The organism is Allobaculum stercoricanis DSM 13633, from assembly GCF_000384195.1.
Lineage (GTDB): Bacteria > Bacillota_I > Bacilli_A > Erysipelotrichales > Erysipelotrichaceae > Allobaculum > Allobaculum stercoricanis.
Genome location: NZ_KB913034.1, coordinates 1,647,083 through 1,762,425 on the forward strand (window position 1 = coordinate 1,647,083; position 115,343 = coordinate 1,762,425).

The 115,343-nt window shown below is 39.2% G+C and carries 116 protein-coding genes, 7 tRNA genes, 1 pseudogene, 1 riboswitch and 2 other annotated features (2 of these 127 running past the window's edge); of the genes and pseudogenes, 12 read left to right on the forward strand and 112 right to left on the reverse strand.

Features of this window, described 5'->3' with window-relative positions:
* The 41 genes and pseudogenes from ALLST_RS0107575 to ALLST_RS0107770 all read right to left on the reverse strand — a co-directional run.
* On the reverse strand, positions 1 to 549 hold the 5' portion of the coding sequence (locus ALLST_RS0107575; RefSeq protein ID WP_019893538.1) for an energy-coupling factor transporter transmembrane component T family protein. It extends 249 nt beyond the left edge of the window; the window shows 549 of its 798 coding nt (coding positions 1-549); its start codon is at positions 547 to 549; its stop codon lies beyond the left edge, outside the window.
* A complete protein-coding gene (locus ALLST_RS0107580; RefSeq protein ID WP_019893539.1) occupies positions 542 to 1,402 on the reverse strand; it encodes an energy-coupling factor transporter ATPase in 861 nt (286 codons plus the stop codon). The genes ALLST_RS0107575 and ALLST_RS0107580 overlap by 8 nt, the downstream gene beginning before the upstream one ends.
* Positions 1,387 to 2,205 (reverse strand): energy-coupling factor transporter ATPase, encoded by an 819-nt coding sequence (locus tag ALLST_RS0107585; RefSeq protein WP_019893540.1) that lies wholly within the window; start codon positions 2,203 to 2,205, stop codon positions 1,387 to 1,389. Before ALLST_RS0107585 ends, ALLST_RS0107580 begins: the two co-directional genes overlap by 16 nt.
* 192 nt (positions 2,206 to 2,397) lie before the next feature.
* Complete coding sequence (locus tag ALLST_RS0107590) at positions 2,398 to 2,865, reverse strand: tetraspanin family protein (protein WP_019893541.1); 468 nt, start codon at positions 2,863 to 2,865, stop codon at positions 2,398 to 2,400.
* Positions 2,866 to 2,968: 103 nt separating this feature from the next.
* Positions 2,969 to 3,295 (reverse strand): hypothetical protein, encoded by a 327-nt coding sequence (locus ALLST_RS0107595; protein ID WP_156816582.1) that lies wholly within the window; start codon positions 3,293 to 3,295, stop codon positions 2,969 to 2,971.
* On the reverse strand, positions 3,288 to 3,884 hold the full coding sequence (locus ALLST_RS0107600) for an O-methyltransferase (RefSeq protein ID WP_019893543.1): 597 nt from the start codon (positions 3,882 to 3,884) through the stop codon (positions 3,288 to 3,290). Before ALLST_RS0107600 ends, ALLST_RS0107595 begins: the two co-directional genes overlap by 8 nt.
* A 206-nt stretch (positions 3,885 to 4,090) precedes the next feature.
* Entirely contained in the window at positions 4,091 to 4,453 is a 363-nt protein-coding gene (gene rplQ, locus ALLST_RS0107605; protein WP_019893544.1) for a 50S ribosomal protein L17, read from the reverse strand.
* A gap of 9 nt (positions 4,454 to 4,462) precedes the next feature.
* Positions 4,463 to 5,422, reverse strand: a pseudogene (locus tag ALLST_RS0107610) (DNA-directed RNA polymerase subunit alpha); the annotation flags it as partial.
* 88 nt (positions 5,423 to 5,510) lie between these two features.
* Positions 5,511 to 5,903 carry a 30S ribosomal protein S11 gene (gene rpsK / locus ALLST_RS0107615; RefSeq protein ID WP_019893547.1) on the reverse strand — a complete coding sequence of 131 codons (393 nt, stop codon included), beginning with the start codon at positions 5,901 to 5,903 and terminating at the stop codon, positions 5,511 to 5,513.
* 19 nt (positions 5,904 to 5,922) lie between these two features.
* A complete protein-coding gene (gene rpsM / locus ALLST_RS0107620; RefSeq protein ID WP_019893549.1) occupies positions 5,923 to 6,288 on the reverse strand; it encodes a 30S ribosomal protein S13 in 366 nt (121 codons plus the stop codon).
* Between the two features lie 23 nt (positions 6,289 to 6,311).
* Complete coding sequence (rpmJ, locus tag ALLST_RS11360; protein ID WP_083922029.1) at positions 6,312 to 6,425, reverse strand: 50S ribosomal protein L36; 114 nt, start codon at positions 6,423 to 6,425, stop codon at positions 6,312 to 6,314.
* Positions 6,426 to 6,722: 297 nt separating this feature from the next.
* Entirely contained in the window at positions 6,723 to 7,370 is a 648-nt protein-coding gene (locus ALLST_RS0107625; protein WP_019893551.1) for an adenylate kinase, read from the reverse strand.
* 577 nt (positions 7,371 to 7,947) lie between these two features.
* The gene (secY, locus tag ALLST_RS0107630; protein WP_019893553.1) at positions 7,948 to 9,240 is read right to left on the reverse strand and encodes a preprotein translocase subunit SecY; all 1,293 of its coding nucleotides are present in this window, start codon (positions 9,238 to 9,240) and stop codon (positions 7,948 to 7,950) included.
* Positions 9,241 to 9,243: 3 nt separating this feature from the next.
* Positions 9,244 to 9,681, reverse strand: a complete 438-nt coding sequence (gene rplO, locus ALLST_RS0107635) for a 50S ribosomal protein L15 (RefSeq protein WP_019893555.1) — start codon at positions 9,679 to 9,681, stop codon at positions 9,244 to 9,246.
* 15 nt (positions 9,682 to 9,696) lie between these two features.
* Positions 9,697 to 10,206 carry a 30S ribosomal protein S5 gene (gene rpsE / locus ALLST_RS0107640; protein WP_019893558.1) on the reverse strand — a complete coding sequence of 170 codons (510 nt, stop codon included), beginning with the start codon at positions 10,204 to 10,206 and terminating at the stop codon, positions 9,697 to 9,699.
* Positions 10,207 to 10,215: 9 nt separating this feature from the next.
* Positions 10,216 to 10,572 carry a 50S ribosomal protein L18 gene (gene rplR / locus ALLST_RS0107645; RefSeq protein WP_019893560.1) on the reverse strand — a complete coding sequence of 119 codons (357 nt, stop codon included), beginning with the start codon at positions 10,570 to 10,572 and terminating at the stop codon, positions 10,216 to 10,218.
* Positions 10,573 to 10,591: 19 nt separating this feature from the next.
* A complete protein-coding gene (gene rplF / locus ALLST_RS0107650; RefSeq protein WP_019893562.1) occupies positions 10,592 to 11,137 on the reverse strand; it encodes a 50S ribosomal protein L6 in 546 nt (181 codons plus the stop codon).
* Positions 11,138 to 11,402: 265 nt separating this feature from the next.
* Positions 11,403 to 11,801 carry a 30S ribosomal protein S8 gene (rpsH, locus tag ALLST_RS0107655; protein ID WP_019893564.1) on the reverse strand — a complete coding sequence of 133 codons (399 nt, stop codon included), beginning with the start codon at positions 11,799 to 11,801 and terminating at the stop codon, positions 11,403 to 11,405.
* Positions 11,802 to 11,818: 17 nt separating this feature from the next.
* Entirely contained in the window at positions 11,819 to 12,004 is a 186-nt protein-coding gene (locus ALLST_RS0107660) for a type Z 30S ribosomal protein S14 (protein WP_019893566.1), read from the reverse strand.
* Between the two features lie 9 nt (positions 12,005 to 12,013).
* On the reverse strand, positions 12,014 to 12,556 hold the full coding sequence (rplE, locus tag ALLST_RS0107665; protein WP_019893567.1) for a 50S ribosomal protein L5: 543 nt from the start codon (positions 12,554 to 12,556) through the stop codon (positions 12,014 to 12,016).
* An 11-nt stretch (positions 12,557 to 12,567) separates the two neighbouring features.
* Entirely contained in the window at positions 12,568 to 12,900 is a 333-nt protein-coding gene (gene rplX, locus ALLST_RS0107670; protein WP_019893568.1) for a 50S ribosomal protein L24, read from the reverse strand.
* Positions 12,901 to 12,913: 13 nt separating this feature from the next.
* Entirely contained in the window at positions 12,914 to 13,282 is a 369-nt protein-coding gene (rplN, locus tag ALLST_RS0107675) for a 50S ribosomal protein L14 (protein ID WP_019893569.1), read from the reverse strand.
* A gap of 17 nt (positions 13,283 to 13,299) precedes the next feature.
* Positions 13,300 to 13,560, reverse strand: a complete 261-nt coding sequence (gene rpsQ, locus ALLST_RS0107680) for a 30S ribosomal protein S17 (RefSeq protein WP_019893570.1) — start codon at positions 13,558 to 13,560, stop codon at positions 13,300 to 13,302.
* A 17-nt stretch (positions 13,561 to 13,577) separates the two neighbouring features.
* Entirely contained in the window at positions 13,578 to 13,766 is a 189-nt protein-coding gene (gene rpmC / locus ALLST_RS0107685; protein WP_019893571.1) for a 50S ribosomal protein L29, read from the reverse strand.
* A 2-nt stretch (positions 13,767 to 13,768) separates the two neighbouring features.
* Positions 13,769 to 14,185, reverse strand: coding sequence for a 50S ribosomal protein L16 (gene rplP / locus ALLST_RS0107690; RefSeq protein ID WP_019893572.1), 417 nt, complete (start codon positions 14,183 to 14,185; stop codon positions 13,769 to 13,771).
* Entirely contained in the window at positions 14,185 to 15,039 is an 855-nt protein-coding gene (rpsC, locus tag ALLST_RS0107695) for a 30S ribosomal protein S3 (RefSeq protein ID WP_019893573.1), read from the reverse strand. The genes rplP and rpsC overlap by 1 nt, the downstream gene beginning before the upstream one ends.
* A 10-nt stretch (positions 15,040 to 15,049) precedes the next feature.
* Positions 15,050 to 15,385 (reverse strand): 50S ribosomal protein L22, encoded by a 336-nt coding sequence (gene rplV, locus ALLST_RS0107700; protein WP_019893574.1) that lies wholly within the window; start codon positions 15,383 to 15,385, stop codon positions 15,050 to 15,052.
* 9 nt (positions 15,386 to 15,394) lie between these two features.
* Positions 15,395 to 15,673 carry a 30S ribosomal protein S19 gene (gene rpsS, locus ALLST_RS0107705; protein ID WP_019893575.1) on the reverse strand — a complete coding sequence of 93 codons (279 nt, stop codon included), beginning with the start codon at positions 15,671 to 15,673 and terminating at the stop codon, positions 15,395 to 15,397.
* Between the two features lie 18 nt (positions 15,674 to 15,691).
* A complete protein-coding gene (gene rplB / locus ALLST_RS0107710) occupies positions 15,692 to 16,525 on the reverse strand; it encodes a 50S ribosomal protein L2 (protein WP_019893576.1) in 834 nt (277 codons plus the stop codon).
* Positions 16,526 to 16,588: 63 nt separating this feature from the next.
* Positions 16,589 to 16,882, reverse strand: a complete 294-nt coding sequence (gene rplW, locus ALLST_RS0107715; RefSeq protein WP_019893578.1) for a 50S ribosomal protein L23 — start codon at positions 16,880 to 16,882, stop codon at positions 16,589 to 16,591.
* Positions 16,882 to 17,514 carry a 50S ribosomal protein L4 gene (rplD, locus tag ALLST_RS0107720; protein WP_019893579.1) on the reverse strand — a complete coding sequence of 211 codons (633 nt, stop codon included), beginning with the start codon at positions 17,512 to 17,514 and terminating at the stop codon, positions 16,882 to 16,884. Before rplD ends, rplW begins: the two co-directional genes overlap by 1 nt.
* Complete coding sequence (gene rplC / locus ALLST_RS0107725; protein WP_019893580.1) at positions 17,514 to 18,209, reverse strand: 50S ribosomal protein L3; 696 nt, start codon at positions 18,207 to 18,209, stop codon at positions 17,514 to 17,516. Before rplC ends, rplD begins: the two co-directional genes overlap by 1 nt.
* A 14-nt stretch (positions 18,210 to 18,223) precedes the next feature.
* A complete protein-coding gene (gene rpsJ / locus ALLST_RS0107730; RefSeq protein ID WP_019893581.1) occupies positions 18,224 to 18,535 on the reverse strand; it encodes a 30S ribosomal protein S10 in 312 nt (103 codons plus the stop codon).
* A 677-nt stretch (positions 18,536 to 19,212) separates the two neighbouring features.
* Positions 19,213 to 19,785, reverse strand: coding sequence for a hypothetical protein (locus tag ALLST_RS0107735; RefSeq protein WP_019893582.1), 573 nt, complete (start codon positions 19,783 to 19,785; stop codon positions 19,213 to 19,215).
* Positions 19,786 to 19,835: 50 nt separating this feature from the next.
* A complete protein-coding gene (locus tag ALLST_RS0107740; RefSeq protein ID WP_019893583.1) occupies positions 19,836 to 21,155 on the reverse strand; it encodes a M18 family aminopeptidase in 1,320 nt (439 codons plus the stop codon).
* 189 nt (positions 21,156 to 21,344) lie between these two features.
* Positions 21,345 to 22,799: an APC family permease gene (locus tag ALLST_RS0107745; RefSeq protein WP_019893584.1), complete on the reverse strand. Its 1,455-nt coding sequence runs from the start codon at positions 22,797 to 22,799 to the stop codon at positions 21,345 to 21,347.
* A 578-nt stretch (positions 22,800 to 23,377) separates the two neighbouring features.
* Entirely contained in the window at positions 23,378 to 24,562 is a 1,185-nt protein-coding gene (tuf, locus tag ALLST_RS0107750) for an elongation factor Tu (RefSeq protein WP_019893585.1), read from the reverse strand.
* 223 nt (positions 24,563 to 24,785) lie between these two features.
* Positions 24,786 to 26,858, reverse strand: coding sequence for an elongation factor G (gene fusA, locus ALLST_RS0107755; RefSeq protein ID WP_019893586.1), 2,073 nt, complete (start codon positions 26,856 to 26,858; stop codon positions 24,786 to 24,788).
* A gap of 114 nt (positions 26,859 to 26,972) precedes the next feature.
* Complete coding sequence (gene rpsG / locus ALLST_RS0107760; RefSeq protein ID WP_019893587.1) at positions 26,973 to 27,443, reverse strand: 30S ribosomal protein S7; 471 nt, start codon at positions 27,441 to 27,443, stop codon at positions 26,973 to 26,975.
* Between the two features lie 24 nt (positions 27,444 to 27,467).
* Entirely contained in the window at positions 27,468 to 27,881 is a 414-nt protein-coding gene (rpsL, locus tag ALLST_RS0107765) for a 30S ribosomal protein S12 (protein WP_019893588.1), read from the reverse strand.
* A 490-nt stretch (positions 27,882 to 28,371) separates the two neighbouring features.
* Entirely contained in the window at positions 28,372 to 29,175 is an 804-nt protein-coding gene (locus ALLST_RS0107770; protein ID WP_169336060.1) for an ATP-binding cassette domain-containing protein, read from the reverse strand.
* A gap of 529 nt (positions 29,176 to 29,704) precedes the next feature.
* On the opposite strand from ALLST_RS0107770, the gene ALLST_RS0107775 reads away from it, so the two are divergent.
* Positions 29,705 to 30,955: an IS110 family RNA-guided transposase gene (locus ALLST_RS0107775; protein WP_019893591.1), complete on the forward strand. Its 1,251-nt coding sequence runs from the start codon at positions 29,705 to 29,707 to the stop codon at positions 30,953 to 30,955.
* A 140-nt stretch (positions 30,956 to 31,095) separates the two neighbouring features.
* Here the strand turns inward: ALLST_RS0107775 and rplL are convergent, their stop codons facing one another.
* The 17 genes from rplL to ispG all read right to left on the reverse strand — a co-directional run bounded on the left by rplL (position 31,096) and on the right by ispG (position 44,716).
* Positions 31,096 to 31,467 (reverse strand): 50S ribosomal protein L7/L12, encoded by a 372-nt coding sequence (rplL, locus tag ALLST_RS0107780; RefSeq protein ID WP_019893592.1) that lies wholly within the window; start codon positions 31,465 to 31,467, stop codon positions 31,096 to 31,098.
* A 43-nt stretch (positions 31,468 to 31,510) separates the two neighbouring features.
* Positions 31,511 to 31,999, reverse strand: coding sequence for a 50S ribosomal protein L10 (gene rplJ / locus ALLST_RS0107785; RefSeq protein ID WP_019893593.1), 489 nt, complete (start codon positions 31,997 to 31,999; stop codon positions 31,511 to 31,513).
* 39 nt (positions 32,000 to 32,038) lie between these two features.
* Positions 32,039 to 32,163: a sequence feature (ribosomal protein L10 leader region), on the reverse strand.
* A gap of 37 nt (positions 32,164 to 32,200) precedes the next feature.
* Positions 32,201 to 32,884 (reverse strand): 50S ribosomal protein L1, encoded by a 684-nt coding sequence (gene rplA / locus ALLST_RS0107790; protein WP_019893594.1) that lies wholly within the window; start codon positions 32,882 to 32,884, stop codon positions 32,201 to 32,203.
* 13 nt (positions 32,885 to 32,897) lie between these two features.
* Positions 32,898 to 33,326, reverse strand: a complete 429-nt coding sequence (rplK, locus tag ALLST_RS0107795) for a 50S ribosomal protein L11 (protein WP_019893595.1) — start codon at positions 33,324 to 33,326, stop codon at positions 32,898 to 32,900.
* A gap of 400 nt (positions 33,327 to 33,726) precedes the next feature.
* Positions 33,727 to 33,802: transfer RNA gene (locus tag ALLST_RS0107800), tRNA-Glu, on the reverse strand.
* A 343-nt stretch (positions 33,803 to 34,145) separates the two neighbouring features.
* Positions 34,146 to 34,221: transfer RNA gene (locus tag ALLST_RS0107805), tRNA-Glu, on the reverse strand.
* A 141-nt stretch (positions 34,222 to 34,362) separates the two neighbouring features.
* Positions 34,363 to 35,001, reverse strand: a complete 639-nt coding sequence (locus tag ALLST_RS0107810) for a metallophosphoesterase (protein ID WP_019893596.1) — start codon at positions 34,999 to 35,001, stop codon at positions 34,363 to 34,365.
* 161 nt (positions 35,002 to 35,162) lie between these two features.
* Positions 35,163 to 36,149, reverse strand: coding sequence for a diaminopimelate dehydrogenase (locus ALLST_RS0107815; RefSeq protein ID WP_019893597.1), 987 nt, complete (start codon positions 36,147 to 36,149; stop codon positions 35,163 to 35,165).
* A 68-nt stretch (positions 36,150 to 36,217) separates the two neighbouring features.
* Entirely contained in the window at positions 36,218 to 37,327 is a 1,110-nt protein-coding gene (locus ALLST_RS0107820) for an aminotransferase class I/II-fold pyridoxal phosphate-dependent enzyme (protein ID WP_019893598.1), read from the reverse strand.
* A 107-nt stretch (positions 37,328 to 37,434) separates the two neighbouring features.
* Positions 37,435 to 38,166, reverse strand: coding sequence for an amino acid ABC transporter ATP-binding protein (locus ALLST_RS0107825; RefSeq protein WP_026472844.1), 732 nt, complete (start codon positions 38,164 to 38,166; stop codon positions 37,435 to 37,437).
* Positions 38,167 to 38,182: 16 nt separating this feature from the next.
* Positions 38,183 to 38,854 (reverse strand): amino acid ABC transporter permease, encoded by a 672-nt coding sequence (locus ALLST_RS0107830; protein ID WP_019893600.1) that lies wholly within the window; start codon positions 38,852 to 38,854, stop codon positions 38,183 to 38,185.
* The gene (locus ALLST_RS0107835; RefSeq protein ID WP_019893602.1) at positions 38,854 to 39,639 is read right to left on the reverse strand and encodes a transporter substrate-binding domain-containing protein; all 786 of its coding nucleotides are present in this window, start codon (positions 39,637 to 39,639) and stop codon (positions 38,854 to 38,856) included. Before ALLST_RS0107835 ends, ALLST_RS0107830 begins: the two co-directional genes overlap by 1 nt.
* 84 nt (positions 39,640 to 39,723) lie before the next feature.
* Positions 39,724 to 39,928 (reverse strand) — a binding site (T-box leader).
* 222 nt (positions 39,929 to 40,150) lie between these two features.
* Entirely contained in the window at positions 40,151 to 41,506 is a 1,356-nt protein-coding gene (locus ALLST_RS0107840; protein WP_019893604.1) for a PFL family protein, read from the reverse strand.
* Between the two features lie 9 nt (positions 41,507 to 41,515).
* On the reverse strand, positions 41,516 to 41,785 hold the full coding sequence (locus ALLST_RS0107845) for an ACT domain-containing protein (protein WP_019893605.1): 270 nt from the start codon (positions 41,783 to 41,785) through the stop codon (positions 41,516 to 41,518).
* Between the two features lie 52 nt (positions 41,786 to 41,837).
* Positions 41,838 to 42,329: a hypothetical protein gene (locus tag ALLST_RS0107850; protein ID WP_019893606.1), complete on the reverse strand. Its 492-nt coding sequence runs from the start codon at positions 42,327 to 42,329 to the stop codon at positions 41,838 to 41,840.
* 185 nt (positions 42,330 to 42,514) lie between these two features.
* Complete coding sequence (pta, locus tag ALLST_RS0107855; RefSeq protein ID WP_019893607.1) at positions 42,515 to 43,510, reverse strand: phosphate acetyltransferase; 996 nt, start codon at positions 43,508 to 43,510, stop codon at positions 42,515 to 42,517.
* Between the two features lie 147 nt (positions 43,511 to 43,657).
* A complete protein-coding gene (gene ispG / locus ALLST_RS0107860) occupies positions 43,658 to 44,716 on the reverse strand; it encodes a flavodoxin-dependent (E)-4-hydroxy-3-methylbut-2-enyl-diphosphate synthase (protein ID WP_019893608.1) in 1,059 nt (352 codons plus the stop codon).
* A 305-nt stretch (positions 44,717 to 45,021) separates the two neighbouring features.
* On the opposite strand from ispG, the gene uvrB reads away from it, so the two are divergent.
* Positions 45,022 to 46,995 (forward strand): excinuclease ABC subunit UvrB, encoded by a 1,974-nt coding sequence (uvrB, locus tag ALLST_RS0107865; protein ID WP_019893609.1) that lies wholly within the window; start codon positions 45,022 to 45,024, stop codon positions 46,993 to 46,995.
* A gap of 105 nt (positions 46,996 to 47,100) precedes the next feature.
* Here the strand turns inward: uvrB and ALLST_RS0107870 are convergent, their stop codons facing one another.
* The 3 genes from ALLST_RS0107870 to ALLST_RS0107880 form a co-directional block, all read right to left on the reverse strand.
* A complete protein-coding gene (locus tag ALLST_RS0107870) occupies positions 47,101 to 48,069 on the reverse strand; it encodes an IS3 family transposase (RefSeq protein ID WP_019892466.1) in 969 nt (322 codons plus the stop codon).
* A complete protein-coding gene (locus ALLST_RS0107875; RefSeq protein WP_019892465.1) occupies positions 48,069 to 48,794 on the reverse strand; it encodes a transposase in 726 nt (241 codons plus the stop codon). The genes ALLST_RS0107870 and ALLST_RS0107875 overlap by 1 nt, the downstream gene beginning before the upstream one ends.
* A gap of 86 nt (positions 48,795 to 48,880) precedes the next feature.
* Positions 48,881 to 49,540 (reverse strand): uracil-DNA glycosylase, encoded by a 660-nt coding sequence (locus ALLST_RS0107880; protein ID WP_019893612.1) that lies wholly within the window; start codon positions 49,538 to 49,540, stop codon positions 48,881 to 48,883.
* Between the two features lie 101 nt (positions 49,541 to 49,641).
* Between ALLST_RS0107880 and ALLST_RS10510 the strand changes: the two genes are divergently transcribed.
* A complete protein-coding gene (locus ALLST_RS10510) occupies positions 49,642 to 50,835 on the forward strand; it encodes a bifunctional folylpolyglutamate synthase/dihydrofolate synthase (protein WP_019893614.1) in 1,194 nt (397 codons plus the stop codon).
* Positions 50,836 to 50,872: 37 nt separating this feature from the next.
* Here ALLST_RS10510 and ALLST_RS0107890 read toward each other — a convergent pair whose 3' ends face one another.
* The 6 genes from ALLST_RS0107890 to ALLST_RS0107915 form a co-directional block, all read right to left on the reverse strand.
* Complete coding sequence (locus ALLST_RS0107890; protein ID WP_019893615.1) at positions 50,873 to 51,436, reverse strand: folate family ECF transporter S component; 564 nt, start codon at positions 51,434 to 51,436, stop codon at positions 50,873 to 50,875.
* A gap of 49 nt (positions 51,437 to 51,485) precedes the next feature.
* Positions 51,486 to 51,584: riboswitch (THF riboswitch) on the reverse strand.
* 127 nt (positions 51,585 to 51,711) lie between these two features.
* Entirely contained in the window at positions 51,712 to 53,256 is a 1,545-nt protein-coding gene (locus ALLST_RS10515) for a S41 family peptidase (RefSeq protein ID WP_019893616.1), read from the reverse strand.
* A 188-nt stretch (positions 53,257 to 53,444) separates the two neighbouring features.
* Positions 53,445 to 53,520 (reverse strand) — tRNA-Ala (locus ALLST_RS0107900).
* A gap of 18 nt (positions 53,521 to 53,538) precedes the next feature.
* Positions 53,539 to 53,615, reverse strand: a tRNA-Ile gene (locus tag ALLST_RS0107905).
* A 315-nt stretch (positions 53,616 to 53,930) separates the two neighbouring features.
* Positions 53,931 to 54,006 (reverse strand) — tRNA-Ala (locus ALLST_RS0107910).
* Positions 54,007 to 54,024: 18 nt separating this feature from the next.
* Positions 54,025 to 54,101 (reverse strand) — tRNA-Ile (locus tag ALLST_RS0107915).
* A gap of 680 nt (positions 54,102 to 54,781) precedes the next feature.
* Here ALLST_RS0107915 and ALLST_RS0107925 point away from each other — a divergent pair.
* A tRNA-Ala gene (locus ALLST_RS0107925) sits at positions 54,782 to 54,857 on the forward strand.
* Positions 54,858 to 55,041: 184 nt separating this feature from the next.
* On the opposite strand, the gene ALLST_RS0107930 is transcribed toward ALLST_RS0107925, so the two are convergent.
* The 9 genes from ALLST_RS0107930 to ALLST_RS0107970 form a co-directional block, all read right to left on the reverse strand.
* Positions 55,042 to 55,941, reverse strand: a complete 900-nt coding sequence (locus ALLST_RS0107930) for a Cof-type HAD-IIB family hydrolase (RefSeq protein WP_019893618.1) — start codon at positions 55,939 to 55,941, stop codon at positions 55,042 to 55,044.
* Between the two features lie 30 nt (positions 55,942 to 55,971).
* Entirely contained in the window at positions 55,972 to 58,611 is a 2,640-nt protein-coding gene (locus ALLST_RS0107935) for an AAA family ATPase (RefSeq protein WP_019893619.1), read from the reverse strand.
* Positions 58,598 to 59,728, reverse strand: coding sequence for an exonuclease SbcCD subunit D (locus tag ALLST_RS0107940; RefSeq protein ID WP_019893620.1), 1,131 nt, complete (start codon positions 59,726 to 59,728; stop codon positions 58,598 to 58,600). Before ALLST_RS0107940 ends, ALLST_RS0107935 begins: the two co-directional genes overlap by 14 nt.
* A gap of 154 nt (positions 59,729 to 59,882) precedes the next feature.
* The gene (locus tag ALLST_RS0107945) at positions 59,883 to 60,830 is read right to left on the reverse strand and encodes a CPBP family intramembrane glutamic endopeptidase (protein ID WP_019893622.1); all 948 of its coding nucleotides are present in this window, start codon (positions 60,828 to 60,830) and stop codon (positions 59,883 to 59,885) included.
* Positions 60,824 to 61,426, reverse strand: a complete 603-nt coding sequence (locus tag ALLST_RS0107950) for a hypothetical protein (RefSeq protein WP_019893624.1) — start codon at positions 61,424 to 61,426, stop codon at positions 60,824 to 60,826. The genes ALLST_RS0107945 and ALLST_RS0107950 overlap by 7 nt, the downstream gene beginning before the upstream one ends.
* Entirely contained in the window at positions 61,426 to 61,692 is a 267-nt protein-coding gene (locus ALLST_RS0107955) for a hypothetical protein (RefSeq protein ID WP_019893625.1), read from the reverse strand. Before ALLST_RS0107955 ends, ALLST_RS0107950 begins: the two co-directional genes overlap by 1 nt.
* Positions 61,693 to 61,930: 238 nt before the next feature.
* Positions 61,931 to 62,338 carry an Inorganic pyrophosphatase gene (locus tag ALLST_RS0107960; protein ID WP_156816584.1) on the reverse strand — a complete coding sequence of 136 codons (408 nt, stop codon included), beginning with the start codon at positions 62,336 to 62,338 and terminating at the stop codon, positions 61,931 to 61,933.
* Positions 62,339 to 62,430: 92 nt separating this feature from the next.
* Positions 62,431 to 62,967: a hypothetical protein gene (locus ALLST_RS0107965; protein WP_019893627.1), complete on the reverse strand. Its 537-nt coding sequence runs from the start codon at positions 62,965 to 62,967 to the stop codon at positions 62,431 to 62,433.
* Positions 62,960 to 64,108 carry a glycerate kinase family protein gene (locus ALLST_RS0107970; RefSeq protein WP_026472846.1) on the reverse strand — a complete coding sequence of 383 codons (1,149 nt, stop codon included), beginning with the start codon at positions 64,106 to 64,108 and terminating at the stop codon, positions 62,960 to 62,962. The genes ALLST_RS0107965 and ALLST_RS0107970 overlap by 8 nt, the downstream gene beginning before the upstream one ends.
* A 327-nt stretch (positions 64,109 to 64,435) precedes the next feature.
* On the opposite strand from ALLST_RS0107970, the gene coaBC reads away from it, so the two are divergent.
* Both coaBC and ALLST_RS0107980 read left to right on the forward strand, forming a co-directional pair.
* Positions 64,436 to 65,653 (forward strand): bifunctional phosphopantothenoylcysteine decarboxylase/phosphopantothenate--cysteine ligase CoaBC, encoded by a 1,218-nt coding sequence (gene coaBC / locus ALLST_RS0107975; protein WP_019893629.1) that lies wholly within the window; start codon positions 64,436 to 64,438, stop codon positions 65,651 to 65,653.
* 1 nt (position 65,654) lies between these two features.
* On the forward strand, positions 65,655 to 66,479 hold the full coding sequence (locus ALLST_RS0107980; RefSeq protein ID WP_019893630.1) for a type III pantothenate kinase: 825 nt from the start codon (positions 65,655 to 65,657) through the stop codon (positions 66,477 to 66,479).
* A 44-nt stretch (positions 66,480 to 66,523) separates the two neighbouring features.
* Here the strand turns inward: ALLST_RS0107980 and ALLST_RS10520 are convergent, their stop codons facing one another.
* From ALLST_RS10520 to ALLST_RS0108070, 18 genes are all read right to left on the reverse strand, one after another.
* Complete coding sequence (locus ALLST_RS10520) at positions 66,524 to 67,516, reverse strand: class C sortase (protein WP_019893631.1); 993 nt, start codon at positions 67,514 to 67,516, stop codon at positions 66,524 to 66,526.
* Positions 67,513 to 69,375: an isopeptide-forming domain-containing fimbrial protein gene (locus ALLST_RS0107990; protein WP_019893632.1), complete on the reverse strand. Its 1,863-nt coding sequence runs from the start codon at positions 69,373 to 69,375 to the stop codon at positions 67,513 to 67,515. Before ALLST_RS0107990 ends, ALLST_RS10520 begins: the two co-directional genes overlap by 4 nt.
* Positions 69,376 to 69,387: 12 nt before the next feature.
* A complete protein-coding gene (locus ALLST_RS0107995; protein WP_019893634.1) occupies positions 69,388 to 71,937 on the reverse strand; it encodes a SpaA isopeptide-forming pilin-related protein in 2,550 nt (849 codons plus the stop codon).
* A gap of 246 nt (positions 71,938 to 72,183) precedes the next feature.
* Entirely contained in the window at positions 72,184 to 73,122 is a 939-nt protein-coding gene (locus ALLST_RS0108000) for a ketopantoate reductase family protein (protein WP_019893635.1), read from the reverse strand.
* Position 73,123: 1 nt separating this feature from the next.
* Entirely contained in the window at positions 73,124 to 73,804 is a 681-nt protein-coding gene (gene nth, locus ALLST_RS0108005) for an endonuclease III (RefSeq protein ID WP_019893637.1), read from the reverse strand.
* On the reverse strand, positions 73,804 to 74,349 hold the full coding sequence (locus tag ALLST_RS11140) for a DnaD domain-containing protein (RefSeq protein ID WP_019893638.1): 546 nt from the start codon (positions 74,347 to 74,349) through the stop codon (positions 73,804 to 73,806). The genes nth and ALLST_RS11140 overlap by 1 nt, the downstream gene beginning before the upstream one ends.
* Entirely contained in the window at positions 74,333 to 74,989 is a 657-nt protein-coding gene (locus tag ALLST_RS0108015) for a hypothetical protein (protein WP_019893639.1), read from the reverse strand. The genes ALLST_RS11140 and ALLST_RS0108015 overlap by 17 nt, the downstream gene beginning before the upstream one ends.
* 106 nt (positions 74,990 to 75,095) lie before the next feature.
* Positions 75,096 to 75,776 carry a 5'-methylthioadenosine/adenosylhomocysteine nucleosidase gene (locus ALLST_RS10530; protein ID WP_019893640.1) on the reverse strand — a complete coding sequence of 227 codons (681 nt, stop codon included), beginning with the start codon at positions 75,774 to 75,776 and terminating at the stop codon, positions 75,096 to 75,098.
* 30 nt (positions 75,777 to 75,806) lie between these two features.
* Complete coding sequence (locus tag ALLST_RS0108025) at positions 75,807 to 76,517, reverse strand: class I SAM-dependent DNA methyltransferase (protein ID WP_019893641.1); 711 nt, start codon at positions 76,515 to 76,517, stop codon at positions 75,807 to 75,809.
* 24 nt (positions 76,518 to 76,541) lie between these two features.
* Entirely contained in the window at positions 76,542 to 77,585 is a 1,044-nt protein-coding gene (locus tag ALLST_RS0108030) for a nicotinate-nucleotide adenylyltransferase (RefSeq protein ID WP_019893642.1), read from the reverse strand.
* Positions 77,585 to 77,875, reverse strand: coding sequence for a YhbY family RNA-binding protein (locus ALLST_RS0108035; RefSeq protein WP_019893643.1), 291 nt, complete (start codon positions 77,873 to 77,875; stop codon positions 77,585 to 77,587). The genes ALLST_RS0108030 and ALLST_RS0108035 overlap by 1 nt, the downstream gene beginning before the upstream one ends.
* Positions 77,875 to 78,957, reverse strand: coding sequence for a GTPase (locus ALLST_RS0108040; protein ID WP_019893644.1), 1,083 nt, complete (start codon positions 78,955 to 78,957; stop codon positions 77,875 to 77,877). The genes ALLST_RS0108035 and ALLST_RS0108040 overlap by 1 nt, the downstream gene beginning before the upstream one ends.
* The gene (locus ALLST_RS10535; RefSeq protein WP_019893645.1) at positions 78,941 to 79,474 is read right to left on the reverse strand and encodes a YqeG family HAD IIIA-type phosphatase; all 534 of its coding nucleotides are present in this window, start codon (positions 79,472 to 79,474) and stop codon (positions 78,941 to 78,943) included. The genes ALLST_RS0108040 and ALLST_RS10535 overlap by 17 nt, the downstream gene beginning before the upstream one ends.
* Before the next feature lie 4 nt (positions 79,475 to 79,478).
* Positions 79,479 to 80,990 (reverse strand): NAD(P)/FAD-dependent oxidoreductase, encoded by a 1,512-nt coding sequence (locus ALLST_RS0108050; protein WP_019893646.1) that lies wholly within the window; start codon positions 80,988 to 80,990, stop codon positions 79,479 to 79,481.
* A 73-nt stretch (positions 80,991 to 81,063) separates the two neighbouring features.
* Positions 81,064 to 82,089 carry an acyltransferase family protein gene (locus ALLST_RS0108055; protein WP_019893647.1) on the reverse strand — a complete coding sequence of 342 codons (1,026 nt, stop codon included), beginning with the start codon at positions 82,087 to 82,089 and terminating at the stop codon, positions 81,064 to 81,066.
* A gap of 60 nt (positions 82,090 to 82,149) precedes the next feature.
* Positions 82,150 to 83,316, reverse strand: a complete 1,167-nt coding sequence (gene alr, locus ALLST_RS0108060; RefSeq protein ID WP_019893649.1) for an alanine racemase — start codon at positions 83,314 to 83,316, stop codon at positions 82,150 to 82,152.
* Positions 83,313 to 84,362, reverse strand: a complete 1,050-nt coding sequence (locus ALLST_RS0108065) for a D-alanine--D-alanine ligase family protein (protein ID WP_019893651.1) — start codon at positions 84,360 to 84,362, stop codon at positions 83,313 to 83,315. Before ALLST_RS0108065 ends, alr begins: the two co-directional genes overlap by 4 nt.
* Before the next feature lies 1 nt (position 84,363).
* Positions 84,364 to 85,722, reverse strand: coding sequence for a UDP-N-acetylmuramoyl-tripeptide--D-alanyl-D-alanine ligase (locus tag ALLST_RS0108070; RefSeq protein WP_026472849.1), 1,359 nt, complete (start codon positions 85,720 to 85,722; stop codon positions 84,364 to 84,366).
* Between the two features lie 322 nt (positions 85,723 to 86,044).
* Here ALLST_RS0108070 and ALLST_RS0108075 point away from each other — a divergent pair, with 322 nt between their 5' ends.
* Positions 86,045 to 86,458: an HIT family protein gene (locus tag ALLST_RS0108075; RefSeq protein WP_019893653.1), complete on the forward strand. Its 414-nt coding sequence runs from the start codon at positions 86,045 to 86,047 to the stop codon at positions 86,456 to 86,458.
* A 221-nt stretch (positions 86,459 to 86,679) separates the two neighbouring features.
* Here ALLST_RS0108075 and ALLST_RS0108080 read toward each other — a convergent pair whose 3' ends face one another.
* From ALLST_RS0108080 to ALLST_RS0108095, 3 genes are all read right to left on the reverse strand, one after another.
* Positions 86,680 to 87,087 (reverse strand): hypothetical protein, encoded by a 408-nt coding sequence (locus ALLST_RS0108080; RefSeq protein WP_019893654.1) that lies wholly within the window; start codon positions 87,085 to 87,087, stop codon positions 86,680 to 86,682.
* A 618-nt stretch (positions 87,088 to 87,705) separates the two neighbouring features.
* Complete coding sequence (locus ALLST_RS0108090; RefSeq protein ID WP_019893656.1) at positions 87,706 to 89,751, reverse strand: ATP-dependent DNA helicase RecG; 2,046 nt, start codon at positions 89,749 to 89,751, stop codon at positions 87,706 to 87,708.
* A gap of 43 nt (positions 89,752 to 89,794) precedes the next feature.
* The gene (locus ALLST_RS0108095; protein WP_019893657.1) at positions 89,795 to 90,829 is read right to left on the reverse strand and encodes an LD-carboxypeptidase; all 1,035 of its coding nucleotides are present in this window, start codon (positions 90,827 to 90,829) and stop codon (positions 89,795 to 89,797) included.
* A 183-nt stretch (positions 90,830 to 91,012) separates the two neighbouring features.
* Here ALLST_RS0108095 and ALLST_RS0108100 point away from each other — a divergent pair, with 183 nt between their 5' ends.
* Positions 91,013 to 91,498 carry a peptidylprolyl isomerase gene (locus ALLST_RS0108100; RefSeq protein ID WP_019893659.1) on the forward strand — a complete coding sequence of 162 codons (486 nt, stop codon included), beginning with the start codon at positions 91,013 to 91,015 and terminating at the stop codon, positions 91,496 to 91,498.
* A 55-nt stretch (positions 91,499 to 91,553) separates the two neighbouring features.
* On the opposite strand, the gene ALLST_RS0108105 is transcribed toward ALLST_RS0108100, so the two are convergent.
* The 3 genes from ALLST_RS0108105 to ALLST_RS0108115 all read right to left on the reverse strand — a co-directional run bounded on the left by ALLST_RS0108105 (position 91,554) and on the right by ALLST_RS0108115 (position 95,379).
* The gene (locus ALLST_RS0108105) at positions 91,554 to 93,896 is read right to left on the reverse strand and encodes an HAD-IC family P-type ATPase (RefSeq protein WP_019893660.1); all 2,343 of its coding nucleotides are present in this window, start codon (positions 93,894 to 93,896) and stop codon (positions 91,554 to 91,556) included.
* 123 nt (positions 93,897 to 94,019) lie between these two features.
* On the reverse strand, positions 94,020 to 94,685 hold the full coding sequence (gene ispD / locus ALLST_RS0108110) for a 2-C-methyl-D-erythritol 4-phosphate cytidylyltransferase (RefSeq protein ID WP_019893661.1): 666 nt from the start codon (positions 94,683 to 94,685) through the stop codon (positions 94,020 to 94,022).
* 148 nt (positions 94,686 to 94,833) lie between these two features.
* Complete coding sequence (locus ALLST_RS0108115; RefSeq protein ID WP_019893662.1) at positions 94,834 to 95,379, reverse strand: ECF transporter S component; 546 nt, start codon at positions 95,377 to 95,379, stop codon at positions 94,834 to 94,836.
* 119 nt (positions 95,380 to 95,498) lie between these two features.
* Between ALLST_RS0108115 and pdxR the strand changes: the two genes are divergently transcribed.
* Positions 95,499 to 96,611 carry a MocR-like pyridoxine biosynthesis transcription factor PdxR gene (gene pdxR / locus ALLST_RS10540; RefSeq protein ID WP_019893663.1) on the forward strand — a complete coding sequence of 371 codons (1,113 nt, stop codon included), beginning with the start codon at positions 95,499 to 95,501 and terminating at the stop codon, positions 96,609 to 96,611.
* Positions 96,612 to 96,828: 217 nt separating this feature from the next.
* On the opposite strand, the gene ALLST_RS11725 is transcribed toward pdxR, so the two are convergent.
* The 6 genes from ALLST_RS11725 to ALLST_RS0108150 form a co-directional block, all read right to left on the reverse strand.
* The gene (locus ALLST_RS11725) at positions 96,829 to 97,593 is read right to left on the reverse strand and encodes an IS66 family transposase (RefSeq protein ID WP_245553768.1); all 765 of its coding nucleotides are present in this window, start codon (positions 97,591 to 97,593) and stop codon (positions 96,829 to 96,831) included.
* Positions 97,478 to 98,611 carry an IS66 family transposase gene (locus ALLST_RS11730; protein WP_026472853.1) on the reverse strand — a complete coding sequence of 378 codons (1,134 nt, stop codon included), beginning with the start codon at positions 98,609 to 98,611 and terminating at the stop codon, positions 97,478 to 97,480. The genes ALLST_RS11725 and ALLST_RS11730 overlap by 116 nt, the downstream gene beginning before the upstream one ends.
* 132 nt (positions 98,612 to 98,743) lie before the next feature.
* Positions 98,744 to 99,124 carry an IS66 family insertion sequence element accessory protein TnpB gene (tnpB, locus tag ALLST_RS10545; RefSeq protein ID WP_019893665.1) on the reverse strand — a complete coding sequence of 127 codons (381 nt, stop codon included), beginning with the start codon at positions 99,122 to 99,124 and terminating at the stop codon, positions 98,744 to 98,746.
* A 206-nt stretch (positions 99,125 to 99,330) separates the two neighbouring features.
* Positions 99,331 to 100,593, reverse strand: coding sequence for a uracil permease (uraA, locus tag ALLST_RS0108140; RefSeq protein WP_019893667.1), 1,263 nt, complete (start codon positions 100,591 to 100,593; stop codon positions 99,331 to 99,333).
* A 227-nt stretch (positions 100,594 to 100,820) separates the two neighbouring features.
* Entirely contained in the window at positions 100,821 to 103,514 is a 2,694-nt protein-coding gene (locus ALLST_RS0108145) for a DUF7657 domain-containing protein (RefSeq protein ID WP_019893668.1), read from the reverse strand.
* A 2-nt stretch (positions 103,515 to 103,516) separates the two neighbouring features.
* Positions 103,517 to 104,482, reverse strand: a complete 966-nt coding sequence (locus ALLST_RS0108150) for a glycosyltransferase family 2 protein (RefSeq protein ID WP_026472854.1) — start codon at positions 104,480 to 104,482, stop codon at positions 103,517 to 103,519.
* Between the two features lie 321 nt (positions 104,483 to 104,803).
* Here ALLST_RS0108150 and ALLST_RS0108155 point away from each other — a divergent pair, with 321 nt between their 5' ends.
* Positions 104,804 to 106,432, forward strand: a complete 1,629-nt coding sequence (locus ALLST_RS0108155) for an ArnT family glycosyltransferase (protein WP_019893670.1) — start codon at positions 104,804 to 104,806, stop codon at positions 106,430 to 106,432.
* A 57-nt stretch (positions 106,433 to 106,489) separates the two neighbouring features.
* Here ALLST_RS0108155 and ALLST_RS10550 read toward each other — a convergent pair whose 3' ends face one another.
* Both ALLST_RS10550 and dinB read right to left on the reverse strand, forming a co-directional pair.
* Positions 106,490 to 106,780: a hypothetical protein gene (locus tag ALLST_RS10550; RefSeq protein ID WP_019893671.1), complete on the reverse strand. Its 291-nt coding sequence runs from the start codon at positions 106,778 to 106,780 to the stop codon at positions 106,490 to 106,492.
* Complete coding sequence (gene dinB / locus ALLST_RS0108165; RefSeq protein WP_019893672.1) at positions 106,777 to 108,111, reverse strand: DNA polymerase IV; 1,335 nt, start codon at positions 108,109 to 108,111, stop codon at positions 106,777 to 106,779. Before dinB ends, ALLST_RS10550 begins: the two co-directional genes overlap by 4 nt.
* A 262-nt stretch (positions 108,112 to 108,373) precedes the next feature.
* Here dinB and ALLST_RS0108170 point away from each other — a divergent pair, with 262 nt between their 5' ends.
* Together ALLST_RS0108170 and nrdD are read left to right on the forward strand one after the other, a co-directional pair.
* Complete coding sequence (locus ALLST_RS0108170) at positions 108,374 to 108,988, forward strand: LexA family protein (RefSeq protein ID WP_033399754.1); 615 nt, start codon at positions 108,374 to 108,376, stop codon at positions 108,986 to 108,988.
* A 605-nt stretch (positions 108,989 to 109,593) separates the two neighbouring features.
* The gene (gene nrdD / locus ALLST_RS0108175; RefSeq protein ID WP_019893675.1) at positions 109,594 to 111,768 is read left to right on the forward strand and encodes an anaerobic ribonucleoside-triphosphate reductase; all 2,175 of its coding nucleotides are present in this window, start codon (positions 109,594 to 109,596) and stop codon (positions 111,766 to 111,768) included.
* Positions 111,769 to 111,946: 178 nt separating this feature from the next.
* Here nrdD and ALLST_RS0108180 read toward each other — a convergent pair whose 3' ends face one another.
* From ALLST_RS0108180 to ALLST_RS11145, 4 genes are all read right to left on the reverse strand, one after another.
* The gene (locus tag ALLST_RS0108180) at positions 111,947 to 112,990 is read right to left on the reverse strand and encodes a DUF308 domain-containing protein (protein WP_019893676.1); all 1,044 of its coding nucleotides are present in this window, start codon (positions 112,988 to 112,990) and stop codon (positions 111,947 to 111,949) included.
* 239 nt (positions 112,991 to 113,229) lie between these two features.
* Positions 113,230 to 114,201, reverse strand: a complete 972-nt coding sequence (locus ALLST_RS0108185; RefSeq protein ID WP_019893677.1) for a zinc-ribbon domain-containing protein — start codon at positions 114,199 to 114,201, stop codon at positions 113,230 to 113,232.
* A gap of 114 nt (positions 114,202 to 114,315) precedes the next feature.
* The gene (locus tag ALLST_RS0108190; protein ID WP_019893678.1) at positions 114,316 to 114,786 is read right to left on the reverse strand and encodes a GNAT family N-acetyltransferase; all 471 of its coding nucleotides are present in this window, start codon (positions 114,784 to 114,786) and stop codon (positions 114,316 to 114,318) included.
* 38 nt (positions 114,787 to 114,824) lie between these two features.
* Positions 114,825 to 115,343, reverse strand: partial view of a trypsin-like peptidase domain-containing protein gene (locus ALLST_RS11145; protein WP_019893679.1) — the end only. 795 nt of this gene lie beyond the right edge of the window; the window shows 519 of its 1,314 coding nt (coding positions 796-1,314); its start codon lies beyond the right edge, outside the window; the stop codon is at positions 114,825 to 114,827.

A 115,343-nucleotide genomic window follows, 5' to 3' on the forward strand; every position in this document is an offset into this window, starting at 1 on the left:
AGAAGCTTGCGCATTCATAATGCGATTTGTTTCATCAATTAAAGTCGGAATAAAACGTAATGCGATCGAAATCATCATCGCAATCACGTGAGCTGGTAAACCAATTTTTTCAAAAGGTTTGAGTAGCTTTTCAATTCCTAATGTCAAATCAAGTGGTTTAGTCGTTGCCGTTAACACGGTACATAAAATAATCATCAGCGTTAAACGAATAATAATATAAGCCGTTTGACTAAATGCGTCTGAATAAACTTTAAACCAACCCCATGAAATCAACAGTGTTCCCGTGCGCATGACAAGAACGTTAATCACCAATAAGAAGATAAACATCCAGATCATTGGTTTAAGTGCACGTAGGGCATAAGTCAGTTTTAATTTCGAAAAATATAAAGCCGTAGCGATGAAGATTAAAATCGGAACATAGCCGATAAATCCAGCCGGTAAAAAGACCGTAATCATCATCACAAGTAAAATCAAAATTTTAGAACGCGGATCCATCTTGTTAATGATGGTATTTAAAGGCAAGTAACGGCCAAGAGCAATGTTATTCATGGCTAGCCACCTGTCCTTTCAAAGATTGGGCAAGTTCATCCAACGAATAGGAATCGGGATCAATCTCAAATCCATTTTGTTGGAGCATTTCTTTTAATTGCACAATTCCCGGGGGATTGATGTCAATTTCTCTAAGGATATCAGGATATTTGAAAAATTCATGGACATCCATTTGCGTTTTAACTTTGCCATCTTTCATGACAATCACTTCATCGCAATAACGTAAAACGTGTTCCATGTCGTGGGAGACAAGGATAATCGTTTTATTCGCTTGTCGATTCAAACGCATAAATAATGACATCATTTCTTGGGCTGATTGGGGATCCAATCCTGCAGCCGGTTCATCAAGCACTAAGATTTCTGGATCTTGAACGAGAATTCCAGCAATCGCCACACGGCGTTTTTGACCTCCAGAGAGCTCAAATGGCGAACGTTGTAAATAGCTTGCATCCAATCCTACTAAAGGCAGAATTTCTTGAATGCGTTGTTGGATTTCTTCTGGTTCTACCCCAAAGTTTTTCGGACCAAAAGCGATATCCTTTTCAATTGTTTCCTCGAATAATTGATATTCAGGAAATTGGAAAACTAAGCCGACTTTTTTACGTAAAATTTTGACATCTTTAAGCTTCGTATCCGGTGTGATATGAAACCCACAAATATCAATCGATCCTTTTGTTGGTTTAATTAAGGCATTGAGATGTTGAACAAGAGTCGACTTTCCCGATCCAGTCTGGCCGATAATTGCTATGACTTTTCCTGTTGGAATCGTCAAGTTCACACCTTTTAATGCTTTATGTTCAAATGGAGTTCCTTGTGAATACGTATACTCCAAATCTTTTATTTCAATTGGCATAGCGCCTCCACTAATTGTGCATTATTCATCACCGCATCAATTTCAATTCCATGGGCTTGAAAAGCTTTTGCTGCTTTCAAACCAAATGGTAAATCGAGGCGAAGGCGACTCATGAGCGCGTCATTTTGGAACACGTCGGCCGGAGTGCCGATTGCCGCAATGGTTCCTTGATCTAAAACGACCACATTACTCGCTTGGGCAGCTTCTTCCATATCGTGAGTAATGGATAAAATTGTGATGTTTTTCGCTTCGTTTAATTTGCGAATTTGTTCATTGACGCTTGCTTTGCCTTGCGGATCAAGCATACTTGTCGATTCATCAAAAATGATGATTTCAGGACTCATCGCTAGAATCCCCGCAATAGCAACCCGCTGCTTTTGTCCACCAGATAAGTTGGTCGGTTCCGCATTCAGGTAATCGCTCATAGAGACTTTTGCAGCACTTTCTTCGATAATTCGTTGCATGTCCTTTGTTGGGACACAATGGTTTTCCAATCCAAAGGCAATATCATCTGCCACTGTCGAGCCAATGAATTGGTTATCTGGATTTTGAAAAACAATCCCAACATGATCACGAACTGCTTTTAAGTTGTGATCGGTCAAAGTTTGTCCAAGAACTTTAATCGTTCCTGATTTTGGTTCTAATAAACCAATAATCAACTTAGCTAAAGTTGATTTCCCAGATCCGTTATGCCCGACAATTGCGGTATAGCTCCCTTTAGGAATGGTTAAAGAGATATCTTTTAATACATCTGTTTGTCCATCATAGCTAAAAGATAGATGTTCAAGTTCGATTGCTTCCATACATACCGCCTTTCTCAACATCTTATCCATTATACAAAAAGTTATTTCAATTACATTAGTCTTGCCAATAAGCTTGAAAATGATTCGAAAAAGATAACGTTTTCAAGGCCAACATTGCATGATTTACTCGCCAGACGGACTACAATCCATCTTTGATCTTTCTCCTTGTATAAGGCATTAAAAAAGGGATGCCTATTGTAAGGCAAATCCCAAATAAGTTGAATGTGTTGATGTTAATAATTCTGACAACAATTCGCCCAATTCAGAAATTTCTTCGTGATCAGTTGGGCCAGCTAACAACATGTCTAACATTTGTGAATCAGGATTATATTCGGAAGAATATCCCGCATCAGCAAGTGTATTTTGGAAAGCTGTTAAGTAATCAGGATCAACTAAAAATGCTAATTGAGCAGATTGATTCGCTTCAAGTTGATCTAAGCAGCGCATATCGCGTTGTAGATATTCGATGTCGCTACAATCGGCTGAATCCTCCGTTTGATCATCGTATGTTGACTCTTCGTCATCATCGCCCATTAAGTAATCGTTTAATTCATCGAGGCGCTCTTTTTTTGATTGGAAAAAGTAGAAAAATGCCAAGATAGCAGCAGCGATTACCACAATTGAAGTTACAATTTTTAAAAGACGTTCTAAACCTTTCATCTCTTTATCCTTTCATCTCTTTTAGAGAATTTAATTTTATTCAGCTCAACAAGAACGATCGAATCGTTTTGAGTTTACTATTTCTAGTAAACGAAGTATTCCCCTATTCTGCTACAGATTGACTTACAATTGACTCTTCAGTTGGATTTGATCCTTCTTTTTGTGATTCTTCTTCAGTGAGGTCTGCTTTTTGAACTGGTTTTGCATTGGCCACTAGTTCTACGTTTTCTACTGATTCTTCAGGTTCTACTGGGGTGTTTGTTTCCGTTTCGACTGGAAAAGAAGGTGTAATCGTGATGTATTCTTCGCAATGTTTATCAAGATCCGCATTTTGTTTTTCATCGCGATTTTGTAATACTTTTTTGACTCCTTCTAAAGCAAGTCCGACAATTCCAACAGTTACAGCTGTTTTCACTAAAAATTTAAACATGAGAATCATCCTTTCTTCTCGTAAGGGCCAGTCCATCGCCAACTTCTAAAATCGTGGTTTCATAATCTGGATGTTGATCCAAGAAATCACGATAGCGTTGAACTCGTTTAATTAACCCCTTGGTATGGCGATTATTCGTACGTTCAGGATGTTCGACTAGTCCGTGGAAAAACATATTATCGGATACAATCAATCCACCTTCATTAAGCATCGGTGAATATCTTTCAAAAAAACGCTGATATTGGCCTTTAGCTGCATCAATGAAGATCATGTCATATTTCCAATCAGGAACTTCTACTTCTCTTGCATCCCCTTCAATTAGCGTGATGCGATCTGCGAATCCGGAGTTGAGAATGTTCTGTCTAGCGACACTTGCCATCTCTGGATTTTTTTCGATCGTAACGATTTTCACATCGTCTAAGATCGTTGCGCAAGCAATCGATGTGCGCGCAATTGCCGTTCCAATTTCTAAAAACGTTTTAGGATGGAGTGTCTCAAACAATTTTTCCATATACTCCATAGAATCCGCTTGTAGAATCGGTACGAGGTGCACAATACCATACCGTGTCAGCTCGTCTATGTTACTCATATATCTAATTTCCTTCCATTTGTCATGGGGAATACCCGACTATTTAATTGGCATGAATGCCTAATGATATAACCTTTAACGCTAGGCATTAAAGTTTCTATTTAGAAGAATAACATAAAATAAATTCAACTGTCCCTTGAATTGGGTAAAGAAAAAGCAAGAGGCTAGATTTTCCTCTTGCTTATTTTGTATTGAGTAAGCTGAACTTATTTTACGAATTCAACAATTGCCATTGGAGCAGCATCACCACGACGGATACGTGTTTTAGTTACACGAGTGTATCCACCATTGCGATCTTTGTAAGCTGGACCAATTTCGTTGAAAAGTTTCTGCAGAGCAGTGGTGCCTTCGTCATCAACTTCAACGTTGCGAACGTAAGCAGCAGCCTGACGGCGTGCGTGCAGATCGCCACGTTTAGCAAGAGTAACGAGACTATCCATCACTGAGCTGAGTTCTTTCGCTTTCATTTCAGTGGTTTCCATAGAGCCGTTTTCGATCAAAGAAGTAACCATGTTACGAAGTAAAGCTTTACGATGATCAGCTGTACGGCCTAATTTACGATTTCTCATCTTCGACTCCTATGCGTTCTCTCCACCGGATCTGAAGTGCAGACCCAATGAGTAAATTTTGTCTTTGATTTCCTGCAGCGATTTTTTACCTAAGTTACGGACATGCTGCATTTCCATTTCAGTTTTCTGGCACAATTCATCGACTGTGGAAATTCCTGCACGTTTCAAACAGTTGTAAGAACGAACAGAAAGTTCAAGATCTTCAATCATCTTAGATTTTAAAGAAGGATCTTCTAATTGAGTTTCTTCTTCCTCTTCGACTGTATTTTTCAATAAGAAATCTGCGTCAGTGATGATTGCGAGATGATCTCTCAAAATCTTGGATGCGATCGATAATGTTTGGGATGGTTTTAATGTTTCATCCGTATCGATTTCCATTGTCAATACATCATAGAGCTGTCCATTTTCATCAACGTGGGATTCGCTACTATATGCGACACGTGTGATCGGGCTGAACAGCGAATCGGTGTAAATAATGCCTAAAGGCGTATTTTCACCAGACTGTCTGTGCTTATTAATATCGGCGCCAACATAGCCACGGCCAAGTTTAGCTTGCATGTCCATGCTGAACTCTTTTCCAGCGGATAATGTACAGATCACCAGATCTTTGTTGAGTACTTCAACTCCCTCTGGGCATTGAATATCGCCAGCTGTGACAACACATGGTCCTGTTTTACGAATGCGTAATGTGTAAATACTGTTGTCTGCAATATCGATTTTCAAAATGAGTTGTTTTAAATTCAGAATGAGCTGAGCAACGTCTTCGGTTACTCCCTCAATTCCTGTAAACTCGTGGTACACTTCGTCAATACGAATGCTGAAAACAGCACCGCCAGGAATAGCAGAGAGTAGAACTCTTCGTAATGCGTTTCCTAGTGTGATCCCGAATTTGTCAGGAAGAGGCGCAATTTCAAACTTTCCAGAAGCTTGTGTTTCTTCTAAAGTTTTAATTTCGTATTGTTTCATCTGCTGGACCTCCTTTTTTAGCGAAAACTAAAGTTTCCCCCGACTGTTGTATATATATATTTATTATATACACGAAACAGTGTCCTATCCATTAACCACGTGGGCGTTTTGGTGGACGGCAGCCGTTATGTGGGATTGGTGTTACATCATTGATCATAGTGATGTCCAAACCTGCAACTTGCAGAGCGCGGACAGCAGCTTCACGTCCAGGACCTGGTCCTTTAACCTCAACTGCTACGGATTTCATACCGTGATCAATTGCAGCTTTACCAGCTGCTTCTGCTGCCATTTGTGCAGCATATGGTGTACTTTTACGGCTTCCTTTGAATCCAAGAGCACCAGCGGAGCTCCAAGAAATTGCGTTTCCGCCTTCATCAGTAATTGTTACGATCGTGTTGTTGAAAGTAGAGTGGATGTGTGCCATACCTCTAGCAATATTCTTTTTAACGCGACGTTTTCTAACTTGTTGCTGTTTCTTTGCCATATTATGTCACCTATCCTTTCTATTTCTTCTTATTAGCTACTGTTTTTGCTTTACCTTTACGTGTACGTGCGTTTGTTTTTGTACGTTGTCCACGAACAGGCAGACCTTTACGGTGACGGATACCTCTGTAGCAACCGATTTCCATCAAGCGTTTGATGTTCAATTGAACTTCACGACGAAGGTCACCTTCGACTTTAATCTGATCAACTGCTTTTCTTAATGTGTTCAGCTGTTCTTCTGTTAAATCTTTAACACGAATGTCTTCGCTGATATTGTTTTCTTTAAGAATTTTTTCAGCAGTTGGTGCGCCAATTCCATAAATATAGGTTAAGGCAATGACAGTCCGTTTGTTATTTGGAATGTCAACTCCTGCGATACGAGCCATTTCTTCCTCCTGTTAAAAATTAATTAACCCTGTCTCTGTTTGTGCTTCGGGTTTTCACAAATTACCATGACTCTGCCATTACGACGGATGACACGGCATTTATCACAGATGGGTTTCACGGATGGTCTTACTTTCATGTGTATACCCCTTTCGATGTTCACGTATTCAACCTGCTAAAATCCCCTCATAGATTGAACGTATTTTAGTAGAAACGTGATAGTCTGCTAAGCGCGATCTACTTTGTAGTAGAATTCCCAGTTTGGGCTTCAACCGCGGGCTAGACGGCAGGCAGGATTTTTACCTGCTTCAATGTTTTCCTCTATTTTTGGGGAAAATTCCATTGATTTTTCATTGCGAACCTAGTTTTGGACCATATAAAAAACTAAATTGCGCCTAGTTAGTATAGGCGCAATTTCAAATTAATGCAAGGAATTTTATGAATTTAAATTTGCAGAAATATCTGTCCAAATTGCTTCGAAGTCGCGGTTTGCATCTACGAGGACAACTTTGTTCTGATCTTGGTAATGTTCGATAACTGGGCGAGTTGCTCTGTCGTATTCACCTAAGCGAACAGCTAAGCTTTCTTCGTTATCATCTGCACGATAAGTTAATTCAGTTTGGCAATGGTCACATACATTTTCTACTTTTGTAGGTTTAAAGTAGATGTTGTAAATTTCGCCACAATTTGGGCAAGTGCGACGACCTAAGATACGTTTGTTTAAAACTTCATTTGGAACATCTAAATATAAAACAGTTTCAACTTCTTGTGGTGTACCTTTAGTCATTTCATCGAAAGCTTTCGCTTGCTCTAATGTTCTTGGGTAACCATCTAATAAATAACCTTTTGAATCTGCTGGTAAATTGCGCAGTGTATCTAAAACCATTTTATTTACAAGTTCATCTGGTACAAGCAAACCTTTGTCCATGTAAGTTTTTGCTTCTTGACCAAGTGCTGTATTTTCTTTGATATTTTTACGGAAAATATCTCCAGTTGAGATGTGATCGATTTGGTATTGGTCTTTTAAACGGCTACTGAAAGTTCCTTTTCCAGAACCTGGCGCACCCATGATAAATAAATTCATTGCAGTTCTCCCTCTATCTATGTGGAATCCATGTGAAATACTTGGGTTCAAATAAGCTCATTTGTTTAATCAGAATTTGAAAATCAATTCTAAATCAACAGTTTCTTTTATAAGATTACGATGATGCAAAGCAGCACTCTAAGATAAACCGTCTGATTCTGGCTTGTCATCTATTTTCAAACTCTATAGATAAACAAATTTCATTATTTATTCTCTAATTTATTGCAAATTTGCACAAGTCTACTGAATGAATTGTCATAAGAAAGGCTTGACTCGTTAATGGAAAGTGAAATTGTATTCCTTTACATTTTTGCTCACTTCTATCATGACTAATAATCTCTGATTTATATGTCATTTATTTTGTTTACTAAAACTCAAATATCCTGTGTTCTTTGACACAAAAACGCAAAGAGCATATACATCCTTTAATCTTTAAACATATTTATTCAAAGTGAATGCAACTGATTGCAACATTGATTATTTGATTTTTCATGTTTATACCAGCCTTGATGCATGGCCAGATAACAACACATCAGAAAAAAGCCTATATCCAGAAAGGATATAGGCGATTATAAGCTTAGTCAAAATCGTAATATTTTTTATACGCTTTTTGAGTAACGAGGCCTTGAACTTGACGAACAGTTTCGATAGCTACACCGACAACGATGATCATACCTGTACCACCAAGAGCCATAGAAGTTGGCATATCTGCCCAAATCAATGGCATCAAGTGAGGTAATACTGCAATTAATGCAAGAGCACTTGCACCAAGAACAGTAATTCTTGATAATGCTTTGTCGATATAAGTTTCTGTTTGTTTACCAGGTCTTACACTTGGAATGTAAGCACCGGATTTTCCAAGATTATCTGCAACTTGTTCTGGATTGATTTGCATTTTCGAATAGAAGAATGTAAATGTCAAAATCAAAACAACATAGATTAAAATGGAATACCAAGTTTTTAAGCCTAGCCAGTTTTGCATCGTAACATACCAGCCGGCACCTTTCGCAAAGAAGCTGCACACCTGAAGAGGTGCCATCATCAAGGAAGATGCAAAAATTACTGGGATTACAGATGCAGAGTTGATCTTTAATGGCAAATAGTTCATTTTAGAATTTTTCGCCAATGACATCGATGAAGATGTGTATTGGATTGGAATTCTCAGCTCAGCTGTATTAATCAAAGTAACTAAAACGATAATTAATAAGTAAATTAAAATGTATGCCGCAAAGATCCAGCCTCCGTGAGCAAGTTCGCCGTTGACGAGAGTGTTCCAAGCATCTGCGAATTGTTGAGGCATACGGCCCACGATACCAGCCATAATGACCATCGATACACCGTTTCCGATTCCTTTAGCAGAAATCTGATCACCAATCCAGACAAGGAACATGGATCCTGCAGTAAAGATCATCGATACAAAAAGTAATTTAGCAGTGCTTAATCCACCAATAAATAACCCGTTGTACATGTTTGAGAAGCTATAGCTGATAGAAATTGATTGAACAAAACCAAAAACAACTGCTAAATAACGAGTGTATTGGTCTAATTTCTTACGGCCATTCGCTCCGGATTTGGACAATTCAGCAAGTGCTGGAATAACATCCATACTAAGCATTTGGATGATGATAGATGCGGTAATGTAAGGTGTAACCCCGATCGCAAAAACCGAGAACTGCTCTAATCCACCGCCTCCAAGCAGGCTCATCATCGCAAACAAGCTGTTATCTTCAATGCTTGCTACGAGTCCTTCCGTGTTCACGCCTGGAACTGTGATCGCACATCCCAAACGATAAACAAGAAAGGCAAAGAGAGTGAACAGGATTCGATTACGAATATCCTTGTTCATCATCATTGCCTTAATGGTTTTCATTAATTAACGAACCTCGATAGTTCCGCCTGCTTTAACGATTGCTTCTTCAGCTGATTTAGAGAATTTAGCTGCTACAACGTGCAGTTTTTTCTCAAGAGTTCCTTCACCAAGGATTTTAACTCCAGCAAGTTGTTTCTTCAGGATACCTTCAGATTTTAATAATTCTGGAGTTACTGTAGTTCCGTCTTCGAAACGGTTTAAGTCTCTAACGTTCAATACAGCATATTCTTTACGGTTGAAGTTAGTGAATCCACGTTTTGGTAAACGGCGAGCCAAAGTTGTTTGACCACCTTCAAAACCTAAACGTACTCCACCACCGGAACGTGCTTTTTGACCTTTTTGTCCACGTCCAGATGTTTTACCAAGACCTGATCCAGGTCCGCGTCCAACTCTTTTTCTGGATGCACGGGATTCAGTCTGGGAAAGTTCATGTAATTTCATTTCGTTTCCTCCTTCTTACCCGCGGATTTCTTCTGGCTTTTTGCCACGAAGTTCAGCTACTTGGTCAAGTGTGCGTAAAGACTGCAGACCTTGTACAGTTGCACGCACTGTATTGATTTTTGTACGGCTTCCGAGGTTTTTAGTTAATACGTCAGTGATACCTGCAAGTTCAAGAACTGCACGAGTTGCACCACCAGCGATAACACCAGTACCTTCAGATGCGGGTCTCATAAATACTTTTCCTGCACCAAATGCACCTGTGATTTCGTGAGGAATAGTTGTACCAACGATTGGTACAGTGAACATGTTTTTCTTAGCTGCTTCAGATGCTTTGCGGATAGCTTCAGGTACTTCTTTAGCTTTACCAGTTCCAACACCTACGCGGCCTTTTTTGTCACCAACTACGACTAAAGCAGCAAAACGCATACGGCGTCCACCTTTAACTGTTTTAGCGATACGGTTGATGGAGATTACCTGTTCTTCGAACTCTTTTGGTTCTCTTCTTTGTCTTCTTTCGTTTGCCATGGCGACCTCCTAGAATTCCAGGCCGCCTTCACGAGCGGCATCAGCTAATGCTTGAACACGACCAGTGTAAAGGTATCCACCGCGGTCAAACACAACTTTTTTAATATCTTTTTCAAGTGCGCGTTTAGCGAGTTCAGCACCTACTAATTTTGCTGCTTCAATGTTACCACCGTTAGACAGTTTCATTGCTTCAGAAGAAGCAGATACTAAAGTGTGGCCATGAACATCATCGATGATCTGAGCCTGAATGTTAGCATTACTTCTGAATACGTTTAAACGTGGGCATTCAGGAGTTCCGCTGATTCTCTGACGAATACGTAAGTGACGTTTCTGTCTTGCTGCGTTTCTAGATTGTTTTTTAATCATTTTCTATACTCCTTTCCCACTATTTCTTACCAGCAGTTTTACCTTCTTTACGACGAACATATTCATCTTTATAACGAATACCTTTGCCTTTGTAAGGTTCTGGTTTACGAACTGCTCTTACGTTAGCTGCGAATTCACCAACGCTTTGTTTATCAATACCTTTTACAACGATAGTTGTAGCAGATGGGCATGTAACTTCTAAGTCAGCTGGAATTTCCATATCTACTTGATGAGAGAAACCAACGTTCATTGTTAAAGTGTTGCCTTTAACTGCTGTACGGAAACCGATACCTACGAGTTCGAGTTCTTTTTGGAATCCTTCGGATACACCAACAACCATGTTGTGAAGCAGAGCACGTGTTGTACCATGCATCTGTTTTGTTGCTTTTAAGTCATTTGGGCGTTTTACAATGACTGTGTTATCTGCGAGATCTAAAGTAAGATAATCTGCAAATTTTCTTGTCAAAGTCCCTTTTGGCCCCTTGACAGTCACCTCATTCCCTGGTTTTACGTCAATAGTAACACCAGCAGGAACGGTAATCAGTTTATTGCCGATACGTGACATTCAGTAATTTCCTCCTGCAATAACTGGACGAACCAGTATATAGATAAATCCCTAAATACACGAAAGCTCCCGTCGAAACGGGGACTTTCTTATATTCAGATTTATCAAAATCAATGCACTCAGCCTATTCCGCATATCATAAAGATAAGTTTCGAAATTTAGATGACATATAGAATGCCTACAATGATCCGACGAATTAAGGGCTTCGCTAAAGGGTCATTGCCTGAAATAGGTTATGAGCACATGATTCTAACAATTTAATATATTACCAGATATAAGCGATAACTTCGCCGCCTACATTGGCTTTTTTAGCATCACGGTCTGTCATTACACCTTTAGAAGTGGAAATGATAGCGGTGCCAAGTCCGTTTAATACACGTGGCAGATTGTCTGCAGGTGCATAAACGCGGAATCCTGGTTTAGAAATGCGTTTTAAACCAGAGATAACTTTTTCTCCGTTTTTACCATATTTCAGATCGATTGTTAAAGATTTTTTAACACCATCAGCTTCTGTGGAGAAACCGTTGATGTAACCTTCTTCAACAAGGATTTTCGCAATACGTTCTTTCTCTTTGCTGGAAGGCATGGAGACTGTTTCATGCTTCTGTGCAAGAGCATTGCGAATACGAGTAAGCATATCTGCAATTGGATCGGACAATGTCATGATAAATAACCTCCTTGTTACCAGCTTGCTTTTTTAACTCCAGGAATTTGACCTTTGTAAGCCAATTCTCTGAAGCAGATACGGCAGATGCCGTATTTTTTCAATACAGAGTGTGGACGACCACATCTCTGACAGCGAGTGTACTCGCGAACTTTAAATTTCTGAGGACGCTGCTGTTTTAACTTCATCGCTTTCTTTGCCATGAGTTCCTCCTACTTTTTGACGAAAGGCATACCCATTAAAGTGAGCAGAGCCTTAGCTTCGTCATTTGTTTCTGCAGTTGTAACAATAACAACATCCATACCTCTAGAACGATTAACTTTATCAAAGTCAATTTCTGGGAAGATGATTTGTTCTTTTACACCGAGAGTATAGTTACCGCGTCCATCAAACGCTGTATCGGAAACACCGCGGAAGTCACGTACACGTGGTAAAGAAATGTTGAATAATTTATCTAAGAATTCATACATTTTAACGCCACGTAAAGTAACTTTGCATCCGATTGGCATGCCTTCACGAACTTTGAAGTTCGCGATGGATTTTTTTGCTTTAGTGATTACTGGAGCTTGACCAGTAATAGCAGCGAGTTCTTCAACTGCTTCATCCATAAACTTGGAGTTCTGAATAGCGTCCCCAACACCGATGTTGACAACAACTTTTTCAATCTTCGGAACCTGCATCGTGGAAGAATAGTTGAACTGTTTCATCAGTTCCGGTACGATCTGGGACTGGTATTTTTCTTTTAACCGGTTCATGTTCTATCCTCCTACTTTTTTTCTTTTACTTCGTTACCGCTTTTTTTGAAGTAACGAACTTTAACTGTATTACCATCTTTGTCTTCGACAAATTTGTATCCTACGCGACCAGCTTCTTTAGCTTTTTCATCGTAAAGAGCAACGTTTGAAACGTGGATTTTTGCTTCTTTTTCGATGATTCCACCATCAGGGTTAGCCTGAGTAGGTTTTTGGTGTTTTTTTACTACGTTAACACCTTCAACGATGACCTTGTTTTCTTTTGGGAAAGCTGCAAGGACTTCGCCGATTGTGCCTTTATAAGCCCCGGTCATTACCTGGACTTTATCGCCTTTTCTAATCTTCACGAAAAAATCCTCCTTACAGTACTTCTGGAGCCAAGGACACGATCTTCATGAAGTCTTTTTCACGAAGTTCACGTGCAACTGGACCAAAAATACGAGTTCCCCTTGGGGATTTGTCATCTTTAATAATTACAACTGCGTTGTCGTCAAATTTGATGTAAGTACCGTTGTCACGACGTACACCATATTTAGATCTGACGATTACAGCTTTAACTACATCGCCTTTTTTAACGGTTCCGCCAGGAGCTGCCTGTTTAACGGCACACACAACGACATCACCGATGTTGGCAAATCTGCGCTTACTTCCGCCAAGTGGACGGATAACCAAAACTTCTTTGGCACCCGTGTTGTCGGCCACGCGCAAACGGCTTTCATTTTGAATCATTTGCTTTTCCTCCCAGCTTATCCACGGGCTTTTTCAACGACGTTAACCAGACGGAAACGTTTGGTTTTGGAAAGTGGTCTTGTTTCCATAATTTCAACAAGATCGCCTTTTCCAGCAACGTTCATTTCATCGTGGGCTTTGAATTTTTTAGTATATTTAACGCGTTTACCGTACAGAGGATGTTTTTTCATCGTTTCTACGGCAACAGTGACAGTTTTGTCCATTTTGTCAGAAACGACTCTGCCACGGTAAACTTTTCTAGAATTTCTTTCTTCCATGTTCGAATCCTCCCTGACTATTTATTCATTTCGCCAAGAACAGTTTTAATTCTTGCGATGTCTTTTTTTACAACTCTAAGGCGTGCTGTATTTTCTAATTGACCAGTAGCTTGTTTGAATCGGAGATTGAACAGTTCATCTTTAAGAAGGTTCATTTCCTGCAACAGCTGTTCTTGTGTTTTAGTACGAAGTTCACTTGCTTTCATGACTATTCAGTTTCTCCTTTCCGAACGAAGCGTGTCTTCACTGGTAATTTGTGTCCAGCAAGACGTAAAGCTTCTTTTGCAACTTCTTCAGGTACACCAGCAACCTCGAACATTACGCGTCCAGGTTTAACTACTGCTACCCATCCTTCTGGAGCACCTTTACCGGAACCCATACGGACTTCAAGAGGTTTTTTAGTTCTAGCCAGGTGTGGGAAAATTCGGATCCAAACTTTACCACCACGTTTCATGTAACGAGTCATCGCAACACGAGCCGCTTCGATTTGACGGTTTGAAATATAGTTTCCGCTGTCAGCTACCAATCCGTATTCACCGAATTCTACGCTGCGTCCTGCTTTAGAACGACCTTCGTAGCTTAAACGATGAGGACGACGGTATTTTGTGCGCTTTGGCATTAACATTATTCGTTTCCTCCTTCGGCCTGAGCAGCTTCAGGTGCAGCTGGTCTAGCAGCACGTGCACCATCTCTGCGTGGCTGACGGTTATTTTTGCCGCCTTGACGACGGTCATTTCCTTGACGGCCATTTCTGCCGCGTGTAGGACGTTGTCTTCTTTGTTTTGGTGCTTCTGGTTCTTTAACCATTTCTCCAGGAAGAACTTCACCACGACAAATCCATACTTTTACACCGAGCTTACCGTATTGAGTGTCAGCTTCTTCAATAGCGTAATCGATATCGGAACGAAGTGTGTGAAGTGGTACAACACCTTCGGAATATCCTTCAGCACGAGCGATATCAGCTCCACCAAGACGTCCGGATACAGAAGTTTTGATACCTTTTGCACCAGAACGCATTGTGTTCTGAATAGCTTTTTTCTGAGTAGCACGGAAGGATTTACGGTTTTCAAGTTCGTTTGCAATCCAACGTGCAACTAATCTTGCATCAAGATTAGGGTTGGCGATTTCAACGACGTTGATCTGAATATTTTTAGCAGAAGTGATTTTTGCTAATTCTTTTTTCAGACCTTCGATGGATTTACCATCTTGGCCGATGACAACACCTGGGTGAGCAGTACGAATGATCGCTGTCAAACGATTCTGCGTTCTTTCAATCTCAACACGAGAAATCTGAGGATCTGCTTTTCTCTTATCTGCAGCTGCTAAAGAAAGTTTTTTGTAGTAGCTTTCAACACAGTTACGGATTTTCACATCTTCCATCAGAAATTTTGAGAAATCTTTATCGTCTGCATACCATCTGGACTGCCAGTCACGGATGACACCAGTACGCATTCCAATAGGACTAACTTTCTGACCCATGGTGATCCTCCTATTCCTTTTCAGCCACAACTACTGTGATGTGACTTGTACGTTTGTTAATTGGGCTTGCGCTTCCTTTAGCGCGAGGCATAAAGCGCTTCATTGTGGCGCCTTCGTTTGCATAGCATTCTTTGACGTAAAGTGCGTCTTCATTCATTTCGTGGTTGTTCACTGCGTTTGCTACTGCACTTTTAAGTACAGCACCAACCATTTCTCCACCTTTGTTAGGTAAGAATTTGCAAATAGCTGCAGCTTCTACAACATCTTTACCACGGATAAGATCCAGAACAAGTCTTGCTTTACGAGGCTGAATGCGAAGTGTTTTTGCAGTTGCTCTTGCTTCCATAGTAACCTCCTATTTTCTGCCTTTCTTGTCATCGGATGCATGTCCGGTATATTTACGAGTTGGAACGAACTCACCGAGTTTGTGTCCAACCATATCTTCTGTTACGTACACTGGTACGTGTTCTTTACCGTTGTAAACGGCAAATGTGTGTTCAACAAATTCAGGGAAGATTGTTGAACGGCGGCTCCAAGTTTTTACAACTTCTCTTTTGCTGGAAGCGTTCAAAGCCTGTACTTTTTTCATCAAGTGCTCATCAATAAATGGCCCTTTTTTCAAACTACGACTCATTTCAACGTTCTCCTTGTCCTATTTACCGTTTCTTCTGCGGACGATTAATTTATTAGAAGCTTTCTTCTTATCACGAGTCTTAACGCCAAGAGCTTTTTTGCCCCATGGAGTCATTGGAGACTTACGTCCGATAGGTGTGCGGCCTTCACCACCACCATGTGGGTGATCGTTAGGGTTCATAACAGAACCACGTACTGTTGGGCGGATACCTTTCCAACGAGTTCTACCTGCTTTACCTAAGTTAACCAGGCTGTGGTCTTCGTTACCAACTGTTCCGACTGTAGCACGGCAAGTTCCAAGAACTTTACGTACTTCACCAGAAGTTAAACGAAGAGTTACATATTTTTCTTCAATACCTAAAATCTGAGCAGATGCACCAGCAGCTCTTGCCATCTGGCCACCTTTACCAGGTTTTAATTCAACGTTGTGTACTGTTGTACCTTCAGGCATGTTGCGAAGTTCGCAAGCGTTACCTGTTTTGATATCAGCTTCCACACCGGAAATTACTTTAGTTCCTACTTCTAAGCCTTTTGGAGCTAAGATGTAGCGTTTTTCACCATCTGCATAAGTTAATAATGCGATGTTGCAAGTACGGTTTGGGTCGTACTCAATAGCTGTTACTTTTGCTGGGATATTATCTTTATTTCGTTTGAAATCGATAATACGGTAAGTTCTCTTATGACCACCGCCTTGATGACGTGTAGTGATGCGACCAGTGTTGTTACGTCCACCTTTAGAATTCAGTGGAGCAGTCAAGCTACGTTCTGGAGTTGTTTTTGTAATTTCTTCAAAAGTTAATCCAGACATGCCGCGGCGGCCAGGTGTAGTCGGTTTATACTTTTTAATAGGCATAAACTTTTTCTCCTCTCATTCGCGATATTTAGTCAGGAAATAGCGTCTTCTCCCTGATGGGAACTATTCTTCTTCCCCGAAAATGTCAATACTGTTGTTTTCTTTCAATGTAACGATTGCTTTTTTGAAACCGTGTTTTGTTGACATCCAACGTCCGAAACGTTTTGGTTTGTCTGCAGTATTTACGATGTTGACTTTTTCGACTTGAACGTCGAACAGGTTTTCAACAGCCTGTCTCACTTCGATTTTGTTCACTTTAGTAGGAACTTCGAATGTATATTTTCTCAGGCCATCCATTGCGGATACAGATTCTTCTGTGATCACCGGGCGGATGATAACGTCTCTGTAGTCTTTCATTATGCGAGGGCCTCCTCTACTTCTTTAACTGCTGTTTCTGTCATAACAACATGATTAGCATTTAACAGATCGTAAACGTTGATGGCTTTAGAATTCATCACCATTACATCTGGGATGTTACGAGCGGAAAGATAAATGTTATCTGTGCAAGCTTCATCCATACCAATAACAAACAGAGTTTTGCTTGGCGCGTTGATTGCATCAACGATTGCGTTAAATTCTTTTGTTTTTGGTGCTTCAAGTGCGATTTGGTCTAATAATCCAAATTCTTTTTCAAGAACTTTAGCGGAAAGAGCAGATTTAAGGGCAAGTCTGCGAACTTTCTTATTGATTCTATAAGCATAGTCTCTTGGAGTTGGACCAAATACGATTCCGCCGCCGCGATGTTGTGCAGCACGGATAGAACCTTGACGTGCACGACCAGTACCTTTTTGACGGTATGGTTTACGTCCCCCACCAGCAACCTGGGAGCGACCTTTTACAGCGTGAGTTCCTTGATGCTTACCTGCTTGTTGCATTTTAACTGCTTCATACAGAGCATCTTTATGTGGTTCGATACCGAAGATGTCGTCGTTCAGATCATATTGTCTGATGACTTCACCTTTTTGGTTTAATACGTCGATGAGTGCCATTATTCAGTGACCTCCTCTTTAGCAGTTCTGTCGATCAGAACAACTGGAGCCTTGTCACCTTTGCTTGTTTTAGCAGTGCGGATCATGACCATTCCTTTTTTAGGTCCTGGAACATTTCCTTTTACAAGAACGTAGTTGTTTTCTGTATCAACTTTGATAACGGTCAAGTTTGGAGCAGTAGTGCGTTTGTGACCTTCATGACCAGGCATGCATGTGCCTTTCATGATGCGTCCCTGACGGGAAGTAATACCGTTAGTGGCAAGAGAACCGATGTGACGGATGTTCTTAGATCCACCGTGGGATTTTGGGCCTTGGTGCGCATTGTTGCGGTAAATAGTACCCATGTAACCTTTACCTTTGGATGTGCCGATTACGTCAACTTGTTCTCCAGCAGCAAAGATATCTACGCCAACCGTGTCGCCTGCTTTAACGTCCAGGTCGCAGTTGCGTACTTCTTTGACAAAACGTTTTGGAGCGGTACCTGCTTTTTTAGCATGTCCGATCTCAGGTTTTGTCGAATTTTTTTCTTTTACATCTTCGAATCCGAGCTGTACAGCGTTGTATCCGTCAGTAGCTTCTGTTTTTACTTGCAGAACAACGTTTGGTTCGGCTTCGATTACAGTTACAGGAATTAGCAAGCCATCTTCTGTGAAGACCTGAGTCATCCCTAACTTTCTTCCTAACAAACCTTTCACGATGACTTCCTCCATTAAAGTTTGATTTCGATGTCTACGCCACTAGGCAATTCTAGTCTCTGTAATGCATCGATAGTTTCTTTATCCGGTGCAACAATTTCGATTAAACGTTTATGTGTGCGAATTTCGAATTGTTCACGGGAATCTTTGTACTTGTGTACAGCGCGAAGGATAGTCACAACCTGTTTTTCTGTTGGCAGAGGTACAGGTCCAACAACCTTTTTAGCGCCATGCTTCTGAGCTGCTTCGACGATTTTCTTTGCACTTTCGTCTAAGATGCGGTGCTCATACGCTTTCAAGCGGATTCTCATTGTGTTTTTTGCCATGGTTACTCCTTTCGTTTATTCTTGATAAACATGCTCCATGCGAATTACCTGGCCCATTCCATGACAACGCTATTCAGTGGGTCAGCAACCTCGCACTTCCTCGCAGTGCTTGAGTATTCTAGCATTATAGAACACTCGATGCAAGGTTATTTTTCTTATTTTTAAAAAGAATTTCTTCAAAAACACGAAATCTAAAGCCGAACTGGGCTCTGTCGTTTTTGAAATTTATTTCAAAACTTTGTAAGCGTTTCTTTCAAACTCTTTTGTCTTATTTCACAAAAGACGTCTTGAAAGTGGATTTGAGATGTTTCTTACGTCGTATCTCTTTGGTTTTAGTCGACATGCTATATGAATCTGGCCAATCTAGCGATCTTGCAATCTAAGTTGGTCAATTCACGCTCATTTCATGTTTGAGTGGGCTATTTCGATGTTTACCGCAGACCATTTTACCCAAATTTGTCATGTTTTCAATCTATTTTTTATATTTTTTTAAATCACACATTTTTTCCTTAATCATCCTTGTTTTGCCCATAAAAAATAGCCTGGAAATAATCCAGGCTTTCTTGACTTTGTAGCGCTATAATTCGCAAGTTCGCGATATTTCTATATTGAACAAATTATTAAGCTTTCCTGTCCCTAAAACAACTATATAGAGAAGGATAAGGACTGGTAGCTGATTAATGCAATACAATTTGGTTATTACTCAAAAATTCCTTTTGCATTTTCTCAAATCTTTTCTTTTGTAGAAAATAGACGATTAAGAATAAAAGCAATGAAAAATCAAACGCTTCAATCATCATCATCAGTAAAAACCATAAAACGAAGATCGCTCCATCCATTAAAAAGAAATCGAGCGTCTTTCCATAATAGCCGACCGTACGCATTTGGCTGCCAAGATTCAAGATGAAGATCGCTCCAGCAGCTACACCAATTAAGGCATCGATTGAGAAATTTACTAAGTAGTTCTCAGTCATCCATGCTTTGATGAACATACAGAACAAAGATCCTGTAATCATCATGATCATTCCGGACAAACGGAAATTCGTCATATCCGTCTGCGTTGTTTGACGAACGCTATCTAAAAAGGAAACTGATTTTTTTCTGGATAATAATTTATCTGGAATATTTTTATCTTCTAAACGAAGATCGGTCACCCAGTTGATCAAAAGATGTTTCATCCCGACGCTTTCGTTCATCTTGTCGATTTGACCAAAAGCACGGTTATAATCTGCATCCTCAACTAAAGGCATCGCCTTCTTTTGAAGAGTTCTCGTATTCCATTGGGGAGTAAAGAATTGCATTAGTCGAATGTCACCGTATCAGCACCATCGATGATGATATTTGTGTTATAGAATTCTTTTAATGCTTCATATAAGTAATATGGGTCTTTTGCGCCACCTGTTTCGAAAGAAGAGTGCATCGCAAGCTGAGCCAAGCCAGTATCTACTGCATGAACAGAAACTTGTGTATTGGATAAGTTACCCAATGTAGAGCCACCTACAATATCTGAACGGTTAGCAAAGCATTGGAATGGAACATTCGCTTTTTTGCAGATTGAAGCAAAGACAGCACGAGAGAAACCGTCTGTTGTATATTTTTGGTTTGCGGATTCTTTAATGATAGGTCCTTGGTTCATAAATACAGTGTTGGCTGGATCGTTTTTCTCTGGGTGGTTTGGATGTAATGCATGACCATTGTCAGCAGAAACCAAGAAAGAACCAGAAACAGCACGGTAATATTCTTCACTTGTTTTGCCTAAAGCAGCATTCACACGTTTTAAAGTGTCTTTTAAGAAAGTAGACATTGCACCTTGTTTTGTGTTGGATCCAACTTCTTCGTTGTCGAAGCAAACGTAAACGTCAACTTTCTTTGTATGATCTGCATCTAAGAATCCTTGTAATGTGGAATATGCACATTCGAGGTCATCTAATTTTGGAGAAGAAACGAATTCGTTTTCATAACCCCAAACAAGGCCGTTTTGACGGTTCACTAAGAATAAGTCTTTTCCACGAATTGCAGAAACTTCGACACCTAATTCTTTAGCGACCATTTCATCAAAGGAACCTTTTTTCATTTCTCCAGCTGAAAGCATTGGAGGAAGGTCAACGGCACGGTTGTAAGAATAACCATCATTAACTTGACGGTTAAAGTGGATGCAAACGTTAGGAATCATTAAGATGTCACGATCGATATACAATAAACGGTTTTCTAAACCTTTATCTGTTTCAACAAGAACACGTCCGGCAATAGTTAATGGGCGGTCAAACCAAGTTGAATCGATCATTCCACCGTATGCTTCTACATCTAAACGAACATAAGGTTCTGGTCCTTTATATTCTGGAATAGCTTTAATTTTATAAGTCGGAGAATCAGAGTGAGAAGCACTGATCTGAAAGTGGTAATCTGTGATTTCTTGTGGAACATAGAATGCACAGATGGAACTGTTGTTACGGATCACGTAGTATCCGTGGCCTGGTTCAATATTCCAAGCTTCTTTTTCTTTTAATAAAGTATAATTTTTCGCTTGTAGTTCTTTTTCAATTGTTGCTACTGAGTGAAACATACTTGGGCAGTTTTGAATAAACTGCGTCATATTTTGGCAAAAATCTAAATAAGACATAGAATTACCTCCGAATAAACTGTATCACATTCTCATTTATTGATCAGATGTGATGCAATGTTTTCATATTAATTTGTATTGATTATTTTCGAATAAAAAGCTGTTTTTCTAACGAACTTCATTGAACACTCAAAAAAAATACGCGTCAAAATTTTTCAACGCGTATTCATTCAAATCTAATTCGTAAAATTATTTACCAGCAGCATCTTGTGCTTTACGGATAGCAGGCATGATCAGACCTAAAGCAAGTAATGCGAAAGGCATGATGATGTTCAATACTGTACGTAAAACGTCGCCTTCTACATACACACCTAAGATACAGCATGCAGCAGTAACGAAGAAGCACCATACACCGGCAGAAACTGCGATTGCTTTGTTTTTAACGAAAACATATTCGCTATTGAATTTTCCAGGAACCGCACTGCGTAATAAGATGTAAGCCAAGAATACCCATAAGTAACGCATTGGCATACATACAGAGTTCAATTTGTTCAGCCAAGAAATAATGTCAGCTGCACCTTTACCTAATAATTGAACAGCAATGATAGAACCGGAAAGAACACCGATCATTAAGATACCGTTTGTGTAAGCACCGTATTTGTTTTGTTTGAGTAATCCTTTTGGAACGAACTGACGTGCAGATTCATCATCCAATAACATACGTAATGGTGCGTCAATAGAAAGTACCAGAGTGGAGAACTGTCCAATTGCGTTACATGCACCATAGACAACAGCTAAAGAATTACCTACATGATAATATTCGCCTAATCTTTGGAATGCAATGTATGCACCGTTAGCGATAAAGTGCTGTTGAGCTTCACCAACGATTTCTTCTGGTGGTACCATCATACCCATAGCGATTGTACCTAAAATAGCACAAACCATAACCATGATTGCTAAAGAGATCATTCCTTTAGGGAAGTCTTTACCTGGGTTATTTACCTTATTTACATAAGGAGAAATTTTTTCACATCCACCAACTGCGAAGACAAGAATTGATAATGATGTGAAGTATTGCACGTTAAATTGTGGGATTAAGTTTTCCCAGCTCCAATCGAGGGGTACAAAAGAAGCCGTTGGGTTAATTGCTGGAGCAGCAAGCATCATAACTACATAAAGTAAGGACATGACGAACATACTTGTTCCGGCAAGAGAAGTTAAAACTTTTAAAGGTTGCAAACCTCGAGATGCAACCCATAAGAAGAATACGAATACGCATCCTGTAGCAAGCTGTACTTGCCATGCTGGTAAAGAGTCATACCAATCGTTAACTAAGAAAGTCCAAGCTAACGCTTTAAGACCACCACTTCCTTTAGAAGCGATATATGGGATATGAACAACCCAATAAGTATATCCAGCGTAATAAGCTAATTTTGGATTTGAAGTTTCTAAAATCCAGCTGGTAACACCACCACCGGCATTTTTAAATGCCGATCCAAGTTCACCAACCATTAATGCATATGGTACGAAATACAGAGCAAACATCATGATCCATGAGAAGATTACCTGTAAACCGTTGAAATATGCAAAACCGTTTACGACGTTCCCAAAACCCCAAACTGTGGAGAAAGCCATAAACGAAAGGGTAGTCGCGCTAATCTTTTTTGCTTCAGCAGCTGCAGAGTTCCCTTTGTTTGAAGACATAATCAAACACTCCTTTCGTTGACCATTATCACATAATTTTTCTATTTTTTCTTGAGAAAAAGGCAATCCGTCTTTTAATACAATACGTTTGTCGTTTTTTTGTTTAATGTACAGGCCCTTTTGCGTGTTACATTTGTTTCACAACCGTTTACATTGAAAAACAAGCGATAGAAATGCTAAAAAATCACATGATTTAAAGTATATAAATTTCATCTATATATCTTCTTTACATTATGAAAATTGTTTTTCTTTACCTTTTACATACTATCCATTTCATTTTTCGTTAAATTTGAACATTCTATCTAGAAGAACATTTTTGTAAAGACAAATTTCCTTAGTACACAAAACGTGATGCTTTATATTGACAATATGAACTACGAACGATGCTTATATTTGGTCTCATGTATGCCATTTGCATAACGCACATATGGTTTACTCGTATTGTGCTTTAATTTTTGAACCAATTATTCTGTCTAATCCATCATCTCTAAAAAAAGTTTGAAAAATTCTTCAAACATCAAAAAAAGCTACTGGATATCCAGTAGCTTGATTTTTAGATAACAATATCAATCGTTCGATTATTCGAAGATTTCTGTAACGTTACCAGCACCTACAGTGTGTCCACCTTCACGGATGGAGAATGTAGTACCGTTTTCGATTGCGATTGGAGCAATCAGTTCAACGTTCATTTCGATGTTGTCACCTGGCATAACCATTTCAACACCTTCTGGTAATGTGATTACACCAGTTACGTCAGTTGTACGGAAGTAGAACTGAGGACGGTAGTTAGAAACGAATGGAGTGTGACGTCCACCTTCTTCTTTGCTCAGTACATAAACTGCAGCTTTGAATTTTGTGTGTGGGTGTACGGAACCTGGTTTAGCAAGAACTTGTCCACGTTGGATTTCGTCACGGGAAACACCACGGAGTAATGCACCGATGTTGTCACCAGCACGAGCTTCGTCTAACTGTTTGTGGAACATTTCAAGACCTGTTAATACAGATGTACGAGTTGGTTTGATACCAACGATTTCGATGTTGTCAGAAAGGTGAGCAGTACCACGTTCAACACGTCCAGTAGCTACTGTACCACGTCCAGAAATAGTCATAACGTCTTCGACAGCCATTAAGAATGGTTTATCTACGTCACGAACTGGGTCATCAATCCAGCTATCTACAGCATCCATTAATTCTTCAATTGCAGGAACCCATTTTGGATCGCCAGCGATTGCTTGAAGAGCGGAACCGCGGATAATTGGAGTGTTGTCTGCGTCGAAATCGTACTCACCAAGTAAGTCACGAACTTCCATTTCAACAAGGTCAATTAATTCTTCGTCATCAACCATGTCGCATTTGTTTAAGAATACTACCATTTTTGGTACACCTACCTGACGAGCAAGTAAGATGTGTTCACGTGTTTGAGGCATTGGACCGTCAGTAGCAGCAACAACAAGGATAGCACCATCCATCTGAGCTGCACCAGTGATCATGTTTTTGATGTAGTCAGCGTGCCCTGGGCAGTCAACGTGTGCATAGTGACGTTTGTCTGTCTGGTATTCAACGTGAGCAGTGTTGATGGTGATACCACGAGCTTTTTCTTCTGGTGCACCATCGATTTGATCGTAATCAGTTTTCTGAGCCATACCTTTACCGGAAAGTACAGTGGTAATAGCTGCAGTCAGAGTAGTTTTTCCGTGGTCAACGTGGCCGATTGTACCAATGTTGACATGGGTTTTACTTCTGTCAAATTTTTCCTTAGCCATTATATCCTCCTAGAGTTAATTTCAGACTGTGTCTATTTTATGATATTCGCATATCAAAATCAACTTACCGACGATACTTCTATCCAAAACAAGTTGTCGGTGCACTTGTTTTTTCGCGACTCCTAATCGCAATCTAATTCTAACATTCTAAATCGAAAATTGAATCAGATTCCATCTATGAAACGGAAATATTTCCGTTTCACAAATGGTGTATCTTCAAAGATTACTTACCGTTTTCAGCAATAATCTTTTCAGAGATATTTTTTGGTACTTCTGCATAGTGGTCGAATTTCATGGAGTAGTTACCACGTCCTTGTGTGAAGGAACGTAAGTCAGTAACATATCCGAACATTTCAGCAAGTGGTACGTGAGCACGAACGATTGTTGCGTTACCACGTTCTTCCTGATCTGTGATTTGACCACGACGGCTGGACGCGTCACCCATTACTGAACCAAGGTATTCAGATGGTGCAGTAACTTCAACTAACATGATTGGCTCAAGAAGAACTGGGTTACATTTTTTAGCAGCTTCACGTAAAGCCATAGAAGCAGCAATTTTATAAGCCTGTTCAGAAGAGTCGACATCATGGTAGCTTCCGTCGAAGAGAGTTGCTTTAACGTCGATCATTGGGTAACCAGCGATTACACCTTTTTCAAGAGCATCTTGGAGACCTTCGTTAGTTGGTTTGATGTATTCACGTGGAACGGAACCACCAACGATTGCATCAACGAATTCGTAACCTTTACCTTCTTCGTTTGGTTCGAATTTGATCCATACGTGACCGTATTGACCTTTACCACCAGACTGACGGATGTATTTACCTTCACATTCCGCAGCTTTGCGTAATGTTTCACGGTAAGCAACTTGAGGTTTACCAATCTTCGCATCAACGTTGAATTCACGGCGTAAACGTTCAACAAGAACGTCTAACTGAAGTTCACCAACACCAGCGATGATTGTTTGTCCAGTTTCTTTGTTTGTGTAAGTTTTGAAAGTTGGGTCTTCTTCAGCAAGTTTTGCAAGGGCAAGACCCATTTTGTCTTGGTCAGCTTTTGTTCTTGGTTCAAGAGACAGTTCGATAACTGGTTCAGGGAACTGCATTTTTTCAAGAATAATTGGGTGATCAAGATCACATAAAGTATCACCAGTTGTTGTATTTTTCAAACCTACAGCAGCAGCGATATCACCTGCGTATACGCATGGGATTTCGTTACGGTTGTTGGCGTGCATCTGCATGATACGACCAAAACGTTCTTTTGTATCTTTGGAAGAGTTCAATACATAGCTTCCAGAGTCAGCTACACCAGAGTAAACACGGAAGAATGTTAATTTACCTACGTATTTATCTGTCATAACTTTGAAGGCAAGAGCAGCAAATGGTTGATCATCTGCTGGGATACGTTCTGCGCTGTCACCGTTTGGTAATGTACCTGAGATTGCTGGTACATCCAATGGGCTTGGTAAGTAAGCAAGAACAGCATCCAACATTGGTTGAACACCTTTGTCTTTATAAGCGGAACCGCAAAGTACTGGGAAGAATTCACCTGTACATACTGCGATACGTAAAACACGTTTAATTTCTTCGATAGAAGGTTCTTCACCTTCAAGTACTTGCATCATGAATTCTTCGTCATAATCTGCTAAGTATTCGCAGAGTTGGAGACGATATTCTTCCATTTGATCAACTAAATCTGCAGGTACTGGTCCTTCTTCGATGATAACGCCTTTATCACCTTTGTTGTAGATAGCTTTACGTTCGATGATATCTACGACACCTTCGAATGTAGATTCAGCACCGATTGGTAACTGAATTGGGCAAGATTTTGCACCTAAACGATCCACGATTGTGTTGCAAGACATAATGAAGTCTGCACCAGTGGAGTCCATTTTGTTTACGAAAACGATACGTGGTACACCGTATTCAGTAGCTTGACGCCATACAGTTTCTGTCTGTGGTTCAACACCGGCTTTAGCATCCAGAACAGTAACAGCACCATCTAATACACGTAAGGAACGTTCAACTTCAACTGTGAAGTCAACGTGACCTGGAGTATCGATGATGTTAATTCTGTTGCCTTTCCAATGAACAGTAGTTGCTGCAGATGTGATTGTGATACCACGTTCTGCTTCTTGGTCCATCCAGTCCATTGTGGATGTACCATCGTGTGTTTCACCAATTTTGTGGTTAACACCTGTGTAGAACAGGATACGTTCAGTGGTTGTTGTTTTTCCGGCGTCGATGTGGGCCATGATACCAATATTACGAGTGTTTTCTAAAGAGTATTCTCTTGGCATGATTCGACATCCTTTCTGCCGCCTTTATTCAAATACAAGGCGATCCATAATTTATAGTATTGCAAGTTGTTGCGTATATTGACAAATCAAAGTGAAATTTGATTGAAATCAATCTTACCAACGGTAGTGAGCGAATGCTTTGTTTGCTTCAGCCATACGGTGAACGTTGTCACGTTGTTTAACAGAAGCACCAGTTCCGTTAGCAGCATCGATGATTTCAGCTGCAAGGCGCTGTTCCATTGTTTTTTCGTTACGTAATCTTGCGTAGTTTACTAACCAACGTAAACCAAGAGTTAGTCTTCTTTCGTCGCTAACTTCTACTGGTACTTGGTAGTTAGCACCACCGACACGTCTTACCTTCAATTCGAGTTGAGGCATGATGTTTTCGAGAGCTTGTTCGAAAACTTCCATTGGTTGTTTTCCAGTTTTTACTTCAACAATGTCAAATGCATTGTATAAAATTTTCTGTGCAGTCCCGCGTTTTCCATCAATCATGATTTTGTTGATTAAACGAGTGACGAGTTTGGAATTGTAAATTGGGTCAGGTAATACATCCCTTTTCGCAATATGTCCTTTTCTTGGCATGTTTTATTCTCCTTTCACGATTGACTATTTCTTAGGTTTTTTAGTTCCGTATAAAGAACGGCTTTGTTTACGATCTGTAACACCAGCGCAGTCTAAAGTACCGCGGATGATGTGGTAACGTACACCAGGAAGGTCTTTAACACGTCCACCACGAATCAGTACAACAGAGTGTTCCTGAAGGTTGTGTCCGATACCTGGAATATAAGCTGTTACTTCCATACCGTTGCTCAAACGTACACGAGCGTATTTACGAAGTGCAGAGTTTGGTTTTTTAGGTGTCATTGTCCCGACACGTGTGCAGACACCACGTTTTTGTGGGCTGGACAAAGTAGTTGGTCTGGACTTTAAAGAGTTGTAACCGCGGTTTAACGCAGGAGATTTTGACATGTTCTCGCTAGTTTCGCGGCCTTTACGAATCAACTGATTAATTGTAGGCATTGCTTCTCCTTATTTATCTTTTATGAGTCCTTATCGACATAGTTCATACAAACGAATCCGGGTGGGTCATAATCAACCCTTTAAAAAACGGGTGTTCCACCCATTTGCATGCTTGAATAGGTTATAAAAATACGAAAGATCTGTCAAGCTTGTTTCTCAATGAAATTGATGAAAACGTCATGTAAATCATTACATCGCCAATTTCTTCCAAATTAGGCGATATCTTTCGAGATTTCCGTTGTTACTCTAGCATGTTTTTTTCCCTTTTTACAACTTATATTGGCATCAATAGTGATTTTTGCTTTTTTAATTCTCTAGAGAACTCCTTAAATTGCTCTGTTGTCTTTTTTCCTGTCTATCGTCCAATTTTTTGTCCACTACGCTTTTATAATCAAATTATGACGTCGTGAGCTGTAATTATTTCAATCGATAGTTATTTTAAATTTCGTTAGTTTCTGCTCGCTTTTTACTCATCTTTAAAACGATTTCTCTATTGTGATATTTCTTGAAATTCAATTACTTTTGCTTGTAAAAGTTTTGCTTCCTCTTCATGATGCGTAGCAAAAACAAGAGCAAAGTTTCGTTCTTTTTGAAGTTTTAAAAGAGTTTGAATAATCTCTTGTCTTAACGCCGGATCTAGTGCAGGGAATGTTTCATCCAGTATTAAAATATCCGGCTCTTTCATCATTGCTCGTGCCAATGCCACTCTTTTTCTTTGTCCTGCTGATAAAGTTGACGTTAATTGATCCAAAAACGAAAGACACGAAAATTCCTGCGCCCAATGCATCACTTTTTCTTTTCGTTTTGCTCGATCGAATTTTAAAAAGTCTAATCCAAGTTCAACATTGCGGTATGCACTCAATTCCCGATATAAATCATCCGCATCAAAAACCATAGATACATTTTGCGTGGAACTCACATGACCTTGATCTGGTTCTACAAGACCGGCAACCATTTTTAAAATCGTTGTCTTTCCACTTCCACTTGGTCCCATTAGCGCAATTCGCTCATTGGCATAAATCTTTAAATTCAAATTCGAAAGAATCTGTTTTCCATCAAACGTTTTATCTACATTTTTGGCACAAAAGAGCAATCGTTCTTCTTGTGTTGAGTTAACTCCTTTTTGTGTGAATTGTTTTGTCTCGTTCATAGTTAGTATGGCAACATATCCCCAAGATAAATGCAAGTAGTTTTCTTGCAGCATTGTGCATAAACAATAATGATTCTCTCTTCTTTTTTTGACCATAAGTTCACAAACAATGATAAGCATTAAACCATGACAGATGAATCTCATTTTGATATACTTAAGGCACCTAGCAAGCATGCATTTTTCCTACAACTGAGATAAGGGAAACTGATTTTTACATGTCATTGTCGAAAACCTAGAAAGTGCATCTCTCTTTTAAGACAGTTGCGGTTGATCAAGGTATCCTAGATTTGTAATAAGTTGCCCACCTGCACAAACGTACAGGTAAAAATCTCGCTTGTTGGGGGCCGGATCTTGGTCCGGCTTTTTTTATTGCCTTTTTTGACTTTGTTTGGCAAAAGCGTAAAAAAAATAACCATACAGTCGGGCTCTACCACTCCTGATGTAACCGAGTGAATTTGATCACTCGGTCTTTTTTCTCTTGCTATACTGAAATTAGCGGAAGAGATCGTTGCTTTTTTGAGATTTGATCTCGCAAAAAAAAAATTGATAGAAGATCTTCTGTATGCACCACTGACTGTTTCGAAACAGAACGAATAATTCGCCCTGCTCGAGAACGTAGAAAAAAATATTAATTCGCAGAAGATCGGCCGCTTTTCTATTTTTGGAGGTAATTATGGAAAGACTATATGCGGTTTGTTGTGGTATCGATGTTCACAAAAAGATTTTGGTTGCTTGTTTGAGAACGAAACAATCTACTGAAATTCGTTCTTTTGGTGCATCAACTCAAGATCTTCTTGATCTTGTGGATTGGTTAACAGCCAATCAATGCGAAGCTGTAGCGATGGAAAGTACAGCTTCATATTGGAAGCCTGTTTTTAATATTCTTGAAGGCTGTGATTTAAACCCAATGGTTGTCAATGCTCAACACATGAAACAAGTTCCTGGACGAAAAACAGATGTAAAAGATGCTGAATGGATTTCTGATCTGTTAATGAATGGACTTCTTAAACCGAGTTTTATTCCAAATAGACGTCAAAGAGAACTTCGCGAACTATGTAGATACAGAAAATCATTGATCGTTGATTTAGGTGCTGAAAAGAATCGACTTCAGAAAATGTTAGAAGGAGCGAATATCAAACTATCTGGGACAATATCCGATATTAATGGTAAGAGTGGAAAAGCTCTTCTTGACTATATTGTTTCTGGCGAAATTTTTGACGACGAAGCTTATGAACGACTTCTTGCAGAAAAGTTGATTTCCAAACGATTAAAAGCACCTAAAAAACAATTGATCAAAGATATGCAAGGTTGTATCAGCCCAATTCAGGCAAAGATGATCAAAGTGATTCGAACTCATATTTCAGAACTTGAAGCGCACATCAAAGAACTGAATGACGACATTTCAAATCATCTAAACGAAGAAGAAGAAAACGCAGTTGAATTAATCAAAGACATCCCTGGTATTTCAGATACGAGTGCACAAACGATCGTTTCAATCATTGGAACAGATATGTCGCGCTTTCCAACAAGCGGAGCTTTGTGTTCATGGGGTGGACTATGTCCTGGAAATCATGAAAGCGCTGGGAAACGAAAGAATGGAAGAACAAACAAGGGAAATAAACTCTTAAGAAGTACTTTAGTTGTCTGTGCTCACTCAGCTGTGTTGAAAAAAGATTCTTACTTTGGAGAAATGTATAAACGGATTGCCTCACATAGAGGAAGGAAAAGAGCTATTGTTGCAGTTGCACACGCAATATTACAAATCATTTGGCAACTACTCAAAAAGAATGAGAGATATGAAGATTTAGGCTCAGATTACTTTGAAAAGAAAAATCACAAAAATAAGTTAGTATCAACTTTAAAGAAGCTTGAAAATTTTGGAATAACTCTCATGCCAGAACAACTGGCACAAGTAGCCTTCTAGAATTTTACTATTTTATTTTTTCAAAAACATCAGGGATTTTGTGCGCTTTTTTCTAAAACGTTCGATTTGGTTACAGAAAAAAAGCATGAGTGAAATCACTCATGCTTTCATATACATTGTTAAATAATTTTAAACTAAAACTACTTAATTGTAACAGTTGCACCAGCAGCCATAAGTTTTTCTTTGATTTGTTCAGCTTCTTCTGGAGCAATGTTTTCTTTGATGACAGCAGGAACACCGTCAACCATTTTCTTAGCATCAACAAGGCCAAGACCAGTGATTTCACGTACAGCTTTGATAACTGCAACTTTAGTTCCACCAACGTCAGTTAATGTAACTGTTACTTCGCTTGGTCCTTCGTCAGCAGCTGGAGCACCAGCAGCAGGTCCAGCAACAGCAGCAGCTGCTACTACACCGAATTTATCTTCGATTGCTTTTACAAGATCGTTCAGTTCAAGGATTGTTGCCTCTTCGAGGTAGGCAAGGATTTCTTCTTGAGTTAATTTAGCCATTTTATTTTCCTCCAATGGTTACTGCAATGATGCAGTCGCGCTCTTATTCTTTGCTTTCAGCAACTGCTTTAACAGCAAGAGCAAATTTGATTACAGGTGCATTCAAAGTAGATGCAAATTTTGCCAGCATACCTTCTTTGTTTGGCAGACTGGAAAGAGTTTTGATTGTTGCTTCGTCAACAACTGCTCCATCTACGATGCCGCTTTTTAAAACCAGTTTATCGTGAGTTTTTGCGAATTCAGCAAGTACACGAGCTGGAGCAACTTGGTCAGTACCAAATACAAGTGCGTTTGGTCCTTTTAAAGCTGGTTCCAGGGCTTCGAAGCCTAACTGTTTTACCGTACGCTGTGCAATTGTGTTTTTGAACACTTTCATGTCCACACCTTCTTTACGTAAGTTGTTACGTAATTCAGTGATTTCAGCAACTGTTAAGCCACGGTATTCAACGACAACAACAGAACTAGAGTCAGAGATTTTTTGAGACAGCTCAGCAACATCAGCTTCCTTTTGAGCAAGGACGTCTTTGTTCATGAGGTTTCCTCTACTTTCTGTATTGCATCAATATTCTCTAGATAGATTAAGAAAGCCCGCAAAGATAGCGGGCTTGATATGCATATTCAAAATGCGATCAATCCCTCGGCAACATAATTAAGCATTTTAGCCGTTGCTGTCTATGGAATACTGATAACAAACTTATATTAGTGATGAAGAATTAGAAAGTCAAATACTTTCTTATTTCATTTCTACGTGGATACCAGGACCCATTGTTGTAGAAAGAACAAGATTCTTCATGTAAGTACCTTTTACTTTAGCTGGTCTAGCTTTTTTGATTACATCGTAAACAGCGTTGAAGTTTTCAACGAGTTTTTCGTTTTCAAAAGATACTTTTCCGATCAGGACATTGATGTTACCTGCTTTGTCAACGCGGTAAGTAACTTTACCTTTTTTAACTTCGTTAACAGCGTTAGCAATATCCATTGTAACTGTACCTGTTTTAGGGTTTGGCATTAAACCTTTTGGTCCAAGTACACGACCTAAACGTCCTAATTTACCCATCATGTTTGGAGTAGCGATAAGAACGTCAAATTCGAACCATCCGCCTTGGATTTTTTGGATGAGTTCATCGGAGCCTACGAAATCTGCTCCTGCTTCTTCAGCTTCTTTTGCTTTGTCGCCTTCAGCAACAACAGCAACAGTCTGAGTTTTTCCTGTTCCGTTAGGAAGAACCATTGCACCACGGATCTGCTGGTCAGCGTGACGTGGGTCAACGTTTAAGTTGAAAGCCATTTCAACAGTTTCGTCGAATTTAGCGGAGCTAGCTTTTTTAGCGAGATCAACAGCTTCTTCAACGGTATAAATTTTTGTACGATCTACGAGATCTTTAGCAGCTTTATAGCGTTTGCTTAATTTTGCCATCGGTCTGTCCTCCTTATCCTTCGAATCCTGTGATTTTGATGCCCATGTTACGTGCAGTACCTGCAACAATGCGCATAGCACCTTCAACGTCATTAGCATTTAAATCTGGCATCTTGTATTCAGCAATTTCTTTAAGCTGATCTACAGTAATAGTTCCAGCAACCTGTTTCTGGTCACCGCTTGCTGTAGAAATTCCAGCAGCTTTTTTCAGCATTGCTGCAGCTGGAGTTGTTTTTAATACGAAATCAAAGCTTTTGTCTTCGTAAGCAGTGATGACAACTGGTACGATGTCGCCTTTACGTTCTTTAGTTGCATCGTTGAATGCGCTACAGAACTGAGGCATGTTGATTCCAACACCTGCAAGACCTGGACCTGGTTTAGCTCCACCTGCAGGGAACTGGAGTTTTACAACTTTAGTAATTTTTTTCTTTTTCTTAGCCATAAGACTCTCCTCCTGTATATGGTCTTATGCTGTGGTTTACGGAACGACTCGAATGATATGAAGATGATTTCTCATCTTTTTCTATCAATCTTTGCGTTTCCTCCCACGCATGCCTAAACATACTACTCAATTCAGTTTGAATTTGCAACAGAATAATCCGATTTTCTTCGACTTTTTTTGATCGATATTTGCGATATGTATGGTGTTTCGTCCATCTAACTTTCTTGACTCACTATCACCTAGCCGTCATGTCATTTTTCAACGATCTACTCTTAAAGCATTAAACCTCTTATTCAACCATCATTTCTTGCATCGCCATTGAACTTAAAAGCAGGAAATGCTCTTCAAAACTGCATTAAAAAACCCTTCAAGATATATTCTTGAAGGGTGTTATTTTCAATGGTGACGCGTACGGGATTCGAACCCGTGAATGCATGCGTGAAAGGCATGTGAGTTAACCGTTTCTCCAACGCGCCATCTGTTTTTTTCATTCATCGCTTGAATGCCTCGTTAGTATATCATGTTTCAAAAGGAGTGCAATACTTTTTTTAAAAAAATTTATTTTTTTCTATTTGCAGATTCCCTTGACTCCATTTACGCATTCAAATCGGTCGTTTCTCTTATTTTTAATAAGCCAAAACACCAACTCAATTCACCATAACCGTATATATTGTTCTAAAATCGTTTCGTCGTCTTTGATCTAATCATTTAATCAACAAATTCAAACGCTGTAGTTTTTTCACCTTGATCATTGATGGAACGAATTCTAAGGGTATAAAAAACCCTTCAAGATTTTCACTTGAAGGGTGCTATTTTCAATGGTGACGCGTACGGGATTCGAACCCGTGAATGCATGCGTGAAAGGCATGTGAGTTAACCGTTTCTCCAACGCGCCATCTGTTTTGCTTAACGCTTTGATATGATAACACATCATTTTCTGAATGCAAATATTTTTTAAAAAATTTTTTCGACATTTATTTTTTCTTTTCTATTCTCAAATTTCAACATAAAAAAGCAGCGATCTATTTCGTCACTGCTACCAGTCTAATTGAATATTGAGACTTTCTAAACGTTTTTGTTCTACCTCGATCCATTCATCTAATGTTAATGGCTGATAGTTTGAACGCATTGTAAAGCAATTAATCATTTGCATGGGCACTTTTGCTAAATCGCCCGTCCCGATGCGATGATGTGTTTGTTTAGATACGTATTGGCAATATTGATCAATAAATCTTTGGTCGCGCGTATTGTGGATATGTCCATATAACATCCACGTTTTTGGTTTCCCTTTTTCATCTACGCGATATTGTCCGTTATAGCACACCATTGGATAATGCGATAAAACAACTTTTCGGCGATTATCATGAAGCTCCGCATAATCTTTAATCCAGCCGAATATCGATGGATCAAACGCTTTATCATCAAGATAAAGATCATGATTACCGCGAATTAAAAACTTTTTCCCATTCAGACGTTCTAACAATTCTGTAGTTTGTTTAGCATTCCCCCAGGAGAAATCTCCTAAAATAACTACTTCGTCATTTCGACGAACTTTCTTATTCCACTGTTCCACCATATAGTCATTCATGATTTCAACATCTTCGAAACCACGACAATCCATTTGTTCGTTGAGCTTGTAATGATAGAAATGGCAATCGGCGATGTAATATCTCATATGCTTCACCCTTTCTTATCTGTTTTTATATTGTCTCAGTTTATCATCATCTTGGTTTTGTGTAAAAAAATGAATAATAAAAAACCAATTCAACAAATCAATAACTGATTCATCCAATTGGTTTTGATCTTATACTTCTTATATCAATTGACGTTTTATTTTTACAATAAATTTTTGTGCAGCTCTTCTGGTGTTTTGGCACTCAAATAGGCTGGTGCAACATCAAATGCAGTTTTGCATCCACATTGTCCTTCTTGATTTAAGCGATAAGTAGCTCTTGCATATGCGACTAATACAGAAGAAGTAAATTCTGGATTGGAATCGAGTTTTAAACGATATTCAATAATATGTTTATTTTCTTTATTCCAACCTGTTGTGCCCGTGCGAATCACAAATCCACCGTGTGGAATTCCACTATGATTAGCTTTTAATTCTTCTGCACTAATGAAATGAACAGTTGTATCGTAATCCGCAAAATAGTTTGGCATCGTTACGATTTCGTGTTCAATTCTTGCCAAGTCTGCACCTTCTTGTGCCACAACAAAGCATTCCCGTGTATGTTTTTGGCGAGCGCTGAGTTCAGGATTTTCTCCATTGCGTACGGCTTCTAAAGATTGTTCGACTGGAATCGTATATTGACGAGCATCAATGACTCCTTCAATACGACGAATTGCATCTGAATGACCTTGGCTGACCCCTTTTCCCCAGAACGTATAATCTTGTCCTTCTGGAAGAATTGTACTAGCATACAAACGGTTTAAAGAGAACATTCCTGGATCCCATCCAATAGAAATCATGCCGATTTTTCCTGACGCTTTTGCGGCTTGATCGACCCGTTCAAAGTGTTCAGGAATTGCCGCATGCGTATCAAAACTATCTACGACGTTGAAATATTGAACAAATTGTGGCGTTTGTTCTGGAAGATCTTTAGCACTCCCTCCACAAATGATCATAACATCAATTTGATCTTTCATCTTCATCGCATCATCAACTGAATAAACCGATACCCCTGGGGTTAAAATAGAAACAGTTTTGGGATCTCTTCTTGTAAAAACAGCAACCAATTCCATGTCTGGATTTTGTTGAAGGGCGCATTCTACACCACGACCAAGATTCCCATAACCTAAAACACCAACTCTAATTGTCATAAGCCATTTTTCCTTTCATTTTTGTTTCATATTTTACAACCATTTTCACTTACAGCCCGAAAGAATGATCAATCTACGTGTTCTTTCATCCATTTTTTCGTAAAACTATCCAAGAGTGTAAGCGTTTCTTTTAAATTTTGATGTTTTTTAGCAAGTCCTAGGCGAACATAGCCTTCCATTTCAAATGTCGAACCGGGTACAAAGAAAATCCCGGTCTCATTTAATAAGTCGATCGCAAAGCGTGTCGAGTCGACACCACTTGGCAGTTGTAAAAAAGATACAGTCCCTTTTTGGGGCATCACGAGTTTGTAATATGGCGTTTGTTTGAGCCATTCTGTAATCGTTTGTTTATTATCTTGTACAACTTCTTGTACACGTTCAATAATTTCTTTTCTATTTTTCAAAACAACAAGAGCCATTCGTTCTACTAATGGTCCCGTGGAAATCAACATATGATCACGCATGGAATGTACCCTTGCGATAAGTTGGGGATTGGCTTTGATCCAACCAAAACGCAAACCGGCAGCACCATAAACTTTGGATAAAGAAGAAGTGGAAATTCCTTTATCATACAAGTCGCTAATTGCCACTTCTTGCTCCATACACAATGGGTTACGATATACTTCATCGACTAAAATCCAAATATTTTTTGCTTGGCATAAGGCAATCAACTGTTCGAGTTGGCTTTGATCTAGCCATGTTCCTGTTGGATTAGAAGGGTTTGCAAAAATGATCATTTTCGTATTCGATTGGATTGCTTTTTCCACTTGATCAAGTGGCAATGACCAATCCGTTGGATCAAGAGAAACCTCACTTGCCTCACAACCTAAAAAGCGGGGATAATCACGGAATTGTTGATACCCGGGATGAATGGTGATGATGTGATCTTTTGGGTTTAAAACAAGGTTCATGGCCAATTCGTTCGCTTGTAGTCCCCCATGCGTAAACGCTAGTGTGTTGTCATCTTGATTTTGATATAGCGACAACACTTCTTTACGTAATTCGGGTAATCCAGTAATCCATCCATAATCTAAAGTAATGTTTTCTAGTGCTTTCGGATCAAACTGCAATAAATCTTGCATCGTTAAACTTTCGCAGGAAGTATCCGTTAAATTGTATTTTGCTTGTTGTTCATAATCATTCATCCATTCTTCCGTCAGAAATCTTGCAATTTTCATTGTATCCTCCCAGCTGTTTTCTCTTTCAAAAAAATAGATGATCGAGTTGCCTAGCACAATCCCAACCATCTATTTCTATTTAATGAATCATCTATATTTTATAAATTCTAGTCGTAAATCACTTTGGATAAGAATTCTTTAGCACGATCACTTTTTGGCGCTGTGAAGAATTCTTCCGAGTTTGCTTCTTCAATCACATGACCCGCTTCTAAGAACACAATTTTTGTTCCTACTTTACGCGCAAATCCCATTTCATGAGTAACGACGATCATCGTCATCCCTTGCGCTGCGAGTTCTTGAATAACCTCCAGAACTTCTTTAATCATTTCTGGGTCTAATGCGGAAGTTGGTTCATCAAATAACATAATTTCTGGATTCATGCATAGCGCTCTTGCGATCGCTACACGCTGTTTTTGTCCACCAGATAAGTTATTTGGGTAACTATCTTTTTTCTCGAGTAATCCTACTTTACCTAAATAGGATAACGCATTTTCTGTCGCCTCTTCTTGCGTACGTTTGAGCACTTGCATTTGCGCAAATGTGCAGTTTTCCAAAACTGTTAAGTTTGGAAATAAATTGAAGTGTTGGAATACGAAGCCCATTTTATTTCGTAAAGCTCGATATTCTTCTTTGTTTTTTGGATCCAGCAATTTACCTTCCAAATAAACTTCGCCACCATCTGGTTTTTCTAAGCCATGAATGCAACGTAAGAAAGTCGATTTTCCGGAACCAGAAGGTCCGATTAAGCATACAACTTCTCCTCTTTCCACGGATAAGCTTGCTCCTTTTAAAGCATGCATACCAGAGAAGTTTTTCGAAAGATTATTGGCTTGAATCATGACGGAAGGGTTGTTATTAGTCACTGACTGCTAATCTCCTTTCCAATTTATGTGCTAACCAGCTAATTACTAAAGTCATGCACAGATAAACCACACCGGCAATGAGCAGTGGTGTTAAATAATCGTAGTAATGTGCCCCTAAAACTTGGGCGTTGTACATCAATTCACTCGTTCCAATACAGCTTGCCAAAGAAGAGTCTTTGATCAGCGTAATAAATTCACTAACAAGTGGTGGAACAATGCGTTTGAATGCTTGTGGCAAGATGATTTTGAGCATCATTGGCCAATAACCGATTCCTAATGTTTCACAAGCTTCCCATTGTCCTTTATCTACCCCTTGAATACCAGAACGGAACAATTCCGCTTGATATGCTCCAGAGTTTAAGGATAAAGCAACCAAAGCAACGACATAGACATCCATGCGAACACGAACGCCCGTCATCATACGAATTAATACTGGAATTCCCAAATAGAAGAACATAATTTGTAACAACATTGGAGTTCCACGTAATACTTCGACATATGTACCACAAAGAATATTGAAGATTTTATGTTTAGAAATTCGTCCAGCTGCCATTAAGACACCGATCACCATTCCAATGAGCAATGCCCCAAGCGCTAGCGCCAACGAGATCCCTGCCCCTTGCAGCAGGAACATCATATTTTCGCCTGTTAAAACTTTATCCATTATTCAACTTCACTCGCAAACCATTTTTCAGTCATTGCTTTGTAGTCATCGCTTTCTTTGAAGGCAGCGATTGCTTCGTTGATTTGATCCATTAATTCTTGTTGATCTTCAGATGTGTAAATGATGTTTTCTTCATCCATTAATTGTTCACCAACGATTTTGAAACCACCTTTACTTACATATTGATCCGCTACAGCTTTATCTAAAACAACTGCATCGATTCCTTGTGCTTTTAAGTTTTCCATCATCAAGTTTGCATCAGCGACTGCTTGTACTTTTGCGCCTTCGATTTCTTGCGCTGCAGATTCACCAGTTGCACCTTGTTGAGCACCAACTGTTTTACCGTTTAAATCTGCTGCTCCAGTGATTGTAGAATCTTCTGTAACAACGATAACTTGTGCAGAATCATAATAAGAATCGGAGAAGATTCCAGCACGATCAGGGTCATATGTGAAACCAGATACACCTAAGTCAATTTGACCTGCTTGTAAGCTGGAAATGATTGTATCAAAAGATAATTCTTCGAATTCATATTTGTAGTTGTGGCCATTTTCGTTGAGGTAGTTAAATAACCAATCAACCATATCAGCATCGAAACCGATGATTTCACCACTTGCATCTTTAGATTCATATGGTGGATAGTCTGGGGAAATTCCTACTAAAATTGTTTTTGCTTCTGCATTTGCACCATCGGATGCTGCAGAAGAAGCGTTGTTGCTATTAGAGCAAGCCGCCATAGATAAAGCCATTAAAGAACATAATGCTACAGAAACTGTTTTTTTCATACTCTTATTCCTTTCCGGGGATAGCTCCCTTATATTTCTTGAAGTAGATTTCAAGTCTTAAAAAAAAGCGCCCTTTCGTTAATACGAAAGGACGCTTGAACACGCGGTACCACCTTACTTCCCCGATATTCTCATTCATCTTAATCGGGACACTTTATCCTTAACGCGGATCACGGCAGGGATTAACCAGCACTCCAAGACACGTTCAGAACGTTCCACTAACGACTTTCACCAACCGTCGCCTCTCTAAAAGCTTTCCGCTCTTACTACTTCTCTTCTTCGTTTATGCGATGATTTAAGCACAAGCCAAACCAAAACGCAAACATCAAATGCAATTTTTTGTCAAGAATCGTGCTTTTTATATAAAGTCAGCCTCTAAATCTGACATTTTTTCTTAAAAATTACATTTGTTTACATCTTTTTATTTCATTTCTTACATAGATTTTCATCTAACGATTTCTAAAAAAATCCGTCTCGCCCAGACGAAACGGATCAATTTAAGCAATAAAAATTAGTTTTTCAGCGCTTGTAATGGAGCAGGAATACGGCCACCACGATTTACAAATATAGAGTTTCCTGTTTGGTTAATCGCAATAACTGGACCTGATCCTAATAAACCACCAAAGTCGAGTACTTCACCGACTTTTTTACCAATTGCTGGAATGATACGAACCGCAGTTGTTTTCGTATTGACCATACCGATTGCTGCTTCATCCGCAATGACCCCAGAAATAATTTCGGCACTTGTATTGCCATCCACAACGATCATATCCAAACCAACAGAGCATACAGCTGTCATCGCTTCCAATTTTTCCAGCGTTAACACGCCTTTAGAAGCGGCTGCGATCATACCCGCATCTTCAGAAACAGGGATAAATGCACCAGAAAGGCCACCAACATGGCTTGTTGCCATGACGCCACCTTTTTTAACTGCGTCATTTAAGAGCGCTAAACATGCAGTTGTACCATAAGCACCACAAGTGTCTAAGCCCATTTCTTCAAGGATATAAGCAACAGAGTCACCAATTGCAGGTGTTGGTGCAAGAGATAAGTCAACAATTCCAAATGGAACACCTAAACGTTTGCTCGCTTCGCGACCAACCATTTGTCCCATTCTTGTAATTTTGAATGCTGTGCGTTTAATTAAATCTGCAACTTCATCCATAGAAGCATTTTTATCCAATTTTGCGAGTGCTGCACGAACAACACCTGGACCAGAAACACCAACGTTAATGACGCAATCTGCTTCACCAACGCCATGGAATGCTCCGGCCATAAATGGGTTATCTTCTGGCGCATTGCAGAATACAACAAGTTTTGCTGCTGCCATGCAGTTGTCATCTGCAGTCATTTCTGCACAAGTACGTACGACTTGACCCATTTTCTTAACAGCATCCATGTTAATACCCGCTTTTGTCGAACCGATGTTAACAGAAGAACATACGTGTTGTGTCAAAGTGAGTGCTCGAGGAATACTTTCGATTAATTCGCGATCCCCTTTAGCAAACCCTTTTTGCACTAATGCGGAATAACCACCAATGAAGTTAACGCCTAATTTTTGCGCACAACGTTCTAAAGTTAGTGCGTATTCCACTGGGTCACCACCACTTGCCGCAACTAAAAGAGCGATTGGCGTAACAGAAATTCGTTTATTTACGACTGGAATTCCAAATTCACGAGAAATGTCATCGCCAACTTTCACTAAGTCTTTAGCTAAACGACAAATTTTATTTTCTACTTTTTTGCAGGATTCATGGATATCTGGATCAGCACAATCTAATAAGGAGATCCCCATTGTGATTGTACGAATATCCAAGCATTCCTCATCGATCATCTTGATCGTTTCAAGAATTTTATCTGTTTGCATAAGCACCTCTTAAATGGAATGCATTGCCTGGAAAATTTCGTAGTTCATCACGCGGATTACCAGGTTATTTTCTTCACCGAATGCTTCGAATTTGCTAGCAAAATCGTCCATCGTGATATTCAATTTTTCTAAGTCACAGATCATTGTCATGGAGAATACTCCATCGACGATCGTCTGAGATACTTCTAAAACATTCACATTGTGTTCTGCACAAATGTTTGCAACCATAGCCAGGATGCCTACTCTATCCTGACCAATTACGCTAATTACAGCTTTCATATTTTTCTCCTTTTTTAATTCGCTCATTGTTAGAGAATAACGAGTTTTCATTTTAACGCAATTCAAATTCTAATTTTTTGAAGCGATACAATTCCGCCGGTTCAAAAGTTGCCATTAATCCATCCACATTCGCATCGAATTCTCCCGGCATAAATGGGTATTGATCTTGTTTTTGTAAGATGTCGACGATTTGTTCCGTCAACTTCAGTGAGAGAGTTGTGCTCTTAAGTGCAACGATTCGATTTTCACGATTCACCAACAACAAGCGTACATCTAGATTTCTTTGTTCAAGTAACGTCTTCTTTTCATCGCATTCTTGAATATTGAAGTAAAAATCGCAAGTATCGATCGGTCCGCCTTGAGCAAGGAAAATCAATACACCATTGGTTTCGCAAAGAACAACTTGAATCGGATTATCTGTTGCACTTTGCAATTGGTTTTCATTCCAATCTTCGTCTTTAAGAATCAATAAGATTTGATTCTCAACAAAGTCCATAACAGCACCTTCTTCAAGGTCCCAAGGTAAAATATCATTCTTTTTCATGCCTTCAGTATATCAGCTCGATTGCATTTGTCCGCTTGTCTTGTCTTTAAAATTGCGTTTCTCAACATTTTGTTAGTCAATCTCGCTTTACCTTCAAAATTGCTCTCATTGAAGGTTCTGTCCCTCAAGAAAAAAACTCGCCAAATTTGGCGAGTTTAAATGATCTGATTCAAGAAAAATCAAACTTAGAATGGAAGTGGTTCTGTCTGCGCAACTTTTTGAGCAGCAGTTAAAATTGCCATTTTGTAGATTTCTTCTTCATTTGCTCCACGGCTTAAGTCGTTGATTGGCGCATTTAATCCTTGAAGGATTGGTCCTAATGCTTCCCATCCACCTAAACGAGCAGCGATTTTATAACCGATGTTTCCACTAGACAAGTTAGGGAATATGAATGTGTTTGCTTTACCAGCTACTGGAGAATCTGGTGCTTTTAATTTTGCAACTTCTGGAGAAACTGCACAGTCAAATTGCATTTCACCATCAACTTTGAAAGTTAAAGGCATACGTTTTAAACGAGTTGTAGCTTCTTCCATTTTAGCTACGCAATGACCTTTTGCAGAGCCATAAGAAGAGTATGAAAGCATTGCAACGCGTGGTTCAACACCGAATTTTTGTGCTGTATCTGCAGTTTGTAATGCGATTTCAACGAGTTCATCCGGATTTGGATCTAAGTTGATCGCACAGTCAGACATGAATAATTGCTGACCATCTTTAACTAAGATAAATGTTGAAGATACGATGCTCTGACCTGGAGCAGTTTTAACTAACTGTAATGCAGGACGAACTGTATCAGCAGTAGAGTAAGTTGCCCCACCTAATAAGCCATCTGCTTTACCCATTTCTACTAACATTGTTCCGAAGTAGTTTGTATGAGTTAATAATTCTTGTGCACCATCATGATCGAGACGTCCACGACGTAAAGCGACCATACGGACTACCATTTTTTCCAATTCTTCTGCTGGATATTCTTTTGGATCAAGAATTTCGATACCTGTGATATCGAAGCCATTTTCTTTTGCGTTTCCTTCGACTACAGCACGGTTACCTAAAAGAATAGGTGTGCATAAATCTTCTTTATGTAAACGCACAGCTGCACCCGCTACACGTGGATCCCAGCCTTCAGTAAAAACGATTCGTGTACCTTTTCCACGAACAAGTTCAGTTAATTTAGAGATGATCATGTTGTTTTACTTCCTTTTTTGTAAGGGCATATATTTGCTCTACCCACCAACTAATATAGCACTCGAACTCCATAAATAAAATTTGGTCAATTTCTTCACAAAGTCCATCGCATTGAGTGTTAAAAAGTGTAATAATTTAGTTCATTTTTATTGTTCTGTATATTTTTGAATTTCTTCTTTGAGGCGATCGACCATTTCACTTTGATCTAACTTCTCAATAATTTGTCCTTTACGAATCAACAATCCTTCATTGCGTCCGCCCGCAATCGCAATATCGGCGTGTTTCGCTTCCCCCGGACCATTGACTGCACAACCCATAATCGCAACCGTAATTGGTTTATGAATCGTTTGGAGCCAACTTTCCATCTCATCGACAACCGGTTTCATCTCCCATGCCGTACGACCACAAGTTGGACAAGCAATTAGATTTGGAACGTCATCTTTTAATCCGCAATCTTTTAACAATTCTTTGACAATTGGCAATTCTAAACTCGCATCTCCATTCACGGAAATGCGAATTGTATTGCCGATTCCTTCAAGCAGAAGTGGACCGAGTGCAAGTGTGGATTTCACTGCTGAAGTCATCACAGTTCCCGCTTCCGTTACTCCTAAATGTAGTGGATAATCGAATTCTTTGGCTGCTTGTCGATAGACCTCTAAACATAAAATCGGATCGCTGGATTTAAATGACAGTACAATGTCGTGAAAATCGAGATCTTCTAAAATTTGGACGTGGCGTTTTGCGGATTCAATCATTCCTTGCGCTGTCGGTTTGCCATATTTTTCGTGAATCTCTTTTTCTAAAGATCCTGAGTTAATTCCAATACGAATTGGCACATGATGTTCTTTACAACTCCGGACAACCGCTTCGACATTTTCGCGAGCACCAATATTTCCCGGATTGAGCCGAATTTTATCCGCACCTGCTTCAATTGCTGCTAGTGCTAACTTGTAGTCAAAATGAATATCTGCCACGAGCGGAATATGAATTTGACGCTTAATTTCTCGAATCGCTTGTGCATCACTCATATCCATGACGGATACACGGATGAGTTCACAACCTTGTTTTTCAAGATTTAAAATTTGTTCGACTACTTCATCCACTTTATTGGTCCGAATGGAGCACATCGATTGAATGACAACCCGATTATCGCCTCCAATTGTTAAAGGTCCAACTTGGACTGCCCGCGTTTGCATTCGATGCATTTTATCTTTCCCCTTTCTGTTGATGAACATAAACAAAAGATTCGTGAATTGAATGTTCTTTTATTTATCTTTTCCAAAATAAAACTGTATTTCTTGATTATAATTTTAACGAGTTTAATCCAAAATTGAATCCCGCTTCTCTGGAGATTCTTTCCCGATTTAACAATGACTCGTATCGCTTGAATCCATAAAAACATTTCGCTAAAATCTTGGCACAATTCAACCATGGCATTCAACCTCGACAAGACAAGTTTCTTGTCTACACTTCTATTATTAACCCCAAAACAAATAGAAAGGAGTATTTCATGGACGAAAAATTTGAATTAGTTTCTCCCTATCCCCCCGCTGGTGATCAACCAGAAGCCATTTTAAAGCTTGTCCAAGGGATTCAAAACGGAGAACAACATCAAGTTTTACTGGGGGCAACGGGAACTGGTAAGACATATACGATGGCGAATGTCATCGCCCAAGTCAATCGTCCTACTTTAGTCTTTGCCCACAACAAAACTTTAGCTAGTCAGCTTTATTCTGAACTCAAAGAGTTTTTCCCACATAACCACGTTGAGTACTTCGTTTCTTATTTCGATTACTATCAACCAGAAGCCTATATGCCTAAAACCGATACGTATATCGATAAAAATACGAAGACAAATGAAGAATTAGATATGTTGCGCATGGCCGCCGTCAATTCCGCACTGCACCACCAAGATACGATTATTGTCGCATCTGTTGCTTGTATTTATGGTGCTTCAAACCCAGATCAATACCGTGATATGATCGACACGATTCATGTTGGCGATCTTATCGATCGACAAGAATTGTTGATGAAATTAATCAACCAACAATATCAACGCAATGATGTGGATCAAACACGAGGAACATTTCGCGTAAGGGGCGATGTGATTGAAATTGCACCTGGACATACCGACCGGTATATCATTCGTATCGAAATGTTTGGTGATGAAATCGAACGAATTTGTGAAGTCGAACCTTTAACTGGGCAATTAATTCAAGCCTATAATTTCTATAACCTTTACCCGGCTAGTGGTTATGCGACAAGCATGGACATCATCCACAAAGCTGCCAATCAAATCGAAGAAGAACTCAAAGATCGTCTCGATTATTTTGATCAGATGAATAAACCTTTAGAAAAAGAACGTTTGGAACAACGTTGTCGTTACGATATTGAAGCTTTGCGGGAATTTGGCGTCTGTCCTGGCATTGAAAACTACTCTCGCCATATTGACGGACGTAAACCGGGTGAAACTCCTTATACGTTATTTGATTATTTCCCTGATGATTTTTTGATGATTATCGATGAATCACACGTTTCTTTACCACAGATTCGAGGCATGTTTAATGGCGATAGAGCCCGTAAACAAACGCTTGTCGATTATGGATTCCGTCTACCTTCTGCCCTCGACAACCGTCCTTTAACGTTTGATGAATTTGAAAAGAAGGCCAAACAAACGATTTATGTTTCGGCCACTCCTGGTGATTATGAACTTGAACAAACACAAGGGGAAATCATCGAACAAATCATTCGTCCAACTGGTTTATTGGATCCAATTGTCGAAGTTCGACCAACTCTCGGTCAAATCGATGATTTAGTTGGTGAAATTAACGATCGCATCGCACGTAACGAACGAACGTTAGTCACAACATTAACCGTTCGCATGGCGGAAGATTTAACCGAATATCTCAAAAACCTCAACATCAAAGTCGCTTGGCTTCACCATGAAGTTAAAACGATTGAACGTGTCGAAATTATTCAAGATCTTCGCAAAGGAAAATATGATGTATTAGTCGGAATCAACTTATTGCGCGAAGGTTTGGATATTCCTGAAGTCTCTTTAATCACCATTTTAGATGCGGATAAAGAAGGCTTCTTACGTTCAAAACGTTCATTAATCCAAATTATCGGTCGTGCGGCTCGTAATGCTCAAGGTAAGGTCATTATGTATGGCGACACGATCACCGAATCAATGCAATATGCGATTGATGAAACGGCCCGTCGCCGCTCGATCCAAGTTGCTTATAACCAAGCACATGGTATTGTTCCAAAAACGATTATCAAACCAATTCGAGAAGTGGTGCACTCAAAAGAAACGAAGCAGATGACTGCCAAGTATCTCAAGAAAAAACAAAAACTCTCGAAAAAAGATACTGCAACTTATATTGCCGAACTCGAAAAAGAAATGCGCCAAGCTGCCGCTGATCTCGATTTCGAACGCGCCGCTGAACTTCGTGACATGATTTTCGAACTCAAAGGTCTCTAATGAAAAAGTCGTTGTTTATTGTTGAATATGATGCGTCCTTGTAAAGTAGACACTATGAAATAACTAAATATAGTTGTGTATTGGTAATGAATGGCTAGCCATTCATTACCAATTTTTTTGCTCGATTTTTTTCCAGAATTTCTGGATTCTCAAATTCGGTTGAATTGGATATTCTGCTGGATGATCCGTTTTGAATGCCTCTGCTCGCACTACGGCTGGTGTTTTTCCATGAAAACGTTCTTGTGGATATTCGTTCATATAAAATTCAATGGTCTCTGATACAGCTTGGATGCAACTCTCTATTGAATTGATTTCTGGGTGCAGAATAAAGAGTATGTCTTTTACAATTCCTTGAAATCCTTCCATACTTGCGTTGTCTATGCATCTTCCAACCCGAGACATAGATTGTTGAATCCCCATTTCTTCTAGCCAATGACAGAATACGGGACGCGTATATTGAAAACCTCTATCTGAATGGAATAGCTGGCATCCTCCTGGATTCTTCTCTAATGCTTCTCTTAATGTTTCATCAACAAGCACGGAATTGTTTTTCGTACTGACTTTCCATGATATAACGCTGCGATCATACAAATCTAAAATCGAAGAAAGATAAAGTTTTTGATTTGTTTTCGGTACTTTGATTTCAGTAATATCAGTTACCCATTTTTGATTCGGTGCAGTACTTTCGAAATCTCTATTCAAAATATTTTCTGCAGTTTGTCCAGGATTAGATTTTATCCAAGTATGTTTCTTTGGACGATAAACAGAAAGAAGATTCAATCTCGCCATGATCCGATACACTTTCTTGACACCTACTTCAATTCCATAGATGTCCTTCAGTTTTCTGGACATTTTTCTACATCCATATAAACGTTTCTTTTTCTTTGCGAGTTCTTGGATTTTTTCGATCAGCTCGATTTCATCTGGATTTGGTCCTTTTTCCTTGCGATGAAGCCATTTATAGTAAGCCGCACGACTAATACTTAAAATTTGGCACATTTCTCGAATCGGCCAATTTTTTTGAACGTGATATTGTTCGATCAGTTTATAGTCATGTTCTTTCCATTCTTGCATTATTTGATTTCGTTTGACTCGACTATATCGTTCCACCATCTCCTTTCTGTTGCTTCGGCTTTTTTTAAGAGTTCATTCTCCATTTCAAGATGACGATTAATCGCTTGTAGTCGTTTCAACTCTCTACGTAACTGTTCATTCTCATCGAGTTCTTCTTTAGGGACTCTTTTCCCTCGTCGATCCAGCAGACCTTCTTCACCTTGCTCGTTGAATTTGATAACCCAATCTCTGACTTGAGAATAGCTGCATTCAAAATGAGCAGCAGTTTCTTTATAGCTACAACCATGAGCGTAATACCATGCAACAATTTTGCGTCTTTCTTCTAAAGTTGTTTTCTTTCTAGGTGCCATGTATACCTCCGGCTGAGGAGTGTAATCCTTCAGTTCGTTCGTTTTTTTAGTATACTTCTTAACCCAGTTGAAAACGATCGAATCAGATGGAATTCCATGACGAGTAGCAAGGGTTTTTAACCCACCTTGCCCACTTAGATATTCTTGGCAAACAAGTTCTTTGAACTCTTTAGTGTATGAGCTATTAGATGGTCTGGCTTTAAATGCGTCGACGCCATTACATTTATATTGCCGAGCCCAAGTGAAAATTAAATTGCGCCCTGTCGCAGACATATTGAGGGCTGACGCAATAGATGAAGCAGACATCATATGGTTGAGGTATTGATGAACTGCCCAAAGTTTTTGTTCAGCAGTATATTTTGTTTTTCTAGACATAAAAAAGTTCCCTTTTAGTGACATCTCGATTGAGTTATTTCGAGTGTCTACTAAAAGGGAACTTATCATAAACAGCGACTTTTCTTTTAGCGGTTCGATTGAATCCAATTAATCGGCTCAACGCCATGATCAATTAAAAATTGATTGGCAAGTTTAAAATGATTGTTACAAAAAAAGCCTCGACTTGCGCTAAGTGGCGAAGGATGGACACTTTCTAAAACGAGATGGTTAGGATGATTTAAAAATTGTTTTGCTCCCTTGGCTTGTGCACCCCAAAGCAAAAATACAATTGGCTGATCTTGTTCATTGAGCACTTTTAACAAATCATTCGTAAATTGTTGCCAACCCATCTTATGATGAGATAACGGTTTTCCTGCTTCAACAGATAATACCGCATTTAATAACAAGACACCTTGACTGGCCCAATCACTCAAATCCCCAGAGCGGTTGATTGGCGTATCGTATTCTAAAGCGAGTTCTTTATAAATATTCACTAAAGAAGGGGGAATTTTCATATTGGCCGGAACAGAAAATGAGAACCCTTGCGCTTGACCTGGCCCATAATAAGGATCTTGGCCTAAAATCACCACTTTCACTTGATCGAGTGGCGTCATTTCTAATGCCCGAAATAGATTTTCTTTTGCGGGATAAACGGTTGTTGTTTGATAAGCAATATCGAGCTGTTGACGAATTTGACGAAGTGGCCCATTTTCCAGTTCTTCTTTCATAATATCTTCCCAAGTCATATTGATCCTTCTTTCTTTTTACATTCAAATCAGCCTTATTGTACCTGAAATTCATTCAGTTTCGAATTGGACCTTGGGTATTTTTGGAATATCATAAAGGCATGTCAAAAACACTTAATGAAAAGCTTACGGAAATGGAAGCTTGTAAATTTCATAACCACGATTTAACTGTATTAAAGCAATGGGACAAAGAAGACTTTGTTCCATTCGATGGGCAACATGCCATTCATGTTGCCGGAACCAACGGAAAAGGATCTGTGATTACTTGGCTTGAAGTTTTATTCAAAGCCCAAGCTTGTCAAACACGCTCCTTTATTTCTCCGCATTTGATTCGCCATAATGAGCGCTTTCGCATCAATGGCCAGGCTATCACCATGCAAGAATGGGAAACGATTTATGATGCCTTTTGCGATCGCTTCTTTGCGCGCCGCATGACGATGTTTGAAATGGATTTATGGATGGCTCGTCAAGCCTTTATCCACCATCAAACAAGTGATCCGACTTGGACAATGATCGAAACCGGATTAGGGGGAAGCCAAGATGCAACAACAGCTTTAGACTACAAATACGGCATCATCACCCAAATTGGGTTTGACCACATGGCTTTTCTCGGCTCAACAAAGGCTGAAATTGCCCAAGCCAAAGCTGGAATTATCCAACCCGGCATGTTGGTTGTCACATTTGAAAAAGATCCTGATTGTCTAGCCGTCTTTCAACAACGGGCTCGTTCCGTCCATGCCAAACTTAAAATTCTCAACGACTCTGATTTAGCGCAAGTCGACTTTTCTGAGTTTTGGAATTTGCATCTTCCGGCCTATCAAAAAGAAAACTTTATGTGCGCCTACACGCTGTTAAATGAAATTGGCTATTCCTTTAGTTGTGATCAACTCAAGCAAGCAATCCAAGATTTTTTCTGGCCTGCTCGCTTTCAAGTTTTACGCCAAGACCCTTATCTCGTTTTAGATGGCGCCCACAATCCCGATGGCATTGAAGCCCTTGTTTCTTCTTTGATGCAAAGTCATACAAAAATCGATCAAATCTATTTTTCGGTTTTAGCGGACAAACAAGCCCATGTCATGATTAGAAGACTTCAAGATTTAACGAACAATCTTCACTTTGTTTCTTTTGAAAGTGAACGACTTGCCGATCTTGATCAACTTGCCCAAGAATACAATGCGCCTGTTGTTGAGCTCGATACACTGTTTCAAGAACTCGCAACAACATCAAAAACGACTCTTGTTTGTGGCTCGCTCTATTTTGCCGGCTACGTCCTCGAACACTTTTTAAAACTCTAAATTTCGTATAAAAAAAGCACCCGCGGGTGCTTTTTCTTTATCCATTGTTTGTTTCTGTTTTGGCTGGAAATAGTGTTTTAGGCAAATAACGGAATGCGAAGTAGATCACAACACATTCAATCGGCAAGCAGACAATGTTTTTAACGACACGGCTGCTGACTAAAGCCCAATAAGGCATATCGAACATCATCGTCAACAATAATGGGTTGAATAAGATGTTTCCGATCAAATTTGCGAAAATCTGCGCCATGATAATACGGGGAACGGAAATTTTTTCTACTTGATAGAAAAATGCAACATAAATTGCACCTTTAACCATGAGCACTAAAGCAAATAGTGGGTTATATATTCCATCTGGTGCCATCATAAAGCCCACAAAATCAGCTGTTAAAGCGTACACCATCGTTGGCCAAAAGCCATAAATTCTTGCACAAAGTACAGTCGCTAAAAAAGCAAAGCTCACTTTTAATGTGGCAGAAAGCTGAATGTTAAATAAACGCAAGGCCACAAAGAGAGCCACAAATAATGCAACTCCTGTAATTGTACGAGTACTTGTTAATTTCGCGCCTTTCAAATTAAAAAAGCTTGCGACAGATTTCATAATCTATTCCTCCTTTCCGTTGCATAGGAAAAGAGGTTCATCTTTTCGGTGCAGCGGGATGCGAACAAAAAACCGCAAGGTTACCCTTTTCGTCGCCGATTCAACTCCCCGTTATCGGCACACTTAACGCTTTTCGTTCTACTCTGTCTGCCCTTACTATAAAAAGCTCACCTTTTCTTGTCAAAAATTCCTACTTTCCTTTTCAAAAAGTCAATAAAAAAGAATCAATTCAAGACGTTGTGCAACCTCTTACGTCTTCATTGATTCTTTTGTCTTTATTCTGTTGTTTCTTGTTGAGAAGTAACGGCTTCTTGAGCACCCGGCTGAACGGCTGGAGCAGGGATTTCACCGGAATGGATCATCTCTAACGTTTGGAAGAGCACCGAATCATGATTCATTGACTCTTCGTTTAGTTTTTTTGCTAAAAGATCAAGCATCGATTGAAATGTCGTATTATCAATCACACCTGTTGGTTCTAATCCTTGATCGCTTTGGAATGATTTTAAAGCCTCACTACTTGCCACACTAAAATATTCATCCGAACGTTGGGCTGGATAACCTAAATAGCGAAGATAAATCTGCGCTGCTTTCGCATTGGAATGTACACTATCTGGCGTAATATTGAGCGGACTTTCTTCGCTGACAGGAACATAGCTCACTGTCGCAACCTCGCTTAAAGCCACTTCGGCATCCGGAATAAAGCCCACTTTATTGATGGAAAGACCATTTGGTGTTTTCCATTCTGCTTTTGTGAATTTAATAGAAGTGCCATCTTCAAACGGGATTGTTGTTTGTTCTGTTCCTTTTCCATACGTCGTTTGTCCGACTGTCGTTACTTTGTCCGGGATTTGATCTTTTAAAGCCCCGATCAAAATTTCTGAAGCCGATGCCGTATTTTTGTTTTGCAAAATATAAATATGGTCAAACTCGACTTGGGCATAGTTATCTTCTGTTTTGATCGTCTTGACAGTTCCATCTTTTAAACACTCTTGGAAAACCACGCTATTTGAAGGCAATAATGAAGAAGCAATTTGAATGACGGAGCTTAAATAGCCTCCGGTATTATTGCGTAAATCGAGAATTAAATTTTTCGCGCCTTGTTCACGAAGTCGACCAACGGCTTCTGTAAAATCTTTTGCGGTATCTTGGGAGAACGAACTCATAGTGATTAATCCGTTATCTTCCAACATTCTTGCACTTACCGTTTGATCAAACGTGCCCGGGGTTACCATCATATCCACGAGTTCGTCATTGCGTTTAACTTGCATCGCCATACTTTGATTCGCATTCGATTGAATGATTTTTACGATTTCATCCGTTGTTTTTCCGGCTACTTCTTGTTTGGCCACTTTGACAATCTCATCACCCGGTTGAATTCCGGCGCGATCTGCTGCCGAATTCATATATACATCTTTAACAACAAAGCGGTTTTGCGTATCTGTGAAAAAACTCACGCCAATTCCGACATTGCTGCCCGCTAAAGCATCAGAAAACGCACTTGCTCTTTCTAATTCCAAATAGGAAGTATGTGGATCTTGGGGAATTGTCGTCATACCAGTTAACGCATTTTCAATTAATGTTGTTTGAATATTTTCATCATCTTTTGAGTAATACCATTCTTCAGACAACAAATCATAAATCGTTTGGAATTTTTTGAGTTCATCTGATGTTTGAGCGACTTCTGTTTTTGATAAAAACGGAATCGGCACAACGCTTGCAATGACCATTCCCACTACAAGAAATACAATTGCCACTCCCCCAAAAAGAAGAGGTGAGGTATTTCTTTTTTTATTTTTTTGATTTGGATCAACTTTTTGCATAATTATTTTCCTGCCTAATCAAAATCATGTTACTTTTTCGTCTTTGAAAAAAAATTAAAATTTAACATTTAACTTTTAAAGCATGAACGAATTTCAAAATGATGTCAACACGATTTCTTAGGCGGATCTTCAAAGCAAACATAAAAAAAGCCTTTAGGAACGTCACCTAAAGGCTATTATTTGAAAAATGGTGGAGCGTAGGAGGATCGAACTCCTGACCCCCTGCGTGCAAAGCAGGTGCTCTCCCAGCTGAGCTAACACCCCACATTAACAATCAAAAAATGGTGGGCCTGAATGGACTTGAACCAGCGACCTCACCCTTATCAGGGGTGCGCTCTAACCACCTGAGCTACAGGCCCATCTCTTGACTGCTTGAAAATAATAACAGATCCCTAAGCAGAGGTCAAACATATTTTTAATTTTTTTTAAAAAATTTTAAAGCACATTTAATCAGCCCCATTAAGCTCAATCAGCGATCCAATCGATCGTGGTGGATCACCACAATTCATCCTTCTTTTCTAGAATCTATTCCACAAAATCAACGAAAAGAAAAATTAGTCAGTTTAAATATCTTGGCCACAGTAAAAGTAACCAAGCTGCTTTAATCTAAAAAGATCTGTGCGCACAGAAAAAAAGCCTTTAGGAACGTCACCTAAAGGCTATTATTTGAAAAATGGTGGAGCGTAGGAGGATCGAACTCCTGACCCCCTGCGTGCAAAGCAGGTGCTCTCCCAGCTGAGCTAACACCCCACATTAACAATCAAAAAATGGTGGGCCTGAATGGACTTGAACCAGCGACCTCACCCTTATCAGGGGTGCGCTCTAACCACCTGAGCTACAGGCCCATCTCTTGACTGCTTGAAAATAATAACAGATCCCTAAGCAGAGGTCAAACATATTTTTCAAAAAAATTTGACATTTACGCATTTTTTGAAAAAGAACCATCCTTGAAACAGTAAAATATGCTTTATATAAACGATAAACCTTAGCTCGTGCAAAAAATAAAAATCAGAAAAATAATTCAAAAAATATTAAAAGAAATTCAAAGATCGACCTCCGTATCATCAATTTATTTCCCATTCAAAGTGAATATTGCATCTAAATTACACATTCCTCTTCTTTTTGATCCGCAATTTTAGATCCATTGATACTTTCTTTTTAACTTTTATGTCATACTCTTTTGCAAATGATTAACTGTCTTGTTGATAAATTTGATCATTTTAAATAAGAAGCGTCTTCGAGATCAATAGCCAAGTTCATATTTAAAATAGAATCCCCGCTGTCGTCTTATAATAGAAGCAAAAATCGTATCGTCTTTATCATTCTCAAGTCTGTTCTAAATCAACGTCCAAGACTATTCATCATTTTCTTGCCAACCAAATCTTGCTTGATCTCTTCTTGATTTTTTAAATGCACCAATCTTAAGATCATCAAGTCTTTTTCTTCTTTTTATTTAAAAAAAATTTAAATTACTATTTGACCTATGTAGGTGGATCTGTTATTATTTTTGAGTAATCAAACACGTGGGGTGTTAGCTCAGCTGGGAGAGCACCTGCTTTGCACGCAGGGGGTCAGGAGTTCGATCCTCCTACGCTCCACCATTTTTGAAATGATAGTCTCTAGGTCATGACCTAGAGACTTTTTATTATTTATGTAATTTTCCATGACTTAGATTAGAACCTGTAAAAACCAAAGCACATTGCATCTTTTCTATCGATCAAAAAAAGCTCCTTTTCCTTGACCAGCGTTCAATAGATAAGGAGCTTATTCTTTTGTTCTAGTTTTTTATTTTCTTGCGGATAAGCCGTAAAAGTCAGCATCTAACAATTGTTCGATTGCCCATGCTACACCTTCTTCAGCATTTGATTTTGTCATATACTTCGCAACTCGTTTAATTTCTTCATCGGCATTGGCCATAGCAACAGTATGAAAATCCATTTCCATCATCGACAAATCATTTAAGCTATCTCCGAAAATAATTACTTCATCCATTGTATAACCCAGTGATTCGATGAATTCTTTGAGTGCCGGACCTTTTTGGCCCGCAAGGGATGTAATTTCAATATTCGTCGGAAATGAAGAGGCAACCGCAAGTTGAGGCAACTCTTTAGCAGCTTGTTCTTTAATCGCAACCATGCGATCGGCAGGAGCACCAAAACAGAAAACCTTGGCAATTGGTTCCATATTTTGTTCTAACGTTTCAAAATTTGGAAACATATTCGTATTTTCCATCATTTGTCGTGGTCCAAAATCAGGATTTGCGAGAATTTCTTCGTCCGTTTTTCCGGCATTGAAGATCCGCGCATCTTGCAATGCTTTTTGTATAAAATCATCTTCTGTGCCGATAAAAGCCATTTTTTCAAAGCCGTTATATTTCAATCCCACTTCTGGGTATTTTTCAAAGAAAGCAGCAACTGCTCTAAGATCTGGCCAGCTAATCGGATGACGACCTAAAACATGTCCATCACGATCTTCAACTTCTGCTCCACTGTTAAGCAACAAGTCAACATTATCTATTCTGCCATCAATTGCCCCTAAAGCACCTTTTTTAAAGCGTCCTGTCGCAATCACTACACGCATTCCAAGTTTTTGTGCGCGTTTGATCACAGATGCCGTACGGGGTGTGATTTCGTGGTTCTCATTTAAAAGCGTTCCGTCCATATCGACCGCAATGACTTTAATCATCTATCTTCCCTACTTTCTTTGTATTGATCTTTATGCTGTTTGGATACGGGCATGTGATCCCGTAACTGGATCTTTTGAAACGACGATTTGATTATCGATTCGATTCATTAAAGACTCTACGTGGGAAATAATACCGACTAATCTTGAATCCGCCAACATCGATAAAGCAGAAATTGCTTTACTCAGACATTCTTCATCTAACGTTCCAAATCCTTCATCAACAAAAAGCGTTTCCAAGCTGACACCTCCAGCTTCTAATTGAATTTCTTCAGAAAGGCCAAGTGCCAAACAAAGGGAGGCCATAAATTGCTCTCCTCCCGAAAGAGAACGTACAGAACGAGTGGAATTGTTGTAGTAATCTTTGATATCTAATCCTAAACCAACTTTGGAATTTCCTCCTTGTTCATTGGCCCGCAACAATTCATATTGTCCTCCACTCATCATAAACAAACGGGTGTTCGCACGGCGAATAATTTGTTCAAAGAAGGCGATTTGAACATAAGTTTCCAGATTGATTTTAGCTTGTCCGGTTAACGAGCCATTCAGTGTGTCCGATAACAGTTTTAAGTTTTGCGCTTCATCATGCATTTTCGGCAGTTCTTTCATCTGCTCTTCAATGCGTTCGAATAATGTTCGATTCGTTTTTATCACACCATTGAGATGAATAATTTCTTTAGACACATTCTCCCGATCGGTTTCCATTGTTGCAATTTGCGCATTCATTGCGACAAGTAAAGGTTGGATATCTTCTGGCTTTTTCTCAAATGTCTTTAATACCCCTTCAATTTGCGCATCATTTGCCTTTAACTTTTCGTTTTCAGCTTTTGTTTGTTGATACAGTTTTTCGTATTCCGCACATACTTTTTGATCTTGTGCGAGTTTATGCCGTGCTTGTTGCTCGTCTTGAATATCAATTGTCTTTTTCAGTGTTTCTACCCGTTCTAACAAAGCATGAACTTCCAATTTTGCTTGGGATAATTGTTCTTGTTTGTCTTTGAGCACTTTTTGCGCTTGCTCTAACTTTGTTTGGTTTTGTTGGTGCAACTTCGTCAATTGTTGTTTTTGTTGATTTTGAACAAACAATTCTTTTTGTTCTTTTAAAACTTGTTCAATATCAAGGTTGCCTAATTGTTGTTGCAAACTGATGATATCTTGATCAAGATATTCAATTTCCTGCGCGAGTTTGGCACAAATCACACTTTGGTTTGTTGCTTGTTTTTCTTTTTTACTTCTGATTGTTTCCAGTTTACGAACCTCTTCTTCTTTTGGGGTTTGATCATTAAAAGAAGCAGGGTGTGGATGGTCTAAAGAACCACAAACTGGACATGGTTGATGATCTTGTAAATCTTGTGCTAAAAGCCCCGCTTGTCCGGCTAAAAACAGCTGATTCGCATTTGTGTAGTCATTTTGCGCTTGCAAAGCTTGTTGATTGTATTCAATAAACGTTGCTTGTTCTTTCTTTTGTTTTTCTAATTGTGCCGCTTGTTTACTTTGGAGCTGTTTTAATTTTTCAACCTTTTCCACCTGCGCTTTATTTTTTTCAATTTTCGCTTCTAGATCTTGCCATTGTTGAAGTTGCTTAGCTTGGACTTCTAATTGAATTTTCCCTTCTTGAATTTGGGCTTCTTCTTTTTGACACGCATTTTGAATTTGTTCAAAATTCATTTGTGCTCGTTTTTGTTTTGCCTGCACTTGCTGTACTTGTTTAAATTGATCGAGTTGTTCGACAAGTTTTTTTTGACCATAAATCAATTGTTCAATTTCTGGTTTTTGCTTTTCGAGCAATTCTAAATTCTTTTCATTTTCAACAAGCTTTGGCATTAATTCTTCTTTTTGTTTTGTTGCTTGAACAAACGTTTGATAGCGGGCAGCTTGTTGTGTCAACAAGCCTTTTTGTTGGAACAAATTCGCAGATTGTTTAGTCAGTTCTTTTTCTTTTTGTTGCAGTGTTGCAAGTGCACTCGTTTTTGTTTTGAGCCATTGCTCAATTAGTTCAACACTTTCTTTTTCTTCTTCGCTAAGTTCTTCTAAAGCGTCTATTGCCAACTGAAGCTGTTCTTGTGCTTGATCCGTTTTAGCAATTGCTTGTTTTGCCTTTTCATGAATCATGTCTTGCAGACGGGAATAATCACTCGTTTGGAATAACTCTCTAAAAATTTTGGTTCTCTCTTGGGTCGAAGCGAGTAATAATTTCAAAAATTCCCCTTGTGCTAAAATCGCAACTTGTTTGAATTGCTTCATATCTAATCCAATCAAGTCATTCATCGCTTGGCGCACTTCATTGACTTTGGTGAGTACTTTAGCATGTTTAAAATCTGTGAATTCCACACTAGAAGGGTGCTTAGTCAATCCCGTCCCCGTCTTTTTGGCCCGCATATATTCGGGAGAGCGTCTAATCAAATAACGTTCATCATGAAGCAAAAACTCTAATTCAACATAAGTATCCAAATTGGGATTGGCATATTTGGAACGTAACATCTCTGGTTTACGAATATCCCCAGATAATTCCCCATATAAGGCATACACAATCGCATCGAAAATCGTTGTTTTTCCTGATCCTGTATCCCCACTAATCAAAAAGAGTCCTTTATTTTCAAACAAAGTAAAATCGACTTCTTGTTTTTGGACATAAGGTCCAAAGGCTTGCATCGTTAATTTAATCGGCTTCATGTAGTGCCTCCCAACATGACTGAATCAGTTTTGCTTGATGTTCATCCATTTGCACTCCATTTTGGAGCGCAAAAAATTCCTCAATAATCATTTGTGGCGTTTTATGACTTGCTTCTAACGGTTTATAATCGCTAATTTCGTTTTCCCGTCTAATTTTGGCATAGCTAATCGAAAGAATTTTGGGATAGATGGCATGTAATTTTTCAAATGCATCATAAATTTCTTGTTGATCGTCTAAAACGATATAAAAATAGTGATCTAAATTTTGTTTTTGTCTAAATTCACGACTGACCAGTTGCTCAAATGTGCCTTCGATTTTGACAAAATCACAAGAAAGCTGTAAAGGAAAGAGCGTCTTTTCAATCGAATGATCCATCTTTGTTTCGATCATCGTGATCGATTTTTCTGTTGTAATTTCGGAAGCAGAAAATTTCAGTAACGTTCCTGGATACCAGTTATTCTCCCTTCCCGCTTTTTGCGGACGATGCAAATGGCCGAGTGCAGCATAGTCAAATTTTTCGAGCACTGCACTATCAACTTCGTCTAAAGTTCCAACATAAGCAATTTCACTATCACTTGCTGATGCACCTTTATAAAATTGATGGCTAAGTAAAATATTGGTCGCATCCGCTTTTAGATTTGCTTGATCTAGTGCTAGACGAATCGCATCGCTCCAATTTTCTACCTCACATTCATATTGCAAACGGACTTGAGCCGGACGTAAAAACGGTAAAAAGTGAATGCGAACACTTTCATCAGATTTGTTTAAATCAACGTATTCGATTTCACCTTTCCATTCTGTTTGGATATGAATTGAAGATGCTTTCATCAACTCATTGCCAAACCCTAAGCGGCCTGCCGAATCATGATTTCCGCTAATCATAAACACATCGATCGAACGATGGTTTAACTCATTTAAAAACCAATCTAATAAATCGATTGCATTGACGGGTGGTATTGCTGTGTCATAGACATCACCACAAATCAAAACACCATCTACTTGTTGTTGATCAGCGATTTGCAAAACAGCTTCTAATGCTTCTTTTTGTTCTTCAATCAAGTCATAGCCAAATAGCTTTTTCCCTAAATGTAGATCGGCTAAATGAATAAATTTCATAACAGTCTCCTTTCAAAGCCCCCTTGCTTATTCAAATAAGCTACCTTTACCTTACCTGAAAATGATGAATTTGGTGAAAATATATCCTATTTTTGTCAAAAAAACATCAGCCGTCTGTAGGCTGATGTTTTAGTTCAGATAAATATTTTTATGATCAATAAATTTCGAATATTGAGATGATGACTGATAAAAAAGAAATCATCGCAAATACGATTGCAACAAACCAGAACCATCCACTACGAACGAGAACGGACCATTCTTTTTTCGCTTGCGAACTCAACAAAATCATCGCACTAACTTCTTTGCGTTCTTTATACCATACGTAGCATCCGCATACGACAAGCACGAGTAATAAAAGAGAAAGAAGCGTAACCATAATACCCGTATCGAACGCTGTCACAACGACGGCGATAAAGTTATTCAAAATATGAAGTAAAACGGTCACTAACAAGCTTCCACTTCTCAAATAAATATAGCCAAAACAAATTCCGCTAAAGAAAGCTGGAATTCCTTGATCTAAATTCATGTGCATCAAACTAAAAATCAATGCCGAGACAACAACCGCAAAACCTTTGTTGTAGCGCGCAAGTGAATTACAAATCATTCCTCTAAAAATGATTTCTTCACTAATCCCCGCAACAATTCCCACGGAAATCAAATTCATAATGAGATAAAAGGCATTTGGACTATACACTTCTACTTCCGGAATTTGCGTACTGAAGAATGACAAAATCAAATTAAAGAACACAATAATCAAGCCACTAAAGAAGTTGACACTGTAGTGCATCGCCACGCCTTTACCCAACCAATTCCAAGAGAACTGTTTAAAGTTCAATAGCTTTGAAACATTGATATGGAATACTTTTGCGCCATAAATAATTGCACAGGTTGCTGCAATAATTGAAGTTACAATTTCCCAGACAGTAAAAATCATTGAGTAAGTAGAATAACTTACGGGTAAACCAACGATAAATGATGATCCCAGGAACATCACGATAAATTGAACTGCGAACAACAACAAGCAAGTTTTGATCGCATAGTTAATCGTCTTTTTTAATCCCGTTGTGTCAAAATAAGTTTTTTCATGAGGATCTTCTACCATGTTACTACCTCTTCGTCTTCGTTAAACTGGTCTTGTGATTCTTGAGCGCGTTGACGACGTTTTTCTTCTTTCCAAATCGCATAAGGCAACATGATTCCTTGGTCTAGCGGATCCCCTTCAAACTTCATCGGTGTTTTCATCTTTTCGAATTCTGGAGACCGCGTTAATTTTTCGCTTGGAGTCGACATCATGATCGATCTAAACACCGGTGGGTTTTTACCCATTTCGACAAAGATGGTTTTTGTCAAACCATAGATCCCTTCATGACGTTTACCCGTATGGAAACTAAATTCCTGCAAAATTGCTCGACAAAATTCACGTAAACTATATTCATCGATATTTGTTTTGAACATGATAAATGGAATTTTATCGTTTGTGATATAGAGCGGTGAGCTCACCACAAATTTATTGCAGATCGCACGAGGAATTTCATTACGCATCATATCCTCGAAATATTCAGCATATTGTGGGTCATTTGCCATAAGTTCTTCATTAGGAAGAACTTCAAAATATAAAGTTGGGTTCACAGAACCATTGCGGTAGAGTGATCCACGTGTCGTTTTCGTGTAAATAATGGGATAAGCTTTTTTTGCCATTATTGTTTCTCCCTTCGCCAAGCGTAATATTCTTCATCTTTTTTCTCATCGATTCCATCACTACTTTTTAAAATCTGCCCTGGATAGTGTCCATAAAGGTCCAAAAAGCCTTGTTCATCGAGTCGTAATGTATGATGGTGCCCCGTAACATAATAAATATCGTTTTCAAAACGGGCGAGTGTCTGTAAATCAATAAACTTCACTGTATAACCATTTTGAAGTGCTTCAATTAATGCATACGGGGTATTCAGAATTGTTTCATTCATAGTTTCAATTTTAAATGATCTCCACCGAACAATCAAACCTAGCGCAAAATGCTTAGAATAAAATAAGAATTTACAGACGAATTAAATCCATTCAGCTTGATCCTATTGTAAGAAAACTATCTTTTCCATACCATTTTAGAATCAACACATCATAATAAATGGATATCTTTATATTAGGTAAAAAAAAAAGAGCTTTTTCAGCTCTTTTCAAAGGAACTTTCTATCCCCTATATTTGTTTTAATGATCTGAATCTGCCCATTGTGGAACAGTGCTCGAGCGGCGTACCATAATTGCTTTTTGGAATTCAGTCGCATTAATAAATTTCAAAATTATATTGCATTCTTCTGGCGTGCATCCAATCAAAACTTTCGTGATGACTTCACGAGAAAGAATATCTGCTTGAATCACAATTGCTGTTGCCTGCATGTTTTTTAAAGAACCGTGAAAACAATATAAAGGGGTAGAAGGAGCAGAAATCGTGTCTTTGATCGTTCCAAAATCAAACGGATAAACCAAACCAGGATAATCAAGCGCTGCTTCCCCTTGCTTGCGAGTGACCTCCCATTTACCTGAAAGAATCAATGTATCTAACTTTTGCCAAAAATAAACATTATTCTCAAGTTCGTTTTCTTTAATTTTCATCATTTCCTCCTTCTTACAGTATTCTTTACAGTAAACAATTTCACAAAATTGTTCAAGTCACCTTATCTTTTTTTCTGATTCTTGATGAAAATCGCTTACTCTTGTGCTAAATATGTCCAAACATCAATTGGTCTTGCTTGTTCCCAATTAATTGTTGAATCCACATTCCAATTCGAGATTGTATAATTCGCTTCATCGTATCCAATTCCCACATCAACAGGAAGACCTTCTTCAATTTTATAAATACTTGGCGTGTATAAGAAGTAAGGGAAAATCGACAAAAACTGTTTTCCTTCTTCTGTAGAAGAAATCAGTGTCATATCACCTTCCGCTTCCCGGTACAACTCATAATCTGTCGTATCTAAACGATACACATTGTACTGACCTTTATGATCTGCTTTTGTTTCTTCTAAATACGTATTCATCGAATTACAGAATGGACAATTATCGCGTTCAACCATCAAAGTAAATGTTTCTTTATCGGCAATCATCTCTTGCAAGACTTCCATATTAATTTCCTTGATTTCTAATTCTTTGTTGGCATCTTGTCCATTGGCACATCCGGTAAAACTGAACAACACTGCGCAAGTCATTGTTGTAGAAATTAGTTTTTTGAATATCGTATTAGTCATCTAAATTACTCCTTTGAATTGTCCGTATTAAGCGCATGAGGTTATATGCTTCTTGACAAAGATTTTTTGGTCCTTGTAGTAAGGCGTATTGAAAACTCATCGCCCGATCTGCCGTCGAAAACAAGGCAGTAATTCCTTGTTTATAAAGACTTTCATATCCTCGCCCTAGTGCTCCTGAAACAACGATGACCGGTTTATCATATTCTTGGGCCATCATGCCGATTTGAGAGACGACTTTTCCACAAGAAGATTGGGCATCGCTTTGTCCTTCTCCAGTAAAAATCAAATGCGCTTGAGCAATCTTTTCTTTTAATCCGCCTTCTAAAAGAACTTCTATTCCATTTTGCATCGTCGCACCAAACAACCCGATTAACATGCCGCCAATTCCCCCAGCAGCACCTGATCCTGGTGATTCATTCATGTCCACATGGAAGGTTTGATCAATTTTGTTTCTTAAAACCGTCATTCCATATTCGATATCCATGAGGTTTGTTGGCGTTAGTCCTTTTTGGCGACCGAAAATATAAGTTGCGCCTTGTGTTCCTAATAAATAATTGGTCACATCACAAGCCGCAATCAATTGACAGTCATGGCTAAAATAGAAATTACGCTTATCAATAAAAGCGATTCTTTTTAAATTGCGCGTGCACGGGCGCAAAATTCGGTGTTGGCGATCATAGAAGACTGCCCCAAAAGAAGCAGCTAATCCCATACCACCATCGTTACATCCCGTACCTCCAAGACCAATCACCAACCGCTTAATTTCTCGTTGTTTTTGAACTTGTTTAATCAAGATCCCTAAGCCATAACTCGAAGAATCGAGAACATGTCTTTCTTCTAATGGATATAACGTTAATCCCAAAACGCTTGCCGCTTCAATACAAGCTGTTTTCGTCTTGGCATCATAAGCCCAATCTACAAAAATTGGTTTGCCATACAAATCTTTAGCATATGCCTGCAAAAGTTCAGCTTGAAATACTTGTTCAAACGCTTCGACCATTCCCTCGCCACCATCGCTGATCGTAAACTTTTCGCATTGAATGCTTGGATCTGCTTGTAAAATTCCATTTTCAATTTGTGCATTCGCTTCAGAGCTTGTCATACAACCCTTAAACGAATCTGAAACAATTAGTACATTCATATTTTTATTGTATCAGCACGAAAACGGATTGCACCGATTTCCAATCGTTTTCTCTTTAAGTAGACTCATTTTCTTTGCTTTAACAATCACGAATCATCCAAAGAAAGTCCAAGGCCAAATGAAATAGAAATGCAAATCGTTTTCATTTCTTCTAAAACCACCGGATAGCACTTATTTGTGATTTTTTTATCATTTTATCCTCTGAGTTAGCGTGTTATTTTGGAATTTCTTTAAACGGTTTGTATAATAAAAAACGCAACATAATCCTGATGTCCAAAAAGCCGTTAATTTTGACTCTTTTGGCTCAATACATGAAAGGCTTATCTTATGGAGAATCGAAATATCCTGATTGGGATCACCGGCTCAATTGCCGCTTATAAAATATGTTCCCTCGTCAGTTCTTTATCCAAACAAGGCTATAACGTAAAAGTTATTGAAACAAAACACGCTACCGCATTTATTCCACCGCTCACTTTAGCAGCATTAAGTCATCATGACGTATATACCGATGAATTTAATGGTGAAAATGAAGCGCTGATTCCACATATTGCCCTCACTAAATGGGCCGATGTTTTTTGCATTGCCCCAGCTGATGCCAACATTCTTGCCAAAGCTGCAACCGGCATTGCGGATGATTTATTATCTAGTGCCATTCTTGCTTGTAATAAGCCAATTTTAGTGGCTCCTGCAATGAATGTTCACATGTACGAAAATCCTGCGACACAAGCCAATCTCAATACATTGCGCTTACGCGGTTGGCAGGTGATCGAACCCGAAAGTGGCGTTCTTGCTTGCCAAGATACCGGAAAAGGACGCTTAGCCGATTTAACGACAATCGAACATGCGATCATCAATCTTCTTGAGCAACAAAATAGTGATCAAGATTTACTGGCCAACAAAAAAGTCGTCATTTCTGCTGGACCTACTGTTGAGTCATTAGACCCTGTCCGCTTTTTGTCGAATCACTCTACTGGCAAACAAGGATATGCGATTGCTCGCGCTGCCCAAAAAATGGGCGCTGATGTCGTCTTAGTTTCTGGTCCCGTTCACTTAGAAAAGCCACAAGGCGTAAGACTCATTCCTGTTGTCGATGCAAGACAAATGGAAGAAGCGATGAAGCAAGAAAGTGGCGATGCTGATTTTGTGATCATGGCTGCGGCAGTTGCCGATTTCCGCTTCAAAGAGACTTTTGATCAAAAAATGAAGAAAGAAAACGATCGCGACACAATCACTTTCGAATTAGTGAAAAATCCCGATATTCTTGCAAGCCTGGGCGCAAACAAAAAGCCAGGTCAAGTTTTATGTGGTTTTGCGATGGAAACTGAAAATCTCGATCATAATGCCCGTGCAAAACTTGAAAAGAAAAACTGCGATTTACTTGTCGCCAATAACTTAAATACAGAAGGTGCTGGTTTTGGAACTGACACGAATGTCGTTTCTTTATTATTAAAAGATTCCACACAACACCTTGGCATGCAAAACAAAGAAGAACTCGGTCGCACCATTTTAAAAACAATGTTGCAGCTACAGAAAGGCCAAGCTTAATATGTTACTTTGCGTAGACGTTGGAAACTCAAATATTACATTAGGTGTATTCGATGGAGATCAATTGATCTGTAACTATCGAATGAATACAAAAATGCGCCGTACTAGTGATGAATATGGATTTTTGCTCGAAAGCTTTTTGCGCAGTGCGAATTTAAATCATTCAGATATCGAAGGTGTCATTGTCAGTTCCGTTGTTCCTAAAGTCATGCACTCCTTCCGCAATGGGATTATCAAATTTCTCGGCATTGAGCCTTTAGTCATGGGGCCAGGGGTAAAAACCGGCGTAAGTGTGCAACTCGAAAACCCACGTTCAGTTGGGGCTGACCGTATTGCCGATGTTGTCGGTGCTGTTAAAGAATACGGTTATCCTTTACTTATCGTTGATTTTGGCACTGCTACAACTTATGACTACGTCGATGAGTACGGTGTTTTTAAAGCTGGTGCAATTAGCGTCGGCATTGAAACAGGCGCCAATGCACTTTGGGCCCAAACGGCACAGCTTCCTGAAATCGAAATCAAAAAGCCACGCTCTGTCATGGCCAAAAACACACAAAGCGCAATGCAAGCTGGTGTTTTCTATCAATTTTTAGGTGGTTTTGAAAAAACAGTCGAAGCCTTCCGTAAAGAATCAAAAACAGATTTTAAAGTCATTGCGACTGGTGGTTTAGGACGCGTTATTTACCAATACACGGACGCCATTGATGTCTATGATCCAACACTGATCTTTAAAGGATTAAAGACAGTCTATGAACGTACAATCGAACACGAAAAATCGCATCCATCCCATCATCAAGGCGATCATTTTTCAAATAAAAACGAATAAAAACAATCCCGTTCAGCAAGATGAAAAACTGAGCGGGATTTTTCTTACTCAAAACGCTCGCGATATCGTTTCTTACGCAAACGTTTTTCTTTTTTAGATAAATTCATTGGCTCCATATGAAATGTATATTCACCAAAATCAACACGTCTATTCCCTAAATCCTTTGGCCAATCACAAAATTCTGCACTTGAAGAAAGCCTCTCTGTTTTCTTTTTTCTATTGTTCATCGTCACCATCAAGACGATCACGACAACAACTGCTAAACCAAATGGCCATAAACTAAAGATTATTTGTCTAGATGATGGCCATTTAGATAGTTCTAAAGGTTGATTTTGTGATTGTTCAATAATTTCTGGTGTAGGTTGAATACGATTCCCTGTCACTAAAAGGCGATGCGTATTGATCCCATAAGGTGTACAAGTCATCAATGTAACTAGATCACGACCTTCTTCGATTTGGAGTACTTCTAAATCATCCGGTTCAATCACTTGTAGTGATTCGACTTGATAGTAAAGCGTCCCTTGCGGATTGACGATCTCAAACATGTCCCCTTGGCAAAGTTCATCCAGGCGGGAAAACAATGTCGCATGAACCGTTCCGCCATGCGCAGCAATGACACTTCTACCTGTTGCCGATCCAATGGGCAATGAAGAAGAAGGTAAATGCCCTGCCCCTGTTTGGAGGACTTCATCACTACATCCATGATAAATCGGTAAAGAAACATCAATACTAGGAATTCTAATAATCCCCATAACACCATCATCAAAGAAGCGCAATTGGTTTTGATACGCTTCATCTCTTTCATCAATTCCACTTAATCCTTGCGTATTTTGGGCAAGCTTTTCATTCCACTCTAACGCTTGCGCAATTTGTTGATCACGCAAACTCAAATCTAATTCTTCACTCTTTTGGTGAATTGAACGTATTTGTTGGGCATTTTCTTGACGCGAAATGAGGGGCAAGATCGTTGGAACTAACGTCAATAATAGTCCGCTTCCAATGAGTACAACGATCAAAAATCGTTTCAAATACTTCATGAAGAATGTTTTCTTGATTTAGAAACGAGAACGATCGCAATTCCTAATCCGCAAACAAAACTGCCACTGATCAAATAAAACCAAACCCCATTTTCACCAGTCATCGGTAATTCTTTTCCTGTACGGTTGATGACATCAAAGATGATCGTGCCTAGATTTCCAGCGATTTGATCCCCCTCAAGTGTGATATCGACTGAATGACTTTGCCCATCATAACTTTCTTGATAAGCAATTTCCCCCGTCAAATCCTTTAAGACATCATTCGCATTCGCACTTCCGGCAACATATTCATTGCGATTGGTCGTATAAACAGGTTTGATATCGAGTTGAATTGGCGTTAATGGACCATGGAATCCTTCCGGTGCTTTTGTTTCTTTTAGATAATACGTTCCCCCATCTAATCCACAAATTGCGATTTTCCCATCGGCTTGCGTAATCAATTCTTCCTTGCTTGTCCCACTTGGATCAACAACATAATAAGTTTGATCTTCTTGGATCACTTTTTTTAGACCGATCTCATTGCGACAATTTTGATCGCGATATAGCCGGAAATGCGCATGAGCCAGCGGTGGATATTGGCCATTAGCTTGTTGGGCAGAAATTTTCGTTCCTGACAAATTAAATGTAAAAGCAACAACGCTATCCCACAAAGTCGATCCGGTATCGCCTTGACCATCACGATCTGGGTTATTGGAATATTCGAGTTTCACTTTATTTTCAAATCCTGGTCGTCCAGGAAGGGCTGCTGCACTTTCCTTGAGCTTTGCTTGATAACTGACTTGTACCGTTTGGCCATAAGTCTTTTTTGACTCATCTTTTTGGGACGCATAAAAATTTTGATCGATTAGCGTCTTTAAATTTTCAATGCGAATTTGAAAAGTCTCACCGGGTTCTAAACGCTTTGCATCGGTGACAACTTGAAACTGACCTTGATTTAAACGCACAGTTTGATCACCAGAAATCAGTTGCACTTGAATCGATTCAACATCCAATTGTAATGCGGTATCCATTTGATCATGAAAAATCATTTTGTATTCTGCATAAGCTCGAATTGGTGGGACTGTCGTTTTAAATTGATATGGAATCTCTTGGCCGATTTCATAATCGCCAATATCATTCCAGCCCAAATTATTATCATCTTCATGAATTTTCTTTTCCACGACTGGATAGTTTCCTTTTAGTTCAATATCTTGATTGCCTTCTACAGTAGAAACCATAATGAGCGATTGGGCCCCGGCAATGGACGTATGATCGGCATTTACTTCATCAATTAAGTAATAACCTTTTTCTAGGTTTGACACGACATAATCTTGATTGGCCGTATGTTCTTTGCCAACGACTTCTGTGCGATCTGCTTTTACACCTTGCTTGTTCAATTCATCCCGTAAGTCTTGCACAAAAATACGAAACATACTTGTATCACTTTCAAGTTGGCCATTTTTCGTTTGTAGTGATTCGATGTAGTGTAAAGCCGTATTGATATCAATTTGTTCGGGAGTTTTATCCTCAGTTTGCCCTATAGGTTTATTTTTGTTGTACCAGCGAGCGACAACAGTTTGGATTGCTAATTGTTTTTTTGCATCTTGTGTCGGATCGGCGCTTGTACAAAATGAATAGGCATATGAACTCTGGTTTGCAGAGACAACCACGTCAAAAATTTTAAAGACTTCAAATGTTCGTCCTGCTAAACTTCCTGCATTTCCTGGTTTTAGCGTGATATCCACATTGTGATGTCTAAGATTCATCGTTGGCATGAATGGCGTGTTCGTTTTGGCATGAATTGGGGTTGTCCAAAGACAAGTTGCTGCTAAAAGAGCCATCGCCTTTGTATAGACTTTATATTTTTGTTTTTTCATCATTTCCATTACTTTCTATTTTTTATTTTTTGATCTTTGATTGGACTTTGATTCCATTGCTAGCGCAAGAAAAATGCATCCTAAACTCAAAGTTAAAATGATTTTCATCCCATGACTTCCTGTTTGAGGTAGTGTCGCTTTGATGTGATTCACGATTTGCCCTTCAAGAACATATTGACCATTTGCTGAAGCGTTATAAAATGTGCCATTTCGTATCTCTTGTGGCTTTTGATTTGACACAGCGTTCATATTGACCCAAAAGCTATACCCCTTATCTCCACCACTACAGAGAATGGAATATTTTTTGACCTTACCACTAGCCGTTGTCGGCAAAATGTATCCCTTTGGTGCTTTAGTTTCCACCAAAACATACTGAGACAGATTTAATCCCGCAAAAACAACTTGCCCATTTTCATCCGTAACGGCTTTCCCCACACATTCAGTCATAGCAAGGTCTTTAAATAAGCTAAACTCGGCACCCGCTAGTGGTTGTAGCTGATCATCATATTTGTAAAGTTTGATCGCAAATGATTGTTTTGCGTTTTTTACCGTTAAAATCCCCATTTCATAATCGAAAAGTTGTGAATGTTCATCATCGAGTACTTCAATTCCATCTGCTTTAACTTCAATGAAGATCGGTACCGGATTAAGTTGGTAATGAGGTGGGGCTTTTGTTTCTTCTAATCGCCATTTTCCAAGCTCATTGAATGAAAGATTCACTTGGCCATTTTCGTCACATACCAATTTTGTCTGTTTTCCACTTGGACTGGTAAGTTGAAATTCCACATGAGCAAGGGCTTTTCCACTCGTTAAATCTTTCTTTTTTAAAATGATAGTTTCTGGTCGGTTATAGAAAATCGGTACTTGATAAATATCGAGTACTTCGCTTGTTGATTGTTTTGGATCTAAGGGGATGACATGCACGCGATCATCTAAAACAAATCCTTCCGGTACCGCAATTTCTTCAATCGTCAAAACACCAATAGGAAAAATCGATCCAGCAATCTTTACTTCTCCATATTCATCACAAATCAAATCATCACGCTCATATAGCGGCTTTGTATTTTTATATCGGCCAGGCTCTTTAGGGTCGATATCATAAAACCGGAGGCGAAATCGTGTTCCTTTCAAACGGGAATCAATGTCATGAGTAAAAGCATTGTGCTTTTTAACGAGTAGATCGATTGGAATATATTGTGGTCGATCTACTACCATGATCCGACATGGGCCTTGAACACTCGAATTTGCATCTACCTCGATGCGATGCCACGAAAGATCTAAAGCATACCCTTTTGGGGGGTTAATCTCCTTAGCCCAATATATTCCTGGTTCTACTTCTAAAACTTCAGACGCTTGATCTTGGCCAATGGTCAGTTGGGCAATTTCTTTAGCCCCTTCTGGTTGATTTCCTTTGACAATTTTGTAAACTGCTCCCGCTAATGAATAATTCGTTGTGCTCGCTAATTCAAAGTGTTCGTCACTTGCTGTTTTGATCAGCTGCAAAGCCCCTTTTTCTGGATTAGTCATTGTCCCATAAGCTAAAGGTTGAAAAGGGACTTGTTGGCCTTTGTGGTTCAATCCTTGACCGGCAAACGAGGCAATATACACTTTGAATGCACTTGGTGGTGAGGGTTTTTCAACGATCGTTTTCCAAACATCAAACATCCCGTTGCTCCAAATCACACCGCCCAACTCATTATTGGCAATACATTTTTGGCTATAAGCTTGGGAAACGAGATCATCTGTAATGACAATTTGTTGGGCTTCATTAAACCCAAGACTGCCGAGAATATTAGCTGGGCCGCCATAGCCGTAATACAAAACACGACGAAGTTGCTCGTTTTGGCTTGGCGTTACATCGATCGCCTGTACTCCACTTGTTGGCATCGCACGCAAATAATCGGCGCAAAATCCTTGGCATCCATTCGACAATCGCCAACTTCCATTACTCATGTAATGACCAAAAATTGGAACTTGAACTTTAGAAACGACGCTCGAAATAAATAATCCATTGAAAACCGATCTTGCCATCAATCGTCTTGGCGGTTGGGGCGAAATTGAATGAAGCCACTTGCGATTCAAGAGTTGAAAACAGCCCGGTATGGTAAGTTCTTGTTGATCGTGGCTTTCAAAGTAAGCTTCTGGCAAAAAACCTTCTGCATCCAAATGGGTTGTAGTTTGCGTAAGGCGGCCCACTTCAAATCGCAAATCTTGCCATTGTTGGGCACGGTTGTCGTGATAATCGTTGACGATTTGTATAACCGCAGTTCGAAACGTGGCTAAAAGTTCTAAAAACTCTTCCTCACTCAAGGCGCATTCATCGAGTTTAAGCCAGTCCACAATGCCTACTTCTTCGGTATTTTCGCTTTGTTCCGTGCTTTCTACACTTGAAGTTTGAAGATTTGATTCTTGTTGGGTTTGACTACTTTTTAATTCTTGGCTAGCCATGGTAGGTTGTTCTCTTTTGGCAAAGGTCATTAAATTGTCGGACATGAAAAAGCTGACGCATAGAGTGCTAGCCAAAATGATGCAAAGTACTTTTTTGATTAGGGATTTGATCCACATAGTTCCTCCTTTCTCAACACACTGTCCATTGCGATCGCAAGCTCACTCTACTTCGCAAAATACAATTCAACAATGATTATCAATCAATCTATTTGTGTGATCTTCACGCAAAAGAATCGCATTGTCTGAATAAATGCACCCTCATCTTGCCAACACGATTTCCTCTTTTTTCCGCTCTTTTTCACCCGTTTTAAAGCATTAAAAAAAGGAACAACTCGTCATGAGCTATTCCTTCGCTATATTTCTTTAATGCTTGTTTTGAATGCGTGTTTCAATTCTTTGTTTTAAATCTTCCATTACCTTCACACGCACGCCACATTGTTTTGCCCACGGAATAATCGTTCCCGCAAACAAATCAAGTTCCACAGGCCGCTGATATTGGAGGTCTTGTGCCATACTTGGCATAGAATCAGGATCGAATGTTTCGACCCGTTTGACCCAATCATTGAGCATATCTTCTGTAATGGCATAACCTTTTTGATTCAACACCATTCTGGCTTCTTCCATTGCTTGGCAAAAGATTTGATGATATTGCGGAATTTGCGCAACCATTCCATAAGTCACTTGGTAAGCAGCACAGACTTGATTAATGCCACAATTAAACATGAGTTTATTGGCTTGATCCAATAAAATCTGTTGCGAATGTTGAGAGGGAATATGGCAACGATCAAATATCTCTGCAATCGCATGGGCAGCGTCTTTACGTTGTTGGTCGACGGCGCCAAAGACAAGTTCTCCCCGCGTTGTGCATGTTCCTTGTTGGCAAGTCGGATCATAACGAGTATCCATATTTTGCGCTATGGTATGAATAACCTGTAAAGAAGGAAATTGTTGTTCCAAACGATCTTCACTTGCCATTCCATTAATCGCACTCATTAAAATGGTCTGTTCATGTAAAAACGGTTTGACTTGTTGCATTGCTTGATCAAGGCTATAAGACTTACAAGCAAAGATAACTAAATCTGCTTGAAAGTCGTGATCTTCTGGGGATTCTGGACAAATGTAATGGAACTTGATCGGTTTTCCATTCATCGTCACAACTTGGTTTTGATAACGTTCTTTTCGCGGTTGATCGACGATAAAGGCAAAATGTTCTTTCCCTAAGTATTGATGAAATAATTCACCAAAGGTTAGTCCAACTGCACCTCGTCCACAAATACAAACATTTTGAATCACGCGTTTCATCTTATCCTTCTTTCTCGTTGGCTTCTTTATTTTGTTTTTCTTTTTTAGCTTGTTGATAGGCAACTAATTTATCTTTTTTACAAAACTCGGCAAATGGGCATTCGTTACATTTCGGATTTCTAGCCATACAAAAATAACGGCCGAAGAAAATCATGTCATGATGCGCTTGATTCCAACGGGCACGTGATACTTTGCGGCGCAGTTTTTCTTCTACTTTTAAAGGATCATCTTCCACTTTTGCAAGTCCTAAACGTTTAGAAACCCGCTCGACATGGGTATCCACCGCAAAAGAAGGAATATCAAAAGCGACGGAACGGACTACATTGGCTGTCTTTCGCCCCACTCCAGGTAAAGATTGGAGTTCTTTAAATGTGCTTGGGACTTGATCATCGAATTGTTCATGTAACGCTTTTGCTAACAAGACGATGTTTTTCGCTTTTGTGCGATATAAGCCAATGGTGCGTATTGCTTGTTCAACATCATGAATATCCGCATTCATCAAAGATTGACTATCTGGCCACTGCGCAAATAATGCTGGCGTGACACGATTGACTGAAGCATCTGTTGTTTGGGCAGATAACACCACCGCAATCAACAATTGAAATGGCGTGTCATGAATTAATTCACATTTCGCATCGGGGAATATTTGTTCGATTTGATCGATGATTAGATCTGCATTCATTATCGTTTTCCACTTTCAATATCTTGGGCATCTAAGCCTTTTCGCTTCCAATTGGCCAGCATTGCCTCGACATAGTTTAGCGAGCGTTTATTATAGGCACTTGCTTCATCGAGTGCATGTAAAATCATACTTTCTTCAAATTGATTTCCTAAATCGATCAATCGATCCATTTCTGAGCTTGATAATGGCCGTCCAAACTCATCACTAAATTGTGAAAACAACGTTTTCGAAAAGATTTTTTGTTCTTTTTGTGGTTGATATTCAAACAATCCATCCAGCGAGAAAACGAGTTGTTTGTTTTTCATGCCATACGTAAAGTAGCCTTTTTCCGATAACGAACTCAGACATTGATCGAGTCGATTCGCACTTAAATTGGTCTTTGCACAAAGGATATCTGGATCAATTGTTTGATTCGTTTCCATTAAATAGTTCATCACAATCAAAACTAAAGTTTCGTCGCTTTCTAAATGGAAATCTTCAAGATGTTCAAAAATCCAATATCCGCGATTAAACCATGGTTTCTCCCATTCATTCGTTGTTGGCATAGCCAGTCTTCCTTTCATAAACCCATTCTAGGGTGTCATAATCTAACATCAAAATGCGTTCTTTATTTTCTAAGCGATATACCGGTGCGGAATAACCATAAGCCACTTCCACGGTTGTTGCGTCCAGATTATAGTCTGCTAAAGCTTTGTCTCTGGCTTGTTGGTAGTTGAGCGTGGATAAATCGCGTTGCGTGATCTGCGTTCCTGTCGCATCAAACCAATATAATGTCGATTCGTTATATCCTTGCCAAGTGACATAATCGAATTTAGTTTGACGCAAGCCTTGGATATCCGCTACTTGTTGAGTGATCCGCTCTTGCACTGCTTTATTGGTGGCATCTTCAATACGTGCCGGTCCACTAATAAAAAGTGCCCATAAAACGGCAATAATCAAAATGAGAGTCGCAAATAAGCCTAAAGTGACTCCCCATCCCCAATATTGTTTAGCTGGTTCTTTTTTGTCCTTTTTCTCATTTGCACCCTTTTCTTTTGTAGCCTTTTGATTTTGCAAATCTTGATCACTCTGTATTGCTTCTTGGGGTTTGGCTGGTTCCTCAAATTTTGCATCAAAATGATCCCGCACATTAAATTGTGTTTTTTTATTTTCCGTATCTTTTTCTGTTTTACGATCTTTATTCATAGGCGTTTCTCTTCAATTGAACGTTGTTTTTTCACATTCTTTACTATTATACGAAAAGCGAGGGATCCAATCAAAAAAGCCCCACGAGATGGGGCTTTTTAATCAATCATTCGCCTTTCTTACAAAACTCTTCAAAGAAATCCGCTACTTGCAATGCTGCTTGTTTTTCAAACGTTTCAAATTCCACTGGATTTCCTTCGTGTGTTACGACATCGGATAATGTGCGTAAAATCAAAAATGGGACATGGAAGCTTGTTGCGACTTGTGCAACGGATGCCCCTTCCATTTCATTACATGCTGCTTGCGAAAAGCGTGACATTAAATATTCATAATCTTCTTTTGACGTTAAAAATAAATCTTGTGTTGCAACTGTCCCGACGCGCCATTTCAGATTTGTTTTTTGCGCAACTTGTTTGGCACGATTGACCAAGTTTAAATCTGCATCAAATTTCATGCCAATTCCACTTGGACCATCTAATGCGGATGTATCAAAGTCTACTTGAATCGCTGCATCAGAGATCACAAGATCGCCTACTTCTTGTTCATCTTGTAAACCACCAGCAACGCCAATGGAAAGAAGGGCATCGATTGGATAGAGATGGCACATCAAAGTACTTGCGATTGCGGCATTCACTTTTCCTACACCCGACAAGGCAATAACAATTTGTTCATCTTGTAATTGGCCTTCTCTAAATTCAACATTTCCTACTTTTGTAATTTTTACTTCATTCATCTTTGCCGTCACGGCATTGATTTCCGAATTCATTGCTGCAATTAATCCAATCATACTTACCTCCGTATTTTTATGTTCATAATTCTAAATTTTGCGAGCGGCGATAAAGTATTTCTCGCAAGTTTCGAGTGGTTCTAAACCAAAGTCACCCACACAAGAGATCACTTCAAAGCCGGCTTGGTCAAGCCAAGCAAGTAATTTTTCTAAGGGGTAAACACGTTGTAAGTGATGTTCTTGGATCACTCCACTAGTGCCATTTAAAAAGAAGGCAAAATCTTGATAAATCAAATCCCCTTCTGCACTAATCACCCATTGAACTTGTGTGCCGTCATCAAATGTTCCGGCTTCTTCATATTCATCCGCAAATTCTTGCAGACGTTCGTTGCCATGACTATCAAAAAGAAACAATCCGTTTTCATTTAAATGATCATGAATTTGTTTGAAGAAATCTTGGACTTCTGCTTCTTCAATTAAATAGTTAAATGAATCGCAAAAGCATCCAATCGTATCGAACTGGCCAAAGTTGGCTAAATTCCGCATATCTTGCAAGAAGAATTCAATTTGATTGGCTTCTTCTTTTGTTTTTGCGGCCTCTAGCATACTTGCCGAAAGATCTAGTGCACTCACTTGATGATTTTTTGCTAAACGGGCGGTGATTTCGCCACTTCCACAAGCAAGTTCTAAAAATGTTTTGCCCGGATGAAAGGATTCAATCCAATCCACCCATTGATCACAAGCATGATCATCACCAACTAAAGCATCGTAGTAATGACCGAGTGTTTCATATTGAGCCATGTTCTCTATCCTTTCTGTATCCAATCAAACGCCTTGAATATTTTGTTTTTTTAAATATGCTGCGTTTTCTTCTTTTACTTTTTGAAACCCAAGCGCTAAATCAGACATGCTTGCTTGATATAAAGCACTGGAATCATATCCGCGTAAAGGATCAATTTTGTCTGCGATAAATACCATCATCGCATAAGGTTCATTACTTAATCCTTTGACGTGATGATAAATGGCATTGCGAATTTGTTCATCCTCGATGCCATACAGTATGCGCACTACTTCACTACCAATATAGCCATGCCAAATTGCTTTTGGTTCTTCCATATACTGCGGGAAACAGTCTTGAATCCATTTTTCCGCCTCTTTTTTAGGAAGATCTTTAGCAATATCATGAAACAAGCCTGTTAAATATGCTTTATGCACATCCAAATGATGGGCTTTTGCTAGATCCATACAAACTTTCGCTACACTTTTAGAATGCGCAAAGCGATGTGGATTCATCTGTGCAGATACCCAATCTTCTAAATATAGTTCATGATCCACAATATATTGGCGAACTTCTTTGGGGATGAGGTTGAGTCGTTTTCCTTGGCGAACTTGCGTAGACGAAACATCGACGGGATGCATCGCAACCATGACAAACTGCTTGCGAACGCCATCTTTTTTGAGATGGTCATTGCGATCGACAACCACAAATGTGGCAAGTTTTAGCAGTTCTTGCCAATCTTTCCATTGTTCAAATTGCGCTTGTTGATCTGCCCCTAAAATCCAAAACCATTGATAGTCAGGATATTGTTGATGCAAATCGCGCAACGTATCGATCGTATAACTTGTTCCTTGTCGATGTAATTCCAGATCACAAACTTTAAATTGTTGATGTTGTTTACAAACGAGTTGCAACATCGCTAAACGATGTTCGTCACTTGTCGGTTTGAACTCTTTAAGTGGAGCCTGATGGGCAAGGACAAACCAAACTTCATCCACTTCTAACTGATCAATCGCTGCTTTTGCCATTGCGATGTGACCGTTGTGAATCGGATCGAATGATCCTCCTAGTAATGCGACTTTTTTCGTCATTATTCTTTAATTCCTAATTTGTTTTCTTTACTTGGACGATACAAAGTAAATGTGCGTCCAATCACTTGAATGACATCACTGCCTGTTTGTGCCGCACATTCAATTGCTGCTTCACGAACTGTCAGGCTGGATGTTTTTTGCATCGAAACTTTCACAAGTTCATGCGCTTCTAAATCAGAGTCGAGATTTTCAAAAAAGTTATCGGATAAATCTCCTTTTCCAATTTGAAGTAAAGCGGGCAAAGTTTGTGCCATCGTACGTAATTTCTTTTTGTTTTGGGAATTTAACATTAAATCATAGCCTTTCTAAAGGTGACTTGAATGCCTTGGTGGACATAAACTCGCACTTCGCGAATATTTCCAGTCAGTGAAAACCAACCCAAGCCATGGATCACCACGTCTATTTTTTCTTTTGGTTTAATGCATGGACCGTTCCATGCTTTCATTGTTTGCGGTGTGTCATCGATATTTGGTGATAATAATCCCCCTAAATGCTCTTTCCATAAGCGATCGGCATCATCGAGTTTTCCGCGATGAATCGGTACGGATAAAGAGAAATAACCAACAACACTTGCTTTTCCTTTACACATCACATCTAACCTTGCTAGTCCACCAACCGCAAAAGATTGATCTTCATAGATTTGGGAAACATAAGGCTTTAATGGTTTAGTCGGAATCACTTCTTTTAAAACTAAACTTGGCAAATATGTCAATAACGATTTTGCATCTTCCAATCCGGGAGTGTCATATAATTTACGACCATCCCAATCGCGTTCAATCACATCTAATGTTGTTCCTGGATTTCGCGAAATCGTTAAATCTGCTGAACCTAATAGTTTATTCACGAGTGTTGATTTTCCAGAATTGGCCATACCCATAAAAATGACGTTTTGATTGTGGGCATAGCGATTAACAGCATCGTGGATTTCATCGAGAACTTCTTCGCATTTGCCTCCATCTTTAAGCATATAACCGGCAATGATGACATCCACCACTTCGATTTCTTCTTGGGCAAGACGCTGTTCGATATATCGATAAATTTTTGCATCACTAAGCGTTTGTGGTAAAACATCTCGTTTCGTTAAAACTAAAACAATTTTTTTACCCGGTAATCTGCGATTGATGCGACTGACTAAATTACTTTCTAAATTAAATAAATCAACAGTCCAGAAAATCACACCTTCTAGATCGTTAATTTTTTTGAGCGTTTGTTCAGTCGCAATTCCTTGTTGCATATTAATGGTCAAATCTCCATAATGACGCAATTTAAAGCAACGTTGGCAATAAGGTGCATCTAATGATGGCGTATAGCCAATCGCATTTTGATCTTCATTTTGTAGCTTTACGCCACATCCTTTACAGAATTCTGACATAATCGTCCTCCCGTGCTATTTTGCCTTGTTTCTCCCAGCGGGTATAAACAAGATTTTCTAAACAACGCATAATTTTGGTGTCATTGCGCTCTAATTTTGTCAGTGGCTTGGTCAAAATTGTAAAGGTACGCGCAAAGTTGCCCCCGAGAATATCGGTAAACAATTGATCTCCAAGCACAGCACAACGACTAGGTTTCATTTTTCTTTTCGCCATTTGCCACAAATAGGCAAATGGCAGTGGCTTACAAACAAATGTGCATAATGCCACATCTGGATAACCGCCTAATACTCGTTCAATATGAAATTTAAAGTTATTGGAAAAGATCACTGGTTCAATTCCAATCCGTTTTACATCCAAGATAAACTGATGCGCTTCTTTAGAAATGCCCTCGTTTTGCTCGGTTGTGATGGTATTATCGACATCGATAAATAAGACTTGAATCCCTTGATCCTTTAGTCGGTTGAGATCGAGAGTTTGAAAAGATCGCACCGTCATTTTTGGAAATAAAATACTCATAATTTTATTCTACCGATTGTAAAGAAGGCTTGTCAAAGTGGTCCATTAACGCCATTGCGCATCGCAATCCATCAATGGCCGATGTCGTAATGCCTCCGGAATAACCTGCACCTTCTCCACAAGGGTAAACCCCTTGCACAGTCGCTTGTAAAGACGTTTTGTCTCTTAAAACGCGAATGGAAGAAGAACTGCGTGTTTCAACACCCGTCAAAATCGCATCTCCAATAAATCCTGGGATTTTTTGTTCAAATGCAAGCAGTGCTTCTTTTAATGACTTGGCGATAACCGGCGGTAAAAACGTATTGAAATCAATAAAAACATGACCTAATGGATACGTTGGTTGGATGCCATCAAAACGTGTCGTCATGACCCCTTGCACAAAATCTTTTGCCTTTTGCATCGGTGCACGATAAGAGTGCGTCAAATCATATGCCGCATGTTCAAGTTGTTCTTGATAGTCTAAGCCGGCAAATAAGCCTGGCCCAGTATCACTTTGATCGACTTGCACAAGTAATGCGGCATTCGCATTCTCTGCACTACGATCGGAATAGCTCATGCCATTGACAACAACGGTATTCGGTTCACTACTTGCCGCAACAACATACCCTCCCGGACACATACAAAAGCTATAGACACCTTTGTTGGTGGAAACGGTTTGAGTGACTTGATAGCGTGCCGGAATTAAAGTCGGATCGTTAGCACGATCTTTGAGCATCGCCTGGTTGATATACGTTTGATCATGTTCAATTCGAACCCCAATCGCAAATGGCTTACTTTCCATCGCTAAGCCTTTTTCATTGAGCATGCGAATCGTATCACTTGCTGAATGGCCCATCGCAATAATCAGTGCTTGGCAATCGATCCATCCATGATCTTGAATATGTAAAGCAACAATGCGATTATCCTTCACTCGCATATCATCAAATTGGGCATCGAATAAAAATTGGCCCCCTAAATGCTCAATTTCTTGTTTGAGGGCTTTCACAATTTTAACAAACCCATCGGTTCCGATATGAGGATGTTGTTGATATAAAATTTCTGGACTTGCGCCAAAGCGAACGAGCTCTTCAAACACTTTTCGTGCTTTTAAATCCTTCGATCGCGTCGTCAGTTTTCCATCTGAAAAAGCCCCTGCTCCACCCATACCATATTGAACATTCGATTGAGGGTCGAGAATTCCTTCTTGCCAAAATCGATGCACGTCTTCGGTACGTTTGTCAATTTCACTGCCCCGTTCTAAAACGAGTGGGCAATATCCCATTTGCGCTAATAATAATGCCGCAAACATTCCTCCCGGTCCAAATCCGACAACTACAGGACGATTGGACAGTGGCACGTTTCCTTTTGGGGTATACGTAAACTTTTCGTCGGGTGCGATGCGAACATCGGGATTGGATAAGTATTTTTGGGGATGACGAACTTCAGCGTCAATAATAAAGGAAAACAGGACCTTCTGTTTCCTTGCATCCACCGATTTACGGTGAACACTCCAACTTAAAAGATCCTGTTTGGACATTTTCAACTTCTTTAAAAGAGCGCCTTCAATATCCTTGGGATCTGTACATTTTACTTGATGAACTCGAATCATATTACATTAACCAGTTCAGCCATGGATATTTATCACTCAACCTAAGAACCGTACTCGCAAAAAATTGTGCAAGTGCAAGAGTCACTAAGTACACAACGAGATGATATTCCGGAATGACTAATAGCAGCAGGCGCGCGAAAAGGATATGGCTGACATAAATGAGAGTCGATTCCTGCCGCATTTTTACATAAACCGCTTTTTTGGGCATTTTGATTTGAAGCATCATATTCATAAAGAAATATAATGCAGGAATTAACATCAAAAACATGCTGGACTGATCACTTAACACGCCCAGTGCCGAATATACACAAACTTCTAAAATCAAACCAATGAAAGAAGCCGCAAACCCAATCGAGCAAGCTTTTAAATTTGGACGACGCATTTGTGAGCACATCAAGCCAATCCCAATAAAGAGTGGCGCAAAGAAAAATCCATCACGTGCCGTCACGATCATTTTGACAAAGAAACCATACACAATAGAAATGTAAGGTAAGCTTTCCCAAATCGGACCAAAGATATTAATCAAATAGCCGATAAAATATAAAATCAAAGAAACTTCAAGCGTGAAGATCACGCCTTTTTTTGTATATAACCACCATACAATCGCCATACCGAGCATTAATGCTGGTAAAAACCAAAGATGGTAATAAGAACCGTTCAAAAAGAAATCACGGATCCAACCTAATAGACCACTGAGTGAAAAACCAGCTTGAGCGTAGTTCCAAATCGTATACGGTAAGTAAATCACCGTCCAGATCAAATACAGTACGCCAATACGAACAAACCATTTTTTCACGATTTCTTTAGCTTGAATCGAACGCAAGTGAACTTGGTTGACTTTGCGAAACAGAAAGAAACTACTGCACACAAAGAAGAACGGAACGGCTAAACGTCCAATTGTGGAAATAAAGAACAAGTTAAATGCTGGATTAAAATCCACAAAAGGAAATGTATGAATGGCAACGACCAGCATTGCCGCAACATATTTGGCGATATCAATAGCTGGATATTGTTTTAGTTTTGCCAAAGAATTCCCTCCTTCATTCACAAGCTTTTCGCTTGTTTGAATGTTTTATATCGTCCTTGCTTACTTTGCAAGTTCGTTATTTTGATCGATGCGAACAACACGACTTGTGATCGCACTGAGTGTTTCATTGTTGATCGTTTTAGCTAGGCGACTGATTTCATCCACCTTGCAAATTTGATCCCCATCTTTTCCGACCAATGTGGCCACATCGCCTTCAACGATATCATCAAAACCAGTAACATCGACCATGCATTGGTCCATACAAATGTTGCCGACAATCGGAACAAGATGGCCTCGAATTGAAACATTTAAACCTTGATTACTACACATACGGGATAATCCATCCGCATAACCAATCGCCAAAGAAGCAATTCGTCTTGTGCCATGACAAGTGTAGTGACGCCCATAAGAGATCGTTGCCCCATCTGGTACATCTTTGACTAAAGAAACTTTTGTTTTCCATTCTAAAATTGGAATAAAATCCGGATTCGATTCGATTTCGATCGTATCATCACTCGTCACACCCATATATAAAAGACCAGGACGGCAATAATCCATTCCTAAATCTTTGTAGTTCAAAATACCATATGAGTTTTGAATATGACGTAATCCTGGTTCAATGCCTTGCGCTTTTAAACGATCGACTAATTCGTTGAATAAACGAATTTGATTTTCTGTGAATGCTTTGCTGTCACAACCTAAATCATCACTGACCGGGAAGTGCGAGAAGATCCCTTGTACATCGAGACCTTTCATCCAATACACTTCGCAAATTTGTTCGAAATCTTTTTGTCCATCTTCATATAAAATTCCAGTTCGATTCATACCGGTATCCGCTTTGACATGCACTGACATTTTCATATTGTGAGCAAGACCATATGCATTCAGTTTTTTCGCATAGTCGTAAGAAACAACGGATTGAACAAAATGACCTTGGGCTAATTCATCAAAACAAGCAGGCGCCGTATAACCCAAAATCAAAATTGGATCCTCGATTCCGGCTTGGCGTAACTGTTGCGCTTCACTCAAACAAGCTACCGCAAAATAGTCGACCCCTGCTTTTTTGAGTTCTTGCGTACAACGTACAGCACCATGACCATAAGCATTTGCTTTCACAATGCCCATAATCTTCGTGTTTCCAATTAACTTTTGAACTTCTTTGACGTTATGCGCAATTCGATCGTAATGAATTTGCGCCCACGTTCTTTGTTTGTCGATTTCTATCATAGTTGGATCTCTTTTTGCATCGCTAAATCGATCAAAGTATCAATTAAATCGCCAAATTCTGTTCCTGCAGCATTCATCATGGATGGATAACGGCTTGTTGCCGTAAATCCTGGAATGGTGTTCACTTCGTTTACTAAGATTTCGCCTTTTTCGTTAATGAACATGTCAACACGAGCCATATCGCGACAACATAAAACGCGGAATACTTTTTTTGCTAATTCTTTTGCAGCATCTGATTTTTCTTTTTTAATGCGCGCTGGACAATAGATAGCAGAATCTTTCATTTCGTATTTTCCGGCAAAATCAAAGATTTTTCCGGCCATTTCGATTTCATCGATTTCACCTGTAACTAAGGCTTCATCCCCTAAAACTGCACAACCGATTTCAAAGCCATCAATTGCCCCTTCAACAAGCACTTTTTTGCGTCCATCATATTTAAACGCATCTGCAACAGCTTGTTCATACTCTTCTTTATTGTCCACATAATGAACTCCATAAGAGCTTCCGGCATTACATGGTTTAATAAACCATGGCAAAGGAATAATCTTTTCTACTTCATCAGCAGACATCAATGGATCTTCCCCATGTAAACAAATATATGGAGCAGCAGGAATGTTCGCTTGATCAAATAAACGGTGCATCACTTCTTTATCCATACATACGGCAGAACCTAAAAGATCACAACCTACGCAAGGAATACCAAGTAAAGTTAATAGTCCTTGAATGGCACCATCTTCTCCGTTTTTACCATGTAAAATAGGCAAGCAACAATCGAGAGAAATCATCTCGTTCGTTTCCCGTTCAACCATTCCGCCATGAACCCAAGCAATTGGTTTTGCATGTTCTTCATTTTGCCAATGATCGTGTTCAAGATCATCAATCGATCCTGTGTAGTGGTAGAAACCACCTTGTAATGTGATCCCAATCATCACAACTTCGTAACGTTCTGTATGAATCGAACGTAAAACAGATGCCGCGGAGTGCAAAGACACGCTATACTCTGAACTTTGACCGCCAAAAATGACGCCAAGACGAATTTTTTCCATACTATTCTCCTTCTAGACAGCCTTGCACCACGCTGTCCATTTTCATTGCTCGTGAACCTTTTACTAGAATTGCGCTATTTTGGTTCGCAAATGCTTTCAGTTCACGAATCATATCTTCTTTCGATTCGAAATGTTTCTTTTGTTTTGTGAATGCATCATGAGTGTGCTTCGATAATTCACCCCATGTATACAAAATATCCACGCCCACTTCGTTTGCAAAACGACCAATTTGAGCATGAAGTTCATTTTCCTGTTCACCTAAATCAAGCATATCGGATAATACCGCAATATGCAGATCGGCTGGAATTTGAATCAATGTCTGCAATGCACGCTGACAAGCTTCCGGATTTGATTTATAAGTATCATCGAAAATACAGGAATTGTGCCAAGCGTGAATATCTCCACGCATTGGTGTTAAATGGGCATTGCTTAAAGCCACATACCAGTTTTCTTCTGGAATTTTTGCAGCTTTTGCGACCAATAAAGCTGCTGTCGCATTATCGGCTTGTACCATATTAACACTTGGAATAAAGAACGGCTGACTTGCTAGCTCATCTAACATAAAGGTTAGACCTTTGCGAGAGAAGCCCAGATCCTTTGGTTCATATTTTGTATGCGGTCCATAAGGAATGACTGTCCAAGTCGGATCCATCGTTAACTCACGAACCGCTTGTTGAATTTCTTCGCTTGCGGCATGGTAAATAAACGTTCCATTTGCTTTTAAAGAAGAAACGATTTCACATTTTGCCCGCGCAATATTGAGCTTGGAACCCAAATTTTCCATATGGGCACTGCCAATTGATGTAATCACCGCAATATCCAATGGCGCAATGGAACAAAGATACTCAATCTCACCTTTGTTTTCCATCCCCATTTCAAGAATCAAGACTTCTGTATCTAAGTCCGCTTCAAAAATGGTTAGCGGTAAGCCAATTTCACTATTGCGATTGCCTTGGGTTTTCCATGTCTTCCATGTCGAGCCAAATAAATCGGCACAAAAATCTTTTGTGGATGTTTTTCCATTGGAACCCGTAATCCCAATCGTAAGTGGATTCATCTGTTTTAGCCAAGCACTCGCCAATTGTCCAAGTGCGTCTACCACATTGTCCACAACGATTGCTCTTGTACCTTCCGGAATATAGGCATGATCTTTTTGCCAGAACATTACGCCACCTTGGTCCATCACTTGCATCGCAAAATCGTGACCATCGACACGGGCCCCAACAATTGGCGCAAATAACATTCCCGCCTGGACAACTCTAGAGTCCGTAACGACACCACAAATCTCAAAATCAGGGTCAATATGAACAAGTGTGCCCGAAACGACTTGAGCCACTTGTGATACTTGCATTTTTATCATTTTAAATCCTCACGTTTATTGACGACTTCATTGTCGATTCCCCTATCGTCAATCACGACGTTTTTATGGATCGGCAATCAAAGGATATATCTTATAAATTATACATTTCCTAGAATGCAAGTACAAAATTTAGAGATAAATTCAAGAATGTAACTTCTTTCAATGTCCATAATCGTTAGGGATTGTTCATTTATAGAATTTGATTTTTTCAAATCAGAATAAATCTTGTCGTTTTTTCTCGTTTTTCAAAAAAATCAGTACAATAAGATTTATAGAAAAAAAGTTGTATAAACATACTCAACAATCAGAAAGGATGACAATCATGGATTGTATTTTTTGTAAAATTGCGAATGGTGAAATTCCATCCACGACCCTTTATGAAGATGAAGAAGTTCGCGTAATTTTTGACATCAACCCTGCTAGTGTAGGACATGTTCTCATTTTACCGAAAACTCATGCGGCATCTTTACTCGAATATCCAACCGAAAAGCTCGGCACAATTTTTGCGATTGCTCAAAAAATCGGAAATGCGATGATTCAAGGATTACCTTGCGATGGTGTCAATATTTTAGCCAATTGTCGTGAAGCAGCTGGCCAAACTGTCGATCACTTCCACGTGCACATCATTCCTCGCTATGCCAATGCACCAACTAAAGATGCGATGACCATCGAATCAGGAACGATTGAAAAGCCTGATTTTGATGCTTTAAAAGAAGCGATCACAAAAGCATTCTAAAATCGATTCAATCAACAATGGACAAGAAAACAGTCTTCGAAAGAGGACTGTTTTCTATTTTTAACCTAGAGCCAAACTAATCAACTTCCAATCTATTCCCTACAACAAAAAGATCCCCTTTCCGTCGTTTCTCTTATTTCGAGTATCGACTAAAAGAGGATCTATACACTTTAATCTTTTATCCATTTAATGCTTCTTTTGGCTCTAAATCTTGTTTGGTTCTAATTTTTATCGGTTGTTAATATTTCTATAGTTCTTAATAAGACATAGGCAACCACCATAGCAATCGACAATACCCGAAAACCATTATCCTCCGTTTGTGACCACACAAAATAGATGTTTAATCCCATGACAACGAACATAAACCAATCAAAATAAGTCCACTTATTGAGGACCGGCAAAGACTTTAACTTCGCACTGATCGCATCCGTCCATTTTTTTAGCAGCGGCCTCAGCTTATAATTTGGATTTGTAACGGAGTCATTGTACAGATATGAGAATAGCAGAATAATTGAAATGACTTTTAAAATCCAATTTCCTGTTTCAAACCAAGATTTTAAAGTATCAACAAAAATCATGGCCTGAATCGTTCCAGAGCGCAATGAATTTATTGGTGTCCAATATTTCATGCGGTTCATCCCCTTTACTACTTGTTGGAATGATAATCAAAATTATCATCAATCCATTGCTTAAACAGTTCTTGTCATGCTAATCGGAGCTAGAGGTACACCTACAAACAAAAGCGCAGAAAGACATGCAGTCCCAGCACATTTCATTTTATTTTTTGTCATTTTAATGACCTCACTTTCCAAGCTACTCAATATAGCTTTTTTGCAATGACAACAACTCTATTTGTAGTAGACCCTAGGGTAAAGCAACCAACCTTGATATAAGATCAGTACAATTGTTAATTACATTTTAAAACGTTTTTTATTCAAAGCAACGGATTTCTTCAGTTTCATACAACTTTATTTATCATAAATCTATTTGAATTGTATCTAACCGCAGATTTGAAACGTAGAATGCTTATTTAATGACGTTCCAAGTATCGAGCAAAAATCCGCTCTATCTTAAGGAGAAATCTATGTCATTTAAAAAGATAAAAAGGATGCTATCACCGTATAAAAAAAGAAGATCTGCCCACCTAAATAAAGGAGCAAATCTTCATATACAAATTGCCTATATTTTTTCTTCGCTTTGATCGCAAACGCCAATCCTCTTTACACTTTTTGATCATCAAAAATTCTTTAGTCAATGGTAACTTTATCGCGAACTAAGCTTAGATAAGCCATCATATTGCGATTTTGTTCATCTTGGGGATTCGCTAAAATCTCTCTGGCATCATATGCACAACAATCCATCATCTTTAAATCTTTGCTCGCATCGCCCAAAATAAAAGCCGGAAGTCCTGATTGTCTTGTTCCTAAAATATCGCCAGGACCACGCAGTTCTAAATCATAAGCAGATAAATCAAAGCCATTATCCAGCTCTTCCATCTTTTTAAGGCGTAGTTTGGATTCTGGTGTTTTTGAAGAAGATAGTAGATAACATTCCCCTTGCTTTTTCCCTCTTGCACAACGCCCGCGAAGCTGATGCAAAGTCGACAATCCAAAACGATGAGCATCATAAATCACCATCATCGTCGCATTGGCCACATCGATTCCGACTTCAATGACTGTCGTTGAAACAAGAATTTGAATTTTTCCCGCTTTAAATTCTTGCATAATATCTTCTTTTTGTTCGGTAGTCATCTTGCCATGCAATAAACCAACAGAAATGCGATCTTTAAATACGGAGACCATCCCTTCATGGATTTTCTTGGCCGCAGTGACTTCTTCCTCTAAATTTTCTTCAATCGCTGGACAAACAACATAGACTTGGCGTCCTTCTTTTTCAATCCCTTCTATAATTCGACCTAAAACCGGCTTCATCGAAGAAGACTCAAAATATTTTGTTAAAACCGGCATGCGCCCGGGTGGCATCGTATGAATGACAGACAAATCGATATCGCCATAGATAAAATGCGCCGCGGTTCTAGGGATAGGTGTTGCAGACATCAATAACACATCGGGTTGATGACCTTTTTCAATAAGAGATCGGCGTTGTAAAACCCCAAAGCGTTGTTGTTCGTCGGCAATCACTAATCCTAAATTGTCATATTCAACAGCTTCTTGGAATAAAGAATGGGTCCCGACGACAATTTGAATTTTTCCATATTTTAAATCTCGTAATATTTTTCGTTTCTCATTCGCTTTTAAAGAAGAACAATATAGCGTTGCCGGAATGCCGAGTCCTTCAAAGCTTTTGACATGTTGGCGGGCCAAAATTTCTGTTGGCGCCAACAAAGCGCATTGTTGATTGGCTAAAGCACAGGCATAAGCAGCCATTGCGGCAACGATCGTTTTTCCACAACCCACATCCCCTTGCAATAGTCGATACATGGCGATGGATTCGCGCATATCGGCCAAGATTTGATCGATGGATTTACGCTGGTCTGGCGTTAGAGGATAAGGAAGAGAGCGAATTTTTCGCTCAATCATTTCGGTATCAAATACTTTGGCTTCTTTTTCAATCCGTTCGGACTGCATCAATCGTGCACAATGGAAACAAAGAAATTCTTCATATTTTAAAGAGCGCACGGCTTGATAGAGTTGTTGTTCACTTTGTGGTTTATGGACATAGCGCAACGCATCGTTTTGCTTGAGCAAGCGATACTTTTCGCGAAGTCTTTGCGGAACGCGATCGGGTATGGTATCCACATAATCCATTGCTTTATCCATAATCCGGATCATCGTATCGCGTCTGACTTTTGGGGGCATGGAATAATTAGGATAAAGGGCATACCCTTCTGGTAAAGGTTGGCGACTTGTCCATAAGGAACCAATCGTATTGGGTTCATGAAAAATTCCACAAATCGTCAATTGATCTTCTTGGCTAATCGCTGGAAAATAGCCATATGAGAAAATAGAGACATCAAATTCTTTATGATCAAACCACACTTTCAATCGGGTGACTACGCGTCCTCGAGAAACGCGTTGATTACTTTTCACACTTTGGACAATTCCTTCAAATAACACTTCATCGCCATCCTGCCATTGATCACTCGGTAAAATATGGGTATAGCGCAAAGGATAAGTATGAATGAGTTCGCTAAATGTATGGATCCGTTTATGGGCTAAGATTTGTTTTTGCGTTGGTGTGAGTTTCAGTACATCTAATTCACAAGGTTCAATTGGTTTTGATTGACGGGAAGAAGATTTTTTAGGTTTATTTTCATCTTGCTTTGTTGCCATTTCTTCCTCCTTTTTCTAAGTTGATCGCATGAATCGGTCAGTTCTATTCGTTTTCTTTTCTTTGATTCGCCCGTTTTTTCAAAAATGCCATACGTCGCGATTGACTATCTGGTGCCGGGATAATGGTACTTGTTGGTTTTTGCGTTGCCCCTAAAACCGGGGAGCTTGGTTTGACTGTTGGTTTAGCTTGTGGATTCAGCCTTGCCTGTTCTACTTTTTTAGGGGTTGGTGTTTGGACAACCAAGTCGGGATCTGTTTGTTTATAAAATGGCTTGGCGACTGAAATCCAAATTCCTTCACTATCTTGAATATGGCCAATTTGTGGTGCTTCAAAAAACAATAAACGGCCCGGGCAAAGCTCTTCAAATAATTGTTTCATCTTGGTCAGCATCGTTTGCCGATCATATCCAAATTCTTTTTCAATCTGATTAAAGCGTCCAAAAATGACCCCACCAATCGAATCGAGCGCCCCCATTTGATACAGTTGATGGACCATGGAGTTCATGGCATACCAACTTGTGCTTGCCGATTCCAAAAACAAAAAGCTATTCGTTAAATCTGGCATGTAAATCGTTCCCGCCAATTTTAAAAAGCAACGGATGTTCCCACCATAAACACGGGCATGGCGACTAAATTGTGGTCCATTAGCTACTGGTAAAATTTTGGGAATGCATTGGTCTTGGCGAACGATTTGTACAATATGATCGAGTTCGACTTGATTCCAAATGGGGAACAATAACGCTTTTTTATTTGATCGCGTAACAAGCGCATTGACGATGCATGTTCCATCCGAAAATGCCGCATAATAAGTCGGCGCTTGTTGGTAAACGTCGTAATCGATATAAGGTAAAACAAGATTGGCGAGATTTCCCCCTGACACATCAAAAATCCAACTATAACGACAACTGCGCAAAGCATGATTAAAGTCTTGCGCTTTTTCTTTTGGCGTAACGACTTTTGAAATCAATGGTGAAATTTCTAATTCGATCTCGTAGTTTTTAAGAATAGGAATCCATTGTTCAAAACGATGTCCTTGTTTTACTGGATCACTCAATGCACATAAATAAATTCGTTTCATTTGATCGACTCCCTTCTTGTTCGATTTTGTCTTCTATATTTTAGCTGATTTCTTTCACTTCTGCCTTTCTTGTTCGTTTACGATTTCCAATTGTGTTTTCCTGTTCAAATCTTCTTTATTTGAGTGGACAATTGGGTAGAATAGAATGCAAGTAGATTTTGATCTCACTCAATAGGAGGAAATATGAGTAAAACTTTCATCCTCACCATGGACAATGGTGATGTAATTCAAGGCGAACTGTATCCAGAAAAAGCGCCTAAAACAGTAGAAAACTTTGAAAAACTTGCCAATGAAGGATTCTATGACGGATTAATTTTCCACCGTGTCATCAAAGGATTCATGATTCAAGGCGGCGACCCAAAAGGAACTGGCATGGGTGGTCCAGGTTATACAATTCATGGCGAATTCATCAATAATGGATTTAAACAAAACGACCTTAAACACACACGTGGTGTATTATCCATGGCTCGTGCAATGAATCCAAACTCTGCTGGAAGCCAATTCTTTATCATGCATCAAGATTCTCCATGGTTAGATGGTGATTATGCTGCATTTGGAAAAGTTACTTCCGGAATTGAAGTTGTTGATGACATTGCCAATGTGCAAACCAACCGTTCTGATCGACCTTTACAAGAACAAAAAATTAAATCCATTCGCGTAGAAGGATAATCTTTCTCTATAAACCAAACAAGCTTGCCCTCTTCTTACTGGGCAAGCTTATTTTTTATTTACTCCACGCAAATCGAGAAAGAATCTCTTTCCAAGGTAAATAGACTAACCATCTCATTAATATTGCATCGCCTACGCCAAGCCCAAGAACTAAAAGTAGCGCCAACCAAGAAAATGGCTTCAGCATAAAGATAGTAGGCATAAAGAGAATCGCAATCGTTGCACAAGCAACACTCAAGATGATAATTGCCATTCGCGTCGTCGTAAGAGGCGAACAAATCATATAGAGCACACATACCCCATTGACGATTGCAAGCAGTGTACTGAGTGTTTTAAACTCATTTAATCCTAGACCAAAAACACCCAGATTCATCAAGACATACAACACACAAATCATACTACTTAAGGCAACCGCTCCCGGTACTGCTCGTGAGAGTACATTGATCATAAAATGATCTTTAATTCGCCTTGTATCTTGTTCAAATGTTAAGAAGAACGCAGGCATACCAATACAAATCGAGGAGACAAGAGTCAATTGGATCGGCACAAATGGATATTCTCGCATCCAAATGACGGTAAGAACCGTCAAAAGGAAGGAGAATAACGTCTTCACTAAAAAGAGTGAAGCCGTTCTTTGAATATTATTAATGACACAACGACCATGAGCGACGATACTTGGCATCACTTTAAATTGGTCTTCTAATAAAACCATAGAAGCAACACTCATTGCCGCTTGCGCTCCTGATCCCATCGCAATAGAACAATCCGCTTGCTTCAATGCCATCACATCATTCACGCCATCGCCCGTCATGCCCACTGTATGACCTGCTTGTTGTAAAGCTTCTACCATCATGCGCTTTTGAATCGGACTGACCCGACCAAAGATGGAATATTCTTGAACGACTTGGCCAATTTCATCTTCCTTCACACACGACATATCAATCGCTTTTTTCTGAATTCCGGCCCGTTTGGCAATTGCGCCAACCGTTGTCGGATCATCTCCAGAAATAATTTTTAAATCCACATCTTCTGCTTTGAAGTAATCCAAAATCTTTTTCGCATTGGGGCGAATTTCATCTTCGATTAAAATCAGCCCGCAAAGTTCATAATCCCCTTGATTCAAAGTCGTCGTCACTTTGCCTTTCGCGATGGCTAAAACACGATTTCCGTTTTGAGCATATTCTTCAATTTGTTTAACGATTATAGGATCTGTATGTTCAAACAAAAAGGTATAAGCCCCGATATAATACGTTTCTTCTGAAAATACTGCTCCCGAACATTTTTTGGCAGAAGAAAACGGAAATACTTGGCTCGCTTTTTGTGACACGTCAAGATCTGCTACATAACGACTGAGGGCTTGCGCAGTTAAATTTTCATCTTCAACGGCATGCGTGACATTGGCAATGATTTGTTTCAAATCCGCTTTTGAATAGTGATTGGATGTCGTCACTAAATCTTTGACTTTCATATTGCCACTGGTGATTGTTCCTGTTTTATCTAAACAAAGCGTGTCGACACGTGCTAAGTTCTCGATGCAATACAACTCGTGAATCAACACTTTTTTTCTCGCCATTCTTACTGCTGCAGTTAAAAGTGCCGTCGAAGTTAAAATGATCAATCCTTCTGGAATCATGCCGATCATCGAAGCTGTTGTATTTAAAATCGCATGATTCAGCGATATTTTGGAGAAGAAAAACAATTTGATAAAAAGCGCCGCTCCGACTGGAAAAATCATCCATGAACAAAACTTGATCAAAGAATCAAGGGAGTCTCTAAGTTTACTTGGATAAGCTTTTTCTCGTTTTGCTTCTTTTAAAATCGAAGCCATATATTGTTGATCGCCTACAAGAACAGCTTGCATGATGCATTTTCCACTCACCACAAAACATCCTCCATATAAAGAGTCCTGTTCTTGGCGATCTAAAGCATCTGCTTCTCCGGTCAATAAACTTTCATTTACTTGGCATTGGCCAAATCGCACAATGCCATCACAAGGAATTTGCACACCACTAGCAAGATAGACTAAATCGCCTTCGACAATTTCATCCATGTTTACGACATCTTGCTTGCCTTGGCGCAAGACGGTGTACGTTTGGGCATTCAACAAGGCAAGCTTGTTGAGAATTTTACGGGAGTGAATTTTTTGATACAAACTCAGCGTTGTATTCACAACGACTATTCCCATAAACAATAAGTTTCGATAGCTTCCGGTATAGATGACTAACGCTGCTAAGATGTAGTTAATCATATTAAAAAAGGAAAAGATTTCTTCAAACACTAATTGTTTGATTGATTTTTGGGGATTCGTTTCAATAATATTCGCCTTTGCCCGTTGGACTTCTTCTTGGCTTAATCCCATTTCTATATTTGTTAATCGTTCACATTCAATTGGTTTCATATTGATTTCTCGCCTAACTGGCATGATTGTATCGATTGTTTTTTACATTTTTCGAATCAAACTCTGAATTATATTTTAAACTTTTTATGCAATCGAAAATTAAAAATGACAAATTTGTCACAATTATGCTTTCGATTGGTTCTCTAATTGCTGCAAATCCAAAGGCGAAGTCACTTTAAAATTAGCAAGTTCCCCTTCTACACAATAACTTTGGACATGCATCACCAATTCCACTGCCATCGCATCATCAGTTACCGCAATATGATCTTGTTTTACGATTTGAAGGGCCTGCATAATCAAATTAGTTTGAAAAGCTTGTGGGGTTTGAACCGCTCTGAGTTTTGAGCGAATTAAAGATTTAGAAAAATAGCCATTTTCATCGATTTCTTTAATCGTATCGACAACTTCTACGCCTGGAACAACGGCCCGATGATCTTGCAAGGCTGTTTTAATCCGTTCAATCAAATTGGCGCTCACAAATGGCCGGGCGCCATCATGGATCAAAACATAAGGTTGACTCGTTTGTTGCAAGCCATTGAATACAGAATCTTGGCGTTCATTTCCCCCTATCACAAACTTTGTTTTCGACCGCATGAATTGTTGTTTCATCTCTTCAATTTCGTGTTCGGCCACAACAACGATGATTTCTTTGCATTCATCATCTGCTTCAAATACGTCTAAGGAATAATCTAAAATCGGTCGTCCTTGATAAGGATAGAGCACTTTATTAAAATTCAATCCCGTTCTCTTGCCACTTCCGGCAGCTAAAACAATTGCACAATAGTTCATGATGTCCTCTTTCTCATTCTTTTTTATTCAAACTTTTTAATTAAAATTTTTGATGATTATTTTCTATTTTGGATGAGATAAAAGAAGATGTAAACCTTCGCCAACAAAAAGAAAAGGAGCAAGTATTGCTCCCCTTGTTCTTTATTCTTTACCGACGACGATTTACTCTTTTCTCAAAAATTTGTTTCAAATGACATCCATACGTCAACATCAAGCCACAACTTGCCCCAATCGTTCCTTGCAAAACTTCAAATGGGAAACTCAGGATCGCATATTCCACTGTCGAATACACATAGATTTTCCCGATCGTATATCCCGTCACTAAAATGACTACCCCCAAAACAAGGCCAACAATTGCCCCAATGATCGGTTTATTTTTAAACGTGTTATGCGCAAACCAACTGATCGTAAATGCTTGTAATCCATGAACGACAAGAGAAATGTACATTGGTGCTGGATAATATAAGGCATCACCAATAAATGTGCCAATTCCACCGACTAACATCGCGCCGATTGGATCTAATAACATCGCAGCGGTCGTGATTGCAATATCACATAAATATAATTCTCCCCCTGGGACAGGGATCCCAAAACTAGCGAGCGCAATTGTGAGTGCCATAAAGAAAGCGCAAGTTGTAATCCAGGCAACTGAACCGCGCGTTGGATAAGCAGTTTGTTTTAAAGCTGTTTTCATTCGATAACTCCTTACGATCAAGTTGATCGTGATTTTTCATTTTAAATGAACTTGTTTTCCAGTATACTCATTTCTGATCTGATCAAAAGAATCAGAAAAAGAAAAATAGAGCAGACCAGATGATTAGTTACGTCTTAGAAAAACCATTAGCACTCTCTTTGTATCGTCATATTCGTCATGATATTGAATCCGGATTATTTGTGGCCCACGACAAACTGCCTTCAAAACGACAATATGCCCTTGATTTGCATCTCTCACTATCCACGGTTGAACAAGCCTTAAGCTTATTGGAACAAGAAGGCTACATTGTCGCAAAAGAGCGCAAAGGATTTTTTGTTTTAGATGGAAATATTCGCCCGCAAAAACAAAATCCATTCCAACTTCATCCCTTAGAACCGGACCTTGCCACGCCCGATCACGACTTTCCCGCCTCTCTTTGGTTTAAAACGATGCGCATGGTGATGTCCCGCGATCAAGAATATTTGTTGCAAACATCTCATGGCGCTGGCAGTCATCGCTTGCGCAATGTGATCGCCAACTACTTAGTTCATCATCGTTCCATGAACGTTCAACCTGAACAAATCGTCATTGCCTCTGGAAGCCAAGAATTATATTTCTTACTTTGTCGTATGTTCAAAGAAGATTTTCATGTCGCTTTAGAATCTCCTTGTTATCCCATCATTGAACAAGTGTATCAAGCATCGAATGCGACGATTGAAAAACTCGAACTCGATCAAGATGGAATTCAATTGGAGCAACTTGCCAACTCCCAAAGTCAGTTTTTACATGTCTCCCCCTTTTCGAGCTTCCCTGGTTTGATTAAAGCTTCACCAACAAGAAGAAAAGCGTATTTATCGTGGATCAAAAATAAAGCGGGGTATTTGATTGAAGATGACTTTAACTCTGAATTTTTTCAAAGTGGGCCGATGTTACAAACGCTTTATGCCTTAGACCATCATCAAAAAGTGATTTATCTCAATACATTCTCAAAATCACTTTCTTCTTCCTTGCGATTGAGTTATATGGTCTTACCGCCTTCCTTAATTGATCTCTACCAAAAAACCGCCGGACATCTTGCCTGCACCGTTACGATGCTTGAACAATATACTCTTGCGGAATTTATTGAAAATGGTAGTTTTGAACGCTTAATTGTGCGCCGCCGACGTCATCAAGTGCAGCTTCACAAAAGCAATCAATACAACAAAAGTTATCCCGAACAGAAATCGAAATAATGACATAACATTACGCCGATTTTGATTCTCATCAAAGTTGCTAACCAATCAATATCAAATAGAATAACCATCACAATGATGTTTTCCATGTGACCTTTTGCAAGGCAATCCCTAGCCATAAAATTGCGAACTCTCAAGGTAAGCGTCAAATGAATGACGTGTGTTATTAGAATAAAAGGCGCTGTATTCTGTTTGTAGCTAAACAGAATACAGCGCCTTAATTATTTGACTGAAGATATAAGTTTTCAGGAAGATTTTTAGAGTATGGAACTAACTCTTCCACTACTTTCTGTGGAATTTGCTCTTCTTTGTAATACTTCAATGTATTCAAAACGTGTTCTAGGTACATGAATGGGTTTAATCCATTCATTTTAGCTGATTCTAGCAGTGTCATATACCCAGCAGCCGATTCTGCTCCGCTGACACTATTCGAGAACAAGAAATTCTTTCTTGCGATCACGAAACTCTTTATTTTTCTTTCAGCTAAATTATTATCGATCGGATAAATGCCATTTTCTATGTATCTCGCTAATTCTTCTTTACGCTCCAAGAAGTATGTTGCAGCTTTATGAGCTTTCGTTTTCTCTTCGAATCCTTCTGCTACAATTTCAACTTCTTGCACTAACTTTTCAAAACGAGGATTGCTTAGCTTTTTTCTGGCCTGTGTTCTCTGTTCAGTTGAACAATCAGAAAAGTCATTCTCGATTTGATACAGTTCTGCGATTTGTTTTAAAATGGCAACTAAACGATTTAAAGACTCATGTTCTTGAAGGAAGGCTTGAGCTTTTTCCGGAATATCATCGGAATTTTTATACGCATTCAAAATCTTTTTCAATTGGGCATAATCATCCCTACAGTTAACGGCATCATAAAAGTACCGTCTTGCATGTGCCAAACAAGATAGTTTTGTGCATCCTGGATAGGATCTGTAGCCTTGCAGTCCATCTGTCATGAGTGCGCCGGTAAAATCTGTCCCAAGCATACTTATGATAAATTCTTTTTTTCCGACTTTCATTGAACTGGTAAAGAACCATTTGTTGTTGTGCATATTCTCCACTAACTCCACAGATCATATAGGAAGTCGATCGGTCTTTTAAGGCAAGACACTGTAGCGGTGTTTCATCCATATGGATGACATTTTGCTTCACTAGATCCTGATTGATCTGTTCGCAGATGGGGATTAGATATTGTTCATAGCACGTCTGTAAAATATTACTCATTGTCTGTCTAGACAGATCTACTCCCAAAGCAGAGGCGTCCTTTTCAAGGCGGTATAACGGTGTGCCCATCATGAATTTTTCATAAGCGAGTCCGGCAACAAGAGAAGTTGTGGCAATGCTCTTGTCAATGAGATCTGGTTCTTTCGGTTGAGCTTTGATGATCATCGATTTTCCGTTTTCATCTGTACATCCTGCCGGACAAACCTTTTTTTCCAGTTTGATTTTTCTGATTAGGTATTGAGCTGGTTGGTATTCAATAACGGTTTTTTCCGAATAATCTAAATGGGACATCTTTCTGCCACAGAATGGGCAGAGAGTGTTTTCATCGAGTTGAATAACATCGATGATATCGGGTTCGTGGTTTCTGCAGTCTTTTCTTGGTTTGTTTTTCTTAACGGCATCTAGCTTTTTCAGATCGTTTAATTGGTTGTCCAACTTTTTTCGATGATTTTGGACTTTAGCTAAAACTTCGCGATACTGTTCTTCAGTAATCTCACAGGCTTCACGTTTTTCGTTCAAGAATTCGATTGTGTCTTTTTCCAAATCAGTTGGTTCTAAGGTATCTAAGTCAAAGAGTCTGAGTTGAATGTTTTCAGTTTTTGCGGCAAAAAGAGCGTTTTGGAGATAATTATTGAGCTCTTTTCTGCCTTGAGATTCGCAGACTGTATCAATAAGTAAATTCACGACATCGTTTTTGTCCATGTCTTTTGTTTGTTCACGAATCTGAGTCGCTATGTTAGTTCGGATTTTTTGTTTAATTTCAGGATCTATTCTTACCATAACTGTATTATATCTTATTTATGCATAATATGAAACTTAATAAGATATTATATTAAATTTAAGTATGTTAAATATGTGTTTTTTCATATGTATATAGTTCTTGTCAAAAACCCAGCAGAGTGGCCTGCTGGGTTAAATGTATTTTGGTTTTTTAGGTAAAAATTGAGGGTCTGGCACAATTGTCATTCCGGATAGTAGAGCTTGTAACTGTGATGAGCTGATTGTTTGATATTGATTTATTTCAGTAAAAGGCCATTTTAAATGAGATCTAGCTAGACGTTTATAGACCAACCAGTAACCATTGCCATCATGGAGGATTCCTTTCATTTTATCTTTGGTTCGGTTAGTAAAAAGATACAAAGAACCATCCGTTGGATCTAGGTGATAAATTCCCTGAATGATAGAAGCATAACCATCAATCCCTTTACGAAGATCGGCTGGTTTATTCACTAGAATAATGTTTTTGACTTTGGAGAAATCTATTCCAAGATCTAAATAGCCGAAATCATTCATAATAAAAAGCCCCCTGAGATAACTGATCGAATTATCTCAAAAGGCTATTCATCTTAATACCCGTCATTCATTTGACGCTTACCTCTCAAGATGGTCAAAGACAAATAAAAAACTTCCCCAAAATTGAACGTTATCCATTCGTTTCAAAATTGGGGAAGTTTTTATTGGTTCAACATTTATGATTTCAAATTGTTGATCCAAACAGTTTATTCTGCTTTTGAGCTTTCGTTTAATAAATGACATTTGTCAAAAATGTAAATCATCAATGACATTAAAATTCCAGTCAATGCCGCAAGAACCATTCCAGAAAGAGTAATATCACCCAGTTTAATTGTGATTCCAGAAAGTCCAATGACGAAAATGACAGAAGTCAAAATTAAGTTCACTGTATTGGCATAGTCAACTTTACGGTCTACTAAAATTCGTAAACCAGAAACACCGATCATTCCATATAATAAGAAAGAAATTCCGCCAATAACAGCTGATGGAATGGATTGAATCAATGCACAAAGTGGGCCGATAAATGCGCAACAAATGGATAAAACTGCTGCTCCACCAATTACCCATACTGAATACACGCCTGTCAAAGCCATAACACCAATGTTTTCACCATATGTTGTTGTTGGAACAGAACCCACAAAACCAGAAATCATCGTTGAAAAGTTATCCGCAAAAATTGTGCGATGCAAACCTGGTTCTTTAATTAAATCACGACCGACAATTTCACTGGTCACGATTTGGTGTCCTACATGTTCAGAGGTAATCACCAAGAGCACTGGCAACATCGTCATAATCGCACTGACAGAAAATTTCGGGAATTGGAAATTTGGAATTTGGATCAATGGTGCTTGTAGAATCGCTGTAAAATCGACAACGCCTAACACTGCAGCTGTTACATATCCTGTGATCACCGCAATCAAAATTGGAATAATCGCAAAAAACTTACGGAAGCATAAGTTCCCAATAATGGCCGTTCCTAATGTCACAACGAAGATGATGACATTATTCATATCCACTGTTTCTGCTAATAATCCTGCTGTATTGGCAGCGGATCCCGATAATTCTAAACCAATCAAAGCGACGACTGGTCCCATTGCCGCTGGTGGTAAAACGACATCAATCCAATCTGTCCCAAACTTTTTGATCACTAATGCTAAAATGCAGCCTAAAAAACCAACCGCAACGAAACCACCTAATGCGTAAGGGAATCCCCATTTCGCAATAACGATTCCAGCCGGACCTAAAAACGCAAACGAGCTTCCTAAGTAAGCTGGCGCTTTTCCTTTTGTGATCGCAATAAATAACAATGTACCGACACCGTTCATAAATAAAACAATTGCCGGATTGATTCCTAAAACAAATGGAACTAATACAGTCGCCCCAAACATCGCAAATAAATGTTGGAGGGAAAGTGGGAACAATAAACTGCCCGGTACTTTCTCATCGACTTGTATGATCTTTTTTGCCATACTTTTTCTCCTTTTTTCTTCTCCATTTCAATGCCTCTTTGTTTATCAGCATTAAAATTTCCTTATCTTTTATAGCATATCCCACCAAACAATTAAAACGTGTCCATCAATTTCATTGGATAAGCTCATTCATTTTTCTTTTTTACCTTGTTGAAAGCAGAAAAAGAAAACCAATCTGCTTCTTTGAGTCTTGCTCAAATTTCAGATTGGTTTGATTGATCAAAATTTTACTTCCACTCTAATTCAAGAATGACTTGTCCTTCTTGATCTTGATACAAAATATCATATGGAAGTTCAACAGCATCTAATGCCGGTAAATAATCTTCATCTGCCATCAAATAGCGAACATCCCATTTTTCAAGATCATATGGATCAATATGAACAGTAACTAAATCTGGACGGTTCAGTACTACTTCAGTTTCTTGATTTGGTGTTGGCGTCATTTGAATATGGGCATAGCGGTTAATCGTATCCGAATCAATTAAATCAGGATCTAACATTTCCCATTTTTCAAAATCTGGATAGAAGTTAACGCCATTGATGACTTTCGCGCCATTCGCCGTTAATAAGCCAGCACGAATATTACTTCCCATATAAGCCCACCAAGCATCAGGGTTTTCTTCTACCAATTGGCGAGTTTTCTTCGCAATTGGATAATCCGTTACACTCGCACTACCAATCATGATTGGGTTCACTAAGCAGCCCGAACAAGCAGTCCATAAAATCATTCCAGCCAGACCTAATTGTCTAAAACGTGTCATGGTCAAATAGAAAGCAACCGTAATTCCAATCATAAAGCCATAAACGACAAGAGAGCCTTGCGGGATAAAATCGTTGAAGTGTGGAATATCCATAAACTTCACAGTCACAAATGCACCACAAGCATATACGGCAAAGACAAGGAAGATGATTGTTTTTTTGAATCGCATTTCTGTCTGGAACGCAACTTGAATCATCCAAATTGTAAAGATCGTTGCCGTCACACCAAATACTGTATTCATTCGGTTGCAATAAGATAACAACATGAGTTTGGATAACCACTCTGGGAATTGGACAAACATGAAAGTCACTTCAATGATCATCGCAATCATCAATACATCCCCAACCCACGCTTGGCGATCTTTTTTCTTGAATAACGCAAAGCGCAAGAATGGATAAAACATCATGCAAGCTATGCCAAAATGAGTATAGCTAGAGATCTCACTATTGTTTAACAACGCCGGATCTAAGAAAGATTGCATAATGCTGACTGGATTGACAAATAAACGCCAGAATTGACCATCCCCACCGACTGAAACTCGAGAACCAGGGTAAGCCGTATTCATCAATATTTGAATATCATCACGCATACCCCAAAGTGTTGGTCCCAAAACAATACCGACCCCTGCGATCACAACGATCACATTGAACAGATCTGTCTTTTTAAATTGCAGTTGATCGCGATCGCGAATCAAGCAAGCAATCATTAAGAAGAAAGCCAACACGCCTAGTGGCACTTGTAAAGATGGGAATATTGCCAGCACAAAGCCTGTTAAAGAACAAATGGCTAAGATCGTCATCAGCCATTTCTTCCAGCCACAAGCCATAAAGAACCAATAGCCCACCACAAATAATGTACAAGCCCAGAAAATAACATCATAGAAATGTGGAGAATACCACCATTGCGTTGCGGGCGCAAAAGTTAACACAAATGCCCCAAACACAGCCAAATAGCGGTTCTTGACTAAAATGTTAAACATTTCAATGGCTACCATGAACATTAAAATCGTCTTGGCACAGAAATACCAACTGATTCCATATTCATTTCCCAGCAATAAATATCCTAAAACAAACGGTTTCCCGATCATTGTGATATCGCGTACTGGAGCGTTATAGCCAAGAATCATATTTTGTCCACTCACCGACATTTGATGAGAGATTTCTTGGAAGTCGTTATAAAATTGCGACCAATAATATGGAAGTTGAACAACATATTCATCTGTTCGAATTAAACGTGGACGACCAAAGAAAATTGAATTTTCCACACTTGGGTCAGCTTGGAAATTATACATATAAGCTGCCGCATTAGATGTGTGTACTTTCGCAAGGACTAATAAAGCAAAAACAATCAGGGCAATGAGCCATCGCCATTTATATAAAAAGTCAAATCCTTTATTCAGTGCATCGCTATACCAGATTCTTAATAAGTTCACGACAAGAGCAACTGCACTCATTGGAATAATTAATGCCGAATTCGGAAAGAACGTGCCCACGGAAATCGTTGCGACTAGAATCAAAATTTCTTCTAGCAAAATCATCGCTAGATCCCAGCCTTTTTTCCGTTGCTTCTTATCCTCCATTTCATCAATGGATTGACGTAACCATAAACGTTCTTGTTCGCTGAGTGGTGATGTTGGTTGAACAACCGGATCTACTTTTTTGTTTTGGTTTTTCGCAATTGTTTTTTCTTGTTCCTCTTGTAAAACTCCGGCATCTTGATTATCTGTTTCATCAAGTTGAGCCGGTTCTGATTTTGTTGAAGAGGATGGTTCTTGATCAACTGGAGTTGTTTTTGGTGTTTCGATTTCAATCTCTTCTAAATCTTGAAGTTCATCGACCGATAATTCTTCAGATTCAGCCTCGTCTTCTTGAATCCCTTCGCCATCCTTTTCTAAGGGTAGATCTTGAACTTCTTGCTTTTCTCTTGGTTGCTCACTTGTGGATTGTGGTTCCGGTTCTGCCGTTTTGGCTACCACTCGAAATACCACAGCATCTTCGCTGACCACTTGTGTTTCTTCTTGATCATCTTGTGCACTGTCTTTGGTTAAAACAGGTTCACTCATTCTTTCATCCGCTGTATTTTCAGCTTCTGTTTGATCATTCGTTTCTAATTCTTCTTGCTCAATTTCGGATTTTGCGTTTTTTCTTTTCCAGAATTTCATGCTTAATCCTCTTTGATCTGATTTTCTTGTTGACGTTGACTTTCCCGAATCAAACGCATTGTCGTCAAGCTTCGTTCAAATTCATTTTTCTGATTTTTACGTAAGCTTGTCAAAATAATTCCGGTAAAGAAGCAAAGAATCGTGATAATGCCTAGCATACTCACCATAATCAATGTTGGAACTTTTTCGACTAAACCAGTATGTAAAAAATCAATATAGATCGGTACGAAGAATGCAGTTGTGATCAATAAAAGGATAACGGAGATCCAAGTAAAGAACGCAAATGGTTTTGTATCACGCAATAAAGTCCCAATTGTTTTGAGTACTTTCATTCCATCGCTAATCGTATTCAATTTCGATACGCTGCCTTCTGGGCGATCGCGATAGCCAATTGGAACTTCTGCAAGTTTCATATTTTTGTCTAAAGCAAAAATTGTCATTTCTGTTTCAATTTCAAATCCTTTAGAGCAAACTGGGAACGATTTAACAAAGTCCCAAGAGAACGCACGTAAACCAGTCATGATGTCTTTGACTTTTGCGTCATAGAACGTATTGATCAAAGCGCGTACTAAACGGTTTCCTGTGTTATGGAATGGACGTTTATTTTCCGTAAAGTAAGTCGAAGACAAACGGTCCCCAATCGCCATATCCACACCATTGTTCAGTACTTCATTAGCGAGTTTTATTGCATCTTCTGCTGGATAAGTATCATCTCCATCAACCATAATATAGCAGTCAGCTTCAATGTCTCTGAACATGGAGCGTACAACATTTCCCTTTCCCTGCTTTCTTTCATAGCGAACAATTGCACCCGCTTTGCGCGCAATTTCGTCTGTATGGTCTGTTGAGTTGTTATCGTAAACATAGATCTCCGCACCTGGAAATGCTTCGCGATAATCGCGAATAACTTTTTCGATCGTAGCGGATTCGTTATAACATGGAATCAAAATTACAGTTTTCTTATTCATAGCCTTTATTAAAGCAAAAATGCGCTCTTTTTCAAGGCAAGGCAATTCTCTTCATGCTCGAATCTTTGCAAGTATGCCATTATTCTCAGTAATGCAAATGCATACATAACTCTTACAAACTTTCAAATGTTACAAAAACTACCCGAAAATCAAAAACTACTCCTCTTTTGTGAATTACGTTTGACGATATGTTATTTTTAGAATTGACGGCCTTTTTGGCCTATGCCTATTTATGGCAACTCTCTATTCTGCAATACTAGATGAATTAAAAACATTCTTCCTCTATATTTGCACGTTTTAATGATTGAAAGGGATTTATACATGAATTTTTCGTTAAGTCACTCATGGCTCAAAATCAAGTCATGGTTCACTTCAGGTGATAAATCTGTTTATACTGCTCAACCCAAAACGCGTTATTCCAAAAAAGTTTGGATCTGTTTTACATTATTTCTAATTGCCCTATTCGGCCTTTATGTCACCTGGATGATCACAGTCCCCATGGCAAAAGCGCCCGACGAAAGTGTACGAATTATTTTATCTGACTACGTTTTCCAAAACGGACATTTACCAAACGCCTGGGACAAATCCGTGCGAATCGACATTTGGGGATTCTCCTACGCTCTACGACCGATGCTTGCCAATATTCTTGGTGCCTTCAATATGTGGATCGTTTCATTTTTTACCCAAGATCCTCACGCCTTATTTTATGCCGCTCGTATTGTTTCTTGTTTTTCTGGAGTAGCGATGGTGTACTTCATGTTCCGGACATGCGAATGGCTATACTGGAAACCGGCATGGGCTTTTTTATGCGCATTCTTTTGTGGTTTAATGCCACAGATCTCTTTTTTATCCAGTTATAGCAATAACGACTTGTTCTGTATGGCTGGAGTCAGTGCCGTTTTATATTGTTGGATTCGCGGAATGCGTCAACAATGGAGTTGGCCGATGTGCATTAAATTCGCCTTTGCGATGGGGATTACGATTCTGTCTTACTACAACAGCTATCCTTATATATTAATGAGTATTCCGATTTTCTTTTTAAGCGCCTTCCATCGTCATATGAGTCCAGAAGACAAGAAAATGATGCTCAAAAAAGCCGGAGTGATCTTTGTCATTACGTTCTTGCTTGCCGGTTGGTGGTTTATTCGCAATGGCATTTTATATGATGGGGATTTACTTGGCACCAAAACTCGCCTCGTCATGGGGGAACAATTCGGTGATCTTGGCTATACCCCTTCGACTGTTTATAAAGCGAATCGCGAAGGCATTGGCTTTTTTGAAATGTGGAACTTCAAACACGGCTTTACATTCACTTGGGCTCAGATGACATTCATGTCTTCTGTTTGTTTATTAGGGGTCATGGACTTTTTGTTCTCTAAGCAAGTCTATCTCTACTCAGCAATCGTCATGTTGGTTGGTTTAGGCGCTTTTGCTTTACAAACTCTTGCTTGGACCACCCGAATGATTGTCGACAAAAAGAAAAAATATCCAAAAAATCCGACAAATACACAAAACTTATTCTTTTTTGTGGTGGCTTTCCTTTGCGCTGTCATGGTCATCGGTTTATCGATGTATTATTCATGGAGTGATGACTTCCAACCACAAGGCCGTTACATCATGCCGGCTTTTTCAACGATCGTATTAATGGTCGTTGCCGGTTTAAGATTTTTGGTTATCTCACTTAGCGTCATTTTCCAAAGACATCATACAAAAGCTTATTCCATCATGAGCTGGGTTGTTGTCTTCCCTCTTTGTGCTTTGATGGTGGGATTCCAATATCATGCCTATCAACGCGTCAGTCCAACTTATTTAAATGACTACCCGCGTATGACTACAAAATATTTAAAATTTAAAGAACAATTCTATCCTGGTTCTACCCAAGGCTTACTTGAGCAACAACAACAGCAAGAAGCACAAAAAGCGGCTTCCTCTGCTCGACCTGCAAAATAATCTACTTTTAAAAAGTCGCTTGCTGATTGATTTCGACAAGCGACTTTTGTTTTCTATCTACATTCCTTTATCCGATGGTTCAGCTCTTGCTTCTTGAGCACCTGGAATATAGATTTCTGATTCAACGAACCAACGGTTTCTTTCCCAAAACAAATTGCGTTGTTGACCATTATTCATGCGACACGTATAACAAATTCCACAACCGCCCGCTTTAGAATATGTCTCTCGTACAGTTAATACTTTTTCGATGCGATAACGATGTTTTCCCCAACAAACAAATAACGGTTTGAATGATCCATCTTGAAAAATCAAAGTCACCACATCGACGTAATACTTAAACAACTTCATTTACGAATCGATCCTTCTAAAACCCCTACAGGATGAACTTGATGCAACAATCCATCCGGATCAAAATCGGTTAGTTGCACATCCACGCGCGATGCTGCCATACGGCAAGAGTCATAGCCATAACGATTTCGAATTTTATATAAAACTTCTTCTAGGGCGCGTTCCTTTTCTCTGGTTTGGGGCTGACTAAAAAGATCGAGCTGATCAAAGTTTTGCGTTGCCGATAACATGGAAACATGAATGCCAACAGAACGTAAAGGTACATCCCCTACCCATAACTTGGCGGCCAAATCCATCGCCGCACTTAAAATATCGCTTGCTAAATCGGTATATTGGTCAAACTTTTTTTGTTTGCCACAACTTTTTAAATCACTCCCTCGCAAATGGATGTGAATTGTACGACCTTTGACGTGGGCTTTGCGTAAATCGGCAGCAACACATTCACTCAACACGCGAAATACTTCGCGTAATTGCGCCATACTTTCAATGTCTTTGACCACTGTTTTGGAATGAGAAATCGATTTTGCTGGGCGCGTATAGCCTACTTCATGCACTTCACTATCATCTAAACCATTGGCATACATCCATAGCAAATGGCCCATGACGCCAAAACGTTTTTCAAGTTCATGCACCGAACGGTGCGCTAAATCACCAATCGTAAAAATGCCCATTTCATTCAAATTCTTTTTCATGCGCGTACCGACCATCAATAAATCTTCTGCTGGCAAAGGCCAAACGATGTTCTCGACATCTTCTTCTTGAATCAGCGCAAATCCTTTATGTTTAAATAAATCACTTCCAAGTTTGGCAAATACTTTATTAAACGAAACGCCCATACTAACGGTCATGCCATAAGTGTCATATACTTCGTCTTGTATTTTTTTAGCTAGCTCCACGCCATCGCCAAATAATTTTTGCGATGGCGTTAAATCAATCCACGCCTCATCTAAGCCAAATGATTCCACCCGATCAGTATATTTACGATAAATATCTTTAATTTTTTCAGTGTAATACATATACGCATCATAATCGGGATGGACGATCGTAAGATTCGGGCATTTGCGATACGCATCACGTAGCGACTCTCCTGTTTTAATATTCGCAGCTTTGGCTAAATCGTTTTTAGCCAAAATAATGCCATGCCTTTTTTCTTCACTTCCTCCGACTGCCATTGGTACATTGCGCAATTCTGGATGGCGCATTTCTTCAATTTGTGCGTAACAATGGTTGATGTCACTGTGTACAATTACCCGTTTCATGTCTTCAGTATAGTCATGATTTTTCTGATCCACAATATAAATACGCACTTTTTGTGCACTTTTATAGATCATCCTCTATTTATATGCGCATATTGAGCAAACTTCATCTCTCATCCATGAACAAAATGCGCATGAAGTCGTTTTAGTTTGTTCATAGAAACCAAACATTTCGTCAGTAAAAGTTGATATTCGTGCCATTTTATTGCTGATTTTGCTTAATGTGTTCATTGCTTGCGCAAGATAAAAGCATTATTCTCTTTTAAAATTCGCACTTTTTGTGCACAAAGTATTCTTGTCATCTTTTATTTAGTTGCGCACATGCTATAATTCAATTATGAAAGTAAATATTCCAGACGCTCTCAACCAATTTAAAGAAGACAACAATTTGACAAATGACTATATTGCCAAATACTGTGGCGTAACGCGTTCTACAGTTTCTCGATGGTGCTGTGGCAAAATTCGCAAAATTGCCCCAGACACGCTGCGTCTTTTAGCAGAAATGCTCAATATCGATTTCGATGATTTAACTCGCGTGCGTGGGTTACAGTTACGTCGTCCAATTTTAGGAACCGTCAAAGCGGGATATGGCTTACTGGCTGACGAAAATATCGAAGGTTATGTCGATGTCACCGAAGATGATTATCACCGTGGGGATTACTTTTTAAGAGTTACCGGTGATTCCATGAAAGATGCTCATATTCACGAAAACGACTTACTATATGTCAAACAGTGCCAAGATCTTCCTTCTGGATCAATCGGCGTATTCTTGATCGGTCAAGAAGAAGTCACAGTCAAAAGACTGATTAAAAAAGAAGGATATTGGGTTCTCATGGCCGCTAATGCCAACGTTGATCCTCGTATCTTCACTTTGCGTGAGCTTGAAGAAACACCAGTTCAAATTCTTGGGCGAGCAATCTTCTCTCGTTCTGACCTTGTGACTCACTTCTAAAGTCACATTTCGCATTACTGCTTTGGTCAAATTATTTTCTTCCGAGCGCAATTCTAACTCAAATGAAAGCCAACCCATTTTTCCGGTTGGTTTTCTTTTTTCCTTTTTGTAACTATTTGCATTTTTGCCCGATATGGATTTTAGAGCCCTTTTGAAATGAAATTTGCTCCTTTTTCATCTTTTCTATACGATTCATTCATCGCTAAATTTGCCTTACTTTGTCATCAAACTTTATTAAAAAGCAAATAATTCCGATGATATTTACCTAAAAGTTTGTAAATTCTCTTGTCCGTTTGTTTCAAAAAAATGATTTGGACTTTTGTGGGATTTCGATTGTTTCGCTTTTCCTTGCTAGACTTCCTGTATATACTTAGATCTGTACCCAATTTTTAACAAGGGACTTCGTTGAAGTGAATTCTTTGTTCAGTGATTTCGATCATTGAATCCACAATTTTTATTCACTTCAATTCAAATCATATAGTGAATCTCTTACAGAACAATCCTGGATCTAATCAGATTTTCACAACTCATTCTAATTTGATTGGTCTTTTCCAATCCAAATATCGTTTAACGATATTTTAACGATATATAAAGGAGAAACGCTGATGAAAGTCATCAAACGAAGTGGCGAAGAAGCGATTTTCAACGTTGCAAAAATCGAAAACGCGATTCGCAAAGCAAATAAAGCTACAACACATAATCAACTCACAGAAGAATCTATCCTTTCTGTAGCTGATCAAGTTGCTCGCCAATGCGAAAACATGAAACGTTCTGCTGGAGTTGAAGAAATCCAAGATATGGTTGAAGCGGCATTAATGAGTGCAGGCTACTACGCAGTCGCTAAAAACTACATCACATACCGCTACGAACGCGCTCTTGTTCGTAAAACAAATTCAACTGACCAACAGATCATGTCTTTGTTAGAGCGCAACAATGAAGAAGTTAAACAAGAAAACTCAAATAAAAACCCATTAGTCAACTCCGTACAACGTGACTACATGGCTGGTGAAGTGTCCAAAGACATCACTCGTCGTTTCTTGCTTCCAGCTGACATTATGGCTGCACACGACAATGGTTTAATTCACTTCCACGACTCTGACTACTTTGCTCAGCATATGCACAACTGCTGCTTAGTTAACTTGGAAGATATGCTTCAAAATGGCACAGTCATTTCTGAAACAATGATCGAAAAACCACATAGCTTCTCAACTGCATGTAACATTGCAACTCAAATCATTGCGCAAGTTGCAAGTTCCCAATACGGTGGACAATCTATTACCCTTTCTCATTTAGCTCCATTCGTACAAATCTCTCGTGAAAAAGCACGTCGCGATGTTTTAGAAGAGCTATCTGCAATGAACTTGCCAACTGATGAAAAAACAGTAAATGAAATCGCAGAAATGCGTGTTCAAAAAGAAATCGAAAAAGGTGTTCAAACGATCCAATACCAAGTCATCACTTTAATGACAACAAATGGTCAAGCACCTTTCATCACTGTCTTCATGTACCTCAACGAAGTGGATGATCCACAAACAAAAGCTGACCTTGCTTCTATTATCGAAGCCGTATTAAAACAAAGAATTTTGGGCGTTAAAAACGAAAAAGGTCACTTCATTACTCCAGCATTCCCTAAACTGATCTACGTGCTGGAAGAAGATAACATCCACCCAGATAGCAAGTACTACTACTTAACACAACTTGCTGCGAAGTGCACATCTAAACGTATGGTTCCTGACTACATTTCCGAAAAGAAAATGTTAGAACTCAAAGTCGACAAAAACGGAGAAGGTCATTGCTATCCAGCAATGGGTTGCCGTTCCTTCTTAACTCCATATGTTGATGAAAACGGAAAACCAAAATACTACGGCCGTTTCAACCAAGGTGTTGTAACTATCAACTTAGTCGACATCGCTTGTTCTTCTAAAAAAGACGAAAAAGAATTCTGGCGTATCTTCGACGAACGTTTAGACCTTTGCTATCGCGCATTACGTTTACGTCATGAACGTCTGCTCAACACACCAAGTGATGTTGCACCAATCCTTTGGCAAAATGGCGCATTAGCTCGTTTAGAAAAAGGAGAAACAATCGACAAATTACTGTTCGGCGGTTACTCCACAATTTCTCTTGGCTATGCCGGTTTATGCGAATGTGTTTACTACATGACTGGTGTTTCCCACACTGATCCAAAAGGATTCGAATTCGCAAAACGTGTTATGGATTACCTCAACGCGGCTTGTGCAAAATGGAAAGCTCAAAACAACATTGACTTCTCCTTATATGGCACACCAATGGAATCCACAACTTACAAATTCTCCAAAAAACTGCAAGACCGTTTTGGTGTCATCCCACACGTAACAGATAAGAACTACATCACTAACTCTTATCACGTGCATGTTACTGAACCAATCGATGCTTTCAATAAATTAACATTCGAAGCGCAGTTCCAAAAACTTTCCCCAGGTGGAGCAATTTCCTATGTTGAAGTTCCAAATATGGAAAACAACTTACCAGCAGTCATGGCTTTAATTCAACATATCTATGATCACATCATGTATGCAGAATTGAACACAAAATCTGACTACTGCCAAGTTTGTGGATACGAAGGCGAAATTGAAATCGTTGAAGATGAAAACCACAAACTCGTTTGGAAATGTCCAAACTGCGGAAACACAGACCAAGATAAGATGAACGTTGCTCGTCGTACTTGCGGATACATTGGTACTCAATTCTGGAACCAAGGCCGTACTCAAGAAATTAAAGAACGCGTTACTCACCTTTAATCTTTCCCATCAGACTTCAGTAGAACTTCTACTGGAGTCTTTTTTATTTTACAAATCGAATTGCCTCTCTGTTTTACATTCCAACCCGTTCCATTTTTGCAACAAAAAACTCCAATGAAACGATCATTATCGTTCAACTGGAGTTTAGTGCATATTCATTTTGAATAAATTGGCTTCTTTAGCGATAGTACTTTAAAGAATCTTGTAAATCTTCAAGAGAGTTCGTTAACTCGTTGACATCTTCTTCCATCAAATTATGTTGATGCGTTACTAATGCATCGATTAACTCATTTGTTTTTTGATTAATTAAATTTGAGCGATCCAAGAACTTTTGCATCACTTCTGGATTACTTCCCGTCTTGGCATATTCCCTTGCTGCATGTAAGTTTTGCGAGGACATTTCAATCGCTTCATCAACGCCCGCTTGGTATTTCGCAATCGTAATTTTACTGTTTCCAAACATCGTTTCTAACATCCCCCCTAAAGAGCGGTTAATGTCTTGTAGCTTCAAATCATTAGCTTCAATTTGGCGGATGACCTCAATTTTTAACTGTTGCGCAATTTCATCTGGAGAAGGCTGAGGCTTTTTATAGGCCGTTTGTTTTTGTGTGGGATTAGAGGTTGTCGATTTGGCATTTTTCATGCCCTGACCCACTTCTTGGGCCACATTAGCAACTGTTGCCCTAATCGTTCTGGTCGCCTCTTTCACTTCATCACTTTGCAAAAAGCGTTGTGTCGTTTCGCCCATTTTACGAAGCACATCTTCTGCAGATTGCTTTGACGTTTGTTGTGGACCTTGCTTGGCATAGCGCTGTTGTCCATGAGGAATCGATGGCATAGGGGCAACTCTTCCTTCTGCCATTGCCCAATAAATTGAACTCCAATTGAATAAATAAAAAGAAATTGGAAACAAAATCAGGATCGAAAATCCTAAAATCAGACAAAGAATCGCTTCCAATCCACAAAATACGCGAGGAAGCACAACTGGATGGTTTTGATATTTTGGCTCATTCCAAAATCTATAGGGCGCATTTCGCTTTCTATTTTTGCCTAAATAAATTTCCTTAGGCTTGCTTGATCCATAGATTGCCAATACATAACAAAGCACCGGAATGAGTGTCATAATAAAAAACAAAGGCAATCCTATTCCAAAGATGCCAAATACAATAAATAAAACAATGGGAACGAGCATATCACGGCGTAAATCTTCGTTCACGTTCATCCCTCCTTAAGCATTTATTTTAATCGCAAATATTTTGATTGTTTCTATTTTACACGAATCAAAATCGAGAGTCGATTTTACAAAAAGACCTTTTCTCTTTACTTGTATCAAAAGATCTTAACCTTCATTTTAGGCACGAAAAATCCCTACATAAAGTAGATTGTTCTTACGTTTTAGTCACCGTTCTTTTTGACCCATTAAAAAAAGCCTAGGGAGGCTCAATTCCCTAGACCTTTTGTTTATTCAATGCTGGATAGATACGTTTGTTGGTTGTCTTGAATACAAACCCAACCTTCATCATGAGCTAGTAATCCCCAAATCGCTCCATTTCCATCCGTTTTCGTCGAAACGATTTCCACTTGTTCTTGGGCATCTAACGAGCTAATCGACTCGGCATCCAAAGAAGGTTGTTGGCGAACTTTCATGACATAATGGGTGACATATAAATTAGACGCACTGGTTTGTGGTCCTTCTTCGGAAAGAATATCTTCAATAAATTGACCGGACTCTTCATCGTCCACCCATTGTGTATCTTCGATCTCTTCAAATGAATGGGTTTCTGTTTGCGTACTTTTCCAATCATCCGTATAGGAATCATCGAAGTAGCGTTTAATAGAAGACGTACTTGTTGGCGAATCCCAACGATTGTTACGATCGCGTGAACCTTGAGTTGCTACAATTAAAGCTAAAACAAGAACGAGGCAAGATAATAAACAAATCACACCCGTCAACAACATTTTCTGTTTATCATTTTTAGGGGATTCGGGCTGCATTGCTTCTTGCGCTTCTCGCTTTGCTTTTTGTTGACGTTCGAGCTGTTCTTGACGACGTCTTCTTTCTTCTTCTAGATCGACTGAAGAAATATCCGGCTGTAAGCGACTGGAAAGAGGCGTATATTCGACTTGTTCCGTTGGTTGGTCTGCATGCAACAAGCGATCTAAAATGCTCTTAGATTCTTGTTCTTTCTCTTTATTTTCAAAGGCATGATCTTCATTCCGATTTGATTCGTCTTGCACAGATTCTGGTGTTGGTTGGGGATTTGGCGTACTTGTTTCTTCTTGATTTGCTTGCGCCGCTTTCCCATCTGTTTTTGCCTTTCTTTTTCTCAACCCAAACCAGTTTGGCTTTTCATCTGTCAGCTTTTTTCCACAAGCAAGGCAGTGTTTTGCTTCATCCGGGTTTTCAAGATGGCAATAAGGACATATTTTCATTGGTTGTTCTCCATAATTTTTGTATTTTCATTTGGTCGATTCAATTGGAATCATACATTTTTTATGCGCAATTGTCTTGATTATCCCAAATCTAAGCAAGTTCAAGCCCTATGATTAGAGGATGATTTCCATTCCAATTTTTTGTTCTTTTAAATTTAATGCGCGATAAAACTGTAAGGCATTAATGTTGTCTGCCCAAACATTTAAAGTTACATTATAACAGCCAATTGAGCGAGCGTATTCAACAACATAGTCATACAACTGCCGTCCAATCCGCTGATGACGGGCATTTTCGTCAACGCATAAGTCATCAATATATAACGTTTTAATATCCGTCAAAATATTGTCGTTGAGATGTTGTTGTAAAATACAAAACGCATAACCCATCACAACACCTTCGTCATTGACATAAACAAAGATTGGCCGCTTTGGATCTTGAAGAATGTCTATTAATTCTTCATCCGTATATTTTCTTGCGCCTGATTTAAATAAATCTGGGCGTGCTTGATGATGAACATTAAGCACTTGACCAAGTAGCTCATGAATTCTTGTAAGATCACAATGCTTTGCTAAACGAATCTGCATAATTTGTTCTCTTCTTTCTGATTTTATTTTTCAATTCCTTAAAGCGCATAAAAGGCAATGCCTTCTTCTTTCCAACCCAGTTGAATCAAATCATTTCTTTCTTGAAGATCGGTTGTAAAATGATGCGCTCCCGAAATTGCATGAGGATTATACAAGCGATAGACCGCTTGAACTTGGGGCGTTGTCTTTTGTGGAGCAATCCAAGTTTCACCTTCTTGAATCCAACCATATTTAGACAGTTCACTATATTCATGTTGATCAACAGTATAATGGTGATCCCCTGTATTGGGATTATATAAGCGCCAAACGATTTCTCCATTTTGCCCGGCGCTTTCCATCCACGCCATTCCTTCATCTTTCCATCCGACTTGCGTGATATGTTCTAGTTCTGCATAGCTTCTCGTATATAAATGTTCACCACTATTCGGATTATACGCCCGATAAATCGGCTGATTCATAGAACGGGCATTTTGCGTAAGCCAATGGAGTTGTTGCGATAAAAAAGGTACACCGCCTGTTTGGATCAATTCCATCGTAGAAGAATCTCTTAAACCAAA

Bases quoted from the DNA above. Each gene is read 5' to 3' on its own strand.
- alr (WP_019893649.1), bottom strand. From the start codon at position 83,316: ATGATAGAAATCGACAAACAAAGAACGTGGGCGCAAATTCATTACGAT.
- rpsK (WP_019893547.1), bottom strand. From the start codon at position 5,903: ATGGCAAAGAAACAGCAACAAGTTAGAAAACGTCGCGTTAAAAAGAAT.
- rplV (WP_019893574.1), bottom strand. From the start codon at position 15,385: ATGGAAGCAAGAGCAACTGCAAAAACACTTCGCATTCAGCCTCGTAAA.
- ALLST_RS0107745 (WP_019893584.1), bottom strand. From the start codon at position 22,799: ATGTCTTCAAACAAAGGGAACTCTGCAGCTGCTGAAGCAAAAAAGATT.
- ALLST_RS10515 (WP_019893616.1), bottom strand. From the start codon at position 53,256: ATGCAAAAAGTTGATCCAAATCAAAAAAATAAAAAAAGAAATACCTCA.
- rplQ (WP_019893544.1), bottom strand. From the start codon at position 4,453: ATGAGAAATCGTAAATTAGGCCGTACAGCTGATCATCGTAAAGCTTTA.
- ALLST_RS0107955 (WP_019893625.1), bottom strand. From the start codon at position 61,692: ATGAATGAAACAATTCTGAATACCCCGTATGCATTAATTGAAGCACTT.
- ALLST_RS0108170 (WP_033399754.1), top strand. From the start codon at position 108,374: ATGAAAGTAAATATTCCAGACGCTCTCAACCAATTTAAAGAAGACAAC.
- nrdD (WP_019893675.1), top strand. From the start codon at position 109,594: ATGAAAGTCATCAAACGAAGTGGCGAAGAAGCGATTTTCAACGTTGCA.
- rplF (WP_019893562.1), bottom strand. From the start codon at position 11,137: ATGTCACGTATCGGCAATAAACTGATTACCGTTCCTGCTGGTGTTACT.
- ALLST_RS0107845 (WP_019893605.1), bottom strand. From the start codon at position 41,785: ATGAAAGCTGTAATTAGCGTAATTGGTCAGGATAGAGTAGGCATCCTG.
- ispD (WP_019893661.1), bottom strand. From the start codon at position 94,685: ATGAACTATTGTGCAATTGTTTTAGCTGCCGGAAGTGGCAAGAGAACG.
- ALLST_RS0108080 (WP_019893654.1), bottom strand. From the start codon at position 87,087: ATGAAATATTGGACACCAATAAATTCATTGCGCTCTGGAACGATTCAG.
- ALLST_RS0107740 (WP_019893583.1), bottom strand. From the start codon at position 21,155: ATGTCTTATTTAGATTTTTGCCAAAATATGACGCAGTTTATTCAAAAC.
- ALLST_RS0108025 (WP_019893641.1), bottom strand. From the start codon at position 76,517: ATGGCTCAATATGAAACACTCGGTCATTACTACGATGCTTTAGTTGGT.
- uraA (WP_019893667.1), bottom strand. From the start codon at position 100,593: ATGGCAAAAAAGATCATACAAGTCGATGAGAAAGTACCGGGCAGTTTA.
- ALLST_RS0108065 (WP_019893651.1), bottom strand. From the start codon at position 84,362: ATGGAAAAAATTCGTCTTGGCGTCATTTTTGGCGGTCAAAGTTCAGAG.
- rplL (WP_019893592.1), bottom strand. From the start codon at position 31,467: ATGGCTAAATTAACTCAAGAAGAAATCCTTGCCTACCTCGAAGAGGCA.
- ALLST_RS0107945 (WP_019893622.1), bottom strand. From the start codon at position 60,830: ATGGTAGAAGATCCTCATGAAAAAACTTATTTTGACACAACGGGATTA.
- rplE (WP_019893567.1), bottom strand. From the start codon at position 12,556: ATGAACCGGTTAAAAGAAAAATACCAGTCCCAGATCGTACCGGAACTG.
- ALLST_RS0108185 (WP_019893677.1), bottom strand. From the start codon at position 114,201: ATGAAAATATGTCCTTATTGCCATCTTGAAAACCCGGATGAAGCAAAA.
- ALLST_RS0107810 (WP_019893596.1), bottom strand. From the start codon at position 35,001: ATGAGATATTACATCGCCGATTGCCATTTCTATCATTACAAGCTCAAC.
- ALLST_RS0107875 (WP_019892465.1), bottom strand. From the start codon at position 48,794: ATGTCTAGAAAAACAAAATATACTGCTGAACAAAAACTTTGGGCAGTT.
- ALLST_RS0107935 (WP_019893619.1), bottom strand. From the start codon at position 58,611: ATGAAGCCGATTAAATTAACGATGCAAGCCTTTGGACCTTATGTCCAA.
- ALLST_RS0107930 (WP_019893618.1), bottom strand. From the start codon at position 55,941: ATGATTAAAGTCATTGCGGTCGATATGGACGGAACGCTTTTAAATGAG.
- ALLST_RS0107835 (WP_019893602.1), bottom strand. From the start codon at position 39,639: ATGAAAAAAACAGTTTCTGTAGCATTATGTTCTTTAATGGCTTTATCT.
- rpsE (WP_019893558.1), bottom strand. From the start codon at position 10,206: ATGGCAAACGAAAGAAGACAAAGAAGAGAACCAAAAGAGTTCGAAGAA.
- ALLST_RS0108145 (WP_019893668.1), bottom strand. From the start codon at position 103,514: ATGAAATTCTGGAAAAGAAAAAACGCAAAATCCGAAATTGAGCAAGAA.
- ALLST_RS11725 (WP_245553768.1), bottom strand. From the start codon at position 97,593: ATGCTTGGGACAGATTTTACCGGCGCACTCATGACAGATGGACTGCAA.
- ALLST_RS0108155 (WP_019893670.1), top strand. From the start codon at position 104,804: ATGAATTTTTCGTTAAGTCACTCATGGCTCAAAATCAAGTCATGGTTC.
- coaBC (WP_019893629.1), top strand. From the start codon at position 64,436: ATGGAGAATCGAAATATCCTGATTGGGATCACCGGCTCAATTGCCGCT.
- ispG (WP_019893608.1), bottom strand. From the start codon at position 44,716: ATGCATCGAATGCAAACGCGGGCAGTCCAAGTTGGACCTTTAACAATT.
- ALLST_RS0107775 (WP_019893591.1), top strand. From the start codon at position 29,705: ATGGAAAGACTATATGCGGTTTGTTGTGGTATCGATGTTCACAAAAAG.
- ALLST_RS10530 (WP_019893640.1), bottom strand. From the start codon at position 75,776: ATGATTGGATTAATTGCAGCAATGAATTCGGAAATCAATGCCGTGACG.
- ALLST_RS0107990 (WP_019893632.1), bottom strand. From the start codon at position 69,375: ATGATGAAAAAACAAAAATATAAAGTCTATACAAAGGCGATGGCTCTT.
- rpsQ (WP_019893570.1), bottom strand. From the start codon at position 13,560: ATGGAAGAAAGAAATTCTAGAAAAGTTTACCGTGGCAGAGTCGTTTCT.
- ALLST_RS0108095 (WP_019893657.1), bottom strand. From the start codon at position 90,829: ATGAAACGAATTTATTTATGTGCATTGAGTGATCCAGTAAAACAAGGA.
- ALLST_RS0108090 (WP_019893656.1), bottom strand. From the start codon at position 89,751: ATGGCAACAAAGCAAGATGAAAATAAACCTAAAAAATCTTCTTCCCGT.
- ALLST_RS11140 (WP_019893638.1), bottom strand. From the start codon at position 74,349: ATGCCAACAACGAATGAATGGGAGAAACCATGGTTTAATCGCGGATAT.
- ALLST_RS0108050 (WP_019893646.1), bottom strand. From the start codon at position 80,990: ATGTCCAAACAGGATCTTTTAAGTTGGAGTGTTCACCGTAAATCGGTG.
- rpsM (WP_019893549.1), bottom strand. From the start codon at position 6,288: ATGGCTCGTATCGCAGGAGTTGACATTCCAAATAACAAACGGACTGTC.
- rpsL (WP_019893588.1), bottom strand. From the start codon at position 27,881: ATGCCTACAATTAATCAGTTGATTCGTAAAGGCCGCGAAACTAGCGAG.
- ALLST_RS0107965 (WP_019893627.1), bottom strand. From the start codon at position 62,967: ATGACTAATACGATATTCAAAAAACTAATTTCTACAACAATGACTTGC.
- ALLST_RS0107580 (WP_019893539.1), bottom strand. From the start codon at position 1,402: ATGCCAATTGAAATAAAAGATTTGGAGTATACGTATTCACAAGGAACT.
- ALLST_RS0107970 (WP_026472846.1), bottom strand. From the start codon at position 64,108: ATGAATGTACTAATTGTTTCAGATTCGTTTAAGGGTTGTATGACAAGC.
- ALLST_RS0107880 (WP_019893612.1), bottom strand. From the start codon at position 49,540: ATGACTTGGGAAGATATTATGAAAGAAGAACTGGAAAATGGGCCACTT.
- ALLST_RS10510 (WP_019893614.1), top strand. From the start codon at position 49,642: ATGTCAAAAACACTTAATGAAAAGCTTACGGAAATGGAAGCTTGTAAA.
- ALLST_RS0107815 (WP_019893597.1), bottom strand. From the start codon at position 36,149: ATGACAATTAGAGTTGGTGTTTTAGGTTATGGGAATCTTGGTCGTGGT.
- ALLST_RS0107840 (WP_019893604.1), bottom strand. From the start codon at position 41,506: ATGCAAACAGATAAAATTCTTGAAACGATCAAGATGATCGATGAGGAA.
- ALLST_RS0107960 (WP_156816584.1), bottom strand. From the start codon at position 62,338: ATGATGAAAATTAAAGAAAACGAACTTGAGAATAATGTTTATTTTTGG.
- ALLST_RS0107735 (WP_019893582.1), bottom strand. From the start codon at position 19,785: ATGCCTTTAGTTGAGGATGCAGATTATAACCGTGCTTTTGGTCAAATC.
- ALLST_RS0108035 (WP_019893643.1), bottom strand. From the start codon at position 77,875: ATGTTAAATTCCCAAAACAAAAAGAAATTACGTACGATGGCACAAACT.
- ALLST_RS0108180 (WP_019893676.1), bottom strand. From the start codon at position 112,990: ATGAACGTGAACGAAGATTTACGCCGTGATATGCTCGTTCCCATTGTT.
- uvrB (WP_019893609.1), top strand. From the start codon at position 45,022: ATGGACGAAAAATTTGAATTAGTTTCTCCCTATCCCCCCGCTGGTGAT.
- ALLST_RS0108150 (WP_026472854.1), bottom strand. From the start codon at position 104,482: ATGAATAAGAAAACTGTAATTTTGATTCCATGTTATAACGAATCCGCT.
- ALLST_RS0107995 (WP_019893634.1), bottom strand. From the start codon at position 71,937: ATGTGGATCAAATCCCTAATCAAAAAAGTACTTTGCATCATTTTGGCT.
- ALLST_RS0107890 (WP_019893615.1), bottom strand. From the start codon at position 51,436: ATGAAATCTGTCGCAAGCTTTTTTAATTTGAAAGGCGCGAAATTAACA.
- rpsG (WP_019893587.1), bottom strand. From the start codon at position 27,443: ATGCCAAGAAAAGGACATATTGCGAAAAGGGATGTATTACCTGACCCA.
- ALLST_RS0107625 (WP_019893551.1), bottom strand. From the start codon at position 7,370: ATGAATTTATTTATCATGGGTGCGCCAGGTTCTGGAAAAGGAACTTTC.
- rplJ (WP_019893593.1), bottom strand. From the start codon at position 31,999: ATGAACAAAGACGTCCTTGCTCAAAAGGAAGCTGATGTTGCTGAGCTG.
- ALLST_RS0107830 (WP_019893600.1), bottom strand. From the start codon at position 38,854: ATGGATAAAGTTTTAACAGGCGAAAATATGATGTTCCTGCTGCAAGGG.
- ALLST_RS0107825 (WP_026472844.1), bottom strand. From the start codon at position 38,166: ATGATTCAAGCCAATAATCTTTCGAAAAACTTCTCTGGTATGCATGCT.
- rplW (WP_019893578.1), bottom strand. From the start codon at position 16,882: ATGAAAGACTACAGAGACGTTATCATCCGCCCGGTGATCACAGAAGAA.
- ALLST_RS0107940 (WP_019893620.1), bottom strand. From the start codon at position 59,728: ATGAAATTTATTCATTTAGCCGATCTACATTTAGGGAAAAAGCTATTT.
- pta (WP_019893607.1), bottom strand. From the start codon at position 43,510: ATGATCATCTCTAAATTAACTGAACTTGTTCGTGGAAAAGGTACACGA.
- ALLST_RS0108070 (WP_026472849.1), bottom strand. From the start codon at position 85,722: ATGATAAAAATGCAAGTATCACAAGTGGCTCAAGTCGTTTCGGGCACA.
- ALLST_RS0108075 (WP_019893653.1), top strand. From the start codon at position 86,045: ATGGATTGTATTTTTTGTAAAATTGCGAATGGTGAAATTCCATCCACG.
- fusA (WP_019893586.1), bottom strand. From the start codon at position 26,858: ATGCCAAGAGAATACTCTTTAGAAAACACTCGTAATATTGGTATCATG.
- ALLST_RS0107870 (WP_019892466.1), bottom strand. From the start codon at position 48,069: ATGCAAGAATGGAAAGAACATGACTATAAACTGATCGAACAATATCAC.
- ALLST_RS10520 (WP_019893631.1), bottom strand. From the start codon at position 67,516: ATGAAGTATTTGAAACGATTTTTGATCGTTGTACTCATTGGAAGCGGA.
- ALLST_RS0108015 (WP_019893639.1), bottom strand. From the start codon at position 74,989: ATGAATAAAGATCGTAAAACAGAAAAAGATACGGAAAATAAAAAAACA.
- rpsH (WP_019893564.1), bottom strand. From the start codon at position 11,801: ATGACATTGTCCGATCCAATTGCAGATATGCTTACTCGTATTCGCAAT.
- ALLST_RS0107585 (WP_019893540.1), bottom strand. From the start codon at position 2,205: ATGGAAGCAATCGAACTTGAACATCTATCTTTTAGCTATGATGGACAA.
- ALLST_RS0108000 (WP_019893635.1), bottom strand. From the start codon at position 73,122: ATGAAACGCGTGATTCAAAATGTTTGTATTTGTGGACGAGGTGCAGTT.
- rpsJ (WP_019893581.1), bottom strand. From the start codon at position 18,535: ATGGCAAAAAACACAATGAGAATCCGCTTGAAAGCGTATGAGCACCGC.
- rplP (WP_019893572.1), bottom strand. From the start codon at position 14,185: ATGTTAATGCCAAAGCGCACAAAATACCGTCGTCCTCATCGTTTAAGC.
- ALLST_RS0108100 (WP_019893659.1), top strand. From the start codon at position 91,013: ATGAGTAAAACTTTCATCCTCACCATGGACAATGGTGATGTAATTCAA.
- pdxR (WP_019893663.1), top strand. From the start codon at position 95,499: ATGATTAGTTACGTCTTAGAAAAACCATTAGCACTCTCTTTGTATCGT.
- ALLST_RS0108030 (WP_019893642.1), bottom strand. From the start codon at position 77,585: ATGACGAAAAAAGTCGCATTACTAGGAGGATCATTCGATCCGATTCAC.
- ALLST_RS0107600 (WP_019893543.1), bottom strand. From the start codon at position 3,884: ATGAGTAACATAGACGAGCTGACACGGTATGGTATTGTGCACCTCGTA.
- ALLST_RS0107850 (WP_019893606.1), bottom strand. From the start codon at position 42,329: ATGAAAAAGAATGATATTTTACCTTGGGACCTTGAAGAAGGTGCTGTT.
- ALLST_RS10550 (WP_019893671.1), bottom strand. From the start codon at position 106,780: ATGAAGTTGTTTAAGTATTACGTCGATGTGGTGACTTTGATTTTTCAA.
- ALLST_RS0108040 (WP_019893644.1), bottom strand. From the start codon at position 78,957: ATGTCAGAATTCTGTAAAGGATGTGGCGTAAAGCTACAAAATGAAGAT.
- rplK (WP_019893595.1), bottom strand. From the start codon at position 33,326: ATGGCTAAGAAAAAGAAAAAAATTACTAAAGTTGTAAAACTCCAGTTC.
- rpmJ (WP_083922029.1), bottom strand. From the start codon at position 6,425: ATGAAAGTAAGACCATCCGTGAAACCCATCTGTGATAAATGCCGTGTC.
- rplA (WP_019893594.1), bottom strand. From the start codon at position 32,884: ATGGCAAAATTAAGCAAACGCTATAAAGCTGCTAAAGATCTCGTAGAT.
- rplB (WP_019893576.1), bottom strand. From the start codon at position 16,525: ATGCCTATTAAAAAGTATAAACCGACTACACCTGGCCGCCGCGGCATG.
- ALLST_RS0108105 (WP_019893660.1), bottom strand. From the start codon at position 93,896: ATGAAACCAATTGAATGTGAACGATTAACAAATATAGAAATGGGATTA.
- nth (WP_019893637.1), bottom strand. From the start codon at position 73,804: ATGAATGCAGATCTAATCATCGATCAAATCGAACAAATATTCCCCGAT.
- rplD (WP_019893579.1), bottom strand. From the start codon at position 17,514: ATGGCACTCATCGACGTATTAAACCAAAAAGGTGAAGTCATCAGACAA.
- ALLST_RS10535 (WP_019893645.1), bottom strand. From the start codon at position 79,474: ATGAGTATTTTATTTCCAAAAATGACGGTGCGATCTTTTCAAACTCTC.
- ALLST_RS0107980 (WP_019893630.1), top strand. From the start codon at position 65,655: ATGTTACTTTGCGTAGACGTTGGAAACTCAAATATTACATTAGGTGTA.
- ALLST_RS0107950 (WP_019893624.1), bottom strand. From the start codon at position 61,426: ATGGCAAAAAAAGCTTATCCCATTATTTACACGAAAACGACACGTGGA.
- ALLST_RS0108115 (WP_019893662.1), bottom strand. From the start codon at position 95,379: ATGAAAACAGCTTTAAAACAAACTGCTTATCCAACGCGCGGTTCAGTT.
- ALLST_RS0108190 (WP_019893678.1), bottom strand. From the start codon at position 114,786: ATGCAGATTCGTTTAGCAAAGCATTGTGATCTTACAAGAATTCATGAG.
- ALLST_RS0107590 (WP_019893541.1), bottom strand. From the start codon at position 2,865: ATGAAAGGTTTAGAACGTCTTTTAAAAATTGTAACTTCAATTGTGGTA.
- rplR (WP_019893560.1), bottom strand. From the start codon at position 10,572: ATGATTAAAAAACAATCTAGAAACGCAGCAAGACAGAAACGTCACTTA.
- ALLST_RS11730 (WP_026472853.1), bottom strand. From the start codon at position 98,611: ATGGTAAGAATAGATCCTGAAATTAAACAAAAAATCCGAACTAACATA.
- tnpB (WP_019893665.1), bottom strand. From the start codon at position 99,124: ATGAATGATTTCGGCTATTTAGATCTTGGAATAGATTTCTCCAAAGTC.
- rplO (WP_019893555.1), bottom strand. From the start codon at position 9,681: ATGAAATTACATGAACTTTCCCAGACTGAATCCCGTGCATCCAGAAAA.
- secY (WP_019893553.1), bottom strand. From the start codon at position 9,240: ATGAAAACCATTAAGGCAATGATGATGAACAAGGATATTCGTAATCGA.
- ALLST_RS0107820 (WP_019893598.1), bottom strand. From the start codon at position 37,327: ATGAAAATTGCAAGATTTCTGACGGAAGAATGGATGAATGATTATGAA.
- rpmC (WP_019893571.1), bottom strand. From the start codon at position 13,766: ATGAAAGCAAGTGAACTTCGTACTAAAACACAAGAACAGCTGTTGCAG.
- ALLST_RS0107770 (WP_169336060.1), bottom strand. From the start codon at position 29,175: ATGAGATTCATCTGTCATGGTTTAATGCTTATCATTGTTTGTGAACTT.
- ALLST_RS0107595 (WP_156816582.1), bottom strand. From the start codon at position 3,295: ATGTTTAAATTTTTAGTGAAAACAGCTGTAACTGTTGGAATTGTCGGA.
- tuf (WP_019893585.1), bottom strand. From the start codon at position 24,562: ATGGCTAAGGAAAAATTTGACAGAAGTAAAACCCATGTCAACATTGGT.
- rpsC (WP_019893573.1), bottom strand. From the start codon at position 15,039: ATGGGTCAGAAAGTTAGTCCTATTGGAATGCGTACTGGTGTCATCCGT.
- rplN (WP_019893569.1), bottom strand. From the start codon at position 13,282: ATGATTCAAAATGAAAGCCGTTTGCGCGTGGCCGACAACACGGGTGCC.
- ALLST_RS0107660 (WP_019893566.1), bottom strand. From the start codon at position 12,004: ATGGCAAAGAAAGCGATGAAGTTAAAACAGCAGCGTCCTCAGAAATTT.
- rpsS (WP_019893575.1), bottom strand. From the start codon at position 15,673: ATGAGTCGTAGTTTGAAAAAAGGGCCATTTATTGATGAGCACTTGATG.
- dinB (WP_019893672.1), bottom strand. From the start codon at position 108,111: ATGATCTATAAAAGTGCACAAAAAGTGCGTATTTATATTGTGGATCAG.